Consider the following 114,029-nt stretch of genomic DNA (forward strand, 5'->3'; position numbering starts at 1 on the left):
AGGTGAGCAACACGCTGCTGGTGGGCATGAACCAGCAGGATGTAAAGGCCTATAAACTCAAGTAACATGAAAAAGCTGCTATCTTTTCTCCTGATTCTGACTGTGGTGACCGCCTGCCGGCAAAAGCAGGAGCCAGAACTGCACTTCAGTAGCAAACAGATCAACCAGGTGCTCGCTGAGATGACGGATATTATGGTACACGATGTGACCAACCCGCCATTGGCTGCCAGGTTTTTCTCTTATGCCTGTCTGGCCGGGTATGAAGTGGTGTCCCAGCACGATAGTGCGGTGCAGTCCATGCACGGTGTGCTTAACGATTACCCTCTGATTCAGAAGCCTGCAGACTTGTCAGCGTATTCGTATCAGCTAAGCGCCCTGCTGGCCATGATGGAGACAGCCAAAAAGATGCAGCCTTCCGGTAGCTTACTCGAAGCGTATCAGCAAGAGTTCCTGGACTCCTGCCGTAGTGCTGGTGTTTCAGAGCAAGTGCTGCGTAACTCTGTAAAGTATGCCCAGGAGATCAGCGGGCAAATACTGGCTTATGCCAAAGCCGATAACTACAACCGCATCAGTAATTACCCGAGGTACTCCCCAACGGAGGAGGAAGGGGCGTGGTATCCTACGCCTCCTGGTTTTTTCGCACCCGTAGAGCCTTATTTTAATACAGTAAGGCCTTTTACCCTGGATACCTGCTCGCAGTTTAAACCAGCCCCTCCGGTAGCTTTTTCGTTGGAGAAAGGCTCATCCTTCTATAAACTCCTGCAGGAAGTATATGAAGAGGGGAAAGACTTGTCAGCAGAGCATCAGCAAATTGCCGCTTTCTGGGATTGTAACCCTTTTGCCCTGCAGGAAAATGGGCACCTGATGGTGGGGATGAAAAAGATTTCGCCAGGCGCACATTGGATGGGGATAACCGGCATCGCCTGTGAGAAAGCAAAGCTCGACTTTCCGGAAGCTATGAAGGTTAACACCATGGTGTCGGTTGCCCTTATGGACGGCTTCATTGCTTGCTGGGATGAAAAGTTCAGGAGTAACCGCATTCGCCCGGAAACGGCTATCCGGCAGCATCTGGACCCAAGTTGGAAGCCCTTGCTGCAAACACCCCCTTTCCCAGAGTACTTAAGTGGCCATTCCACTATTTCCTCTGCCGCAGCGGTAGTACTAACTCATTATTTTGGAGATAACTTCCAATACACGGATACAGTAGAGGAACGCTTTGGCTTGCCGTCCCGCCAGTTTACTTCCTTCCAACAGGCAGCCGAAGAGGCTGGCGTTTCCCGCCTGTATGGCGGCATCCACTTTATGGATGCAGTAGACAACGGACGTACCCAGGGCCTGCAGGTAGGAGAATGGGTACTGCAGAAAGTAGAAAAGGAAGCCGTAAAAACAAGGATAGTAGCGCAGGCAAAATAACGTCTTTACTAGAAAAGAAAGATACTTTGGTAGCGGTGCCCCTCGTACGGGCACCGCTTTTTTGTCGCTTTCTATCATATACTAGAAGTTGTAGCAGGGCCCACATGCGAAGGGTAAATAGCTTTGCTGTTTCTTCACGGCAGAGAACCTCTGACATAATTTTCTGCAGTTTTCTGCCTATGTTAACGCTTTAGGTCTACTTCTGAAACATATCACCCCCCTCTACAGGGCCCATTTTCATTACCTTCGTTAAGTCTCCGGTAAAAACAAGTAAGTATTGGTTTCCCTTACTTCTAGCAGCTCCTGTCATTGACCTGACTGTGCCTGGAGAGAATATTCTGTTACATTAAAAACACCTTGATGCGTAAACAAACACTTACAAAAATACTTTGCGGTCTTTCGCTGGCAGCGCTTAGCTCTTCTTATGCCCTGGCCCAGGAAGCAACCGATAAGATCAGGCTGAACCAGGTTGGGTTCTATCCACAGGCTCCTAAAGTAGCTGTAGTGGTGGGAGAGAACAAAGGGGAGAAATTCTATATTAAAACGGCTGATCGGTCAAAGACTGTCTATACCGGTAAGCTATCCGCTGTTAAGCCGGCTACCTTCTCCAACAAACCTACCCGGGTGGCAGACTTCAGTATGTTTAGCAAGCCGGGTAGCTATGTGGTAGAGATACCGGGCGTCGGACGTTCCTATGCCTTTGAAGTAGCGCCGAACGTACACAAAGAAGTGGCTGATGCCGCGATAAAAGGCTTTTATTTCCAGCGTGTTTCCACAGACCTGCCAGAGCAGTATGCCGGCAAATGGAGCCGCCCGGCAGGGCACCCGGAAAAAGAGGCGTTTGTACATCCCTCAGCAGCGTCAGCAGCAAGGCCTACCGGCACGGTCATCGCATCGAACAAGGGGTGGTATGATGCCGGGGACTACAACCGCTACATTGTGAACAGCGGTATCACCATGGGGACCCTGCTATCGGCCTACGAAGATTTTCCGGAGTACTACCAGGCCCAGCACCTGAACATACCGGAAAGCGGCGACAAGGTGCCCGACATTCTGGATGAGTCGCTCTGGAACCTGCGGTGGATGCTGACGATGCAGGACCCGAACGACGGAGGGGTTTATCATAAGCTAACGAATGCCAACTTCGATGGCATGATCATGCCGGCCGAGGCGACAGAACCTCGCTATGTGGTGCAGAAGGGAACCGCCGCCACGCTCGATTTTGCTGCTGTGATGGCACAGGCAAGCCGTATTTTCAGAAACTATGAACAGGAGTTCCCGGGCTTGGCAGACTCTACGCTGACAGCTGCTAAAAAGGCGTGGGAGTGGGCACAGCAGAACCCGAACGTAGCCTATGACCAGAACGCCATGAACAAGCAATTTAAACCTGAGGTGACGACAGGGGCTTATGGTGACAACGATTTCAGTGATGAGTTTATCTGGGCAGCTTCGGAGTTGTATACTACTACCAAAGACGATAATTATTACAAAGCTGTGAACATACTCCCGGACAACAAAATGCCGCTACCATCCTGGCCGCAGGTAAGGTTGTTAGGGTATTACACCCTGGCGCGGCACGGCGAGAACCTGACAGCAGTCGGAAAAAAGGACTTGCCGGAAGTAAAAAAGCGGCTGGTACAATTTGCCGATGAACTGGCAACAGGCGTGTCGGAGCACCCTTATAGAACGGCCATGGGCAAGACCAAAGATGACTACATCTGGGGTAGCAGCTCTGTGGCGGCCAATCAGGGCATTGCGCTGCTGCAGGCATACAGGTTAACCAAAGACAAAAAGTACCTGGAGGCAGCGTTGGCAAACCTGGATTACTTGCTGGGGCGTAATGCAACAGGCTACTCTTTTGTGACAGGCTACGGAGAAAAGTCAACCATGAACCCGCATCACCGTCCGTCTATAGCCGATGGAATAGAAGAGCCGGTTCCAGGCCTGCTCTCCGGTGGTACCAATGCCAGGGCCGATAAGCAGGATAACTGCCCGGGCTACACTTCTACTTTCCCGGATGAGATGTACGTAGACAATGACTGTTCTTATGCCTCCAATGAGATAGCCATTAACTGGAATGCTCCTTTGGTTTACCTTGTCGGAGCCATTGAGGCCGTACAAAACGAAGCTGGCTTCTCTGACCAGGCTAAGTAACGGTACAGGTGTTACCCGCTTGCTTACGGCAAGCCTTATCATTATGTAATTTAGACTTTCACATAGGATTTGATAGAGGGCGGCTATATGGCTGCCTTTTATCTTTCAAGGCTTTAGAGTTTACTGTCTTGTTAAACTAAAAGAGCCGCAGCAAAATATGCTGCGGCTCTTTTATGTTATGTGCTATACCTTAGTCTTTCTTCTTCAATTCCCGGTCCTGCTCATTATCCGTTCTGCCTTGTGGTGTCTGTCTGTTAGAGCTAAAGTCGCTCTTCACGTCGCGCTCCAGGCTGTTGGAAGTATCCTTTTTGTTTGCTTTATCTGTGTTTGTCAGGTCCGACTTTTTATTCATGTTTTCTTTATCCTTGTTCATCTGATTTCTATTGTTTGGGTTATACTTCTGTTTAACTATTTGTTAGTCTTTTTTACCGGTGCTTTCTGAGCCAGCACGGTCGCTTTGCCATCCTGCTCCCTGTGTTGGCTTATTCTGATCACCGATTCTTGAAACAGTGTCCCCAAGTGCATTAGGGTTCGTAGTGCCTTGGTTGGCTACTTTCGTAGATTCTTTTCCTCCTTCTTCTCCCTCTTCAAAAGACTTGATCGGGTTACTGCTGAATTTTTTGTGTTGTGGCTCGTTATTTTTGTTATTCTTATCTTCTTTCATTTGTTTTCATTGTTTAGAATGGAACATATAGGACAGCTGTGTAGCCATCCTATGTTATCATACGCAGGGTAAAAGCACATGTTTAGTACACCTGGATAAGCTCTTAAGGGCCTACTTCCCTTTATCCGGATTCTTTTGATGGCTTTGGCGCCCCTCAGTATCCTTGCTTTGTTTGTTGCCAGACTGGTCGCTTGCGCCTGCAAGCCCTGTCGTTGGACCCTGGTCTGGTACGGCGCCGGGTTTTAAAGTGCGGGAGGTATCGTTCACGTCATACTCCATTCGGCTCTGCTCTTGTCCCTGCTTTTTGTCTTTTCCTTTTTCTTGTTTCATAGCTTTCCTTTATGCTGTTTCAAGGGCACCAGGGTGCCCCTTACTTTAATGTACGAGGCTATGGAGGGCATGTTGGGCACAGGCACGCTCAGGGCAGGCAGCAATTTTGCCTAGGCCTTTTCGCAGATGAGCACCAGAGGCTTTTGGTGCATGTCTGTGGTGAAGAAGAGGTAGGTAATCCCCCCTTCCTTCAGTCCTGTTTTCTTCCGGATGTCAGCCACTGATTCCGGGAAGTTGCGAACTGTGATGTTTGCTTTTTTGCCAGGTAGTTGTCGCAAGAGTTCCTTTTTATTGTAGCGGGAAGTGTGGAGGCACCGAAAGCTGCGCCCCGGAAAATCGGGAACCAGCACATTGGAGGTATACAAGTGGCTGTTAGGGTGGAGTTTCTTTAACCCGAACGGTTGGGTCAGGAAGCGGTAAGCTCCTGCTTTTAAAATGGCAGCGTTTGGCTCGTAAACATACGCCTGCGGGTCGGCATAGACCGGTGTTGCGGCTTCTTCCTGCGTGCGGGTAAAGTGTAGCACCTGCGGCGGTGCCTGTGGCAAGAGGTTAACGGCCGTATGCGGAGCCTCGGAGAGAGGAGGGGCTCCAGGCTGCAGTAAGTACAAGACCTCTTTTACCTCATTCTGAAGGGCCACTACCCACACCTGGCTGACGTGGCCTAGCTCCTGCATGGCCTGCTCGATGTCCAGCATCGGGGAAGTTTTGAGGAGAACAGCACGTGCCTTTTGAAAGAGCAGGGGCAACAGCTGCAAGACATCCGGTTCACAGTCCTGCAGTAAATGCAGCTTCTGGTCCTGGTTCCCCCGCCGGGCGGGGTCCAGGTACAGCACGTCCGCCTTCCCTGAAAAGCTCTCCAGAAAGGCTTCGGCTGTCGTGTTCAGGCTTCGAATGTTCTGTGCGCCTAACAGGCCAAAGTTATAGGCGGCCACTTCCTGTAACGCCCGGTTTTGCTCTACATGCACTACTTGCTGAAAGCTTTTCGCAAAATAGAAGCTGTCAATCCCAAAGCCCCCGGTTACGTCTACCAGTAGCTTCCCCTGCACCAGTCCTGCCTTGTAGCTCGCGGTTAGTTCCGAAGAACTTTGCTCTACAGACAAGGCCACCGGGAAAACTACCTGCGGGTTTGCTACCCACGTCTTTAACTTCTGAGCTGCCTTTTGGCGGGCTTTTATTTGCTGTACCAGCTCCTGTACAGGTAAGTGGGGGTAACGACTCGCTTGCAGCATGAGTTGAGCTACATCCTCGTGCTGGTGCTCCTGAATAAAGTGCTGCTCCTCGGGGGTAAATGTGCGCATGGCTCCTGTGCTTTTACTGTGGCGCAAAGATACCGGTTTCAGACAGTTCCCTCTGGAAAAGCTTTTTTTGTTTAATGTTTTAAAATAATTATTAAACAAAATGCCGCTTTCAGGGTTAATCCAGTATCAAATTAATTTTCAAACCAAAAAAGAGAATAGCTATGAAGAACTGGATGAAAGTAATGGTGCTGGCCATGATGCCCCTCGTGTTGTTGACAAGCTGCGACGACGACGATGAAGAGTTGGACCTGTTGGATGAGCAGGCCAACGTAATGGTGATACACGCTTCTCCTGATGCCCCAGCCGTAGACTTGTATGTAGACAACGAACAGGTCAACACCGCTGCACTGAATTACCCGAACAACACCGGTTACCTGCAACTGGAAGAAGGGACCCGGAATTTTAAGGTAACAGCGGCCGGTGCAGGCTTGGGAAGCCCTGTAATTAACGCTGATGTGCCGCTGGTGGAGGACATGAACTACTCTATTTTCGCCGTTAACACACTCGGGAACATAGAGCCGCTGGTACTGGAGGACAATCTGACGGAGCCTGCCGAGGGGAAGGCCCATGTGCGGCTCGTGCACCTGTCGCCAGATGCCCCTAACGTAGACGTAGTAGTGCAGGGAGGTCCAACCCTGTTCTCAAATATAGGCTTTAAAGACGCGACAGCCTTTATGCCCGTAGATGCCGGTACCTATACGCTGGAAGTGCAGCCGGTAGGGACGGACAACACTGCCCTTACCGAAACTTTAACGCTGGAGGAAGGGATGATTTACACCGTTTTTGCCAAAGGCTTCCTCTCTCCGCCCGAAGGAAACAACAATACGCTGGATACTGAAGTGATCGTAAACAACTAAGTTAACTATCTGTTTTACTGCTGTAAATGTAACATTGCCTGCCAAAATGGGGTAGGCAATGTTACTTATGTCCTCCTTATATGGCCCTCCGGCTAAGTAATATTGAAGATGCGCAACAAAAATTGTAATTTTGGGTTCTAACCTGAAAAAAGTTAAAACATGATAGATACACAGCTTAAGTACAAAGTAAGAGACATATCGTTGGCTGACTGGGGCCGCAAGGAGATTAGACTCGCCGAATCTGAAATGCCAGGATTGATGGCTATCCGCGAGGAGTTCGGACCAAGTAAGCCCTTAAAGGGTGCGCGTATTGCGGGCTGCCTGCACATGACCATTCAGACAGCTGTGTTGATTGAGACGCTGGTGGAGCTTGGTGCCGAGGTTACCTGGTCTTCCTGTAACATCTTCTCTACCCAGGATCACGCCGCCGCTGCCATTGCCGCTGCTGGTATCGCTGTGTATGCCTGGAAGGGCATGACCGCCGAAGAGTTTGACTGGTGCATTGAGCAGACCTTGTTCTTTGGTGAGGAACGTAAGCCGCTGAACATGATTCTGGATGATGGAGGAGACCTGACGAACATGGTCCTGGACAAGTACCCGGAGCTGGCTGGAGGTATCAAAGGCCTTTCTGAGGAAACAACGACAGGCGTTCACCGCTTGTACGAGCGCATGAAGAATGGTACCCTGCCAATGCCTGCCATTAACGTAAACGACTCTGTTACCAAGTCCAAGTTCGATAACAAGTACGGCTGTAAAGAGTCTCTGGTAGATGCTATCCGTCGTGCCACCGACGTGATGATGGCTGGTAAAGTAGCCGTAGTAGCGGGTTACGGAGATGTGGGGAAAGGTTCTGCGGCGTCTTTGCGTGGGGCTGGTGCCCGTGTGATCGTGACAGAAATCGACCCGATCTGTGCCCTGCAGGCTGCGATGGACGGTTACGCCGTTAAAAGAATGGCAGATGCTATCAAAGAGGCAGATATTGTGGTTACCGCTACAGGTAATAAAGACATTATTACGGAGGAGACCTTCCGTGCCATGAAAGATAAGACCATTGTGTGTAACATCGGTCACTTCGACAATGAGATTGACATGGCCTGGTTGAACAAGAACTACGGCCATACAAAGGATATCATTAAGCCACAGGTAGACCTGTACAACATCGAAGGAAAAGATATCATCGTGTTGGCAGAGGGCCGACTGGTAAACCTGGGCTGTGCGACGGGGCACCCATCTTTTGTCATGTCTAACTCTTTCTCAAACCAAACGTTGGCGCAGATTGAGCTGTGGACAAACACAGACGCTTACGAAAACAAAGTGTACACTTTACCGAAGCACCTCGATGAGAAAGTAGCGCGCCTGCACCTGGGCAAAATCGGCGCGGAGCTGGAGGAACTTTCTCCAGAACAGGCCAAGTACATTGGTGTGGAAGTAGAAGGCCCATATAAGCCAGAGTACTACAGATACTAAGTTATCTAAACCAGAAGGGTAGAAGAAAGAACATCCACCCTTTATAAACAAAAAGCCGGTGCAGCTACAAACTGCATCGGCTTTTTGTTTTGTCAGGCAAACCATCGCTCGTTGTTCTGAAGCACAGGCTTAAGTGGCAGGAAGTTTTCTTGATAGCCCTATAGGCCTTGTGACACAAGAAAACGTGATTCAGTAAGAGTGTTTCATATGATGTTGAATCGGGACATCAGGTTCTTTTTATAGGACTTGCCAATCGGAACATCACCCTTTGGGAAAACGACAGAGCTTTCCTCCAGCGCCTCGATCTTGTCCAGGTTGGCGATGTAGGACCGGTGTACCCGCACGAAGTTCTGTGGCGGCAATTTCTGCTCCATGTCCTTTAAGGTAGAGCTTACCAGGTACTTTTGATCGGCGGTCACAATAAAGGAGTAATTATCATAGGCCTCTACCCACAGGATATCGCTATAGTGCACCTTGATAATGCGGTGCTTTACCTTCACGAAAATATAGTCAGCGGCTACGTCCTGCTCCTTATGGTTTACTTTGGCACCATTAGTAGTGTCCTTATGACTGCTGTCGTGCTTATACAGGGCGATTTCGATTGCCGAACGCAGGCTCTTCTCGTCAAAAGGCTTTACCAAAAAGCCATCCGGTTCTGTTTTCTTAGCCCTGTCGATGGTGGAGTGGTCTGCGTAAGCTGTCAGGTATATGAAAGGAATGTTAAACTCTTCTCTTATGCGCGCCCCGATGTCTACCCCGTCGGTGTTACCCTTTAAGTTAATATCAAGCAGTACCAGGTCCGGTTGGGTTTCCCGGATCATGTCAATTGTGTCTTCGCCCGAATCTATTGCGCACGTTTCGTAACCTAATTCTTCCAGGCTAGCTGCAATATCCTCTGCGATGATGACCTCATCTTCTGAAATGAGAATTTTGGGTTTTGTCATAGCATTAGGTTCTTACGTGAAAAAACAATTTATGGTGCCAAAACAAAATACAATATTGATTTTGTGCCATCCTGATTATAGAATTTGATGTGACCTCCTAATTTTTTACTTAACGACGAAACGAGCTTTAGGCCAAACGACTGATGCTGTATCTGGTTAAAGTCATCGGGCAAGCCGCGTCCATTGTCGCTCACTGTTAACGTGTATTGTACCTCGTCGTGTTGTTTAAGTTCGATACGTAGCAATCCCTTCTCATCGTTAGGAAATGCATATTTTAAAGTGTTAGAAACCAGTTCGTTTACTATTAGCCCCAACGTAATGGCCGAGTCAATGTTTACTTTAATCCTCGGTAGTTCCATCTCAAGGGCTACCCGCTCTGCGCTTACTCCATAAGAGGCGTAAAGGCTGTCGCATATTTCAAGGAAGTACTCCTCTAAGTCTATTTCCTCTAAGTCGCTGTGGCGGTAAAGCCGCTCGTGCAGGATAGACATAGAGCGCACGCGGCTTCTGATAGCCCGCATTACGTCCAGCGAAGCGTCATCATCCACGTAGCGGGCTTGCAGGTTCAGCATGCTGATCACGATCTGCAGGTTATTCTTTACCCGGTGATGTATCTCCTGCAGGAGCATCTCCTTTTCCCGGTTCTTGCGCTCCAGCAGCCGGGTACGGTGGTGCACCCGCATTTCCAGCAAGGAGTTCATTTTTACCAGGCTGCGCTCACGTAGCCGCACTACCCCAAGTACAGCCCCGGCCACAATGAGCAAGAGCACGCCCACGAACCATTCTCGCCGCCAGATGGGAGGCACAATAGAGAAGGTGTACGTCAGGGGTTCTGCTGTCCAGTAGCCGTCGTTGTTCTGAGCCAGTAGCTCGAAGGTGTAAGTACCCGGCGAGAGGTTGGAGTACGTAGTAAAAGACTGTTCTGTTTCCGGAGACCACTGCTTTTCAAGCCCAGCCAGCCTGTATTTGTAACGCACTTGTTCGGGACCTGAGTAGCAGATGGCATGGAAGTCGAAGGAAAGGTGGTTTTGGGTATGGGGCAGCCGCAGGTTCTCCGGAAGACCGGTCGCACTGTCGGTGTGGTAGCCCAGAGACTCCCAGTCCGTAGGCTTCGAGTACAGCATGACGTTGCTCAGCAGTAGCTCCGGGGGCTTTTTGTTTGGCCGATCCAGGGAAGGGTTGTATTGTGTTAGTCCTTTGGCTGTCCCGAACCACACGGAGCCATCTGCTGTCTGGGTGATGGCATGGTCGCATACTTCCATACCCCTGAAGCCATTCTGGCTGGCATAGCTTCTGTATAGCAACTGTTGCCGCTGGCGCAAGGGGGGCAGGCGTACTTTCAGCACGTTACGGCTGGTTGCTACCCACAGGTTCTCGTACCGGTCCGCAAACAGGGTTTTCACCGACTCGCTGGGCAAGCCGTCTGCTAAGGTAAACAGCCGGGCACTGTCACCAGTCAGCACCAGGACTCCCTGGTTAAAGCATGCGAAGTACAAATTACCCTTGCTGTCCTCGGTGATGGAGCCTACTTCTTTAACGCTTGCAGCCTCCAGCGTGGGGGGAGTAACCAGCCTCCCGTTTTTTATGCGGTAAATCCCTGCCTGTGTTCCTGCCCATAGCCGGTTCCTGCTATCCCGGTAAACACAGTTAGCCTTTTCGTCCTCTACTTCTGGGCCTGGCAGCTGGCCGATGGTGCCGTTTTTGAAATAAGCGACCCCGTTAGCCGTGGCAAACCAGGTAGTACCGGAACTGTCGGTGGTGCAGTGGAAAACTTCTGAGGAAGGCATCCCCTGGCCCGTGGAATAGTGAAGGGAGGCGCCCCCTTTCAACAGCCAGGCACCGTCGCTGCTGCAGACCCACTTCTCATTGCCTTGTCCGGTGCCAATATAGTAGAGAGTAGTACCCTTGGGCCAGGGAGGGGTAGGCTGAAGGTGCAGTTCTCCATTCTTCAAGGTAGCCAGGTCTCCTTCATCTGTGCCGAGCCAGAGGGTATTGGCTGTGGAAGATGAGATGGCCGTAACCCTTGGCTCCTGTATATCTCCCAGATTAAAATAGTGTACAAACCAAGGGGCCTTGTATTGCTGCAGACCATACCCGTTCGTGCCGATCCACAGATTGCCCTCCTTGTCCGTATGAAGAGAGGCAATGCGGGGCGTGCGGAGCCCATTCTGGCGGGTAAAATGGGTGAACTCTTTGCCATTATACTTCAGGAGGCCTTTGCGCTGCAGCCCGATCCAGAGGTTATGGTGCCTGTCGCTAATAAAACTGGTGATGTGAGGGCCCTGGAGGTTATTAGGGAGGGGGACCTTACGGAGCTTGCCGTCAGGGGACTTGCCAGCAAGCCCTGCCGCTGTGCCAATCCAAAGATTACCGCCTTCTCCTGCGTGGAGGGCGGTGATGGTATTATGAGGAAGCGCGCTGTTGGCCGTGGTAAAGTGTGTTACTTTATCTCCTCTTACCTGATAAAGGCCATTGTTCTTGGTCCCGGCCCAAAGGGAACCGTCTGGTAAATGCGCTAATGCAGTAAAGGTAAGTTTTGGAAGCGAGGTGTACTGAAGAAAGCGGTCCTGGGAGAGGTAGTAAATGCCCTGGTCACTTGCAAGCCACAGGCGTCCCTTTGGATCCTCTGTTATGCTGGAGATCTGCTCGGGCACCAAGCCCTGTGCCGCTCCCAGGTGCTGAAAGCTCTTCCCGTTATACAGCAGTACGCCGGCATCCCTTGTTCCTATCCAAAGGCGTTGGTGGCTGTCCTCGTAGAGAGCAGCGATATTATGGCTCTTCAGACCGTCCTGCTTTGTGTAGGTTTGGAAGTTAACGCCATCAAAGCGGCTGAGACCGTCGCGCGTGGCCAGCCAGAGGAAACCGTCTTCCGTTTGCTCGATAGCCGTTACCTGCGATTGTGGGAGGCCCTGTTCCAGCGTCCAGCTACGAAAATTGTGTTGCTGCGCCCACAACACGTGGCTCGCCAAAACTAGCAACAACAGTAATAAAACACGCTCGCGATACATCAAAGCCTCTATGCATTTACCCCCGGTAGTGGCTATAACCCTATCTTAGAGGTGGTTTATACAGTTGTGCTTACGAACGCGGACAAAAAAAGTAAACAGGAATTTGTTGCAACTACTTAGTGAGAGCCTAAAACTTCTCTGTAAACAGCTAATGTTTTAAGGGCGGTCTGTTCTTTTGTAAACTCTAGCACCTTTTGGTAAGCCTGCTCTACCACATGTTCGCGTAAGGCGGGGCGCTGGAGAACTTGCTGTACAAAGTGGGCCAAGGAGCCGGAATCCTTAATCGGTGCCAGCATACCGGTCTGCTCGTGCTGCACGATTTCCGGTATTCCTCCGGCGGCAGTAGCCACTACCGGTGTGCGGCATGAAAAGGCATCCAGTATCGTGGTGCCGAGCCCCTCTGTTTCAGAAGTGATCAGGAACACATCTAGTTCCGGCATCAGCTGGGGTACATCGTTCCGGAACCCCGTGAAGATAACCTTTCCCTGCAGGTGCTTTCCCTGTACATAGGCCTCTACCTGCTCCCGTAAAGGACCGTCTCCTACAACAAAGAAAGTGAGGTCGGTGCGTTGCTGTAGCAGTACGGCGGCAGTGTCTACAAAAGTAAAGTAGTCTTTATGGGGGGCAATCGCCGAAATGTTGCCGATCAGTTTCTGCTGAGGCGGCAAGTTAAATTCGCGATGTAACTTCTGGCTCCTGTGGCTGTCTGCAAAGCGGTTCATGTCGATGCCACTGTGGATGGTTACACACAGTTCCGGGTGCTTCAGGCTTTGGGATACCACCTCCTTGATCTTATCCGACACGCAGATGATGCGCCGTATCCCTTTGTAGTTGTACTTAAATTGCGAGAGGGCATTGTCCTTCACTGGAAAATCGACACGGCGGCTCAGGATAATGGGCCTTTTATTACCCAATAGGTGGGCCCACACGCTAATGGCGTGCGCATGGCCACTGTGGGCGTGCACAAGATCGATGTGCTGCTTCTGGCAATAGCGTTTTATTTGCTGCGCTGTGACTAGATCAAACTCATTCGCAAAAGGAAGGGAAATATAAGGTACCTGCCGCTTTTGGCAATAAGCCTCAAAAGGGGTGTTACGCCTGCAGGCCACGTAACAAGCAGCGCCTTGCTGCAGGAGTTCCTCTATCAGGTAAGCGACCTGCTGCTCGCCGCCGCGCCATGTTTTCTCTGATACCAAATGCAGTACCCGCATAATTATTTGTTCTGTAGTTCTTCTTCCTGCAGGCGCCACACTTTCAGGTAACGCATAAATACGCTCCCTGCAGAAAGGGAGGCAATCACAAAGCCCACACGGCCATCCAGAATCCCCAGTTTAAAGAAGTATTGCCGTACAAAGCGGACCCAGGGTTTAAGGGCTAGGTGGAAGAGGGTAACGTGTTTTGTCTTTTTTGCTTTGTCTTTTGCCGATAGCCAGGTATACTGGTCCCACTTCTCCAAGTAATGGGGCAAGTTCTTGTAAGTATAGTGGAGCATCCGGTGTTTGAGCTGGCCCACAGTGCCCGGTATGATGAGTTCCTCATGCACGTTTTTGTCGGAGTACTGGCACCGCCTCCTGTCGAACAGGCGTACCACCCCGTCATGGCGCCACCCGCTAAAACGCACCCGCTTGCCCATGAAAAAGTTCTTCCGGAAAATCCTGTAGGCTGCGTGCGCCGGTTCTGACTGCAGGAGCGCTGTTATTTCCGCTTGCAGGTCGCCGGGAATGCGCTCATCCGCATCCAGCATCAGCACCCAGGGCTGACTGGCCTGGCTAAGGGCCCAGTTCCGTTGCCGTGAGTAGTTCTCGAAGGCGTGCTGCAACAGCCTGACCGGATAGGTCGCCGCAATTTGCAGGGTGTTGTCTGTGCTGTAGGAGTCTACCACCAGGACCTCGTCGGCCCAGGAGAGGGACGCTATTGCCCCTGCTATGTGTTGCTCCTCATTTTTACAGATTATAATGGCACTTACACCCGGCATAATGAATATATAATGGCCTGCATCCGTAAAAGTACTAGAAAGCTGACACAATTTTTGAAACAGGAACCAAAATAGGGGAAAAGGCCCTTCTATGTGTAGAGAACAGGCGAACTGCGCCAGGGGGCGTGGAAACAGCCCTGGGCGAAAAAACATACAAGCCCGAGGGGTTGAACTGCAACCCTGAGGCTGTTAGCAGGGTATGTAATTAAAATTTCTATATTTGCGTAATTACGCGATTGAGGACTTCACTAAAGTACAAAATCAAGTTAGATGAGCGAGCAAACAGGTAAACAGATGAGTAAAGAGGAAAAGGACGCACGGTTCGAGGCCGAACTGTTGCCTGTGCTGGACCCTCTGTACAATTTTGCCTACAGGCTCACCTTAGACGAAGACGACGCCAACGACCTGGTGCAGGAGACATACTTGAAGGCATACCGATTCTTTGACTACTTCGAGCAAGGAACTAATGCCAAAGCATGGCTGTTCCGAATCCTGAAGAACTCATTCATTAATGAGTTTCGGAAAAAGAGCAAACAACCTGCCAAAGTAGACTACAGCGAGGTAGAAGGCTACTACAACTCTGAGGACGTGGAAGGTGAGAGCGGCGTTGCCTCTACCACCGACATGCGTACCGAGAGCGTGCAGGACCTGATCGGGGATGAGGTGGCCAGCGCGCTGAATACGCTGCCCGTCGACTTTAGAACGGTGATTATACTCTGCGACCTGGAAGGCTTCACGTATGAGGAGATGGCCAAGATCCTGGATATTCCGATAGGCACTGTACGTTCCAGATTACACCGCGCCCGAAACTCTTTGAAAGAGAAGTTGGAAAAATACGCCAAAAGTATGGGTTATAACAGTTAGAGATTTAAGAGTTTGAGTAAAGATGGAAACACGAATTACAGATGAATACCAGCGTGTATCGGAAGAAGGGTACGATACAGAGTGTGAGAAAGTAGCCAACATGCTGGACATGGTGATAGACGGGGAAGCCTCTACAGAAGAGCAGGTGTACTTTAATAACCACCTAGAAAAGTGCGTGAGCTGCTTTGAAAGCCATCAGAAACAAAAGCTCTTGAAAGGGCTCGTGAGCGGTCACCTGAAGCGCGTGATTGTGCCGGAAAGCCTGGCGCTCTCTATCAAAGCCAAAATTCAAGAAACTCTATAACCCCTAATGCAAGGCAAGATTATCATCTTTTCGGCTCCGTCCGGGGCTGGTAAAACCACCATTGTAAAGCACCTGCTTAACGTAAACCCCAAACTCAGCTTTTCTATTTCAGCCTGTACACGCGACAAGCGCGGACGCTCGGAGGAAAACGGGAAAGATTACTACTTCATCACGCCAGAGGAGTTTAAAAAGAAAATCGGCAACGGCGAGTTCGTGGAGTGGGAAGAAGTGTACGAAGGAGCATTTTACGGTACCCTGAAGTCTGAGATCGAGCGCATCTGGGACAGCGGCAAGCATGTGATCCTGGATGTGGACGTGAAGGGAGGCCTGAGTATTAAACGCTTTTATAAAGACAGAGCCCTGGCCGTGTTTGTAAAGCCGCCGTCTATAGATGAGTTGGCAAAGCGCCTGACAGCCCGTAATACGGATTCGGCCTCCAGTATCAGCAGCCGCGTATTTAAGGCAAAGTTTGAGCTGGGCTTTGAAGACCAGTTCGACAAGGTGATCGTGAATGATAATCTGGAAAAGGCTTTTGCTGAGGCTGAAAAACTTGTAAACGAGTTCTTAGACGCCCAACCTACGATTGTATGAAAGTAGGGCTGCTCTTTGGCTCTTTCAACCCTATCCATGTCGGCCATCTGATCCTTGCCAATTTTATGGCTACCAACACCGATCTAGACACGGTGTGGCTGGTCGTGTCGCCGCAGAATCCTTTTAAACCCAGTAATACGCTCCTGCATGAGTTTGACAGGCTGCATATGGTGTCGTTGGCAATAGCGGATAACCCCAACCTGGGCGTCTCGAACATCGAGTTCAGCATGCCCAAGCCAAGCTATACCATCGATACCCTTACCTATCTGCAGGAGAAGTACCCCAGCTATGAGTTTGTACTGATCATGGGAGAGGATAACCTGCCCTTGTTCCCGAAGTGGAAGAACTCTGAACAGATACTGGAGTACCACCAGGTATATGTGTACCCCCGCTCAGGCTCCATCACCACAGAGCTGCCTGACATGCCCCAGGTGACTTTTGTGAAAGCCCCTGTGCTGGATATATCCGCCACCTTTATCCGGAAGTGTATTAAAGAGGAGAAGAGCATCAAGTACCTGGTGCCCGATGAGGTGGCCGAGTACATTAGCGTGCACAAATTGTATCAGTAGTACCGTTTCCTCCTTGTAGCCCCCTTTTATCTTCCGACCCATGCAGCCTTATAACAGCGGTTTTCCGGTTTCCTGCTACATTCTTACGTACAACAGTGCCAGGTATCTTCCCCAGATACTGCAGGCTTTAGAAGAGGCCGTAGAGGAGGTTGTGCTGGTTGACTCTGGCAGTACAGATGCCACAGAGGCCATAGCAAGCCAGTATGGAGCCCGCTTGGTATACCGTAAATTCGATAACTTTATCCAGCAGAGGAACTTTGGCTTAGAGCAGTGCCGGCATAAGTGGGTGCTGAGCCTGGACTCGGATGAAGTGCCTTCAGCGGACTTTGTGGCGCAGTTGCAGCAGTTGAAGAAACGATTAGGGAATGAGGAGGGGCCGGAAGCTTATCGCATGGAGCGGCATTGGGTGCTCTTCGGGCAAGAGGTACGGACCTTTTACCCGATCTCGAGCCCGGATTATCCTGTACGCCTTTTCCGGAAGGATGTGGTCACCTTTGGGAAGGGAAGTAACTTTGTGCATGAAAAGCCGGAGGGGTTCACAAAAGCCGAAGTACTGGCGGGGGCCGTGCATCACTACAGTTGCGATTCGGTGGAAGAGCTTTACCGCAAGCTAAACCTGTATACTTCTCTGGCAGCTAAGGACATGGGGCGCAAAGGAAAGAAAGCCTCTCTCGCTAAGCTAATCTTTAGCCCGGTTGCTGCCTGGTTTAAATGGTACCTGAAAAAGGGCGGCTGGCGCGATGGCAATGTTGGCTTTATACTAGGGCGCTATGCCTACGACTATACGTATCAAAAATACCTTAAACTGTACCTAAGTTCCAGAGCAGCCTCTGAACTGCCAAAAGAACACAAACAGGCAATACCTGGGCAGGAGCTGAAAGCATAGTCGTGCTACTTAGCTAGCCTGCCCGTTATCGCATAGACATAAAAAGAGCGCCCTGTCAGTAGATCTGGCAGGGCGCTCTTTTTTGTATTGGCAGATTCCGCTAGACAGTCATGATCTCCGCTTCCTTCTTAGAAAGCAGCTCGTCAATCTTCACGATATAGGTGTCTGTCAGTTTCTGTACTTTCCCTTCCGCATCACGAACGGCGTCTTCAGAAGTACCTTCTTTCTGTAATTTCTTCAGGGAGTCGTTCACGTCTTTACGGATGTTTCGGATGCTGATCTTTCCGTTTTCCGTTTCGTTCTTCACTTGCTTTACCAGGTCACGGCGACGCTCTTCGGTAAGGGCTGGGATGTTCAGACGGATCGCGTCAGCTTCCTGCTGCGGGTTCAGACCAAGGTCGCTGTTCTTGATTGCCTTGTTGATCTCGCCCAGCATGTTCTTTTCCCAGGGTCTGATCAGCAACGTGCGCGCGTCGGGAGCAGAGATGTTGGCCACCTGCGAGATAGGGGTAGGCGAGCCGTAGTAATCCACGCGCAGATCTTCTACCATGGCAGGGGAAGCCTTGCCAGCTCGGATCTTGGTTAGTTCTGAGCCAGTGTGCTGCACTGCTTTTTGCATAGACTCCTCTGCTTCACTGAGGTAAAACTGAATTTCTTCCGTCATATCTATTAAGCTTAATGTAGTTCTAAATGGTTTGGAACAAAAATACTAATTTTTATTTTTTATCAGGCTTCTGCTGAGACTCCTTCTCCTGTAGCTGATCCACCGTCTCCCGGAAGGACTCCGCAATGTCGTCCATCGTTACCAAGGTGCCTACCTGCTCACCGTCCACCAGCCGCTTCAGGTTACCCGCCGTGTTCATGTCAAACACGATGATAGGCAAGCCGTTCTCTTTGCACAGGGTAAAGGCTGTCATGTCCATTACGTTCAGGCCTTTCTCAAACACGTCTTTAAACGAGATGTTTCTGTAAAAGACAGCATTCGGGTCTTTCTCAGGGTCAGCAGAGTAAATACCGTCCACACGGGTTCCTTTCAGCACTACATCCGCCTCAATCTCAATGGCACGCAGCGAGGCTGCTGAGTCGGTGGTAAAGTAAGGGTTACCGGTACCGGCCCCGAAAATCACCACACGCCCTTTTTCGAGGTGACGTACCGCCCTGCGACGGATATACGGTTCGCACACCTGCTGTATGTTAATGCCGGACAGCAGGCGGGTATATACGCCCAGCTTTTCCAGCGCGCTCTGCAGGGCCATACTGTTGATAACCGTGGCTAGCATGCCCATGTAGTCGCCCTGCACCCGGTCGAGGCCCACCTGCTCGGCCTGTACCCCTCTGAAAATATTGCCGCCGCCAATTACCACAGCTACCTCTACGCCTAGCCTGGCAACGTCTTTGATCTCCTGCGCATACTGTATGAGCCTGTTAGAGTCAATGCCGTACTGTTGGTCGCCCATTAGTGCCTCGCCACTGAGCTTTAGCAAAATTCGTTTATACTTCACGGTATTTATCTGTATAGGTTATAGAAATCTGTTTACACAACAAAGCGACCACCGTGGCAGTCGCTTATAAAACACTCCAGCTTAAAATTGGATCAGCACCTGGTTCTTTTCTACGTTCTGCCTTTCCTTTACTTTCACTTCTTTCACCACGCCGTCACCCGGAGATTTGAGGATGTTCTCCATTTTCATGGCCTCCAGGATCATGATCGGGTCCCCTTTCTTCACCTCTTGCCCCGGCTGTACCTTTATCTCCAGTATCAGGCCTGGCATAGGCGCTTTCACATCATTTAGCTTCTGGGCATTGGCGTTGCTCATACCCAACTGGTCCAGTAACAAGTCAAAGCGGTCCTTCACGCTGACAGTCTGCACAAGGCCATTGATCTTAAAGGTAAATGTTTTAGCCTGGTAGTCTGCCGACACAAGTTCGGCCGTAAAAGACCTGGCATCTTTTATGATATGGAAGGTGTTCGGACCGATAGGGGAGATGTCCCAGTCAAAAGGCTTTCCGTTTAGAAGGGGAGCATCTTTTTGTATAGCAACCTGCCATGTTTTGCCGTTTGCGTTACTTACCTGGAGCATCTGTTCTACGTGTGGTTTTGACCTTAAAGTTAGTTGATTTCTCAGAGTATTTTTAGAACTTCACCTCAAAATTAAAACATCCTAGCATGAATCATAGGTTTTTAAGCATTGTGGGCCTCGCGGCGGCAATGGCCTTTACGAGTGCCTGCAGTGCGAATAAAGCTGTAGTAGATACCCAGGCAGCGCAGGACGTAAAACGCAAAGTGGCCGTGGCGCCTGCCGATACAGTGCCTGCGTGGGCACCCAAGAAGCACCAGTTTAACCCCTCCCGTACCAACGTGCACGACCTGCTGCACACTACGCTCCGCGTGGGCTTCGATTGGGAAAAGCAATACCTGAACGGCCTGGCCGAGCTAAGGCTCAAGCCTTACTTCTACCCGCAGGATTCACTCGTGCTCGATGCCAAAGGCATGGACATCCACAGCGTGAACCTAATGAAAGGCTTTGATGCCACGCCCCTGCAGTACGCCTATGATGGGCAGAAGCTTCGCATTAAGCTGGATAAGACCTATACCCGTAACGAAGAGTACGTGGTGGAGATAGATTATACCGCCAAGCCGAACGAGTTGCCGGCCGGAGGCAGTGATGCGATCACAGCAGACAAAGGCCTGTACTTTATCAACCCACTCGGGGAGGAACCGAACAAGCCGCAGCAGATCTGGACCCAGGGAGAAACGGAGGCAAGCTCTGCCTGGTTTCCGACCATTGATGCACCGAATGAGCGCATGACGCAGGATATCTACATTACGGTAGACCCTAAGTTTACCACGCTCTCCAACGGGGTGTTTATGTACTCCCGGAAAAATGCAGACGGAACAAAGACCGATTACTGGAGGCAGGAGTTGCCACACGCCCCTTACCTGGCCATGATGGCCATCGGGGAGTTTGCCCAGGTAAAAGACAAGTGGCGCGATCGGGAGCTTACCTATTATGTAGAGCCGGAGTACCAAGGCACCGCGAAGAAGATCTTTGGCAACACGCCGGAGATGATGGAGTTCTTCTCGAAGAAGCTAGGGGTAGCCTATCCCTGGCCAAAATATGCACAGGTAGTGGTACGGGACTATGTTTCTGGGGCGATGGAGAATACCTCTGCCTCGGTGTTTATGGAGGACCTGCAGCTGAACGAGCGGGAACTGCTGGACAAGAACTGGGACGGCATTATTGCCCATGAGCTTTTCCACCAGTGGTTTGGTGATTATGTGACCACGGAATCCTGGGCGAACCTGCCGCTTAACGAGGCGTTTGCTAATTACTCAGAGTACCTTTGGGCAGAGCACAAGTTCGGGGCTGATGAGGCCGCTTACCTGCAGTTAGACGAACTGGGCCAGTACCTCGATGAAGCCGAGACCAAACGCGAGCCGCTCATTCGCTATTACTATGGCGACAAAGAGGACATGTTTGATGCACACTCTTATGCCAAGGGCGGACGGGTGCTACACATGCTGCGCAAACTGGTAGGCGACGAGGCCTTCTTTGCTTCCCTTAACCGTTATCTAACCGATAATAAATTCTCTGCTGTGGAAGTCGCCGAGTTGCGGATGGCCTTTGAGGATGTGACAGGCATGGACCTGATGTGGTTTTTTGACCAGTGGTTCATGCAGCCGGGGCACCCGGAGCTACAAGTGGCGCAGACTTACCAGAACGGGCAGCTGAGCCTGCAGGTAAAACAGGTGCAGGATACTGCTTACATGCCGGTGTACCGGCTGCCGCTTGAAGTGGCTGTGTGGGCAGGAGGGAAGAAAACAACGTACCCGATCGTGGTAGACAAGGCAAACCAGACCTTTACCTTTAACACAGCCACGAAACCGGAACTGGTGCTGTTTGATGCCGAGCAACAGTTGCTCGGTACCGTAGCACACGAGAAGTCGGAGCAGGAGCTGCTTTACCAGTTCTATCATGCAGGCCAGTTGGCCCCGAAGCTGGAGGCCCTGACAAAGCTAGAGGAGAAGCTGCAGAACCCGGAAGTATTGAAGATGTACCAGGCCGCTTTAAAGGATGATTACTGGCGCGTGAGAAGTACAGGCATTAATGCCTTAAGCAATCTTAGTCAGGAGCAGGCAGGAGTCGTGGCGCCGACCATCAAACAGATGGCCCTAGAGGATGAGAAGGGGGCTGTGCGTGCCGACGCCGTGCTGGCCTTAGCCGGATGGGGAGGGGAAAAGTACAAGGCCGTTTTTGAGCAGGCCATGCAGGATAGTTCTTATCAGGCTGCTGCTGCCGGCATCATGGCGTATGCGGGCACAGGGGCTGCAGACATCAGGGAGAGGCTGCGCCAGTTTGAGGAGGAAAAGAATGAGGAGATTGTGTTGGCATTGGCCACCAATTACGCCGTGCAGGCCGGACCAGAGAAGTATGACTGGTTCGTGCGCCAGATAAACCAGGCAAAAGGAGGGGGGCTCTATTACCTGCTCCAGAGTTTTGGGGCTTTTCTGGCAGGTAACAGCGAGACAAACACACCGGAGGCCATTAACTTACTGGCCGGTATCGCACAAAATCACCGGATGTACTACGTAAGGGCTTCCGCCTACCAGGCCCTGATGGTAATGTCGGAGCGACCGGAAGTGCAGGCCCTTTTAAACGAAATACGTCAGAATGAGACAGATAAGCGCCTACTGGAAATGTATGGGCAATAAAGGCGGGAATTTTTTTAACTTTTTTTCGTTGAATATTTGACTTGAAGTAAAAAGCGGTTAATTTTGCATCACCTTAGAACGAAGAACGCTTCTGAAGCGAAAGTTTGAAAGGAAAAGTTCTGCTAATTAATGCGAGATTAGCCTTAGGGGAGATTCCAGAGTGGCCAAATGGGACGGACTGTAACTCCGTTAGCGTAAGCTTTCGCAGGTTCGAATCCTGCTCTCCCCACTTTTAAGCCGCATGCGGCTGTTTGATTTATTGTTTGAAAGCGGGAGTAGCTCAGTTGGTAGAGCGATAGCCTTCCAAGCTATAGGCCGCGAGTTCGACCCTCGTCTCCCGCTCAAATAAATCTAAAATTGCGACTTACGATTTACGGATTAACTGGAGAAGGAAATTCATGCAGATGAGCTTCCTTTTTACTGTAAATAGGGTTGTAATTTTTAGATAGAACTTGGATTAACTAGAAGCCGACGTAGCTCAGGGGTAGAGTACTTCCTTGGTAAGGAAGGGGTCGTGGGTTCAATTCCCATCGTTGGCTCACAGTCCGTTACGTGTATATTTAAAAGCGCGACATAAACTTAAACGTTTTAACCTTAATTTAATATCATACAATGGCTAAAGAAACATTTGACCGTTCCAAACCGCACGTAAATATCGGTACTATCGGTCACGTTGACCATGGTAAGACTACGTTAACTGCAGCTATTACTACAGTTCTGGCTGCTAAAGGTCTTGCTTCCCTGCGTGACTTCTCTTCAATTGACAACGCTCCTGAAGAAAAAGAAAGAGGTATTACAATCAATACTTCTCACGTAGAATATGCAACTGAAAACCGTCACTATGCACACGTTGACTGCCCTGGTCACGCTGACTATGTGAAGAACATGGTTACGGGTGCTGCTCAGATGGACGGTGCTATCCTTGTGGTTGCCGCTACTGACGGTCCAATGCCACAAACGCGTGAGCACATCCTTCTTGCTCGTCAGGTAGGTGTACCTCAGCTGGTAGTATTCATGAACAAAGTGGACATGGTGGATGACCCAGAGCTTCTTGAGCTTGTTGAAATGGAAATCCGCGAACTGCTTTCTTTCTATGAGTTCGATGGCGATAACATTCCGGTAATCCAGGGTTCTGCCCTTGGTGGTCTGAACGGCGATGCGAAGTGGGTTGCTACTATCGAAGAGTTGATGAACGCAGTTGATACTTGGATTCCGCTTCCAGAGCGTCTGGTTGACCTTCCGTTCCTGATGCCAGTTGAGGACGTGTTCTCTATCACTGGTCGTGGTACTGTGGCTACTGGCCGTATCGAGCGTGGTGTAGTAAACTCTGGTGAGCCAGTTGAGATCTTGGGTATGGGTGCTGAGAACCTGAAGTCTACTGTTACGGGTGTGGAAATGTTCCGTAAGATCCTTGACAGAGGTGAAGCTGGTGACAACGTAGGTCTTCTGCTGCGTGGTATAGAGAAAACTGATATCCGTCGTGGTATGGTTATCTGTAAGCCAGGTTCTGTGAAGCCTCACACAAGATTCAAAGCTGAGGTTTACGTTCTTTCTAAAGAAGAAGGCGGTCGTCACACGCCATTCTTCAACAAGTACCGTCCGCAGTTCTACTTCAGAACAACAGACGTTACCGGAGAGATCAAGTTGCCAGAAGGTGTAGAGATGGTTATGCCAGGTGATAACATCACGATTGACGTAACTTTGATCAACGCTGTGGCAATGGAGAAAGGCCTGCGTTTCGCTATCCGTGAGGGTGGTAGAACTGTAGGTGCTGGTCAGGTAACTGAAATCCTTGACTAATACTTAAATATCAGACCCGTTCTTGAAAAGAATTTTGAGAACGGGTTTGATATTACTAAACTTTTGAATAAATTTGCACTCCATTTCACAAGTGGCGTGCATTTTTTTACGGGTGTAGCTCAATTGGTAGAGTAGTGGTCTCCAAAACCATTGGCTGGGAGTTCGAGTCTCTCCACCCGTGCAATTTTTATTCTCAGTAAAGCGAAGGCGATGAGCAAAGTAACAAACTACATTAACGAAACAGTTGAGGAGATGAAAGACAAAGTCTCCTGGCCTACTTACCCGGAACTGCAAAACAGTTCTGTGTTAGTGTTGGTGGGCTCGTTGATCTTTGCTCTTGTTGTTGGTGCCATGGATTTCGTTTTTGATTCTGGCCTGACATGGTTTTACGACCAGTTTTAAATTAGAAGAGTATGGCTGATTTAAAATGGTATGTAGTCCGCGCAGTAAGCGGCCAGGAAAAGAAAGCGAAAGCTTACCTGGAAAATGAGATTATGAGGCAGGGCCTCGAAGAGTACGTTCCGCAAGTGTTGATCCCCGCAGAGAAAGTATACGAGATGCGGAACGGGAAAAAGAGAATCAGAGAGCGCAGCTTCTTTCCAGGGTATGTGTTAGTACACGCAGACCTATCACACGGAGAAGCAGAGCACATCATCATCAGCACTCCTGGTGTCATTGGTTTCTTAGGTGCCAACGACGGTGCCGCTGAAAAGAAAGCCGTTCCACTGCGCCAGTCAGAGGTAAACAGAATCCTGGGTACAGTAGACGAAGCAGAGGAGCAGACAGAAGTGCTGGATACGCCATTTGTAGTAGGCGAGATCGTGAAAGTAATGGATGGTCCATTCAGCGGTTTCTCCGGGACAGTAGAGGAGGTATTTGAGGAGCGGAAGAAACTGAACGTAATGGTGAAGATCTTTGGCCGAAACACCCCTGTCGAGCTGAACTACATGCAAGTAGAAAAAGAATCGTAGTAAATATTTATAATGGCAAAGGAAATAAAAGGTTATCTGAAACTTCAGATAAAGGGAGGTGCCGCGAATCCATCGCCACCGGTTGGACCTGCACTTGGTTCTAAAGGTCTTAACATTATGGAGTTCTGTAAGCAGTTCAATGCTAGAACCCAGGATAAGCCAGGCCAGGTGTTACCAGTTTTGATTACAATCTACGCAGATAAGTCCTTCGACTTTGTTGTAAAGACTCCACCTGCTCCTATCCTGTTGCTGGATGCCGCTAAAATTAAGGGAGGTTCTAAAGAGCCTAACCGTAACAAAGTGGGATCTGTAACATGGGATCAGATCAGAGAGATCGCTGAAACAAAGATGCCTGACTTAAATGCTTTCAAACTGGAGTCTGCCATGAAAATGGTAGCAGGAACAGCAAGAAGCATGGGTATCACAGTTTCTGGTAATGCTCCGTGGAACGAATAATAAGTTAGAGGAAAATGGCGAAGATATCAAAAAAGAGGAAAGCTGCTTTAGAAAAAGCTGACCTGACAAAAGAGTATTCTTTAACAGATGCCGCATCCGTTGTAAAGGACATTACCTTCACGAAGTTTGATGCTTCTGTTGATATAGATGTGCGCCTGGGTGTTGACCCTCGCAAGGCAGACCAAATGGTGCGTGGTATTGTTACCCTGCCTCACGGTACTGGTAAAAATGTAAGAGTACTTGCCCTTGTTACTCCAGACAAGGAGGAAGAGGCAAGAGAGGCCGGCGCTGATTTCGTAGGTCTAGACGATTACATCCAGAAGATCGAAAAAGGCTGGACAGATGTAGACGTGATCATCACGATGCCAGCTGTCATGGCGAAAGTAGGTCGTTTGGGTAGAATCTTAGGTCCTCGTAACCTGATGCCAAACCCTAAGTCTGGCACTGTTACACAGGATGTAGCAAAAGCAGTGAAAGAAGTAAAGGCCGGTAAGATCGACTTCAAAGTTGACAAGTTCGGCATCATCCACACCAGCGTAGGAAAGGTTTCTTTCTCAGCAGAACAACTTGCTGCTAACGCTAATGAGGTACTTCAGACACTGAACCGCTTAAAGCCATCATCTGCAAAAGGTACCTACATCCGGAGCATCACATTGTCTAGCACAATGAGTCCGGCCGTAACCGTTGAAAAGAATTCAGCTATCTAAGAAATGACCAGGGAAGAAAAAGAGATAATCGTAAATGAACTGAGCGAGAAGTTAGCGAATACGAACTACTTCTATATCACAGATGCGTCTACCATGAGTGTAGCGACCATCAACCAGTTCAGGAGAATGTGCTTTGACCGCGGTCTTGAGTACAAAGTATATAAAAATACACTAATTAAAAAGGCTCTAGATACTTTAGAGGCTGATACAGCAGCACTTGAAGGTGTTTTGAAAGGCGCTTCCGGTATCCTGTTCTCACCAGAGTCAGGCAATGCCCCTGCAAAACTCATTCAGGACTTCAGAAAGAAAGGCAACACGCTTCCACTTCTGAAAGGTGCTTACATCGATGCTGGTCTTTTTGTTGGCAACGATCAGTTAGACGCCCTGTCTAAGATCAAGTCTAAGGCTGAACTCATCGGTGATGTTATTGGCATGCTACAGTCTCCTGCGAAGAACGTTGTTTCTGCGCTGCAGAGCGGTGGTGGTAAACTAGCCGGTATCCTGAAAACTTTATCGGAAAAAGAATAACTTTTAAAAACGTAATCAATAAGTAACTTTTAATTTCAATAAAAATGGCAGATTTGAAAGCATTCGCTGAGCAGTTAGTAAACTTAACTGTAAAGGAAGTTAATGAACTAGCTACTATTCTTAAGGATGAGTATGGTATCGAGCCTGCTGCTGCTGCTCCAGTAATGGTTGCTGGTGGTGGTGCAGCTGAGGGTGGCGCTGCTGCAGAAGAAAAAACTTCTTTTGACGTAGTCCTTAAGTCAGCAGGTGCTCAGAAACTAGCTGTAGTTAAGCTAGTAAAAGAGCTTACTGGTCTTGGTCTGAAAGAGGCTAAAGAACTGGTAGACGGCGCTCCTAAGACACTGAAAGAAGGTGTTGCGAAAGACGAGGCTGACTCACTGAAGAAATCTCTGGAAGAAGCTGGTGCTGAAGTGGAGGTTAAATAATCCCACTATATCAACATACCGATAACAGGTAGACCTGGCAATTTCGTCAGGTCTTTTCCTGTTTGTACACAAATCCAAATTCTTTTGGACCTTTTTTCTGCCCACAGCTGTTTTGGACTCTGTGTGCCTTTAACTTATTGTTAACCTAAATTCTAAGGCTTTGGCTAAGAACAAAACGAAAGAACGAATCAATTTTGCCTCTATAAAGCCGGTAATTGACTACCCTGACTTTTTGGACGTTCAGGTGCGGTCATTCCAAGACTTCTTTCAGCTGGAAACACCCGCTGAAAATAGAGCTCAGGAAGGCTTGTTCAAGGTGTTCGCCGAGAACTTTCCTATCTCAGATTCACGAGAGAACTTCGTACTGGAGTTTATTGATTACCATATAGATCCACCAAAATACTCTGTGGACGAAAGTATCGACAGAGGACTTACTTATTCCGTTCCTTTAAAAGCGAAGCTTCGCCTGATCTGTAATGATGAGGACAACGAAGATTTCGAGACAATCGAGCAGGAAGTGTTCTTGGGTAACATCCCATACATGACCGAGAAAGGCTCTTTTGTGATTAATGGTGCCGAGCGTGTTATCGTTTCCCAGTTGCACAGATCACCAGGCGTGTTCTTTGCACAGAGCAAGCACACCAACGGCACAAAATTGTATTCTGCCAGAATTATCCCTTTTAAAGGATCCTGGGTAGAGTTCGCGACAGACGTGAACAACGTGATGTACGCGTACATCGACCGTAAGAAGAAGTTTCCGGTAACTACGCTGCTTCGTGCTATCGGTTACGGAACAGACAAAGATATCCTGGACCTGTTCGGGCTTTCGGAGGAAGTACCAGCTGACAAGAAAACATTGAAAGATGTGATCGGTCGCAGACTGGCTGCCCGGGTGTTAAGAACCTGGACAGAAGACTTCGTGGATGAGGATACTGGTGAAGTAGTATCGATCGACCGTAACGAAGTGCTTTTAGAGCGTGACTCTGAAATCACCCAGGACGATATCGATGTGATCGTAGACTCTGGTGTAAAGTCTATCATCCTGCACCGCGAGAACGTGAACATCGCGGACTACGCTATCATCTATAATACCCTGCAGAAGGACAACTCTAACTCTGAGAAAGAAGCCGTAGAGCAGATCTACCGTCAGCTGCGTAATACAGAGGCGCCGGATGAGGAAACAGCACGCGATATTATCCAGAAGCTGTTCTTCTCAGACAAGCGTTATGACCTGGGTGAAGTTGGCCGTTACCGTATCAACAAAAAGCTGGGTCTGGACACGAACTGGGATGCGAAAGTACTGACGAACGAGGACATCGTCCTGATCGTGAAGTACCTGATCGGTCTGATCAACGCAAAAGCAGTGGTGGACGATATTGACCACTTGAGCAACCGCCGTGTAAGAACGGTAGGCGAGCAGCTGTATGCACAGTTCGGTGTTGGTCTGGCGCGTATGGCCCGTACCATCAAAGAGCGTATGAACGTGCGCGACAACGAAGACTTCAAGCCGGTAGATTTGATCAACGCGCGTACCCTGTCTTCGGTGATCAACTCGTTCTTCGGAACAAACCAGCTGTCTCAGTTCATGGACCAGACGAACCCGCTGGCGGAAGTAACGCACAAGCGCCGTGTGTCTGCCCTGGGGCCAGGAGGTCTGTCAAGAGAGCGTGCCGGTTTCGAAGTACGTGACGTGCACTACACGCACTACGGCCGCCTGTGTACGATTGAGACGCCGGAAGGACCGAACATTGGTCTGATCTCTTCTCTGTGTGTGCATGCACGCGTAAACCACATGGGCTTTATCGAGACACCTTACCGTAAGGTGATTGAAGGTAAAGTAGAGATGGATGGCTCTATAGAGTACCTGACAGCAGAGGAAGAAGATACGCACCACATCGCACAGGCAAATGCCGTGATCGATGAGAACGGTAACTTCGTGAACCCAACTGTAAAAGGACGCTTTGAAGGTGACTTCCCAGTGGAGGCACCGGAAACCTATACTTATATGGACGTTGCTCCGAACCAGATCGTGTCGGTGGCTGCTTCTATGATTCCATTCCTGGAGCATGATGACGCCAACCGTGCCCTGATGGGTTCGAACATGCAACGCCAGGCCGTGCCATTGTTGAAGCCAGAGGCTCCGATCGTAGGTACAGGTCTGGAAAGAAGAGCAGCAATCGACTCCCGCGCATTGGTGATTGCCGAAGGCGACGGTGTGATCGACTTTGTTGACTCTACAAAAATTGTTGTGAAGTACGACCTGAGCGAAGACGAGAAACTTGTTTCCTTCGACGCTGAGTATGTGACTTACAACATGGTGAAGTTCAGAAGAACAAACCAGGACACCTGCATTAACCTGACGCCGATCGTGAAGAAAGGCGAGCGCGTTACAAAAGGTGAGCCGCTTTGCGAGGGCTATGCAACCAACAACGGGGAGCTGGCTATCGGCCGTAACATGCAGGTGGCGTTCATGCCATGGCAAGGTTACAACTTCGAGGACGCCATCGTTATTTCTGAAAAAGTTGTTCGCGACGACATCTTCACGTCTATCCACATCGAAGAGTTCGAGCTGGAGGTACGTGAGACGAAGCGCGGGGAAGAAGAACTGACCTCAGAGATCCCGAACGTGAGCGAAGAGGCTGTTCGTAACCTGGATGAGAACGGTATTATCCGCATTGGTGCTGAAGTACGTGAAGGGGATATCCTGATCGGTAAGATCACACCAAAAGGAGAGACTGACCCAACTCCGGAGGAGAAACTGCTGCGCGCCATCTTTGGTGATAAGGCTGGCGATGTGAAGGATGCCTCGCTGAAGGCACCGCCTTCTCTGAACGGTGTGGTGATCGGAACAAAACTCTTCTCCCGTCCTAAGAAAGATAAGAACCTTCGTGCAAAATCGAAGAAAGAGGTAGAAGAGCTGAAAGTGAAGTACTCGAAAGAGCTGACTAGCATCAAGAATGTGATGGTAGATAAGCTGGTAGAGTTGCTGGACGGCAAAACCTCACAAGGTATCCGTCACAAGTTCGGTGATGAAATCCTGACGAAGGGCGTGAAGTTCTCCAGAAGAAACATCATTGAAGCCCTGTTCCCTGAAAAGAACCCTTATAAGGACGAAAGTAATTATGCGGTTCCGGAAGAGGTGAACATGTTCAAAGACCTGATTCTGGAAAACTGGACGGCTGACGATAAGACAAACGGCATGCTGGTGGAGCTTGTGAAGAACTACAACAAGCGCCGCAACATCGTGTCAGCACACTTCAAGCGTGAGCGTTTCACCCTGGAGGTAGGCGACGAGTTGCCAGCAGGTATCGTGCAGTTAGCCAAAGTGTACATCGCCAAGAAGCGTAAGCTGAAGGTGGGTGACAAGATGGCTGGACGCCACGGTAACAAAGGTGTGGTAGCCAGAATCGTGCGCGAAGAGGACATGCCGTTCCTGGAGGATGGAACGCCGATGGACATCGTGCTGAACCCGCTGGGTGTACCTTCCCGAATGAACATCGGCCAGATCTACGAGACAGTTCTTGGATGGGCCGGTAAGAAGCTGGGCAGAACGTATGCGACGCCAATCTTCGACGGTGCTACGGAAGACCAGGTGCAAGCCGAGTTAGCAGAAGCAGGTCTTCCAAGCTTTGGCCGTACATACCTGTATGACGGTCTTTCAGGAGACCGTTTTGACCAGCCGGTAACGGTAGGAGTGATCTACATGCTGAAACTGGGTCACCTGGTGGACGATAAGATGCACGCCCGTTCGATTGGTCCATACTCTCTGATTACGCAGCAGCCGCTGGGTGGTAAAGCCCAGTTCGGTGGTCAGCGTTTCGGTGAGATGGAGGTGTGGGCGCTGGAGGCCTTCGGTGCTTCCAACGTGCTGCAAGAAATTCTTACAGTAAAGTCAGACGACGTAATTGGTCGTGCGAAAGCCTACGAGTCAATCGTGAAAGGCGACGTGCTTCCTAAACCAAACATCCCGGAATCTTTCAACGTGTTGATCCACGAACTGAGAGGCCTGGCCCTGGAGATTACGTTGGAGTAAAAGTATAAAGCCAAGCGCTGGGCACAGTCCCGGCGCTTGGCCTACTTATGCTGGTTTAGCTGTAAAGCATATTCATTGTATCGACATTATTGTAATAATATGGCATTTGCGAAAAATAAAAAGCTAACTCAGGACTTCTCTAAAGTTACGATCAGCTTGGCTTCGCCGGAGTCAATCCTGGAGCGTTCCAACGGAGAGGTAGTAAAACCTGAGACCATAAACTATAGAACCTATAAGCCTGAGATGGGTGGTCTGTTCTGTGAAAGAATATTCGGACCCGTAAAGGACTGGGAATGCCACTGCGGAAAGTATAAAAGAATCAGATACAAGGGCATCATCTGCGACCGATGCGGCGTGGAGGTGACTGAGAAGAAAGTGCGTCGTGAGCGTATGGGCCACATCGAGCTCGTAGTTCCGGTAGCACACATCTGGTACTTTAAATCTCTTCCAAATAAAATCGGATATCTGTTAGGCTTACCAACCAAGAAGCTTGACCAGATTATCTACTACGAGCGATACGTAGTGATCCAGCCAGGCATTCTGGCAGAAGACGGCGTGAACACGCTGGACTTCCTGACAGAGGATGAGTATCTGGACATGGTGGACAAACTGCCACGTGAGAACCAGATGCTGGATAACAACGACCCGAACAAGTTCATCGCGAAGATGGGTGCCGAAGCGCTGCAAATGCTGCTGGAGCGCACAAACTTGGATGACCTTTCTTATGAACTGCGTCATGCGGCAGCGCATGAAACCTCGCAGCAACGTAAGGCTGAGGCGCTGAAGCGTTTGCGCGTGGTGGAGGCTTTCCGTGATGCTACAACCAGAATTGAAAACAGACCAGAGTGGATGATTATCCGCATGGTGCCTGTGATTCCGCCAGAGCTTCGTCCGCTTGTTCCATTGGATGGTGGCCGTTTCGCTACTTCTGACTTGAATGACCTGTACAGACGTGTAATCATCCGTAATAACCGTCTGAAGCGTCTGATCGAGATCAAGGCTCCTGAGGTAATCCTTCGCAACGAGAAGCGAATGCTGCAGGAAGCGGTAGACTCCCTGTTCGACAACTCACGTAAAGTGAACGCTGTTCGGGCAGAAGGTAACCGCGCACTGAAGTCACTTTCTGACATGCTGAAAGGTAAGCAAGGACGTTTCCGTCAGAACTTGCTTGGTAAGCGTGTTGACTACTCTGGCCGTTCAGTAATTGTGGTTGGTCCAGAACTGAAGCTACATGAGTGCGGTCTGCCAAAGAACATGGCAGCTGAGCTCTTTAAGCCGTTCATCATCCGCAAGCTGATTGAAAGAGGTATTGTGAAGACGGTGAAGTCTGCGAAGAAGATCGTAGATCGTAAGGACCCAGTTGTTTGGGATATCCTGGAGAATGTGCTGAAAGGCCACCCGGTACTCCTTAACCGTGCTCCTACACTTCACAGGTTAGGTATTCAGGCATTCCAGCCGAAGCTGATCGAAGGAAAGGCGATTCAGCTGCACCCATTAGTGTGTACGGCATTCAACGCCGACTTTGACGGTGACCAGATGGCGGTGCACGTTCCACTTGGACCTGCTGCTGTACTGGAAGCTTCTATGCTGATGCTGGCGTCGCACAACATCCTGAACCCTGCCAACGGTGCTCCAATTGCAGTACCTTCTCAGGACATGGTACTCGGTCTTTATTACGTTTCCAAAGGTAAGCGTAGCACAGAAACTGAGAAAATCGCCGGGGAAGGCATGAGCTTCTACTCTGCGGAGGAAGTGATCATTGCCATTAACGAAGGCAGAATTTCTAAGCATGCTTACATTAAGGTAAGAGCGAAGATCAAGAACGAGCAGGGTGAACTGCAGTCAAGACTGATTGAGACAGTAGCTGGCCGTGTGATCTTTAACCAGTTCGTACCGGAAGAAGTAGGCTATATCGATGAGCTGCTGACAAAGAAAAAACTGCAGCAGATCATTTCAAGAGTGTTTAAGGAAACGGGCATGGCGCGTACAGCCCAGTTCCTGGACGATATCAAGACACTAGGTTTCCAGTCTGCCTACAAAGGCGGTCTGTCTATGGGACTTGGTGATATTAACATCCCGGCTGAGAAGGATATTCTCGTGTCGCAGGCTAAGAAAGATGTAGAAGCCGTATGGCAAAACTACTCAATGGGTCTGATCACCGACAACGAGCGTTACAACCAGGTAATTGATATCTGGACGCGTATCAACAACCAGATTACTGAAACGTTGATGCGCCGTCTGGAGAACGACGACCAAGGCTTTAACTCCATCTTTATGATGATGCACTCCGGAGCCCGTGGTTCGAGAGAGCAGATCCGTCAGCTGGGTGGTATGCGAGGTCTGATGGCGAAGCCTCAGAAGTCTCTGCAAGGTTCAGTGGGTGAGATTATCGAGAACCCGATCCTTTCTAACTTCAAGGAAGGTCTGGATGTAATCGAATACTTTATCTCTACACACGGTGCCCGTAAAGGTCTTGCGGATACGGCCCTTAAAACAGCCGATGCCGGTTACCTGACCCGCCGTCTGGTAGACGTGTCTCAGGACGTGATCGTGAATGAGGAAGACTGCGGTACCCTGCGAGGTCTGGAAGTAAGCGCATTGAAAGACAACGAAGATATCGTAGAGTCACTTTCTGAGCGTATCCTCGGTCGTGTAACGGTACACGATGTGTTTGACCCGATCACGAATGAACTGATCGCTGAGTCAGGAGCCGAGATCACAGAGGAGATAGCGCGTGCCATTGAGGAGACGGCTATTGAGACTGTTGAGATCCGTTCAGTGTTGACCTGTGAGTCGAAGCGTGGTATCTGCGCGAAGTGCTACGGCCGTAACCTGGCAACAGGCTTTATGGTGCAGAAAGGTGAGGCTGTAGGTGTAATTGCCGCACAGTCTATCGGTGAGCCTGGAACGCAGCTGACACTCCGTACATTCCACGTAGGTGGTACGGCGTCTAACATTGCGGTAGACGCAACGATCCTGGCCAAGTTTGGAGGTAGAGTAGAGTTCGAAGATGTTCGTTCTCTGGATACCGTGAACAACGAAGGCGAACCTGTGAAGGTGGTAATGGGGCGTTCAGGTGAAGTGAAAGTAGTGGATCCTAACTCAGGTAAGCTGCTGATCAGCAACCACGTGCCTTACGGCTCTTTCCTAAGTGTAAGCGAAGGACAAATTATAGAGAAAGGGGCACTGGTGTGTAGCTGGGATCCGTACAACGCGGTTATTCTTTCTGAATTTGATGGTGAGATCTCCTATGAGTCCATCATCGAAGGTGTTACTTACCGCGAGGAGTCTGACGAACAGACAGGCTACCGTGAGAAAGTGATCATCGATACAAAAGATAAGACGCAGAATCCGGCTATCGTGGTGAATCCGAAGAGTGGCGAGCCAAAAGGCTATAACATTCCGGTGGGTGCTCACCTGACAGTAGAGAACGGCGAGAAGATCAAGGCAGGACAGATCCTGGTGAAGATCCCGCGTGCGATCGGTAAAACCCGAGACATTACAGGTGGTCTGCCACGAGTGACAGAATTGTTTGAGGCGCGTAACCCGTCTAACCCGGCGGTAGTGTCTGAGATCGATGGTGTTGTAACGTACGGTAGTGTGAAGCGTGGTAACCGCGAAATCTTCATCGAGTCGAAAGACGGCGTGAAGAAGAAGTACATGGTGCCGCTTTCGAAGCACATCCTGGTACAGGACAATGACTTTATCCGTGCCGGTATGCCGTTGTCGGATGGTGCGATCACGCCAACAGATATCCTGAATATCCAGGGTCCTGGTGCCGTGCAAGAGTACCTGGTAAATGAGATACAGGAGGTATACCGTCTGCAGGGTGTGAAGATCAACGACAAGCACATTGAGGTGGTGGTGCGCCAGATGATGCAGAAAGTAGTGGTAGTAGATGCAGGTGACACCAGCTTCCTGGAAAACCAGGTGGTGGACAAAGTTTCCTTCATGGAGGAAAACGACCGCATCATCGATATGAAAGTGGTAGAGGAGGCCGGCGATTCGCCTAACCTGAAGCCAGGACAGATTGTGACAGCACGCAGGCTGAGAGACGAGAACTCCAGCCTGAAGCGCCGCGACCTGAAACTGGTGACCGTGCGGGATGCTTCTCCAGCGGTATCAAGACCTACCCTGCAAGGTATCACACAAGCGTCGTTGGGTACACAAAGCTTTATCTCAGCGGCCTCGTTCCAGGAAACTACCAAAGTACTGAGCGAAGCAGCCATCAAAGGTAAAGCCGACGAATTGCTAGGCCTGAAAGAAAACGTAATCGTAGGTCACCTGATCCCGGCAGGTACTGGCTTGAGAGAGTACCAGAACCTGATTGTAGGAAGCCAGGAAGAGTACGATACATTGGTAGAGTCCAAAAAGACGACCAAGGCAAAGCAAGGAGAACTGCAAAGCAAGTAATAAGACATGGCGGAAGATCTGGAAAAGCAAAACCAAATTAACATAGAGTTAACGGAGGAAATAGCCGAGGGCGAATATGCCAACTTAGCGATGATCTCCCACTCAAGCAGTGAGTTTGTGATTGACTTTATAAGATTAATGCCGGGTCTGCCTAAAGCCAAAGTAAAATCAAGAGTTGTTATCACCCCAGAGCACGCCAAAAGATTAATGGCGGCTCTGGCGGATAACATCCGGAAATATGAGGATAGCTTTGGCGAGATAAAGCATTCACAGGAGGCACCCATGTTCCCGATGAACTTCGGCGGAACGATGGGAGAGGCCTAAGGTGCTAAGAATTAGTCAATTAAAATTTTGAATTTGCAAGGGTAATTTTATACCTTTGCAAACCAAAATTTTAAGTAGAAAAATCTATAATTAACTACTAGTAAATGCCTACTATACAGCAATTAGTAAGAAAGGGAAGAGAGAAACTGACGTCAAAGTCAAAGTCTCCAGCCCTCGATGCGTGCCCACAGCGTCGTGGCGTGTGTACAAGAGTATATACCACAACGCCTAAGAAGCCAAACTCTGCCATGCGTAAAGTTGCCAGGGTAAGATTAACAAACGGCAAAGAAGTGAACGCCTATATCCCAGGTGAGGGCCACAACCTTCAGGAGCACTCTATTGTGCTCATCAGAGGAGGTAGAGTGAAAGACCTTCCAGGTGTACGTTACCACATCGTGCGTGGTGCGTTGGATACAGCCGGTGTAAATGGTCGTCTTCAGTCGCGCTCGAAGTACGGTGCGAAGCGACCTAAGCCAGGCCAGGCTCCTGCTGCCGCTAAAGGTAAAAAACGATAATCCATAGAGTACAAATACAATGAGAAAAGCAAAGCCTAAAAGTAGAATTCTCCTTCCCGACCCTAAATACAAAGAGACATTAGTAACACGTTTCGTTAACTACATGATGGAAGACGGAAAGAAAAGTGTTGCTTATGGTATCTTCTATGATGCTGTAGAACTAGTAGAGCAAAGAACTAAAGAAAACGGCCTTGAAACTTGGAAGAAAGCGTTGAACAACGTAATGCCAAGCGTGGAAGTAAAGAGCCGCAGGGTAGGAGGTGCTACGTTCCAAGTGCCGACTGAGGTTCGTCCGGACCGCAGAGTATCTCTAGGTATCAAGTGGATGATATCGTACGCTCGCAAGAGAGGTGAGAAGACAATGAAAGACAGATTAGCAGGTGAAATTATTGCAGCTGCTAAGGGTGAAGGTGCGGCCGTAAAGAAAAAAGACGATACGCATAGAATGGCAGAAGCGAACAAAGCATTCTCTCACTTTAGATTTTAATTATGAACAATCGCGACCTTAAATACACAAGAAATATTGGTATTGCAGCGCACATCGATGCTGGTAAGACAACTACCACGGAGCGTATCCTTTACTATGCTGGTGTAAGCCACAAGATTGGTGAGGTGCACGATGGAGCTGCTACCATGGACTGGATGGAGCAGGAGCAAGAAAGAGGTATTACCATTACTTCTGCTGCTACAACAGTTAGCTGGCCTTACAGAGGCAACAACTACCATATCAACATCATCGACACGCCGGGTCACGTGGACTTTACCGTAGAGGTAAACCGCTCCCTGCGCGTACTGGATGGTCTGGTGTTCTTGTTCTCAGCTGTTGACGGCGTGGAGCCACAGTCAGAGACGAACTGGCGCCTTGCTGATAACTACAAAGTTGCCCGTATCGGTTTTGTGAACAAAATGGACCGTTCTGGCGCTGACTTCCTTGCCGTTTGTAAGCAGGTGAAGGAAATGCTGGGTAGCAACGCGGTAGCCCTTCAGTTGCCTATCGGTTCTGAGGATAACTTCCGTGGTGTGGTGGACCTGGTAAACAACCGTGGTATCATCTGGAATGAAGAAGATAAAGGCATGACCTTTACAGAAGTTCCGATTCCGGATGACATGGTTGAGGAAGCTGCTGAATACAGAGAGAAACTTCTGGAGGCAGTTGCCGAGTACGATGAAACATTGATGGAGAAGTACTTCGAGGACCCAGAGTCTATCTCTGAAGACGAAATCATCGCTGCGCTTCGTGCCGCTACAATAGACATGGCTATTGTTCCAATGCTTTGCGGTTCTTCTTTCAAGAACAAAGGCGTGCAGACAATGCTGGATTATGTAATGGCCCTTTGTCCTTCTCCATTGGATAAGGAAAGCATCAAAGGTATTAACCCAGATACAGGTGCAGAAATTGCTCGTAAGCCTGACGTTAATGAGCCGTTTGCTGGTCTTGCCTTTAAAATTGCGACAGACCCTTATGTAGGCCGTCTGTGCTTCGTAAGAGCTTACTCTGGTGTACTGGAGTCTGGTTCTTATGTATTCAACACGCGTTCAGGAAATAAAGAGCGTATCTCCCGTATCTTTCAGATGCACGCCAACAAGCAGAACCAGATCGAAAAGCTGGGCGCTGGTGACATCGGTGCGGTAGTAGGCTTTAAAGACATCAAGACGGGTGACACCCTTTGCGACCAAGGAGCGAAGATCGTGTTGGAGTCAATGGAGTTCCCTGAGCCGGTAATCGGATACGCCATTGAGCCTAAAACACAGGCAGACTCAGACAAAATGGGTATGGCGATCGCCAAGCTCGTGGAAGAGGACCCAACCCTGCAGGTAAACACTGACGAGGAAACTGGTCAGACGATCCTGAGAGGTATGGGAGAACTTCACCTGGAGATCATCATCGACCGCATGAAGCGTGAGTTCAAGGTTGAGTTGAACCAGGGTGCTCCGCAGGTGGCTTACAAGGAAACGATTACGAAGTCTGTTGAGCACCGTGAGGTATTCAAGAAGCAGTCTGGTGGTCGTGGTAAGTTTGCCGATATCGTATTCGAAATGGGACCACGTGAAGACGGTAAGCAAGGCCTTGAGTTCGTGAATGCGATTGTGGGTGGTGTTATTCCAAAAGAATTTATCCCAGCGGTACAGAAAGGTTTCGAAGAAGCGATGAAGAACGGTATCTTAGCCGGCTTCCCAATCGACTCTATGAAAGTGCGCCTGTTCCACGGATCTTTCCACGACGTTGACTCAGACTCTCTGTCATTTGAATTAGCTGCACGCCAGGGCTTCAAAGAGGCTGGTAAGCAATGTGCTCCTAAACTTCTTGAGCCAATCTTCTCTGTAGACGTAGTTACGCCAGACGAATATACTGGTCCGGTAACTGGTGACTTGAACAGAAGAAGAGGTATCATGAAAGGCATGGACTCAAAAGGAACTGCGACGGTAGTAAAAGCTGACGTTCCGCTTTCAGAATTGTTCGGTTATGTAACAGACTTACGTACCCTGACTTCTGGTAGAGCTACTGCCTCACTTACTTTCTCTCACTACGAGCAGGTACCACAAAACTTGGCAGATGGCATTATTGCTAAAATTAAAGGAACAGCAGCTAAATAGTTAGTATAAGATGAATCAAAAAATTAGAATAAAGCTTAAGTCTTACGATCACAATCTGGTAGACAAGTCCTCTGAGAAGATTGTGAAAGCTGTAAAAGCTACTGGTGCCATCGTAAGCGGACCAATTCCTCTTCCAACCGAGAAGGATAAATTTACAGTGCTTCGTTCACCACATGTGAACAAGAAGTCGCGCGAGCAGTTTCAGCTTTGCACGTACAAGAGACTGGTGGATATTTACTCTACTAGCTCTAAAACGGTAGATGCACTGATGAAACTTGAGCTGCCAAGCGGTGTAGATGTTGAGATCAAAGTTTGATAACAACGAGTGATATAAAAAGGGAGGGCCAAAAGCCCTCCCTTTTTTGTGTATACTGCTCTGAGAATAAATATTTTAGAGAAACCTTGAAAGGTTAAATAAAATTAATTATCTTTGCACTCCCTTAGCGAAATAGGGGGCAAGGAATTATTGTATCCATCTCAAAAATAAAGTTGAATGCCTGGAATTATCGGTAAAAAAATCGGAATGACAAGCCTCTTCACTGCAGATGGTAAATACACACCAGTAACGCTTATTCAAGCAGGTCCGTGTGTAGTTACTCAAGTGAAGACTGTTGAGACAGATGGCTACGCTGCAGTGCAGCTGGGCTATGGTGAGAAAAAGCTTAAGAGAGTAACTAAGGCGGAAGCAGGTCACTATCAAAAAGCGAAAACTACTCCTAAGAAAAGAGTGGCAGAATTTACAGTAGAAGAAGGCAATGTGCCTGCTCTGGGAGACACTGTAGATGTAAACCTGCTGATCGAAGGGGAGTTTATTGATGTGGTAGGCACATCAAAAGGTAAAGGTTTTCAGGGTGTTGTAAAGCGCCATAACTTTGCCGGTGTTGGTGGCCAGACCCACGGTCAGCACAACCGCGCAAGACACCCCGGTTCAATCGGTGCCTGCTCTTGGCCTTCAAGAGTATTTAAAGGCATGCGCATGGCAGGTAGAATGGGTGGAAACCGCGTTAAGATCGAAAACTTAACCGTGCTGCGTGTAATCGCTGAGAAAAACCTAGTAGTAGTAAGTGGCTCTGTACCTGGTGCCAAAAATTCTTATGTGTTAATTGAGAAATAAGATGGAGCTTTCTGTATTAAATATTAAAGGTGAAGATACAGGACGAAAGGTAACCCTTTCTGATGCTGTGTTTGGTGTTGAGCCAAATGAGCATGCAATGTATCTTGACGTGAAGCAGTACCTGGCGAACCAAAGACAGGGTACGCACAAGTCAAAAGAGCGTAATGAAGTTGCTGGATCTACGAAGAAGATCAAGAAGCAAAAAGGAACAGGTGGTGCTCGCGCCGGTAGTATCAAAGCTCCTCTGTTTGTAGGCGGTGGCCGTGTATTTGGACCTAAGCCAAGAGACTATAGCTTTAAGCTGAACAAGAAGCTGAAGAGAGTAGCTCGTCTTTCTGCCCTTTCTCTTTTAGCACGTGATAACAGAGTAGCGCTGGTAGAGTCTTTTGCTTTGGAAACACCAAAGACAAAAGAGTTTAAAGGTATCCTGGAGAACCTGAATTCAACTGGTAAGACTTTGTTCGTGTTACCATCAGTGGATAAGAACATTGTGCTTTCAGGAAGAAACCTGCCGAAGGTAAAGGTTTCGACAGTGAACGATGTAAATACGTACGACCTGCTGAACACAGAGAAGCTTTTCTTGGTTGAGCAGTCTGTAAACGAATTAGAAAACCTCCTTAGCGCGAAATAATGATTCTGAAGAGACCAATTATCACAGAAAAGTATGCTGCCCTGAACGAGGCAGGTAAATATGCTTTTGAGGTAGGGAAGAATGCCAACAAAGTAGAGATCAAGAAAGCAGTTGAGAAGCAGTACGGAGTTACAGTAGAGAAAGTAGCTACCATGCGCTCAATTGGTAAAGTAAAGACGAAATACACAAAGTCTGGCGCTGTTACTGGTCGTACTTCTCTGATCAAAAAAGCGATTGTAACCCTGAAAGAGGGTGAAGTTATTGACTTTTACAGCGGTATATAATTAAGTAAAATGGCTTTAAAAAAACTAAGACCAATAACACCAGGTCAAAGATTTCGAGTAGCCCCTGCTTTTGACGAAGTAACAACAGCTACGCCTGAGAAGTCTTTGTTGGCACCTATCAAAAAATCTGGTGGACGCAATGACCAAGGAAAAATGACTATGCGCTATATGGGCGGTGGTCATAAGAGAAAGTACAGATTGATTGACTTTAAGCGGACGAAGCACGGAGTGCCTGCTATTGTTAAGACAATCGAATACGATCCGAACAGAACTGCTCGTATCGCTTTGTTACACTATGCAGACGGAGAGAAGGCGTATATCATCGCCCCTGCCGGACTACAGGTTGGAACAGAGGTTGTTTCTGGCCCGGGTATTGCACCTGAAGTTGGCAACAGCCTGCCTCTATCAGATATTCCTCTAGGTACTATTATTCACAACATTGAGCTGCAGCCAGGTAATGGCGGAACTATGGCACGTAGTGCAGGTTCTTATGCTCAGTTGGTAGCCCGTGAAGGACGCTATGCTACTATCAAGCTTCCTTCTGGCGAGCTTCGCATGGTACTTGTTAATTGCTACGCTACTGTAGGTACTGTTTCTAACGCGGATCACATGAACGTGAGCCTTGGTAAAGCAGGCCGTAACAGATGGTTAGGCAAGCGTCCGCGCGTTCGTGGTGTTGCGATGAACCCAGTCGATCACCCTATGGGTGGTGGTGAAGGTAAGTCTTCAGGCGGTCACCCACGTTCACGCAAAGGCTTGTATGCGAAAGGTCTGAAGACCCGCAACAAGAATAAGTATTCTGAAAAGCTTATAGTTAATAGAGGAAAGAAAAAATAAATGGCTAGATCATTAAAAAAAGGGCCTTATATTGACTATAGGCTCGACAAGAAAGTAACTGCAATGACTGAGTCTGGCAAGAAGTCAGTGATCAAGACTTGGTCTCGTCGCTCTATGATCTCTCCGGAGTTTGTAGGACACACCTTCGCAGTACATAATGGTAACAAGTTTATTCCAGTATATGTGACAGAGAACATGGTAGGACACAAACTCGGCGAGTTTGCCCCAACCAGAAACTTCAGAGGTCACATTGCTAAAAAAGATAAAGGCAAGCGATAATCATGGAAGCAGTAGCAAGATTAAATAATGTCCCTACTTCTCCTCGTAAAATGAGATTAGTAGCAGGCTTGATCCGTGGTAAGAGCGTATCTAGAGCCCTTGGATTGCTTAAGTTTGAGCCAAACTCAGGTGCGGCAAGACTAGAGAAGCTTCTTTTGTCTGCCCTGTCTAACTGGCAGCAGAAAAACGAGGATGCTCGCATCGAGGAAGCAAACCTTTATATCAAAGAGATCTTTGTAAACGAAGGTAAAATGCTGAAGCGTCTTCGTCCGGCTCCACAGGGACGTGGTTACAGAATCAGAAAAAGATCCAACCATGTAACTGTTGTAATCGACAGCATGACAGAAGAACAATTAGAGCAGCAATCAAAGAAATCTAAAAAAGCCAACAAGTAAGAAATGGGACAGAAAGTAAATCCAATCGGTTTTCGACTCGGCATTATCAAAGGTTGGGATTCTAACTGGTATGGCGGCAAAGATTTCGCTGATAAGCTGATTGAAGACGAGAAAATCAGAAAATATATATTAGCTCGTATTCCTAAAGGCGGTATTTCTAAAATTATTATTGAAAGAACGCTGAAGCGCATTACGATTACTGTAAACACAGCCAGACCAGGCGTTGTTATTGGTAAGGGCGGTCAGGAAGTAGATAAGATCAGAGAAGAGCTTAAGAAGCTTACAAACAAAGATATTCAAATCAATATCTTTGAAATTAAGCGTCCGGAGCTTGATGCGAAACTGGTGGGCGAGTCAATCGCACAGCAGCTGCAGGCTCGTATCTCCTTCCGCCGTGCCATGAAGCAAGCAATTGCCTCTGCGCTACGTGTGGGAGCTGAAGGTATCAAAGTACAGGTATCAGGCCGTTTGGGCGGTGCTGAGATGGCCAGAACGGAGCACTACAAAGAAGGAAGAACTCCTCTGCACACGCTTCGTGCTGACATTGACTATGCTTTGTCTGAGGCTCAGACAGTATATGGTAAGCTGGGTATAAAAGTGTGGATCTTCAAAGGCGAAGTTTACGGCAAGAAAGATCTTACCCCGAACGCTGGTCTTGAGAGCGGCAAAGGAGGACCTGGTTCAGCTTCAGGCGACAGACGTGGTGGCAACCGCAACAAGAAAGGCGAAGGTGCCCCAAAGCGTAACAAGCGTCGTCAATAATTAAGTGTTAACATTATAATTTTTAGGAAATGTTACAGCCGAAAAGGACGAAATATAGAAAAATGCAGAAAGGCCGTGTGAAAGGTCTGGCTCATAGAGGCAGCTCCATTTCATTTGGTTCTTTCGGAATAAAATCGCTGGAAGCTTCTTGGATTACGAGCCGTCAGATAGAGGCTGCTCGTATCGCGATGACAAGAGCAATGAAGCGTGAAGGTCAGGTATGGATCCGCATCTTCCCTGACAAGCCTATTACCAAAAAGCCTGCTGAGGTTCGAATGGGTAAGGGTAAAGGTTCTCCGGAGTACTGGGTAGCCGTGGTGAAACCAGGTACGATCATGTTTGAGTCTGATGGTGTATCTTTAGAGGTTGCAAAAGAGTCGCTGCGACTTGCAGCTCAGAAGCTACCGGTAAAATCAAAATTTGTAGTACGTAGAGATTACGTTGAGAAATAGAAAATGAAAAATTCAGAGATAAAAGCTTTGTCTTTAGAAGACCTGAAAGAGAGGCTTAACACTGAGAACTCCAACATCCAGAACCTGCGTTTTGCGCATGCCATTTCTCCGTTGGAGAACCCGATGAAAATCCGTGAGTCTAAGAAGCTGGTTGCTCGTCTTAACACAGAACTTCGTCGTCGTGAAATCGAAGCTAACTCTTAATACTTATTAGATCATGACAGAAAGAAATCTAAGAAAAGAAAGAAGTGGTAAGGTTGTTAGCAACAAGATGAACAAGTCTATCACTGTGTTAGTGGAGAGCAAAATGAAGCACCCGATCTACGGTAAGTTCGTTAGCAAGTCCACTAAATTCATGGCACACGACGAGAACAATGATTGCAACATCGGGGATACCGTACGCATTCAGGAAACTCGTCCGCTGAGCAAGAATAAGAACTGGCGTTTGGTAGAAATTATAGAAAGGGCGAAATAAGATGATACAGCAGGAATCAAGACTAACTGTAGCTGATAACAGCGGTGCTAAAGAAGTTCTTTGTATCCGCGTACTAGGAGGTACTGGCAAAAAGTATGCTTCAATCGGAGACAAGATTGTAGTAACTGTAAAGTCAGCCCTTTCTTCTGGTAACGTTAAAAAGGGAACTGTTTCTAAGGCAGTAATTGTAAGAACAAAGAAAGAGGTAAGAAGAAAAGATGGCTCCTATATCCGTTTCGACGATAACGCCGCTGTTCTTCTGAATGCAAACAACGAACCTCGCGGTACGCGTATCTTTGGACCGGTTGCCCGTGAACTTCGTGAAAAGCAATTCATGAAAATTGTTTCGTTAGCACCTGAAGTTCTATAACTATTAATTCAGATTAAAATGAATAAGAAAAAACTTCACGTAAAGACTGGCGACACAGTTAAAGTAATTGCCGGTGACGAGCGCGGTAAGACAGGCCGCATCACAGCTGTTGATAGAGAAAAGCAAAGAGTAACGATCGAAGGCCTTAACCTGGTAACAAAGCACACGAAACCTAGTGCGCAGAACCCACAGGGAGGTATTCAGAAAGTTGAAGCTCCCATTCATGCAAGCAATGTAGCACTGGTTGATCCAAAAAGCGGTGAAACTACAAAGACTGCAAGAAGAAAGAACAGCGAAGGTAAGTCAGAGCGTTATTCTAAAAAGACAGGAGAGGTAATCTAACATGGCCACTACAAGATTAAAAGAAAAATATCAGAATGAGGTAGTGCCTGCCTTAAAAGAGAAGTTCCAGTATAAGAACGTCATGCAGGTGCCGCGTCTCGTTAAGATTTCGATCAACAGAGGTATCGGTGCTGCCGTTGCTGACAAGAAGTTGGTTGATGTTGGCGTTGACGAATTAACAACCATCACAGGACAGAAAGCTGTAGCGACTATCGCTAAGAAGTCTGTTTCTAACTTTAAGTTGCGCGAGGGTATGCCAATTGGCGCCCGCGTAACACTTAGAGGTGAGAAGATGTACGAGTTCCTGGACCGTCTTCTGACTGTAGCACTTCCACGTGTACGTGACTTCAGAGGTGTAAGCGACAAAGGCTTTGACGGCCGCGGTAACTATACCTTAGGTGTGAAAGAGCAGATCATCTTTCCAGAGATCAGCATCGACAAAGTAAAGGCGATCACTGGTATGGATATCACTTTTGTTACAACAGCTAACACAGACGAAGAGAGCTATGAGCTGCTGAAAGCGTTCGGAATGCCTTTCGTTAACGTAAAGAAATAGTAAAATGGCAAGAGAATCAGTAAAAGCTAGAGAGCTTAAAAGACAGAAGTTAGTAGCAAAATATGCTACAAAAAGAGCCGAGTTGAAGGCTAACGGAGATTACGATGCTTTAGATAAGCTTCCTCGTAACGCGTCTCCGGTTAGACTGCACAACCGGTGCAAATTATCTGGACGCCCAAGAGGATACATGAGAAAATTCGGTATCTCCCGCGTAATGTTCAGAGAGCTTGCTTCTGCTGGTAAAATTCCTGGTGTTACAAAAGCGAGCTGGTAATTTTTTTCTTACTCGGTAAGAAAAAAGAAAAGATATTCGTATCTTTGCCCCTCGCTTAGATAAAGCATTCATTATTATACAGTATTCATAATGAACACAGATCCAATAGCAGATTATTTAACTAGAGTGCGTAACGCTATCAAAGCGAACCATCGAATAGTTGAAATACCATCTAGCAAGATAAAAAAAGAGATTACCAAAGTATTATACGACAAAGGGTACATTCAAAGTTATAAATTTGATGACTCTGTAGTACAAGGTACCATCAAGATAGCTCTCAAATACAACCCTAACACTAAGCAATCTGCTATTGTAAAACTGGAAAGGGTAAGTAAGCCAGGGCTACGTAAATACACCGGAAGTGAAAACCTGCCACGTGTACTAAACGGGTTAGGCGTTGCAATATTGTCTACTTCTAAAGGTGTAATGACAGAGAAAGAAGCCAGAGCCAAGAAAGTAGGTGGCGAGGTTTTATGTTATGTATATTAATTAGGAGGATAGACAATGTCACGTATAGGAAAATTGCCAATCAGCCTGCCAGACAGCATACAAGTTACTGTTGCTGCAGATAACGTAGTTACGGTAAAAGGACCAAAAGGGACTCTTACAACTCCAGTAGATAAAGATATCATCGTGAAGCAGCAAGACAATACAATTGTTGTGGAACGTCCGACTGAGCAGAAGCGCCATAAAGCGATGCACGGTCTGTACAGATCTTTGATCAACAACATGGTGGTGGGCGTAAGCCAGGGTTATAAAGAGCAGCTGGAATTAGTAGGTGTTGGTTACAAAGCAACCGTACAAGGAAACGTTTTAGAGCTTTCGCTTGGATACTCACACAATATTTACCTGGGCATGCCGGATGAAGTAACTGCTACGGCCGTTACCGAAAAAGGTAAGTCTCCGGTAGTAACGTTGGAGTCAAACGACAAGCAACTGTTAGGACAGGTTGCTGCTAAAATTAGATCACTGCGCAAGGTAGAGCCATACAAAGGTAAGGGTATCCGCTTTGTAGGTGAAGTTATCAGAAGAAAAGCTGGTAAGACAGCCTCTAAATAATCATCATCATGTCTACTAATAAAATTAACAGAAGACTAAGAATTAAAAGAAGTATCAGAAACAAGATTTCTGGTACTTCTGAAAGGCCACGTTTATCTGTGTTCCGTAGCAACAAAGCTATTTACGCACAGCTAATCGATGATACTACTGGTGTGACACTAGCAGCAGCCTCTTCAGTAAAGCTTGATGATAAGACTTCAAATATCGAGACAGCTGGAAAAGTTGGCAGAGACATTGCTGAAAAAGCACTTGCTAAAGGAATTTCTTCGGTAGTATTCGATCGTTCTGGTTACCTTTATCACGGTAAAGTAAAATCATTGGCAGAAGGCGCTCGTGAAGCTGGCCTTAAATTCTAAATAATTATGTTGAAGAATAATATACGAAGCGTAAAGGCGAGCGAAATCGAACTAAAAGAGAAAGTAGTAGCCATTAACCGTGTTGCCAAGGTTGTTAAAGGTGGTAGAAGGTTTAGCTTTGCAGCCATCGTAGTTGTTGGAGATGGAAATGGCGTAGTTGGTTACGGATTAGGTAAAGCTAACGAGGTAACTGATGCTATTGCCAAAGGAATCGATGACGCGAAGAAAAATTTAGTTAAAGTTCCGCTTTATCACCATACTGTTCCACATCCACAGGAAGGAAAGTACTCGGGTGGTTTCGTGCTGATCAAGCCAGCTGCCGCCGGTACAGGTGTAATTGCAGGTGGTGCGATGCGTGCGGTACTGGAAAGTGCTGGTATCAAAGACGTACTTTGTAAGTCTAAAGGGTCCTCAAACCCTCACAACGTAGTGAAGGCTACGTTTGATGCTCTTTCTAAAATGCGTGATCCTTTGGCTGTTGCGCAGCAACGTGGTGTTAATTTACAGAAAGTATTCAACGGATAATTGAAATGGCTAAAGTAACAATCACACAAGTTAAAAGCACAATTGACAGGCCAAAGACTCAAAAGCTGACTATTCAGGCTTTAGGTCTTGGTAAGATCAATAAGTCAGTGTCTGTTGAATATACTCCGCAGATTGCTGGCATGGTAAGAAAGGTTCACAATTTAGTAGAAGTTAAAGACTTTCAATAATGTACTTAGATTCTTTAAAACCTGCAGAAGGTGCTGTTAAAACCAGAAAAAGAATAGGTAGAGGTACGGGATCCGGTAGAGGTGGAACTTCTACGCGTGGTCACAAAGGTGCCAAATCTCGTTCTGGTTATTCACAGAAATCAGGCTTTGAAGGTGGTCAGATGCCACTTCAGAGACGCGTACCTAAGTTTGGCTTCAAAAATATCAACCGAGTTGAGTATAAAGCCATCAACTTAGACGTATTACAGTCTTTGGCAGAGTCAACAAATGAAACAGTTCTAAACTTTGATTTCTTCAAGGCGCACGGTCTGGTTCAGAAAAATGATAAAGTTAAAATTTTAGGTAGAGGCGAGCTGAACAAGTCTGTTGAGGTACATGCGCACGCTTTCTCATCTACAGCAACATCATCAATAGAAAAGGCAGGCGGTAAAGCAGTTGCTCTCTAATAGAGATTGGTATGAAGAAGTTTATAACAACAATCAAGAACATTTTCGCTATTGAAGACCTGAGGGTGCGTATCCTGAATACGGTCTTCTTTATAGCTATATTCCGACTTGGTTCTTATGTTGTTTTACCTGGTGTGGATCCTAACCAGCTAGAAGCTAATACAGCGGGCTTGTTTGGTTTGTTGGATACCTTCTTAGGTGGAGCGTTCAGTAACGCATCTATTTTTGCGTTAGGCATCATGCCATATATATCAGCTTCTATCGTACTGCAGCTGTTGACTATTGCTGTACCTTATTTCCAAAAAATGCAGAAGGAGGGTGAGTCTGGTCGAAAGAAAATCAACCAGATTACCCGCGTTCTGACGATTATAATCACACTTGCTCAGGCAGTAGGCTTTGTCGCTACGATCAACGCAGAGGCAATTGTTATTAATACTACACTGTTTACCATCACGTCTATGATTGTACTGACATCCGGTACCATCTTTACCATGTGGTTGGGTGAGAAAATAACAGACAAAGGAATCGGAAATGGTATCTCCATGCTTATCATGATTGGTATTATATCTCGCTTCCCAGGTGCCATCGTGGCGGAGTTCTTATCGAAGCAACTAAACGGCGCCCTGTTGTTCTTGTTTGAGTTAGTAGTTCTTTTCTTTGTCGTAATGTCCGTTGTCATGCTGACGCAGGCAATACGCAGAATACCTGTACAATACGCCAAGCAGGTAGGAGGAAGTTCTTTGTATAGTGGACAAAGACAGTTTATCCCGCTAAAAGTAAACGCAGCAGGGGTAATGCCAATCATCTTTGCCCAGTCACTGATGTTCCTTCCTTCTATGTTAGCTTCTATCTGGGCTGATACAAGCGATATCGCGAACTATATCGGTTCTACATTTGCTGACTTCACCTCATGGCAATATAACCTTGTGTTTGGCTTACTGATCTTGGTTTTCACTTATTTCTATACTGCCATTAGTGTAAATCCAAATCAAATAGCTGACGATCTGAAAAGAAGTGGTGGATTTATCCCCGGTGTGAAACCTGGTAGAGCAACGTCAGAATTCATTGACACCATCTTAACCAGAATCACGCTCCCAGGTGCAATTTACCTCGCTCTTGTTGCCATCTTCCCGGCTATTGCCATGCTGTTAGGCGTAACAAGAGAGTTTTCACAATTCTTTGGAGGTACATCGCTTATCATTATGGTGGGTGTGGTGCTAGATACCCTTCAGCAAGTTGAAAGTTATCTGCTCATGAGACACTATGACGGTATGATGAAATCAGGTAAACTGCGCGGCAGAACTGAAAACATAGCGATGGTATCTTAATGATTATATATAAGACAGAAGAAGAAATTGAGCTAATTCGCCAGAGTGCTTTGATCTTAAGCAAAGCACATGGCGAAATTGCTTGTATGGTGAAGGAAGGTGTCTCAACACTGGAACTGGATAAGCGGGCAGAAGAGTTTATTCGGGATAATGGTGGAACCCCTTCTTTTAAAAATTATAACGGCTTCCCTTACAGTCTGTGTATCTCGGTTAACGCAACAGTGGTACATGGTATGCCTAGCAACTACATTTTGAACGATGGTGACATCATCTCTGTTGATGGGGGAGTTTATTACAAAGGATTTCACAGCGACTGTGCCTACACGCATAGTGTAGGGAATGTTCCGGAAGAAGTACAAAAGCTTTTAACAGTAACCAAAGAGTCATTGTACAAAGGTATAGAGAAAGCAGTGGTCGGGAATAGAATGGGAGACCTAAGTTTTGCTGTACAGGAACATGCTGAGAAACATGGCTATTCTGTTGTTAGAGAGTTGGTAGGACATGGGCTGGGACGCAACTTGCACGAATCTCCGGAAGTACCGAACTACGGACGAAGAGGGCAAGGTGTAAAATTACAGAATGGGCTGGTGCTGGCGATTGAGCCAATGATCAACCTGGGCACAAGACATATTGTGCAAGAGGACGATGGCTGGACAATACGCACCAAAGACCAAAAACCTTCAGCGCATTTTGAACATACTGTAGTGGTGCGGAAGGACCAAGCTGAGATTTTAACAACATTTGATTATATAGAACAAGCTAAAAAAGCATAAATGGCAAAACAGTCGTCCATAGAACAAGACGGAACTATTATCGAAGCTTTGTCAAACGCCATGTTTCGGGTTGAGCTTGAAAATGGTCATCAGGTGGTAGCGCATATTTCCGGTAAGATGAGAATGAACTACATTAAAATCTTACCGGGGGACAGAGTGAAGTTGGAAATGTCGCCTTATGACCTCACAAAGGGTAGAATTGTTTATCGATATAAATAAATACAATGAAAGTTAAAGCATCAGTAAAAAAGAGAAGTGCTGAATGTAAAGTTATCCGCCGCAAGGGGAAGCTTTATGTCATCAACAAAAAGAACCCAAGATATAAACAAAGACAAGGTTAATTAATTTTATGGCTAGATTAGCAGGAGTAGATATTCCGGACAACAAGAGAGGAGAAATTGCCCTTACCTATATTTTCGGTATAGGCCGCAGCCTTTCTAAGCAGATTTTGAGCAAAGCCGGGGTGGATCTTGACAAAAAGGTAAAAGACTGGACTGAAGACGAGGCCGGTGAGATCAGAAATATTATTGCAGCAGAGATCAAAACAGAAGGTGTTTTGAGATCTGAAGTACAACTGCACATTAAGCGTCTTCTTGACATTGGCTGCTACCGTGGTTTAAGACACCGTAAGGGTTTGCCAGTACGCGGACAGCGTACCAAAAACAACTCACGCACCAGAAAAGGTAAGCGTAAGACAGTTGCAAACAAGAAGAAAGCTTCTAAATAATAATTGATCATGGCTCAAAAGAGAAAAGATAAAGCTAAAAAGCGTGTTGTAGTTGTTGAATCAACTGGCCAAGTACACATTAAAGCTTCTTTCAATAATATTATAATATCAGTAACCAATAACGCAGGACAAGTTATTTCTTGGGCTTCTGCTGGTAAAATGGGCTTCAAGGGTTCTAAAAAGAACACGCCTTATGCAGCTCAGATGGCCGCTGGTGACTGTGCCAAGGTTGCTTACGACCTGGGTATGCGTAAAGCAGAGGTGTTTGTAAAAGGTCCTGGTGCAGGTAGAGAATCTGCTATCAGAACGGTACAAAACACTGGTATTGAAGTTACAACGATCAAAGACGTAACGCCTCTACCGCACAACGGATGTCGCCCTCCAAAACGCAGAAGAGTTTAATTTCTAAAAACGAATTAAGAAATGGCAAGATATACTGGTCCTAAAAGCAAAATCTCTAGAAAGTTTGGTGAAGAGATTTTTGGCCCAAGCAAAGCATTAAAAAAGAAAAGCTACCCTCCAGGGCAGCACGGCCGTGGCCGACGCAAGAAGCAGTCTGAATACGCTATTCAGCTTGCTGAAAAGCAAAAAGCAAAATACATCTACGGAATACTAGAAAAGCAGTTTGCTAACCTTTTTGAGAAAGCGCACAGAAAAGGTGGCATCACAGGTGAAAACTTGTTAGCCTTACTAGAGTCGAGATTAGATAATACTGTTTATCGTTTAGGTATCGCTCCTACCAGAAGAGCTGCTCGCCAGCTTGTTCTGCACAAGCATATTACTGTGAATGGTGAAATTGTAAACATTCCTTCTTTCTCTCTGAAAGTAGGTGATGTTGTGGCTGTACGCGAAAAGTCAAAGTCTTTGGAGGCTATCACGACTAGCTTAACTGTTCGCAACGCTCGTCAGTTTGGCTGGTTAGAGTGGAATGCAAACGAAATGGCTGGTAAGTTCATTGCTACTCCTGACAGAGAGCAGATCCCTGAGAAGATTCAGGAGCAGCTAATCGTCGAGCTTTACTCTAAGTAAGCAGCTTAATCAATTTATAACCTTTAACACTGCAAGTATGTCAATATTAGCATTTCAAATGCCAGAGAAAGTTGTAATGGAAAAAGCCGACGACTTTCATGGTTTATTTGAATTCAAGCCGCTTGAAAAAGGTTACGGTGTAACCATCGGTAATGCTCTGCGAAGAATTCTGCTTTCCTCACTAGAAGGATATGCAATCACAAGTATTCGTATAGGTGGTGTACTGCATGAGTTCTCGTCTGTTGAAGGGGTGGTTGAGGATGTATCTGATGTGATCCTTAACATGAAAATGGTGCGCTTTAAAAAAGTAAGCGAAGTTGTAGACGAAAAGATTTCTGTTACACTAAGTGGACAAGATACCTTCAGAGCTGGTGATATTAACAAGTTCACCTCTAGCTTCGAAGTGCTGAATCCGGAACTGGTTATTTGCCACATGGACCCAAGCATTAACTTCGAAATTGAGATGACTATTCAGAAAGGACGTGGATACGTGCCTGCTGAAGAAAACAAGCCAGCAGATCAGGTATTTGGTCAAATCGCTATCGACGCCATTTACACGCCTATCAAGAACGTGAAGTTCAGTGTTGAGAACACCCGCGTGGAGCAAAAAACTGACTACGAGAAACTGGTTCTTGACATACAGACAGATGGCTCTATTCACCCAGAGGATGCGCTAAAAGGAGCCGCAAATATTCTGATACAGCACTTCATGTTGTTCTCTGACAACACGATGACCTTCGAAACGGCTAAGCCAGAAGAAGAGGAAGCTGTTGATGAGGAAATGCTGCACATGCGCAAAGTTCTGAAGACTTCGCTTCAGGACATGGACCTCTCTGTTCGCGCTTACAACTGCTTAAAGGCTGCCGACATCAAAACCCTTGGTGACCTGGTACAGTTGGATATTGCTGACATGATGAAGTTCCGTAACTTCGGTAAGAAGTCGTTGACTGAGCTAGAAAACCTAGTTCAGGAGAAAGGCCTGACTTTCGGTATGGACCTTTCTAAGTACAAATTAGAGGAAGATTAATATTAATCCTACGGCATAATTCCCGATCCCTGCGGGTTGATCGACGGTATGCACGTGCACAATTAAAAAAATGAGACACGGTAAAAAAATAAATCACTTAGGAAGAACAGCTTCACACCGTAAGGCAATGCTGTCTAACATGGCAGCTTCACTTATCCTGCACAAGCGTCTTTCTACAACAGTTGCCAAAGCGAAAGCACTGCGTAAGTATGTGGAGCCTTTGTTGACTCGTGCTAAAAGCGACACAACGCACTCCAGAAGAACTGTTTTTGCTTACCTGCAAGAAAAGGAGTCTGTAAAAGAGCTTTTTGACAATGTATCACAGAAGATCGCTAACAGACCAGGTGGTTATACGCGTATCATCAAGACTGGCTACAGACTGGGTGACAACGCTGAGATGTGTGTGATCGAGTTAGTAGATTACAACGAGGACATGCTGTCAACAGCAGCTACAGCAACTACAGGTGCGAAGAGAACACGTCGTCGTGGTGGTAAGAAAGGTGGCTCTAACGAGGCAACTACTGCTACAGAAACAGCGGCCACTCCTGCAGCTGAGGCTCCTGAGGCTACAACTGAGGCAACTGACTCTAACGAGGAGACTAAAAATGCTGAATAAGCACTGTCTGTAAATATTTCTAAGGGACATGACGTAAGTCGTGTCCCTTTTTTATTTTTGTATCAAATCGTTATTATGAAAAAGCATACTTCTTCTGAAGCACTCCTTCTCTTAGAAGACGGAACAGTTTTCAAAGGCAAAAGCCTGGGTCGCATCGGCACCTCTGGTGGCGAGCTATGTTTCAATACTGGTATGACCGGTTACCAGGAAATTTTTACAGATCCCTCTTACTTCGGGCAGTTAGTAGTTACCACCGTTTCGCATGTGGGCAATTACGGCGTGCAGCCAGAGGAAGTGGAGTCAGGCAGATTGCAGATAAGTGGCCTGGTGTGTAAGGAGTTTTCTACTTTCTTCTCCCGTGGTACCGCAGAAGGATCCTTGCAGGAGTATTTTGAGAAAGCCGGTGTTGTTGGAATCTGTGAGATAGACACAAGAGCCTTGGTGCGTCACATCCGTGATAAAGGAGCCATGAACGGCATCGTGTCCTCTGAAACAACAGACGTAGACCTGTTGCGTAAAAAGTTGGCTGAGATACCCTCTATGGCTGGATTGGAGCTAGCGTCGAAGGTTAGCACACCCGAAGTTTACGGGTTTGCGCCAGAGGAGGTAAAATATAAAGTAGCCGTACTGGACCTGGGTGTAAAGCAAAACAGCTTGCGTAACCTGGTAGCGAGGGGCTGTGAAGTAAAGGTTTTCCCTTACAACACTTCTTTTGAGGAAATGGAGCAGTGGAACCCAGACGGATATTTTGTTTCTAACGGTCCTGGAGACCCTGCCGCAACTACCGTAGCAGTAAACAGCGTAAAGCAAATGTTGGCGAAAGAAAAACCAATGTTTGGTATTTGCATGGGGCACCAGATGCTGGCGCAAGCAAACGGTATCGCCACGTACAAAATGCACAACGGACACCGGGGCCTGAACCAGCCCGTTAAAAACTTACTGACAGGTCGCTCCGAAATCACCAGCCAGAACCACGGTTTCGTGGTAGATGCCGAACAGCTCAGAAATCACCCGGAGGTAGAGGTAACGCACATCAACCTGAACGACAACACCATTGAAGGTATACGCATGAAGACCAAGCCCGCCTTCTCCGTGCAGTATCACCCGGAGTCTTCCCCAGGGCCGCACGACTCAGTTTACCTGTTCGATGATTTCATCGCCCTGCTAGAAAAGAGTAAAATCAAGTAAAACTATAACAACAAATCGATGAGCTTAATCACAGACATTAAAGCCAGACAGATCTTCGACTCAAGAGGAAACCCTACTGTAGAAGTAGATGTAATAACTGAAAATGGTACCCTAGGCCGTGCTGCTGTTCCATCCGGAGCTTCTACAGGTGTACACGAGGCGGTAGAGCTGCGTGATAACGATAAGAGCAAGTACATGGGCAAGGGTGTACTGCAGGCAGTGAAAAACGTAAACGAGAAGATCGCGGAAGAGCTGGTTGGCTTTACAGTGTTCGAGCAAAACCTGCTGGACAAGATCATGATCGAGCTGGATGCTACGCCAAACAAAGGCAATCTGGGTGCAAACGCCATCCTGGGCGTTTCCTTGGCTATTGCCCGCGCTGCTGCACAAGAGCTGAACATGCCACTTTACCGCTATGTAGGTGGTGTTAATGCAAACACGCTGCCTGTGCCGATGATGAACATCCTGAACGGTGGTAGCCACGCGGATAACTCGATCGATTTCCAGGAGTTTATGATCATGCCCGTAGGCGCTACTTCCTTCTCCGAAGCGCTTCGTATGGGTACAGAAGTATTCCACCACCTGAAAAACGTACTGAAGAAGAAAGGCTTCTCTACGAACGTAGGTGACGAAGGCGGATTTGCTCCAAATATCGCTTCGAACGAGGAAGCTATTCAGGTTGTGTTGCAAGCTATTGAAACAGCAGGTTACAAGCCAGGCGATGACTTTATGATCGCCATGGACGCGGCTAGCTCCGAGTTCTACGATGCAGCGTCTGGTACATACCATTTCAAAAAATCGACAGGCGATAAGCTGACTTCATCGGAGATGGTGAGCTTCTGGGCTGACTGGGTTAAAAAGTACCCGATCATCTCGATCGAAGACGGTATGGCGGAAGATGACTGGGCAGGCTGGAAGCAGCAGACAGAGGCGATCGGCGACAAAGTGCAGCTGGTAGGTGATGACCTGTTCGTAACGAACGTGAACCGCCTGCAGCAGGGAATTGATCAAGGTGTAGCGAACTCTATCCTGATCAAAGTAAACCAGATCGGTTCGCTTACTGAAACCATCAACGCCATCAACCTTGGCCTACGTCATGGCTACAAGAGCGTGATGAGCCACCGTTCCGGCGAGACAGAGGACAACACGATTGCCGACCTGGCAGTGGCGTTGAACACAGGCCAGATTAAGACTGGTTCAGCTTCCCGCTCTGATCGTATGGCAAAGTACAACCAACTGCTTCGTATCGAAGAGGAGCTTGGCGAGATTGCTTACTTCCCGGGCAAGAAGTTCTAAGCTTTATCTTAGAAAATATTTATATTTAAGGCTGTGGGTTTTAGGGCTCACAGCCTTATTTTTGTATACCTTCCAAAGCCGAGTACCATGTTGCAGCGCATTCCTAAAATCTTCCGGAACTTCTACTTTATCACGACCTTTCTGTTTATCGTGTGGATGCTCTTCTTCGACTCGAACGACTTTATCACCCAATACCGAATGCGGCGGCAGCTAAGCGAGGAAGAGGAGCGCAAAGAGTATTACCTGGAGATGATGGCAGAGGTGCAGAAAGACCGTGAGGAGCTGATGAGTAACCCCGAGTTGCTGGAGAAGTTTGCCCGCGAAAAGTACCTGATGAAACGTCCTAAGGAGGATGTTTTCATCATTGTCCGAAAGGAAGATTAGAGACAGAGCTTAGTCTTTGTACTCCTTGTTGGGCTCCCAAGTAACAAACAGCAATTCCTGATTCCTGCTCTACTATAAAGCAACCAGGAAGCCCCTTCGCCCCTGTGGTAAGTAAGCTCGCTCAGGCTGTCGGTTTATCTCCTGACCTCAAAGCCAGCCCTCCCTAAATTATTTGTAAATTGCGGCATAGAGAGCTGCTGCCAGGCGTAGCGGCTTAATTAACTAAACGACACTATGGCAAAAGTTGCAATAAACCTTTCTACGGGGGCTCTTCAGCAGGAAGAGGTAATTGTGGGTATAGATCTGGGTACGACCAACAGCTTGGTGGCCTACATCCATCCTGAAGACAAGAAACCAATCGCGATCAACGACCAGGGGCGAGGCACAGTAGTGCCCTCTGTCGTACATTTCACCCTGAACGGCGAAACGATTGTTGGTACTGATGCAAAGAACTACCTTATCACGGATCCTGCCAATACCATTTATTCCGTTAAGCGCCTGTTGGGTAAGTCTTACAAAGACCTGGGCGAGCATAAGGATTACTTCGGCTATAAGATCATTGATGATGACAGCGAAGGGCTTGTGAAAGTACGCGTACAGGAGAAGTTCTTTTCTCCGATTGAGTTATCAGCCGAGATTCTGAAAGAACTGCGTGAGCGGGCAGAACATGTCCTGAAAACTCCGGTTAACCGTGCGGTGATTACGGTTCCCGCTTATTTTAACGACTCCCAGCGGCAGGCCACACGCGATGCCGGAAAACTGGCAGGGCTGGAGGTGCTTCGCATTGTAAACGAGCCTACGGCGGCCGCCTTAGCATATGGCATTGGCATTGACCCGAATGAGGAGAAGACAGTAGCGGTGTATGACCTGGGAGGCGGTACCTTTGATATTTCCATTCTAAGCATTCACCAGGGTATTTTTGAAGTGCTCTCTACGAATGGTGATACCTACCTGGGCGGAGACGATTTTGACCGGGCCATTATTAACCACTGGATACAGGAGAATGAACTGATCGCGGACACTGTGAATCAGGATAAGCACCTGTCGCAGGAGCTGCGCCTGAAGGCGGAGGAGGCTAAGAAAGCGCTAAGCTCGCAGGAAGCATATACCAGCAACATAAACGGCGAAATCGAATGCCACCTGGAGCGCCACACTTTTGAGGCGCTGATCGCCCCGATTGTTGCCCGTACCATGGAGAGCTGCAAGCAGGCCATGGCCGATGCCAGGCTACAGCCGGAGCAGATTGACGCCGTGATCATGGTGGGAGGCTCTACCCGCGTACCACTGGTGTATGAGGCCGTTTCTACTTTCTTTGGCAAGCCTGCCAACAATTCCCTGAACCCGGATGAAGTAGTAGCTTTAGGGGCTGCCATACAGGCAGACATCCTGGCCGGCAACCGCAAGGACATCCTTCTGCTGGACGTAACACCGCTTACCTTAGGTATTGAAACCATGGGAGGCCTGATGGACCCGATCATCCCCCGTAATTCCAAGATCCCGACCAAGGCTGGTCGCCAGTACACCACCTCTGTTGACGGACAGGTGAACATGAAAATTTCCGTGTACCAGGGCGAGCGCGACTTGGTGAAGGAGAACCGTAAGCTGGCGGAGTTCGACCTGAAGGGCATACCGGCTATGCCGGCTGGCTTCCCGAAAGTAGACGTTAACTTTATCCTGAACGCCGATGGTATCCTGAAAGTGGAGGCAATTGAGCTTCGTTCCGGTACCCGGCAGGAGGTAGAGGTGAAGCCGCAATACGGCCTTACCGATGAGCAGGTAGAGCAGATGCTGCTGGATTCTATCACCCATGCCAAGGAGGACGTGTCAGCACGCATGCAAATAGAAGCACGCAGCACTGCCGAGCAGATGCTGTACCAGGTAGAACGCTTCATCGAGAAGAACGGGGAGCACCTGACCGAGGAAGAAATACAGTTAACACAGAAAAATGTACAGCACCTGAAAAACGTGTTAGCTGCCGGGGGCGATAAAGATGCGATCTATGCAGCGGTGGATAGACTGGAAGAGCAGACGAGTCCCTTCGCTGAACGCGTGATGCAGATTTCCATCAAGAAGGCTATGGCGGGGAAGAAGATAGAGTAAGGGAGTAGCATTTTATGCATAAAAAAGCGCTGGCAGACTTTACCTGCCGGCGCTTTTTGTTTTACGCTAGAACCTTTCATTAGAGAGCTAAGGTGAAGCCGGGTATTCAAACGCTTTTCTTTTAGCTAAGCAGGCGTAGAAACTGTTTTTCTAATGATTTATATACAGCCTTTTTGTAAAACTGTATTTGTGCTCCACATGAGGGGCAGGAGCTTGATATTAACAAGACCCTTTACGGGATGACATAGATGAAGAATAAAACGGCCCTACGCCTCAAAGGTGTAGGGCCGTTTTGTTACCAGGGAGCTCCTCTTCTACATCTCGGGTAAGCGCTATAATTAACCCAGGGCGTCCAACACAAACTGCAGCAGGTTAAAGTTAAAGTAGAGGAGGGTTACCGCTACAATCACCCCAACCATAACGTTGGCGTAAGGGGCATCGTTCTCCCGCACTTCCCGCACACCCCAATAGGTATAAGCAACCAGGGCCAGCAGGGCATACAGCAGAAGCAGGATGGGAATAGCCAGTAACACCTCAATAGAGGCGAAGCGCCAGAAATAATTCAGGCATAGCCACAGCAGGTTCAGGAGCCAGGCTAAAACGAGCATGACAATGCTTCTTTTCGTGGAGCCTAGTCCAATGGTGCCAAATAGCCTTGCTGCCGTATCGCCTTCCACCTCTTCTAGGTTATAGTTTAATGCCGAACTTATTCCCCAGTTGCTCCAGGTCGCGCTCAACGGGAGGCAGTAGCGGAATACCTTCCTCCAGGCGCTGTGCCGTCATTTCGCGCTCCGGATCGCCCGGGATCAGCACACACTTCTCGCCCTTCTTTACTTTTGCCTTGCGGAAAGTCTCGATCCACTTGTCCATGTGCTCCTTAAACTCATCGGCAGGCCGGAAGGCGTCTATACGCATGGCACCTAAAAAGTGCCCGATTCCCTGCCCCACAGGGTCGGCCGGAGGCGCCAGGAAGCTTACAAAAGGCGGTACCCAGGGGCCATAGTTAGCGCCGGAAAGCACAGCCGAAAAAATATCAACAATAGAGGCTAAAGCATAGCCTTTGTGGCTACCGTGCGTTTTATCACTACCCAGCGGCAGCAAAGCGCCTCCCTCTTTTAATTCATTGGCGTTGGTCGTGTCCTGCCCGTCTTTTGTCTGAATCCAGCCGGTCGGCGCTTTCTTTTCCTGGCGCTGCAGGATCTCCAGCTTGCCGTTAGCGGCAGAGGCGGTGGCAAAGTCAGCCACAAAAGGAGGTTGCTTACGGGTAGGAACAGCCACGGCAATAGGGTTCGTTCCCAACATCCTGTCTGTAGAGAAGGTAGGAGCCACCAGAGGCGAGGCATTGGTCATAGCTATCCCGATCATATCAGAAGAAAGGGCTTCCATGGCATGGTAACCGGCAATACCGAAGTGGTTGGAGTTCTTAACAGATACCCAGCCGCTGCCTACTTTTTCGGCTTTCTCAATGGCAATGTCCATGGCGCGCGGGGCAATCACCAGGCCCAAGCCAGCGTCTCCGTCTACAGTGGCGGTGCTGGGCGTTTCATGCACAATGCGCATTTTGGGCTTCGGGTTAATCCTACCTGCTTCCCATAGGCGCACATAGCCGCTCAGGCGTGCCACCCCATGCGAGTCAACGCCCCGCAGGTCGGCTTCGAGTAGTACCTCGGCAGCCAGCCTGGCATCTTTCGGGGAGCAGCCCATTTGTAGAAAAACCTCCTGGGTAAAGTTGAAAAGTTGTTTGTATGGATACATAAGTAATGCTACAAAAATAGAGATGGCAAATTAACAAAATATCAGTCCAAAGCCTTAGGTACACATGGTGCAAGAGGAGTTTGTCTTGTAGGGGAAGTTCGTTCTGCTGGGACTTTTTTCTAATAAGCTGTGTGAGGAAAGGCCTTACTAACTTCCCCATGCAAGACCAGAGGAGGAGAGGAGACTACGGTTACATGCCCGACAAGCATTTATATCTGCTAATTGCTATGCTTTTAAATAAAGTGAGACATTGTGGAACAAAATTTGTCATTGCTGCTATAGGCTAACCAATCGTATATATGAGACAGGCTGTACTTCTTTTTTTGTTCTTATGGGCGGCCTGTTCCGTACAGGCACAGACCAAGCTGGTTTTCGAGGAAACCAGGCCAGAGGCGTACCTGATGAGGCAGGTACCTAATAGTGGTAGCCAGGCAAACCTAAACAACATCATCAACCTGCTCGACCAGGCGAACGTGCGGGCCAAGGGGGGCGGCAGGCCTTCCCGGAAGCCGGAGTTTACTTTGAAATTTGAGCAGCAGGCTCGCATAGCGGATGCCGGCGAGCAGTTGCAACTAAAGGTGCAGCTGGCAAAACTGACAGTAGGGGGAGATGTCTTGTACAAGGGCTTTGACCTGAGCGAGGTGCTTTTACCCGAAAAGATGAGCTATAAGGTAAACCTGCTACAGGGGCAGAACAAGGTGGTGAAGGTATATGACCGCACGGCCACGTTTAGGCCTGGCGGCATGGTGTTGCTGGAAGAAACGATACCTGATACCGCTGCTAACCAGAACTACCAGCTGAAGATAGAGGAAAAGCAACTGGTGTACACGCCGGAAGATGTACACCGCGTGCAGGAACGCCTGCGTTTGGTGGAGGATTACTTTGCCGCTAATGCTGCAATCGCAGGAGCTTTGCAGGAGGCAGGGCGCCTCATGCCAGACGATATCGACCGCATTACCCTGCACGATCGCAAGCTGTATGAGTTGGAAGAGTTGTACACCCACCTTAAGGGCAATAAGTTTAATGAGAAGCTTAAGCTACAGCAGCACGACCCGCAGCGCCTGAATGATAAGCTAAGCCAGCTACAGCAGGTACTGCAGGAAAGACGCCGTGCAATTAACTTTGTGCTGGCCACCCTCGACCAGCAGTTTTATAACCGTGGTGTAAGCTTGTTGCGCAATGGCAACCGCTCGGCTGCGCAAGCCTATTTCCAAAAGTCAGTAGAGGTAAACCCTAAGTTTGCTCCTTCGCACGTACAGCTAGCCCATGTCGACTTCCTAAGTGGTTATCTGCAGGAGGCGGCCGGTCGCCTGCGGGATGTGCTGACACGCATGCGCATTGATCCGGAGACGGAGGAGATGGCAATGGGTCTGGCTCATGATATCTACAGCAGTTACATCAGCCAAGGCAGTAGCCTTACCTCGCGCGGCGATTTCCATCAGGCGCTGGATGCCTATGCCGATGCCCGGGAATTGTGCAGTGCAATTGGTGGCTTACGCTGCAGTCTGCCTGCCCTGAACGATGGCGAAGGGCGCGCAGCCACAGGAGCCTTTCGGGCGATGGTAGACCGTGGAAGTGGCTTGCTGTCGCGCAATGAGTTGCGGGAGGCCGAACGCGTAGCGCAGGATGCCCTTCGCTTTCAGCAGGAGTACGATTACGTGCTGCACGGGGCAAGAGAGGCCAGCGAGCTGCTGGGGCAGGTAAAGTTCCAATACTACCTGCAGTACATCGACCAGGGCCAGCAGGCCCTTAGCCAAAAGAATTATGCGGAGGCCCTGCATCAGTTTGAGGCAGCCCTGGAGTTGGAGCAGCAGTACACGTTTAAGCCCGTGCAGGAACTGCCGGGCTTAGCGAAAAAAGCGGCGAAGCCGGTATTGCTAAGCAAGCTGAGCCAAGGCTATGAACAGGCCATGCAGAACCAGCTCACAGCGGCTAGGGACATAGCGGCAGAGGCAACTGCCATGCAGGAGCAGTATGCTTTGCTTTCGGACACCGAGGTGCTGGCCAAGGCCAAGTTGCTGCGCGACCGTATTTTTACACAAGAGTGCATTAATGCCCAGGCAAGCTACGACAAGCACTTCCAAAACGCGAAGAACCTGGTGCGGGAGAAAAAGTACATCGCGGCGGACCAGGCCTATCAGGCAGCGATCAGCGGTGCAGAAGCGTTACCCTCCTGTAATATTGCCACCTTTACAGCCAGGGATGGTCGTGCAGCCATTGCGGTGGCGGTAAACTACCAGCGTAAGCTAAAAGATGTTAACCGGCTGGTAAGCAGCAATCGTTACACAGAAGCCATTCAGCTGTATGAAGAGGCCGAAGGGCACTACCTGGCAAACGGCATAAGCAAGTTCGGTCTGGACCATATCGTCCTCTTTAATTACGCCAAAGACAACAGAAAGCAAGCCTTTACAGCCGCTGTGGTGCATTACTTTGCAGGCAAAAGAGAAGAGGAGGCAGCCGTTCAACTGCTAAGTTCACTGCTGGAGAGAGGTTACGCGAAGGGTAAGACCAAAAAAGTGCAGGAGCAATTAGGCAGGCAACTGGCCACCAAAGATGCAGCCCTGGCCTTAGAGGAAGACGCAAAGGTGCTGGCCGCACAGCACACCGCCAACAAAAAAGGACTTAAAAAGCTGCGTAAGGCTTACGAGAAGGAGAGCAGGAGGCTAGCCAGGATGTAGCCTGCTTAGGTATAGAAAGGGATTAATTTGTTAGGCTTAGGCAGAAGAAGCCTGCTTAGAGAAGGAAGAAAGCATGACGTAGCGCTGCAGCAACAGTTTGGGTAAATAAGCTAGGTTTATTTCGCTAAAGTGATATTTGTCATCTTTATTTAAGATCGTGCATGCTAGCTTTGTCTTGTCATTGTTAAAGATGCTATCCCATGAAAAACAAAAGCCAAGCTGTGTACGAGGAGTTAGGACACCGGTTAAATAACAGCCTGGCTAAAAGGTTTTTCAATAATACGTTCATATACCTCCTGTACAACGATGTGGCAGGATTTATGGACCTGTTGGAGTATAGAACGAGCTTGTGTAAGGCCAAAGGGAATGAAGATTACCTTATTTTCAAATTCATGCTTCGCCACATGCTTGGCAAGCACGCTGCAGAACTAAAACATGTGTATCCAACCCCTGAGCTTGATCGTTACGGACGAGGAGCTTAGGTTTTATATATACATAGATCCAAGCGTCAATGCTTTCCGCTAAACTTAGAAAACAAACTTATCCTATAGCAAAAGGCACCTGTACAGGTGCCTTTTGCCGTTTTAGTGGGGTAAGATTAAAGTCCGGCAAATGCCTGGTGCAATACGCCCTCTTTCAGGGCATAGGCCGATACCCGGATCTCCTGTAAGCGGTACTCCTGTAGCACGAAGTCCACGGCAATGCTGGCCAGCACGATCATATCTACGCGCATTTCCAGCATACCCGGTATCGCCAGGCGCTCTTCGTGGTTTTTGCGCAGTAGTTCGTGGTGTACCTGGTAAAAGTCCTCTACCGCCAGGGCAGAGGCAATAGGGTCACTTACCGTACGTGAGGTATCGCCCCGGCGCAGGGCATCAATATCGCAAAGCGTGTCGAAGGTGCCGGAAGAGCCGACCAGGTTGGTCGGTTGGTAGTTGACTACGGCTTCTGAGAGGGGCTGTAACTTTTCGCGTAGGTAGTTCTTTTCTGCCTCCACGTTTTCCGGGGCGATGGGGTCTTGCTGAAAGAACTTGTCCATCAGGCGCTGGGCCCCTAACTCAAAGCTGCGTTTCCAGAAGATCTCCTGCTCATTGCAAAGAATGAACTCCACACTGCCCCCGCCAATGTCCATGATGAGTGAAGTAGACTGGTCCAGTACCCCGGCCGCACGCACGCCATAGTAAATATACTCCGCTTCCCTGTCGCCGGAGATCACCTCTACCAGGATGTCTGTTTGCTTAAAGATGTCTTTCACGAACTCATCCCCATTGCTGGCATTGCGTACCATGCTCGTAGCCATGGCCCGTACAGTCTCTACATCGTAGGCATCTATGGTTTTCCGGAACTCCCGCAAGGTCCCGATCGCACGTTCATACGCCTCTGGTGCAATGGCTCCATTACTGATACCGCCCTGCCCCAGGCGCACCGGCACTGTGGTTTTGTAAAGCTGCTGTAACTGGCCCTGTTCGTTCACCTCTGAGATCAGCAAGTGAAAGGTATTGGTGCCCATATCGATGAGTGCGAGGCGGTTCATTTGATTGTTAATTGTTAGTTGGTGGTTGTTATGAGAACTCTATTTATTGTACCTGGACAAGGTTTAACCCAAAACTATCTTCCATTTTGTTAGCTTTAAAGACTTGAGTAGATGGTAATAATGATTCGGCCACAAGCTTAATAATATCTGCTATTTGGCTTGAAGTAGTACAACATCCAATAATTACTTGTGTAATTGTTTCAGGTTTAAGCTTAATAACTCTGTTTTCAATATGATTTTTGCTTATTCTCCATTCCTTCTCATAATTCCATAAATCTGACTTATGGAAAAATTTTTTATGAAACTGCTCTGTTGTTCCATCAAGCCCAGAAATTACAGGATACTCTGAGTGATATTTAATTGGTTCTAAGTAATCAAAATCATATTCATTCTGCAGTGAATAGACATCAAAACCAACAACAAAGCCTGTATGGTTAAAAGCATAATGCGATCACATCAAAATATTATCTGGAACCGCAGACAATGAAAGCAATCCAATAATAGAATCCCATTTCTCCAGTTGTTCAGGCCTTTCTTTAGCTAATTTGTCTGGATGCCAGAGCTTTTTCTCATCCGTAACCTTTTTTGCTAGTTTTCTTAAAAACATCCTGTTTTTACCCTTATTTAGGGGTTTAATGAGCTCAAGGTTCTTTTCTAAGCACTGTTGGTAAGTTAATAGGTCCCATCTTACTGGAATATTACCGTCAAAAGGATCATTGAAATCCGAAGGCTTAGGGAAATAGATTTCCTGATTAGAAATTAGTCTTCGGTGGTTCTCATTTGACCAATCTCTATATTTAAATAGAGTTTTAGGAACAGGAGTATCCGTAATTCTTCTAACCATACTAATCTATCTTATGAGATACGATTTTAAATTTCCCCCTACATATCTATGTTAGATTATTCTTTAGACCCTACCTCCCCACAGAGCTAAACCTAAAGAAAGTACCCAAGGGAAGCCGACGATTGCCGCTGTCGTGCAGGTACAGCTCACCCAGTTCCTCGTTTTGCACCTGTGCTCCGAAGGTATCACGCATCAGGTTATCCAGGATCATGGCCGAGAAGCCGATGGAGTAAAGGTTTATCAGCAGGAAATAATCCGTGCCGTCCAGCATCTCACGGCAGAGCTTGATCATCTCGTTCAGCTCGTTCTCCAGTTGCCACTTTTCACCATTCGGGCCACGGCCGTAAGAAGGAGGGTCCAGGATAATGCCGTTGTAGGTATTGCCGCGTTTCACCTCACGACGGGCGTACTTCATGGCATCTTCCACGATCCAGCGCACATTGTCCAGGTTGCTGGCCTCCATGTTGTCGCGGGCCCAGTAGTTTACCTGCTTCACCGAGTCCAGGTGCGTGATGTCGGCGCCGGCAGCTTTGGCAGCCAGGGAGGCGGCCCCGGTATAGGCAAACATGTTCAGCACTTTCGGCTGTGGCGTCTTCAGTTTTTTAGTCGTGTCGTAGATGTACTGCCAGTTGCTGTCCTGCTCCGGGAACAGGCCCACGTGCTTAAAAGACGACAAACCCAGGCGGAAGCGCAGTTTCAAGTCGTTGTACTGGTAATTGATGTACCACTGCTCGGGCATTCCTTTCTTCAGTTTCCACTGGCCTTTCTCAGCATTGCCCTTGTCGCGTGCGAAAGTAGCCTGCGCCAGGCGCTGCCATTCCTGCTCCGGAAGGTGTTTATCCCAGATAGCCTGTGGTTCCGGGCGGGCAAGGTAGTAGTCGCCAAAGCGCTCCAGTTTTTCAAAGTTTCCGGAATCTACCAGCTCATAATCAGCCCAGTTTCCTGTTGTTAGAAAAGAATACATATCTTTGTCGTTTATTTCTGGCTGTGTGCCATTTGAGGCAAAAGTACTTATATCTGCCGAGCCTTAAAAATCGCACGCAACCGCTGTTTTATTTGTTTCAAATACATGGCAATTAGCTTTTACAAATACCAGGGCACGGGCAATGACTTCGTGATGGTGGATAATCGCAAACACAATTTTCCCGCAGAAGACGAGGCTTTGGTGAAGTCGCTCTGCGACCGCCGGACAGGGGTGGGGGCAGATGGCCTGATCCTGTTACAGGACCACCCGGACTATGACTTCGAGATGGTGTACTACAATGCCGATGGCAGGGTAGGGTCTATGTGCGGGAACGGAGGACGCTGTGCTGTACGCTTTGCAAGGCAGCTGGGCGTGATAGAGGACGTGGCCTGCTTTCTGGCCGCCGACGGCGAGCACCAGGCCAGCGTAGAGCGCGACCTGATTCAGCTGAAGATGAACGACGTGAAAGAGGTAGAGCAAGTGGGGGAGGACTATTACCTGAATACCGGCTCACCGCATTATGTGCGCTTTGTAGAGGATGTACAGGCTTTGGACGTGTATGAAGAGGGCCGTGCTGTCCGTTACAACGACCGCTTTAAAGCGGTGGGCACCAACGTGAATTTTGTGCAGCGTCTTTCAGAGAATGAGATCTACGTGCGCACTTATGAGCGCGGCGTAGAGGATGAGACCTTGTCGTGCGGAACAGGTGTAACAGCCTGTGCCCTGGTGGCAAGTTTAAAAGGGTTTAACAGCCCTGTTAAAGTTAAGACCTTAGGTGGCGAGCTGGAAGTATCTTTTGAACGGACCGAAGAGGGTGGGTTCAAGCATATCTACCTCATCGGCCCCGCCAAACTGGTGTTTACCGGTTCCATTCCCTTACAGTCTTAATCAGCCCTAAAAGCCAGGCCCGCATGTTTTTAAGCTCCGAGCACATCTATTTAAGAGCCCTGGAACCGGGCGACCTGGACTTCCTGTACTCTCTGGAGAACGACGCCACCGTCTGGCATGTGGGCAACACCCTGACACCCTACTCCCGTTTCGTGCTGGAGGCTTACCTGCAAAACGCAGCACTGGATATTTACACGGTAAAGCAGTTGCGGTTAGTTATCTGCAACCAGCACGATATGGCTGTGGGGGCTATCGACTTATTTGACTTTGACCCTATGCACCACCGGGCAGGCGTTGGCATTGTGATCGCGGCAGACAACCGGAACAAGGGCTATGCCTCCGAAGCGCTCGACCTGTTGCTGCACTACTGCCGCAACACGCTGCAACTGCACCAGGTCTACTGCACCATCACCGCCACGAACCAGGCCAGTATTAACCTTTTCCTGAAGGCAGGTTTTGAGCAGGTCGGCCTACGGAAGGATTGGCTGCGGAGACCCGACGGCTGGGCTGACGTGGTGGAAATGCAGCGCATATTTTAAGACTGATTAACAGGTACCGCATGATCTTTCGAAAAGCTACAGTAGCAGACATGGAAGGGATATTCCGGGTACGGTTTTCCGTGCTGGAGAACAGGCTGGCAGACCCAAGCGCAGTTACCCCTGCCATGTGCGAGGAAATGCTGCTGGAGAAAGGCGGCGGCTGGGTATGCGAGGCAGAAGGCCAGGTGGTGGGCTTTGCTATGGTGGACCTTACGAACTCTTGTGTCTGGGCTCTTTTTGTAGATCCACTCTATGAGAAGAAAGGCATCGGCAAAAAGCTGCACGACCTGATGGTAGACTGGAGCTTTGCCCAGGGACAGTCTAAGTTATGGCTTACCACAGACCCCGGTACCCGTGCCGAGACCTTTTACCGGAAAGCCGGCTGGGTGGAGACAGGCAAGGCGAAAAACGGAGAGCTGCGGTTTGAGCTGGACCGGAGCTAGCGACCTGATGCTGCCATAGCAGCCACAGGAGCTCACTTCCCCGGAGATATCGGTCCGCTAAAAGCCGGTTAAAGAATCGAACTTCTGCCACTATGCCACATGTTACTTATTATGGCATAGCCAACTATGCCTGAAGCAGATAGAGGTACGCGCCTTGCTGCCTCAACTGTTAATATGGCAGATAACCTATATGACTGTTATTCTGGTATTGTTTTAGTACAGAGGAATAGATATATCGGAAAAACAGCTATTTTTGACGATATTGTGAACAGAAGAATTCATTTAAGAGCAACATACAGATGTTTGATTTTTTCGGTAAAGCCGTAGCCAAGATATTCGGTACAAAATCCGACAGAGATATAAAGGAGGTACTTCCTTACGTATCTAGAGTAAACGAAGAATATGTAAAGCTTAACGGCCTGTCTGATGATGAACTTCGCCAGAAAACGGTGGAGATCAAGAGCATCATCGATGAGCGGCTTAAGCCTATAGACGATAAAATTGCAGCGCTGCACAAGCGCATTGCCGACGAACCGGAGCTGAACATTGTTCAGAAAGAGAATATCTTCACGGAGATAGATGAACTGGAGAAGGAGCGCAATAAAGAACTGGAGGTAGTGCTGATGGAAGTGCTGCCTGTTGGTTTTGCCATTGTAAAGGAAACTGCCCGCCGTTGGAAAGAAAACGGACAGATGGTAGTAACCGCCACCGACATGGACCGCGAACTGGCGGCCCGCAAGCCAAACGTGGTGATCGAAGGCGACAAAGCCATCTGGCAGAACAGGTGGGTGGCTGCCGGCAACGAAGTTACCTGGGATATGCTGCACTACGATGTACAGCTGATCGGTGGTATTGTACTGCATCAGGGCAAGATCTCGGAGATGGCCACTGGTGAGGGTAAGACCCTGGTTGCAACGCTGCCAGCCTTCCTGAACGCCTTATCGAAGCGCGGGGTGCACGTGGTAACGGTAAACGACTACCTGGCCAAGCGTGACTCGGAGTGGATGGCGCCTTTGTTTGAGTTCCATGGCCTGACCATCGACTGCATTGACAAGCACCAGCCAAACTCAGAGTCCCGCCGCAATGCCTACCGTGCGGATATCACGTATGGTACGAACAACGAGTTCGGCTTCGACTATCTGCGCGACAACATGGCCCGTGAGCCAAAAGACCTCGTACAGCGCAAGCACCACTATGCCATGATTGACGAGGTGGACTCGGTGCTGATCGACGACGCCCGTACACCACTGATCATCTCTGGTCCGGTGCCACGTGGCGACGAGCACGAGTTCTACCAGCTGAAGCCACGCATTGCCATGCTGGTGGAGGCGCAGCGCAAACTGGTGAATAATTTCCTGACAGAGGCCAAGCGCCTGATCAAAGAAGGCAATACCCAGGAAGGCGGTCTTTCTTTGTTCCGTGCTTACCGTGGTCTGCCGAAGAGCAAGCCGTTGATCAAGTACCTGAGTGAAACAGGTAACCGTGCCATTCTGCAGAAGGTAGAGAACTTTTACCTGCAGGATAACTCTCGTCAGATGCCGGAGGCCGATGAGCCGCTGTACTTTACCATTGACGAGAAGCACAACCAGATCGAGCTCACAGAGAAAGGTATTGACCTGATCACCGGCCAGGGAGAAGACCCGAACCTGTTTATCCTGCCGGATATCGGCACAGAGATCGCCAACATCGAGAACAACAAGGAGCTTTCGGAGGAAGAGCAGCTGCATGCCAAAGAAAAGCTGATCGCTGACTTCCAGGAGAAAACCAAGCGTGTACACACAATCAACCAGTTGCTGAAAGCCTATACCCTGTTCGAGAAAGACACGGAGTATATCGTGACAGCAGACCACAAGGTGAAGATCGTAGACGAGCAGACGGGTCGTGTAATGGAGGGCCGTCGTTACTCAGACGGTTTGCACCAGGCAATTGAGGCAAAAGAGAACGTGAAGGTAGAGGATGCTACCCAGACTTATGCCACCGTTACGCTGCAGAACTACTTCCGTATGTACCACAAACTGGCTGGTATGACGGGTACTGCCGAAACAGAGGCAGGCGAGTTCTGGGACATCTACAAGCTGGATGTGGTGGTGATTCCGACCAACCGCCCGATCCAACGAAAAGACGAGCACGACAAAGTATACAAGACAACACGCGAGAAGTACAATGCCGTTGCCGACGAGATCGTGGAGCTGACGCAGAAAGGCCGTCCGGTGCTGGTAGGTACTACTTCGGTAGAGATCTCCGAGCTCCTGAGCCGTATGCTGAAGCTGCGCAACATCAAGCACCAGGTGCTGAACGCGAAGCTACACCAGAAAGAGGCCGAGATTGTGGCTGAAGCCGGTAAGCCGGGTACCGTGACCATCGCGACCAACATGGCCGGTCGTGGTACCGACATTAAGCTGACACCAGAGTCGAAAGCAGCGGGCGGTCTGGCCATTATCGGTACCGAGCGCCACGAGTCACGTCGTGTGGACCGTCAGCTGCGTGGTCGTTCCGGCCGTCAGGGTGACCCGGGTTCTTCGCAGTTCTTTGTGTCCTTGGAAGATAACCTGATGCGCTTGTTCGGCTCTGACCGTATTGCTCGCCTGATGGACCGCATGGGTCTGGAAGAAGGCGAGGTGATCCAGCACTCCATGATCACGAACTCTATCGAGCGTGCGCAGAAGAAAGTAGAGGAAAACAACTTTGGTATGCGTAAGCGCCTGCTGGAGTACGACGACGTGATGAACGCACAGCGTGAGGTGGTGTATAAGCGCCGCCGCAACGCCCTGTACGGTGAGCGTCTGGAGCTGGATATCTGGAACATGATCTACGATATCAGCGAAGACGTGGTGGTGAGCTACAAGAACATCAACGACTACAATAACTTTGAGCTGCATATCATTCGGGTGTTCGGTATCAATACCAGTATCACAGAAGATGAATTTAAGTCTACTCCGGCAAACCAGCTGGCAGAGCGCCTGTACAACGAGGCCCTGCAGCACTACCTGGAGAAGAACAAAAAGATAGGCGAGCAGGCCTTCCCGATCATCAGCAACATTCACGAGAACCGTGGGCCAATGATCGAGAACGTAGCCGTGCCGTTTACCGATGGCAAACGCCAGTTGGCCGCGGTGGCTAACTTAACGAAGGCCTACGAAACGAAAGGCCTGGAGCTGATCCGTGCCATGGAGAAGATCGTTACCCTGGGTACGATCGACCAGGCCTGGACAGAGCACCTGCGCCAGATGGACGACCTGAAGCAGAGCGTGCAGAATGCGGTGTACGAGCAGAAAGACCCGCTGTTGATCTACAAGTTCGAGTCCTTTGAGCTGTTCAAACGCATGATCGGCAAGGTGAACGAGCAGACCATCCAGTTCCTGTTCCATGCCTATATTCCGGTACAATCGCCGGAGCAGGTGCGTGAGCCACGGCCACAGCCGGCTCCCAAGCCCCCGGTGCTGAAGGAGCAAAAGCAGGAGGTGCACTCTTCGCTGGAGGATGAGAACGGGCATACAACTGCCCCTTCGCCGGAGCCTGAGAAGATCATGCCGGCCCACTCGCAGAAAGTGGCAGGACGAAACGACCGCGTAAGCGTACAATACAACGACGGCCGCGTGCTGAAGGACGTGAAGTACAAGAACGTGGAAGAAGACCTGGTCAACAACCGCTGTGTACTGATTGAGGACTAAAAGAACAGCAGCCACTAAAATATTTAGTGGCTGCTTTATGTTTATCTGATAGATAAAGGATATAGGAGCAAAGAAACCTTTCCCTCTTATGTCCTTTCGCTTTTATCTATTTTTATGGCAGGAGAAGAACTCGCTTCTTATATAGACCACACGCAGCTAAAACCTGATGCCACGGCTGAGGGCATTGCACAGCTCTGTGACGAGGCCCGTTCCTACGGCTTTGCTGCCGTGTGCGTGCCTCCTTGCTATGTTACCCTGGCCAAAGAGCGCCTTGGGGTAGGTACGACGGTAAAAGTAGCCACGGTCGTGGGCTTTCCTTTGGGTTACCAGCACTCAAAGGTAAAGTTCCTGGAAACACACCAGGCCATTGCCGATGGTGCCGTGGAGATTGATGTGGTCATGAATGTGTCGGCCTTTAAATCCGGTAAGCTCGGGGAGGTGGAGAGAGAATTGGGCGACCTGGCGAAGTTCTGCCATTTAAAGGAAGCCATCCTGAAAGTGATCATAGAAACAGCCCTGCTCTCTGAAGAGGAAATCGTGAAGGCCTGCGAGCTGTGTGTGGCTGCCGGAGCAGACTACGTGAAAACCTCTACCGGTTTTGCCGCCAAGGGCGCTACCGTAGAAAACATAGCGCTGATGCGCCGGGTTTTACCGAATCATGTAAAAATCAAGGCGTCGGGAGGGATCAGAACATTTGCCGATGCCGAGGCGTTAATTAAAGCCGGAGCCGACAGGCTAGGCTGCTCAGCCAGTATTAAAATTGTTACCCATGAACAGACTACTTAGTATATGCCTTTCGCTGTTGCTGGTGTTTACCTCCGCCTGTGCATCTTCTTCAGGGGGCAAAACAGCCCGGGCAAGCGCCGGAGACAGAGAAGCATCCAGGGAAAGAGACAGGGAGAAGGTGGTAGAAGACCTGAGTGTATACCGGCCGAAGTATGAAGTGCCTGAAACTACTCCGGTGGCTACCGTAGAGCCAACAAACCATGTAAACGACAAGGTAGCCGTGCTAATGGATACCGTGGCCAGTGTAAACAAGGGCATCAAGTATGCCCAGGGGTACCGCATCCTGGCTTACAATGGATCAGAGCGGCAGAAGGTGATGAACCTGCGCAAAGCGATCATTGCCCGCGTGCCGGAACAGAAAGACTACCTGACTTATCAACAGCCAAACTTCAGGCTGAAAATAGGAGATTACTTTAGCCGCATTGAGGCGCAGCAGGTGCTGAACCAATTGAGTGACCTGATCCCCAATGCCCAAATTGTAAGGGAGCAGATCACAATTAACAAGAGCTACTAGTAAGTATTAGACAAAGGACGTTAGACAAAAGATAATGGACTTAAACAGAAAAGCGTTGCGGCTGTAACAGTCCGTAACGCTTTTTTGACTTTTGATATAAGCAGCTTTTATCCTTACATTGTTTAACGTTGTTAGCTAAGTACCCGCGCAGGCACCCGCTTGCGCCCTTTTATACTTATAGAATGACTGTAGGCACAGGCGGATGCTAGTGTCAGGTATTTTGAAATTAGTATTATGTCGCAATTATCAGATAAAGTAAAGGAACTCGCTAAAGCCTATGCCCCCGAAACTGTGCAGGTGCGCCGTCATATCCATGCAAACCCGGAGCTGTCCTTCGAAGAGCACAACACGGCGGCCTATGTAAAGCAGGTATTGGAAAGCTATGGCCTACAACCCCAACCTATGGCGGAGACAGGCCTGGTGGCTTTGATAAAGGGGCGGAACCCGGAGAAGAAAACCATCGCCCTGCGTGCTGATCTGGATGCCCTGCCCATTGTGGAGGCGAACGAGGTGGCGTACAAGTCGAAGAACGAAGGCGTGATGCATGCCTGCGGGCATGACGTCCACACCTCCTCACTGCTCGGTACAGCGCGCATTCTGCAGGAACTGCGGGAGGAGTTTGAGGGAACGGTAAAACTCGTGTTCCAACCGGGAGAAGAGAAGTTTCCGGGAGGCGCTTCTATCATGATCAAAGAAGGCGTGTTGCAGAACCCGGCTCCGGCGGGTATCATCGGTCAGCATGTGTTCCCGATGCTGGCTGCCGGTAAGGTAGGTTTCCGCGCGGGCATGTACATGGCCAGTGCCGATGAGATCTATATAACCGTGAAAGGCAAAGGCGGTCATGCGGCCATGCCAGAGCAGAACGTAGACCCTGTGCTGATCTCGGCGCACCTGATCGTGGCCCTGCAGCAGATCGTGAGCCGCCATGCCAGCCCCAAGGTGCCAACGGTGCTGTCTTTCGGGAAAGTGGAGGCCAGGGGGGCAACCAACGTTATCCCCAATGAGGTGAAGATCGAAGGCACCTTCCGTACCATGCACGAGGCCTGGCGCAAAGAGGCGCATCAGAAGATTAAGAAGCTGGCCGAGAGCCTTTGCGAGAGCATGGGGGGGAGCTGTGAGATCGACATCAAGAACGGCTATCCTTTCCTGCAAAATGACCCTGCCTTAACAGAAAAGGCTCGTGCAGCGGCGGAGGCTTATTTAGGAACCGAAAACGTGGTAGACCTGGACTTGTGGATGGGGGCGGAAGACTTTGCCTACTACTCGCAGGAGGTGCCGGCCTGTTTTTACCGCCTGGGTACCCGTAACGAAGAAAGGGGGATTATTTCCGGCGTGCACACGCCAACCTTCGATATTGATGAAGTAGCCCTGGAGACCAGCATTGGCCTGATGGCCTGGGTGGCTTTGCAGGAACTGCATAGCTGAGTTTTATTAGAGAGCCTTAAATTATGGAGCAAGCCAAGATCCTGACCTTTAACTTATCAGCAGGTTTGTTTCGAGGGAAGCGAAGGTTGCGACTTACCCCGGACTACCTGGAGTATGAGAACGGAGGGCTGGAGAAAGGCTTTACAAGAGTGTACAAAGAGGACATCAGCGACATAAAGCGGAGCATGAACTGGATCATCTGGTACCGCTTCTTTGTGGGCTGCGACTTTAAATTCGACATCCGAACCAAAACACAGGGTATCCTTCCCATTGGGTTCGTCAGCTATTTCAGGAAGAACAAGTCTTATATAGATGCCTATGAAACCATAGGAACCTGGATGTGGGAGCACTACCTCGGCGAGGTAGTAAAATCGTGCCTTCAGGACTTGCACAGCATCAATTACCTGGTGTTAGGTGGGGTGGGCTTGAGCCGGGAGGGAGCCTACCTGGATAGCCAAGGGACGTTAACAACCTGGGATGATGTAGCAGTGATGGAGTACGAGGAGTACTTTGCTATCTACAGCCAGCGTAATCCGGAGCTTAACAGAAGAATAGCCTTTGATGCCTGGGAAAGCGATTTATTAATGCAGGTTACCAGAGCACTACAGCAGGCGGCTACCAACTGAGGTAGGCCGACAGACGAAATGCACATGAAAAAGCTATACCTCCTTTTTCTCCTCTCTCTGCCCCTCCTGGCAGAAGGCCAAAGCAAAGTAAGGGCGTCCCTGGCTATCTGGCCAGAGTGGCAGGTGGACTACAGGCTAGGGGAGGAAGGGCTGCTTTTTTTCCGGAACCAGTACCGCATGAACACCGACAGCCGCTACAACGGCCTGAGGCCATCGGGCTTGCTAGGTAATTTTGAGCGGATAGAACTGAGCCTGGGCTATGAGCATGCTTTCTCGGAGCACTGGCGTGGGGGAGCCCTGGTACGGTACGCAGCAGAGAATTACCCCAAAGCTACCTTTTACGCCCTGTTTTTGCGCCACCAGGGCCACATCAGTAGCCTGTACTTTAACAAGCAATTCCTGTTCGACTACGTGCGCCAGGAAGAGCAGGACCCTTACGGCCGTTTCCGGTTGATGGCAGAGCTTGGCAAACGTCTACCTCTAAAGAACAAATTCATTACCCCTGTCCTGAGTTTCGAAATGATGCTGCTGTCAGAATTCGGGCAGGAGGGAGGGCAGCGTCAGGAGGAAAGGGCGATTGACAGAACGCGCCTGCGCCTGGGAGTGAACTATGAGCTGACAGACAAGCTCCGTCTAAACCCTTACGTGATGGGGCAGACCAACTATTATTATGTACTCATAGCACCCGTGTACGATGAGGCTGGCCAGCTGCTTGAGGAGGGCTATACGACCAAACGGAACCGGTTAATGCCTGTGGTAGGGGTGGAAGTCAAGTACAGTATCCATCAAGCACCGACTACCGCCGGTATTACTTATTAAGCCCGGTATAACTGTAAAAACGTCAGGATATTAGCTATTTTGTCTTTTTGTGAATGACATTATTTCATGAAATAGCAGGACGATTCGATTGGTATGGTTTTTACTATAGTATGGGTGTAAACTAAATCGGAACTTAAATAAAGGAGGTATAAAATGGCACTGGTTAGAAATAATGGCATGTACGAAGGAATGCCAACATCTTTTAGCTCAATGTTAGACCGTTTCTTTAATGAGTCTGTTAACACCAGGAACTTCTCCGGCTTCACGCCTCATGTGGATGCCTGTGAGAATGAGCAAGGCTTTGAACTTGAGTTGGCTCTGCCAGGTGTTAAGAAAGAAGATATCAACATTGACTTTCAGGAGGGTAAGCTGACAATTTCCGGGGAGCGCAGGTTCGAGAAGAAAGAGGATGGCAAGCGCTACCACATGCTGGAGACTCAGTACGGTTCTTTTAGCAGAAGCTTTTACCTGCCTGACAATGTGAACCCAGATAAGATCACAGCGCAGCTGGAGGGCGGAGTGCTGTTGGTAACTGTACCGAAAGACGAACAGAAGACCATGAAACGCCAGATCAAGATTTCCGAGGGCAGTGGCAAACAGAAAGTGAACGTCGAAAAACAAGCGGAAGCCTCTGAGAACGGAAAAACCAAGAAAGCCTAACTAGCAGAAAAAATAATAAAGAGGGGGCCGGCATTTTGGCCTCCTTTTTGTTTAAACTAGAACGTAAACAGTAATTAGTCGCTACAGGACATACTACGTATACTGTATGAAGCGTTATTACTTTTCGTAATATAGAAGATACTGAATATTAATTTCAAGAATACAAAATCAAGAGCATGAAGACGAAACAGTTTATCCTTGGCGTAGCCCTTTCTGCCATAATGGGCGGCGGTGTGGCTGTGGGTAGCTACAAGCTGTTGGAAGATGATGTTGTTATAACAAGTGAGCAGCAGCAATACCCTACAGTACACTACACCAGCGATATGCGCAGCAGCAATGTCATAGTGCCGGAAGGCCTTAATTTTGTGAAAGCCGCGCAAGTATCAACACCTGCCGTAGTCCATGTTATGACAGAGTACAGTGCCCGCCCAACCCAAAGCGACACACCGATGGACCCGTTCCTGCGTGAGTTCTTTGGCGATGGTTTTGGAGAGCGCGTGCCGCGCAGCCCCCAGATGGGGTCTGGTTCAGGCGTAATCATTGCCTCGAACGGCTATATCGTAACCAACAACCACGTAATTGATAAGGCAGACAAAATAGAGGTAGTGATGAACGACAAACGTAAGTTTGAAGCTACGCTGGTAGGTACTGACCCCACGACCGATATTGCCCTGCTAAAGATTAATGCGGATAAACTGCCAACTGTTCGTTATGGTAACTCCGACGAACTGCAGATAGGGGAGTGGGTATTGGCCGTAGGTAACCCGATGAACCTGACCTCTACCGTAACAGCTGGTATCGTAAGTGCGAAAGGCCGTAGCATCGATATCCTTAGCAGAAACCGTAATGCCGGCAGCATGAGCATCGAGTCTTTCATTCAGACAGATGCGGCTGTAAACCCTGGTAACTCAGGTGGTGCCCTGGTAAACCTGAACGGAGACCTTGTTGGTATTAACACCGCCATTGCTTCTCCAACCGGATCCTTCTCAGGTTACTCTTTCGCTGTGCCCTCTTCCATCGTGAGCAAAGTAGTGGATGACCTGCTAAAGTATGGTGAAGTACAGCGCGCCCTCTTAGGAGCGCAGATCCAGGAGATTGATGCTGCCTTTGCGAAAGAAAAAGACCTGAAGACGCTAAATGGCGTGTACATTGCCGCTGTAACGGAGCAGAGCGGTGCGGAAGAAGCCGGTCTGAAGGCTGGCGACGTGCTGACAGCCGTAAACGATGTAAGAGTTGCCAAATCTTCTCAGTTACTGGAGCAGATTGCCCGTTACCGTCCTGGTGATAAAGTGAAGGTAACTTTTGTGCGCGATGGTAAGGAGAAGATAGCGAATGTAACGCTGAAGAACCTTAACAACAGCACTGAGTTGGTGAAGCGTAGCAAAGCCGAGGCTATCAGCTTTGAGGGTGCTAAGTTCTCTCCGGTAACCAGAGCCGAAATGAGCAAACTCGGAATAGACGGCGGTGCCAAGATATCCGGCATTGCTGACAGCAAGTTCCGTGACACCGGTATGAAAGATGGCTTTATCATTACCAGAATCGATCGCTATGAGGTAAAAGAGCCGGCAGACGTACAGCGACACCTGAAGAACTTTGACGGTGGCGTGGTGTACATCGAGGGCGTGTACCCGGATGGCCTGAAGGCGTACTACCCCATCGGAAAAGGTTAATAGATACTAACGTATATGATAGAAAGCTTCTGCAGTCTTGCAGAAGCTTTTTTATTTTTTAGCTTTGTATAGGTCCCTTTCTTTAACACTAAATAAAATAAAACCATGAAACAGACGATAGATGCCCTTCCGCTGACCAAAGAACTGACAGACGTACTTCAGCAATTGGGCATAAAAGAAACCAATCCTGCTTACAGTACTGGCTTGGCCTGGGGTGGCCAGGAAGGCCGCTATACCCGCACGATTACTTCTCCTGCCGATGGCACTAGAATAGCCACAGTGAACATGGCTAATGAGGAGGATTACAATAAAGTAGTAGAACAGGCGCAGGAAGCCTTTAAAGTATGGCGCAGGGTAACCGCTCCAAAGCGCGGCGAGATTGTGCGCCAGATAGGCGATAAGCTGCGTGAGCACAAAGAGGCACTGGGTAAGCTGGTGAGCTACGAGATGGGCAAGATCTACCAGGAAGGGCTCGGCGAGGTGCAGGAGATGATCGACATCTGCGACTTTGCCGTTGGCCTGTCGCGCCAGCTGCATGGCTTTACCATGCACTCGGAGCGCCCGCAGCACCGCATGTACGAGCAGTACCATCCCTTGGGCATCGTAGGCATCATTTCGGCCTTTAACTTTCCTGTTGCTGTCTGGAGCTGGAATGCCATGCTGGCAGCCGTGTGTGGCGACGTGATGATCTGGAAGCCGTCTGAAAAAACACCCCTGACCGGTATTGCCTGCCAGCACATCATCCGCGAGGTACTGGCCGAAAATGAACTGCCGGAAGGCGTTTTTAACTTGATTATCGGAGACGCTGAGATCGGTAGCCTGATGAGCCACGACAAGCGCATTCCACTGGTATCAGCTACGGGATCTATCCGCATGGGCAAAAAAGTAGGAGAGGCTGTTGGCGCTCGTTTAGGGAAGTCGCTGCTGGAACTGGGCGGTAACAATGCCATTATCCTGACAGAGAATACAGACCTGGAGATGGCCCTGCGCGCCATTGTGTTTGGCGCCGTGGGTACCTGCGGCCAGCGCTGTACCTCTACCCGCCGCCTGATCATACACGAAAATATTTACGAGCAGGTAAAAGAGCGCTTGTTAAAGGTGTACCCGAACCTGCCGATCGGGCATCCACTGGATAGCACTACACTGGTAGGCCCGTTGATCGATAAAGATGCCGTAGCGGCTTTTAGTAACGCTCTCGAGAAAGTGCAGCAGGAGGGAGGTACTCTGTTAACGGGAGGCCAGGTGCTAAGCGGGGAAGGCTATGAGAGCGGTACCTACGTGAAACCAGCCATTGTGGAAGCTCAGAACCATTATGAGATGGTGCAGGAAGAGACTTTCGCTCCCATCCTATACCTGATCAAATACAGCGGCGACCTGGAAAATGCCATCGAACTGCAGAACGGCGTGTGCCAGGGCTTGTCTTCGGCTATCTTCTCTACGAACCTGCTGGAGACGGAGACCTTCCTGAGTCACTGGGGATCTGACTGCGGTATTGCCAACGTGAACATCGGTACATCCGGTGCCGAGATCGGCGGTGCCTTTGGTGGCGAGAAAGAAACAGGTGGTGGACGTGAGTCCGGTTCCGATGCCTGGAAAGTGTACATGCGCCGCCAGACCAACACCATTAACTACAGCCGGGAGTTACCACTAGCCCAAGGCATCCGCTTCGACATCATGGACTAAGGCCACGCGGGACGACTAGTGGTCCTTTCCGGCCTCTGTTGTACTATGGCTTTATCCACCAAAGGACACGCTGTGTAACACTTCTGGAGTATTTCTCAAAAAGGAAACATCTTAGCACTGAAGGAAGCAAACACTACCCATTTGCAATACATAAACTTCTCAAAAAGCCAGCACTGTTTATAGCGCTGGCTTTTTTTATACATGGAGCTTTTTCTAAATCAAAGGGTTAAGGTCCACTTATCCACAATTGTGTATAAATAGCATGTGGATATGTGGATAAGTCTAAGAGGGCCTCTGTTTATGGTACTATATAGTACAATATAGATATCTATAGATGCCCTTTTATAGCTGTCTGTTTTTCATAAGTATAAGAATATTAGGTAGATGCTGCTGTCTATTGTTATCCACAACAGGGTGTGGATAGTGTGGAAAAGTGGTTGAACGAAAAATATCTGGAAAAATTTTGCAACTTAATGCAACCTCGTGCTAATCCCGTTGTCTTTAGTGTGAATTTGGATGGAGGGAACGGATTGTAGGATAAGCGCCGGAAAGAAAAGCGAAACGTTAAACCGGAACAGTTTGAAAAATATCAGCTACCAAGACGTAAATCACCAGGTCATTGAGCGGTGCAAGGGCGGCGATAATCGTGCGCAGTACGAGTTGTATAAACTGTATGCAAAAGCAATGTTTAACGTGAGCATGCGCATCACCAATGATTATGCTGAGGCGGAGGATGTGCTGCAGGAGGCTTTTGTCAGCGCTTTCAAAAAACTCCACTCCTATAAGGCCGAAGCTTCGTTCGGGAGCTGGCTTAAAAGAATTGTGGTAAATGCCTCGATCAATGCTATCCGGAAGCGACGTTCCGAACTGGTGCCAATGGATGAGCGGGTAGTAGGCGAGGTGCCGGATGAGGAGTATAACGACGACTCGGAGTGGCAGGTAGAGAACGTACGGCGGGCCATACAGCAGTTGCCGGACGGATACCGGGTAGTACTGACTCTGTACCTGTTAGAGGGCTTTGACCATGGCGAGATAGCCGAGATACTGGGTATCACGGAGTCAACCTCGAAGTCGCAGTACAGCAGGGCCCGAAAGAAACTATTAGAGATCATGAAAGCGCCGCAGTTTGTGGCCTAATATAATAAGGGAGACAGGAGGATAAGATACCATGAAAGATAAACTGAAAGATTTTGTAAACGAACACCGGGACGAGTTCGACGTGTTCGAGCCACGGCCAGAGCTGTGGCAGGAGATCTGCCAGGACTTGCCTGAGTCCCGCAAAGAGAAAGAGGGCAAAGTCATTAAGATCAGTTTTGGAGAGCGGGCCAGCTTTAGCGCAGATTTCTTTTTCATGCGGGTGGCGGCGGCTGTGGTGCTGCTGCTCGGCTGTGGGCTTACCCTTTACCTGATGAAGCAGCAAGTGACAAAGGAACCAACTCCTATTGCCGCAATTGCACCGGCAGTAAGTACCGAAAGCATAGCCCCCGAGCTGGCCGAAGTAGAGGCTTACTATGTGAGCCAGATCCAGGAAAAGAAGTCGCAGCTGAGTGCGTACGACCGGAAGGTATTGGGTCTGGATGAGCAAGCGGAGATAGACCTGGAACTGGCCCGCCTCGATAACAGCTATTTGCAGCTCAAAAAGCAGCTGTACACTAACCCGAATACAAGTGAAATAGTTGACGCCATGGTCCAGAACCTGCAGATACGGATCAAGGTGCTTAACAGGCAACTGGAAGTACTCCAGCAGTTAGAACAAATGGAACAAGAGCCTACTAATGAACCTCAAAAAGATGATACCACAAATGTATAACTCTCTACGAAGCCTGCTGCTGCTTTTTGCAGTCGCACCGACCATGGCGCTAGCCCAGCATAAGCAGCAAGCCCCCTGCCCTGACATTAACCTGGACCTTTCCGGGCTGAATGAGACCATCGAACGTTCCCTGGCAAACCTGAAGCACCTGGATGGAGATCTCCAGGACTTGAAGGAGCTGGGTAAAATGGAACACCTGCAGCTGCTCGACATGAAGGGGAAAGCCTCTTATGATGCCGAAAAGCGCAAAGTGCTGGACAAAACGTACAAGGTGAACAACGCTGACATCCTCAACATCGAGAACAAGTTTGGCAGAGTGCATGTCAACACCTGGGATAAGAACGAGATGCGTGTGAAGGTGGAGATGGTTGCCCGCGCCGGCTCTGAAAGCAAAGCACAGGAAATTCTGGACAAGATTAAAGTAATGGAGAGCCGTGAGGGTAAAGTAATCTCGCTGCGCACGAACATAGAGCCTGTGCGTATCTCCGGTAACGGCAACAAGGGCTATGAGGTAAACTACACGGTGTACATGCCGGAAGACAACGCCTTGGCTGTCACCAACAGCTTCGGGGATGTGTACCTGGCCTCCTTAAAGGGCAAAGCGGATGTAAACGTGAAGTACGGTGCTTTAAAAGGGGAGCGACTAAGTAACCCAGGCAATACTGTAAAGCTGGCATATGGCTCCGGAAACTTTGCCTACATCAATGGCGGTAACGTGGATGTGGCCTACGCGGACATGAGTGTGGATGGTACCAATGGTCTGCAGGGCTCCTCTAAGTTCAGCGACTTTAAGATTGGTAGCCTGGGAGAGGAGTTGAACATGGATGTGAAGTACGGCTCTTTTAAAGTAGACAATGTGAGCAAAGACATCCGTAGAATAGCGCTGGACAGTGGCTTTACTCCCATCAGTTTAAACTTTGCGGATAACTCGGCTTTCAACTTCGATGTGAACGTACAGTTTGCGGACTTCAAAGTAGATAAGTCTCTGGTAAATATCACGCACCTGGAAAAAGGCCACACCTCAGCTGAGTACAAGGGCAAGTTTGGCGGAACGGCTACGCCTAAAGGTACTGTTAGTGTTACCTCCAAGTATGGCGACGTAAAATTTACGAAGTAGAGTTAGTTAGAAAGTTTGTATAAGGTGAGAAGAGAGCTGGTTTATACCAGCTCTTTTTGTTTTTACCCGGAAGCGGCGGGCACAATAGGGGAGATGTCTTATCTTTGAGTAAGGCAAAAACAAAGCAACATAGATTGGTGAGCGAAAACAGAACAAGTTTATATACAGCCAGGGCAGAGGCTTTGGCAGAACAGGAAAAAAAAGCAGCCTCTAAATCGAGGCTGGTGTCGTGGCTCCGGGTAGGCGTGTTTTTGGCGGGTGCCGCTTTAGCTTATCTCTTTTTCAGTAACGAGGGCCTTACAGCCGGTGCTATAACAGTGGTAGGGTTTTATGCGCTGTTCATTCTGGTGCTGCGCTGGCACAGCAGGCTCGACTTCGCTTACACGCAGTTACTCCTGCTGCGCAGGATCAACCAGCAGGAGGTGGAGCGCTTAGAGGGCAAACTACAGCTTTTTGATGGGGGCACAGCATTTATAGACGACCACCACCCTTATACCTCAGACCTCGACATCTTTGGGAGGAACTCCCTGTTTCAGCTCCTGAACCGCTCGGTTACCAGCGTGGGCAAGCAAAAGTTGGCTACCTGGCTACAAGTGGCAGCCACACCAGAAGAGGTGTTGTTACGGCAGGAGGCAGTGGCAGAACTAGCCGCTCCCCAGCAGTTAGACTGGTTGCAGGACCTGTTGGCCTTGCCGCAGCATTACAAACACGACCAGGAGCAGGCAGATAACTTCATCGCCTGGTTCTCCGACAAGGCTTTCTTTAAGACCCATTCACTTATAAAGGTGCTCACTTTTGTATTGCCTGTCCTGACCCTTGCTGCCATTGCCGCCTGGTTCTACGGGTTTAGTGGTTGGATTCCAGTTGCCTTTCTGTTGGTACAGTTTCTGTTGGCTTACCGTTTTCGGGTAGAGCGGGACGAATACTATGAGAAGAGCATTGGCATTTATGAGGCCATGCGGAGCTATACCAAGCAGCTACAGCACATCGAGCAGCATCAATTTTCGTCAGCTAAGCTAAAGCGGCTGCAGGGGCAGCTCCTGCAGGAAGGGGGCAAAGCTTCGGAAAGCATTCACAGGCTGGCCAACATCATAGACTTCTTTTCCTGGCGGTTGAGTACGCTGATGGCTTTCTTCCTGAATACGGTGCTGATGTGGGACTTTGTCTGGATGTACCGTCTGGAGCGGTGGAAAGACAAGTACCTGGCACGATTGGAAGGAACGCTGGAGGTGTTGGCGGAGTTTGAGGCCCTGGCCGGTGTAGCGGCGTTTCAGCATGCGCACCCGCACTTTGCTGTGCCGCAGCTAAGCGAGCGCCCTTTCGAAGTAAAGGCAGTTGCCCTGGGGCACCCACTCATCTTTTCTGTTAAGCCGGTAGTGAACGACTTTGAGATACAGGGAGCTGGAAAGACCATGGTGATCACCGGGTCTAATATGTCAGGAAAGACGACCTTTCTGCGTACCGTAGGAATCAACATGGTGATGGCCTTGATGGGGGCGCCTGTTTTTGCAGAGAAAATGACGGTTGCACCGGCACAAGTCTACACCGCCATGCGTACAGCCGATAACCTGGCCGAAAACACCTCTTCTTTTTACGCAGAGTTAAAGCGCCTGCGGATGCTCCTGGAGCTGACGGAAACGGGGCAGGCGGTCTTCTATCTGTTGGATGAGATCTTAAAGGGCACCAACTCACGCGACCGTCATTTAGGAGCCATGTCGCTTATCCGGCAGTTGCACAAGCGCAATGCATCCGGCCTTATCTCTACGCATGATTTGGAGCTGGGGGCCATGGAGCAAGAGTTGCCGGAAAGCGTATACAACTATAGCTTTAACAGCGACATTGTAGGGGATGAAATCCGGTTCGACTACAAGCTGACAAAAGGAATCTGCCGTAGCTTTAATGCCAGTAAGCTCATGCAGCTGATGGGCATCGAGATAGCGAAAGAAGCTTAGTTAGACAAAAGACTTTTTTGGATTTACGGCGAGATGTAGTACGTATCTGGGAGTCTTTTAAGTACCGCATGAGCATGTTAAACAATCCATACAAAACACACTAGCACATTAATATATGAGAGTAGTAGCTGATATCCCAAACCCGAACATGAAGGTCACTTTGCTGGCCTGGAACGGGAAGTACCTGATCAAGCTGGAAAAGGGAAGCTTTGAGCAGACCTATAAAATAGGGGAAATGGACGTGATGGGCGACGAAGGTGCCAAGGCGCTGCTGGATGAGGAGTTTATGGAGGCCACCCTTAACCGCTTTAATGATATGCGCGATGCCTTTGTGTCTACTATCCGGCGGAATGGATAGAGCCGGAACAGAACAGGCCATAAAAACAGAAAAGCCCGCCTTATGGCGGGCTTTTCTGTTTTTATAAGTCTTGCTGCAATTAAGCAATAGCAACACGCTTGAACTCAGTAACTGTCATGCCTTTGTTTGTGTTGTCAAGCAACTTGGCCACAGATACAGATGGGTCCTTCACGAAGTCCTGGTTCAACAGGGTGTTGTCTTTGTAGAACTTGTTCAGTTTACCCTGTGCGATTTTCTCCAGCATTTGCTCTGGCTTGCCTTCCGCACGAGCCTGCTCTTTGCCAACTTCGATTTCACGCTCTACAGTAGCAGCGTCAACGCCTTCTTTGTCAACCGCAATTGGGTTCATGGCAGCAATCTGCATCGCTACGTCTTTGCCAACCTCTTCTACGCTGGCACCACCTGTGTTCTTCAGGCCTACCAGCACACCTAGTTTACCAGTAGAGTGGTTGTAAGCAACTACTTTCTCAGCAGATACTGATTCGTAAGCTACTACGTCAATTTTCTCACCGATCTTACCCATCAGGTCTGTAATGTGGTCCTGCAGGGAACGACCGTCTGCCTGAGGGGCAGCCAGTAATTCTTCTTTAGAAGCGGCATTCGTAGAAACAGCAGTAGCCAGAACTGTTCTTGCCAGCTCCTGGAAGTCTGCCACTTTAGATACTGGCTCGGTTTCGCAGGCAAGGGCAATCAGTTTACCGTTAGATCCGTCTGCGTTTACCTCTGTCAGAACGAGTCCTTCAGACGTAGCGTTCTCAGCACGCTTGCTAGCGATTTTCTGACCCTGCTTACGAAGAATATCTTTAGCTGCTTCGAAGTCGCCGTTCGCTTCTGTTAGCGCTTTCTTGCAGTCCATCATACCGGCTCCGGTTTCCTGGCGGAGTTTGTTAACGTCTTGTGCTGTAATAGCCATGTTTTTATAATTAAGAATTACGAATTATAAATAATGAGTTCTAATCTAAGTTTATTCAGGAAGTACTCTATGCATACGGCTGATTGGCCGTTGTGCTGTTGTTATCTTTCCTGAACCCCTAAAACAAACTGAACATTGAGGCTTTTTGCCCAATGTTCAGTTTATTATGTGCAATATGAACCTCCGGCTTATTGCTCGTCAGCCTCTTGCTTTTCTTTGATGCCTTCTTCCTCAGAACGCTTACGCTCCGTTTCCTCTTTGTCCACTTTGCGCTCAGACAGGCCTTCTTCAATCGCCTTACCTACGATAGACACGATCAGGGCTACTGACTTAGAAGCGTCGTCGTTTGCAGGGATTGGGAAGTCTACCAGCTCAGGGTTAGAGTTGGTATCGCAAATAGCGAAAACAGGAAGGTTCAGCTTTTGTGCTTCTTTTACCGCGATGTGCTCACGCTTTACGTCTACTACGAACAGCGCAGCTGGTAGGCGAGACAGGTCGGCGATACCGCCCAATACACGCTCCAGTTTCTCACGCTCGCGAGAAAGCATCAGCTTCTCACGCTTGGCTAGTGCCTTAGACTGCTCTGGGTCTTTCATCATTTTGTCGATGGTAGACATTTTCTTCAGAGACTTACGCACAGTAGCGAAGTTTGTCAGCATACCACCTAACCAGCGGTCAGTCACGTAAGGCATTTTAAGGCGTTTTGCCTCGTCCGATACGATTTCCTGTGCCTGCTTTTTAGTAGCTACAAACAAAATCTTGCGACCAGACTTCGCGATGTTCTTGATAGCGTTAGTAGCCTCGTCAAGCGCAACCAAAGTTTTGTTCAGGTCAATAATGTGGATCCCGTTCTTCTCCATGAAGATGTACGGAGCCATTTTCGGATCCCACTTGCGGGTAAGGTGGCCAAAATGAACACCTGCCTCAAGTAATTCTTTATAATTAGTACTTGCCATGTTGTTGATACACCTTTAAAATTAACGTTTGCTGAACTGGAATGAACGACGTGCTTTACGCTTACCGAACTTCTTACGCTCTACCATACGAGGGTCACGTGTTGTGAAACCTTCTTTCTTAAGAGCTGTTTTTGTCTCGGCGTTCTCAACTACCAGTGCTTTAGAGATAGCAAGTCTAAGTGCTTCAGCCTGGCCGCTTACACCACCACCTTTTAAATTGGCTTTCACATCGTACTTGCCAATAGCTTCTAAGGTTTTGAACGGCTGATTCACAATAGTTTGAAGTACTTCGCTAGGGAAGTAGTCCTTGATATCTCTACCGTTAATAGTGATATTCCCTTGCCCGGCCGTCATGTAGATACGAGCCACCGAGGTTTTTCTTCTACCAGATGTATTGATAACTTCCATTAAATTAGATATTGAGGGTTAATTCTTTTGGCTGCTGAGCGGCGAACGGATGCTCGCTTCCTGCAAATACATGTAAATTACGGAACAGCTCGCGGCCCAGTCTGTTTTTAGGCAACATGCCACGAACAGCGCGCTCTACAAGCAGCGTAGATGATTTAGCCTTTAGCTCACGTGGAGAAGTCTTCTTCTGACCACCTGGGTAACCAGTGTGCGACAGGTAGTACTTCTGATCCCACTTACGGCCTGTGAAACGCGTATCATCAGCGTTGATGACGATCACGTTATCGCCGCAGTCAGCGAAAGGAGTGTACGAAGGCTTATGCTTGCCTTTCAGGATCTTGGCAACTTCTGATGCCACGCGACCCAAGCTTCCTTGCCCTGCATCAACAATCACCCAGCCTTTGTTGGCTGTCTTTTTGTTGACAGTAAGGGTCTTATAACTTAAATGATCCATTTTTAGTGGTTGTAAGCGATTTATTTATTTAATTATGAACTTTCGGTTCTTGAAAAATGGACACAAAGATAGAAGTTAATATTTGTATATGCAATAGATGCTCTAGAAATATGCTGTGTAACAGGCAAATAGTATGAGCGGCCGTGGTTAGTCCACAGGGGCATAACAGCATAAGGACCTAGAGAACAGGGTAACTCTCCCGCTTTAGGCCCTTGCTGTATCGTGTTTTATTCTTAGTTGGCTCTAACCGGAGGGGGTGGAGGAGGGAGAGAAGGCAAAGTGCCGTACTTGCTTTCGGCTGCTGGTATTTGCATGCTGCCATTGTAGTGGTACACTTCTGTTGCACCGGACTTTAAGTAAATAACCAGCGATTCTAAGTTGTACTCTTCTCTGTTGTTAAACTTCCAGCCTATTTGCTTTACCTCGGGGTTACGCTCCAGAAAGTCTTTGTAATCTTTTGGCCAGTTCGCTTCATTTCTGTAATACTCCACTTCGTCCAGCTTAAAGATAAAAGACTCGTCCTGGCTTTGAGTGACTGCAGAAGCGGCCTCCTGTTTCTCCGTTGCTTGTCGGGCCTTGCCCTTTAACAAGGGCTTACTTTCATCCTCCGCGTCGGTAAACCTTACACCGTATTTCTCCTTCGCCTCTGCCAAGCTTGGTGCACTGTCCAGCTGGTACGTTTCCTCTTTACCCGACCTGGGTTTCACGATTAAAGTATTGGGGCGTATCCAGCGGGCATACTCCAGGTCAAGGTCACTTTTTATCAAAATATTTGGAGCCAGGTAAGTATAGGCAGCATCGTCGTTTCCTTTTACTTCACTAATAACTCTTTTAACGTTGGGGTCTTGCGTCAATTCATTAGCCTGCCTTTGTGCAAGGCTGTTAAAGGCAAGTAACAGCGTTAACGAAATGGGGATCACCACCAGAAATCGGAGAAGGTGCGCCCTGGCACTCGGAGCTTTGTTCATCATGGCTATGCGTTTTTTTATGGTTAAGAAATTGAAGTTGTTGGTTAAAGAGAGGCCTTGGGACAGGCTGCTAATCCTGACGAGGCTGTACTGGTAGACTTTGCTGTCGAGGCCGCTTTGTAATACTTTTCTGTCTGCAATAAACTCCAGGTTCTGTTTGATGGCCTGCCGTAGGAGCCATGCCCCCGGGTTAAACCAAGAGAGCATGGTACCTGCCTCGGCAAGTAATACATCCAGCGTGTGCCACTCCTGCACGTGCGCCTGCTCATGCCGTAGAATAGGCAGTAACTCCTCTTGCCGGTGCTTTCCGGGGTTCAAATAAATGGACTGCCAAAAGGAAAATGGATTTATGTCCTCCCCGGTGCTTCTAAATGCAAAGCCAAAGAGCTCATCAGAACTGGAACGGGCGTGCAAGCGCCCCAGCGATAGCAACTGTATCAGCAGTCGTAAAAGCGCAAAGGCTGCTCCTGACCAGAACGCTGCAAGGGCCAACTGCCAGGGATCAAACAGAGGAGTTTGTGTGGCTGTAGCCGTGGCTGTTTTGGCCTGCCAGGCGGGCATTATGCCGTAGATGTTGCCGGGTAAGCCTTCGGGGCCTGGCAGGGCTTCCGAAAGGTCCACCAGGGGGAAAACTGCTGAGAACAGGATAGCAAAGATCAGGAACAGGCGGTTCAGGTTATAGAAGGTAAGACGCCGAAGCACTAGGTAATAGGTGAGGTAAAAGAGCAGCAGTGCAGCGTTCATCTTCAGGAGGTATAGGATCATGGCAGGCATATCATTCCGATTTTTTGTTTTCGATCATGTCTATAATTTCCTTCAGTTCTTCTGCGCTTATCTGCTTTTCCTTTGCAAAAAAGGCCACCAGCTCCTTATAGGAGTTTTTAAAGTAGTCCCCCACAAAGCCCTTCATAAACCGTTTTTTGTAATCCTCGGCTTTTATCAGGGGAGTGTAGCGGTAAACATTTCCCAGCCGCTCGCTCTGCAGATAGCCTTTCTTCTCAAGGTTTTTAACGGTAGAGGCCAGGGTGGTATAAGGTGGCTTTGGCTCCGGGAGTTTTGCCAGAAAATCTTTAATAAACCCACCATCCAGTTCCCATATCACCTGCATGGCCTCCTCCTCTTGTAGTGTCAGCTTTCCCATATGTTTACGATGTTTTCGTAACAGTACGAAACATTCGTAATGAAGGTGACTGTAAGCTGTCTTTTTATTCAATTATTTTTGGGCATCAGCTAGTTAGGTGTGCCGGGAGGTGAAAAGTAGAGGTGAGGTGTTATGCTCTCAGGGATAGGTGCTGCACGAGCAGCATATTCGCAACAGGGGGGCAGGGATTAGGAATTAAGCTTTGTTTTTCTGAATATAACTGTACTAAATGCCCTCTCTCCTATGTTAAAAAAACTGCTTATCTCCTTTTCGCTAGCACAGCAGAATATCCGTTCCAGGTTGTTTCACACTTTGCTGTCCATCCTTGGCATCGTGATCGGGGTGGCTGCCTTGGTAACGGTGCTTTCCCTGATCGATGGTATGGAGCAATATGCGCAGGAGCAAATCACGAGCACTACAGATCTAAAAGCTGTGATGGTGCAGACGGACACGCATAAAAGAGTGAATAATGTGCGCGTGCAGAAAGAGGCGTATGACTACCTGAACTATGAGCGTTTTACCGAACTGGCTGCCTCACTTCGCTATCCGGCGAAAGGCTACTTTCAGTTGAAGCAGACAGGAGAAGTATTGCTGCCAGGTAAGGGAATAATCGGCGCTTCTGTGCAAGGGGTCAATGCGATCCATCCAACGGCTGCGAGCTTAGAAAGCGGACGCTTGTTTACTTCTGAAGAGCTGAAAGACAAAAGCAAAGTAGCTTTTGTAAGCCACTCTTTTGCGGTAGAGGCGGAGGGGAAAGACGCTGTGCCCTCCCTTATAGGTAAAACCGTTTCTTTTAAAGGCAAAGCAGTTGAGGTGGTGGGTATCCTTAAAGCGGATGGAAGGGAAATACCTGAGGTATACATGCCGGCCACCTTATTCACGGAGGACGAAATGAAAGCAGGACCACCACGCGCCGTATTTGAAGCCGGCAATGTGGAGCAGGTGCCGGCGGTTAAGGAGCAGGTGGAGGAGTGGCTGGCAGCTAACTTTAAAAAAGGCTCCTCTGATTTTGTTGTGATTACAAATGAGTTTCGGGTAAAGCAGGTTGCCAAAGGCTTTGTCTTGTTCCGAATCGTGATGGGGTTGATTGTCGGCATATCCGTGCTTGTCGGGGGCATCGGCGTTATGAACGTGTTGCTGATATCCGTAACTGAGCGTACAGTTGAGATTGGTGTAAGAAAGGCGGTGGGGGCCAAGAAGGGCGATATCTTAATGCAGTTTCTGGCCGAGTCTGTTACCGTGTCGCTGTTTGGAAGTATACTGGGCCTGGTTCTGGGCATACTAGCCGCCTTAGGTGTCGTTCCTGTTATCAAAGCCTTTGCCGAGGTGTCCTTTCAGGCAGCCTTTACAGCCGGTACGTTTGTGCTCATAGCAAGTATAGCTGTTGTCATTGGGATTGTGTTCGGGACTTATCCGGCTATGCGCGCTGCCAGACTGGACCCCGTGGAGGCCATCAGGAGAGAATAGCAGGCGAGTGTCCTGCCCCCTGTAAATCCTTCAAAGAAGTTCTTTCGTCTACTTAAACTTAATTGCTACCGAAAAACTATGAAAGCTATACTTGTAAAACAGCCGGGCGGGCCTGAGCAGCTGGTGCTGGGAGAATACGAGCAACCTTTGCCGAAACCGTACGAACTGCTGGTGCGGGTGCAGGCCACAGCCCTGAACCGTGCCGATACCCTGCAGCGCCAGGGAAAGTACCCGCCGCCAAAAGGCGCCAGTCCGCTGCTAGGATTGGAGATGGCCGGGGAGGTGGTTGAGGCCGGGATCAGTTGTAGTCGCTTTAAGAAGGGCGACAAAGTCTTTGGCCTTTTACCTGGAGGAGGCTACGCCGAATATGCCGTGATCAACGAAAGCATGGCCATGCCTGTGCCGGAGAACCTGAGCATGGAGGAGGCCGCCGCGATACCGGAAGTCTTCCTGACAGCTTTCCAGGCCCTGATGTGGATAGGTAAGCTGAAACCAGGCGAGCGTACCCTGATCCATGCCGGGGCCAGTGGTGTGGGGACAGCGGCCATACAGTTGGCTCGGGCACAACGGGCAGAGGTGTTGGTAACGGCCTCCGGTCCCAAGCTACAGGCCTGCCTGGACCTGGGGGCGAACAAGGCGATCAACTATCAGGAAGTAAACTTCGAAGACGAGGTGCTGGCTTACACGAATAGCGAAGGTGTGGATGTGATCGTAGACTTTATTGCCGGGCCTTACTTTAAAAAGAACGTTCAGTGCCTGCGGCTGGATGGCCGGATGGTGCTCTTAGCCAGCTTGGGTGGTGGTAACGTGTCAGATCTTGATCTACGGAGCGTTTTAACGAAGCGCTTGCAAATTACCGGCTCTACGCTTCGTTCCCGTACCCTGGGCTACCAGATAGAGCTCACAGAGGAAATGCGGGCCTTTGCCATGCCCCTGTTCGAGAGCGGCATCATAATGCCTGTGATAGACACCGTATTTGACTGGAAGCAGGTTGCCGAAGCACACCGCTACATGGAAGAGAACCAGAACATCGGCAAGATCGTGCTTAAGGTGGGCTAGGATAAGGACGGGGCCTAAAAAGCGAAAGGGCAAAAGAAGCTGTGCCTCTTTTGCCCTTTCGCTTGTCATGTTGTCTTTAAGCTGCTGCTTAATGCGCCCGCAACTGCTTAACCAGCACCGCAAAGTCTTTCGGGTAGGGAGCCTCTACTTTAACTGGCTCGCTGTTCATCAGGATAAAACCAATGTTAAAGGAGTGCAGGGCAAAACGTTTGATGAGCGGCAGCTCCTCTGTGTTTTGCTTCAGGTTATAGCCACGCTTCAGGCTGCTCAGGTACAAATGCTCGCCACCGTAGAGTTCATCGCTTACAATGGGGGCTCCCAGGAAAGCCAGGTGCACGCGTATCTGGTGCAGGCGCCCGGTTACAGGCAGGCACTCTACTAAAGTATGGCGACCATACGTCTCCAGGGTATTAAAATAAGTTTCGGCTGGCTTGCCTTGAGGCGAGAGCTTGGCTACCCCCTTGGCGTTTGGCAGGATCGCCCTGTTCACTAATTCCTCCTCGAACTTATGCGTGCCCCAGGTAACGGCATGGTACACCTTATAAACCTCCCGCGCTTCGAACTGCATGGCCAGATGGCGGTAGGCCTCCGCATTCTTCGCGAAAACCAAACAGCCGGACGTATCCTTATCCAACCGGTGGCAAGCCTGTAAATTGGGGTTGTACTGGCGGGCAATCTTTAACAGGTTGGTGGTGTTGGGGGTGCGGTCTTCCAGCGTTGCCAGGAAGGGAGGCTTGTTCACCACCACGTAATCCTCGTTTTCAAATATGATCAGGTCTTTAAAAACCGGGTACTTCATCTTTTCTGTGTTTTGTCAGGCACTTCTCATGTAGTATAAGTACTAGCGTGCATCCGGCAAAGATACGTAAATTTAGTGTGCCAGCTGCTCGTACGCCTGGGGAGCAGGGCTAACCTGAAACGGTTGAGAAAGTAACAGCAGAAGCGCAGGGAAGAGGCGAATCAGGACGGCTTACCTTGCCCAACGCAACAGTGGCTAATCCTTTTTCGCTTTTAGTAACTTAAAGCGCAGGGTAGTGCCCTTGCCTACTTCGCTCTTTACGGCGATCAAGGAGCGATGCGCCTCTATAATGTGCTTGCAAATCGCCAGGCCAAGACCGGTGCTGGTGGTGTCGCGGGCGCGGCTTTTATCGATGCGGTAAAAGCGTTCGAAGATACGGTTGATATGTTCCTGCCCAATGCCTTTGCCGTCGTCTTTCACGGTGATCGTGTACTTCTTCCGGCCTTCGTCGAAGTACACCCAGATGTTTCCGCCCCTACGGCCATACTTGATGGCATTGTCGGTCAGGTTTACAAACACCTGCCGGATGCGGTTCGGGTCAGCATACAGCATGATGGCTTCGCCAGGCTCGGCTTCCACGTGAAGGGTAACCTCGTGTTGGGCCGCTTTCTGCTCCAGTTGTTCAAACACCTCCCGCACGAGTTGCACTACATCGAAGTTGCGTTTCTGCATCTTCACCACGCCCTTCTCAAACTGTGAGATGCTGATCAGGTCCTGCACCAGGGCATCCAGCCCGTCCAGGCTTTTGGCCGCTTTCAGTAGGAAGCGCTCCCGCACATTAGGGTCATCCATCGCCCCGTCCAACAAGGTATGGATAAAGCCCTGCGCCGCGAAAATAGGGGTTTTGAGCTCATGCGATACATCGGCCAGGAACTCCCGGCGCATGGCCTGTAGCTGCTTTAGCTCGTCGATCTCCTGCTGCTTGCGCTCGGCTATCTGGTAGATGTCGTCTTTGATCTTACGGAGCGGATCGGTGGTGAAGGTTGAGCGGCTCTCCGCTTTTTTGAAATCCTGCCGCTTTAGCTTCTCGAGGCTGGAGTACACGTTCTTTACCTCCCGGAAGACCAGTGCCTGGTAAGAGAAGTGCACCAACACAAAGCAGCTGATGAACACTATGATCAGGGCCACAAACAGCCCTTGCGAGGAGAAATAGGTGGCTAAAGCAAGAAAGGCGGTAAGCACAAGGGCAACCGCCAGGGAGATTAAAAGGGCAAGCGTACGAGAGTTTAAATTCATGTAAATGCAGGGGTCTGGCTAATCTGTGTTGAATTTGTAGCCCACCCCTTTAATGGTCTTAATATTGTCCTCGCCTATCTTTTCGCGTACCTTCCGCACATGCACATCCACGGTGCGGGCAATTACATACACATCATTGCCCCATACGTTGTTCAGAAGCTCTTCACGGCTAAACACTTTGTTCGGCGTGGCCGCTAAAAACGACAGCAACTCAAACTCCTTTTTGGGAAGGGTAATTTTCTCATCCCCCTTGTACACGGCAAAGCTGGTACGGTCTATGCGCAGGCCGCTGATCTCAATTACCTGCTCCTCGGCCTCCTGCTGCGAATCGCGGCGGGTAAAGGCCGACAGGCGGCTGAGCAGCGCACGCGGCTTGATTGGCTTGGTGATAAAGTCATCGGCCCCGGCCTCGAAGGCGGCCACTTCTGAAAACTCTTCGGAGCGGGCAGTCAGGAAGATGATGTGCGTGTGGCGAAAATCGTTGATCTCGCGGAGCTGCCTGCAGGCGGCAATGCCATCCAGCACAGGCATCATCACATCCATCAGGATAATGTCAGGCTTTTCGGCCTGTGCTACCTCAATGGCTTTTTTGCCATTTTCGGCCTGCGTTACATCATACCCTTCGCGTGTCAGGTTATAGTGTAGCATTTCAACGATATCCGGATCGTCGTCGACTACCAATACTTTGTAGTTAGATGCCGTTTGCACAGAGTTTCACAGTTAGGTTTGTAAGGCGTGGTGTAACGGAGTACCAGACACAAAAGCGGTTACCTGCTCTTCTGGCCTACCTCGTTCTACTACAAAGATATTACAGATTAAAGTAAATTAATCCAGCATTAGTAAATCATAATGTTTTCTTAACACGGGCACTAACAGTATTAGTGTTGCAACGCTTAAAAAGCCGGCTTCTGCTGGCTTCGTAGTTAATTCCGGGCTAAGGACAGGTTATTCCGGAGGTTCTTGTACTCATAGAGGTTAACCTTTACAGACCCTACAAACATCTCCGCCTCAATAAGCACGGGAATCTTGTTTCTGTCGTCGGAAAGGTAGACTTTGATAGAGTTCTCGCCATTAAACATTTCGTTCTTTGGCATTCTCGGGATCAGCTTGATTGCCCGGATATTGCCAGCCTTTGTGCTCACCACCTCACGGCCTTTGTAAATTACCTCCATGTTAAAGTTCTCCTCATCGAAAAAGCCCCTTACAACTACTTTGTCGCCTATCCGCATGTGGTCATAGTCAAGGGTGCGGAGGTAGTAAAAGCCGCTCACAATGTCCTGCACGTTCTCAGGGATCTTGTAATTCTTTACCTCTTTGTTTCTGTTCTTTTTCTTTTTCTCCACAACAACCGTGTTCTGGTAGTGGTCAAAGTCTACCGTTTCGCGCTTGCGGTAATTGCCCTCCTCTATGTTCCGGAAAGACCTCTGTGGCAAAATAGCAGCTGTATCGATGTAGGACTGCCAGGTATCGCGGATGCGCAGGAACATATCAAAGGAGCCAATGGTTTTGCCATAGACAGTGGCACGGTAGCAGGGGCGGTCGTTTACCCGGTGTAGGGTAGGAGCGATGTCTATCACTGCTTCTGCTGCGTTAATAGGGCCGTAGTGTACCTTGTATTTGAGCACCTCTCCAGCGGAAAAGCTGTCGTTTGCAACGCTGCGCATCCTATCCTTCGTCACGAAACCCACGATGGCGATTAGCGCCACCAGTACAAGCGGGAAAAACTTTTTCATATTCCTGTGCTGTCTTAGTGTCTGTTGTATATAAAAACCTTAATCAAGTTTTATACCAACTCCTGCCCATTGGCATTAAGGTAAACATATGAAGGGTGCTAATCAATTCAAAATGAATAAAAAAGGGTGCTACTTTCATGTAGCACCCTTTTAATTACTTCAGGTTCGGAAACAATGTTCATTCGGCAGCGGCAGCCTGGTCATCCAGGGCAGCAGCTACTTTTTCCGGTTCACCTTTTACGATCGCGCGGATCTTAGTTTCGATATCTTCCATCAGCTCTGGGTTGTCCAGCAGGATCTGCTTTACACCGTCACGGCCCTGGCCCAGTTTGTCCCCGTTGTAAGAGAACCACGAACCAGACTTCTGTACAATGCCCAGCTCTACACCAAGGTCAAGCACTTCACCTACTTTGGAGATACCCTCGCCATACATGATGTCGAACTCTACCACTTTAAACGGAGGTGCTACTTTGTTCTTTACTACCTTCACACGTGTACGGTTACCGGTAATATTGTCAGCGCTCTCCTTGATCTGGCCAACGCGACGGATATCCAGGCGCACAGAAGCGTAGAACTTCAGAGCGTTACCACCAGTAGTGGTCTCTGGGTTACCGAACATCACGCCGATCTTTTCGCGCAGCTGGTTGATAAAGATACAGGTACAGCCAGTTTTGTTAATAGTACCAGTCAGCTTACGAAGCGCCTGAGACATCAAACGTGCCTGCAGACCCATCTTGCTGTCACCCATGTCGCCTTCCAGTTCGCCTTTTGGCACCAGGGCGGCCACAGAGTCAATTACGATAATGTCTATAGCGCCAGAACGGATCAGGTGATCGGCGATTTCAAGGGCCTGCTCACCATTGTCTGGCTGTGATATCAAAAGGTTTTCTGTATCAATGCCGAGCTTTTGGGCGTACACTCTGTCGAATGCGTGCTCTGCATCGATAAAAGCTGCCAGGCCACCTCTCTTTTGGGCCTCGGCAATGCAGTGCATGGTAAGCGTGGTTTTACCAGAGGATTCCGGACCGTAGATCTCTACGACACGACCACGTGGTAAACCGCCAATGCCCAAAGCAATATCCAGCCCAAGCGAGCCAGTAGAAATAGCCGGAACATCTTCTACCTTGTTGTCGCTCAACTTCATCACGGTGCCTTTGCCGTATGTTTTGTCGAGCTTGTCCATGGTTAGCTGCAGGGCCTTTAGTTTTTCGTTGCTTACGCTCATGTTTGTCTTGTTGATTAACTTTATATTGAAGGTGAAATTACAAATTCAGGGCCAATATGCAAAAATGTTATGATGATTTTTGCTAATTATTTTAGCTGTTTAGCGCCTTCAGATTATAACAAAGCACCCTACCTTTTTGTGCCATATTTTACGCTTTTTTATGCGTTTTTTTAAGCCTTTTACACTTTTGTTTTTATTGGTTTTCAGTCACTTTTGCCATGCCCAGTTGCGCAATACGGTGCTAAGGCAGGAGATGCCGGTGAATCCTGCTAATGCTAAAGAAATTAGGGCGCAGCTGTATGTGCTGGGCTATTCTAAGAACAATGAGTACTTCAATAAAATTGCAGATGGCTACACTTTATTCGGCTACCAGCTCAACCCGGAGCTGGTCTACTACCCAGCCCCTTTTGTGCGGATGGAGGCGGGGCTGTTTGTCCGGAAAGACTTCGGCGAAGCAGGGTATCAGGAGGTAGCGCCAACTTTCTCTGTAAAGATACAGCAGCGCCACTGGGCGCTGATCTTCGGTACGTTGGAAGGGAGCTTGAACCACGGCTATATAGAGCCCCTCTACGACTTTGAACGCGTAATCTTAAATAGGCTGGAGAACGGGATACAGTATAAGGTAAACACACGGCGCATAGGCCTGGATGCGTGGGTGGACTGGGCCAACATGCTGTACCGGGGCGAGAACGACCAGGAGAAAATCAACGGAGGGCTAGCAGCCGGAGTCTTACTCTGGGAGCGGGAGGGGAAACGACACTTAGGCGACAGTTTGCGGTTGACTTTGCCCCTGCAGTTTACTGCCCAGCACCTGGGGGGGCAGATAGATGCCTCCCCGCTACCGCTGGCCACCTACGTAAACGCCGCCATCGGTTTGGAGGTCGAAAAGAGGTATAGCCGCCAGGTGCTACACCGGGTATATACCGGGAACTACCTGGTAGGCTTTAAGGACTTCTCGAACGAGTACCTGTTACCCTACCAACAGGGAGCAGGCATCTACCTGAATGCCGGGGTGGATACGAAGTACCAGGACGTGATGCTCAGCTACTGGCAGGGCGATGGTTATATTGCAGATTTGGGCGGGAGACTCTACCAATCGGTGTCCACTACCTTTAAGCATCCGGACTACGTGCAGGAAGAGCGCCGGCTGCTTATCCTCCGGTTAATGAAAGACATTAAGATCATTCCCGGCCTTTATCTTACAACGCGCCTGGAGCCCGTGCTGGACCTGGATAAGCCTAAGCTGGAGTTTTCTAACGCGTTTTACCTCACCTTCAACACGGATTTCTTTCTGGCAAGGCCCAGAAGGTAAGATCCTGAAGTTATAGCCCCACTTTAGTAATAACAGAAGCCTCAGACCAGCGCAGTTGTGTTGGACTGCCCCTGGGGCTGCCATGCCTGTTCGTAGTCCTGTCGTGTGATGCCATAATAGCTCAGGTCCAGCAGCTCATCAGAATCCACCCCACGATAATCGTTGCGGAGGGTGCCCTCTTTTACAAAGCCGCAGTGCCTGGCCATTTCCCCGATGCTTTCGTTCGTGCTGGTACAGCGCATGTAAAGCCTGTTCATGCCAAGCATGTCAAAGGCGAATTGCAGCACGGCCTGCAGTGCCTCCCGGGCGAGGTCCTCGCTCTCGGGCCAGTCCGTGAAGTAGAGGCCCACTTCTGCTTTCGGAATGCTGTGGTCCAGGTTCTTGAGGGCGATATCCCCCACATACACCTGCCTTTCTTTTTGCCACACGCCAAAGTCGAACGTCTTCCGGTTGTCCCAGTCGGTGCGTAGCTGGCGCACCTGCGAGCGGGCATCCTCTAAAACGCGGACACGCGCCAGGCGTCCGGAAAAGGCTGGGTTCAGGTACGAGGTGTTTTCCTGTAATAGGCGCATAAAGTCGTTTTCGTCTCCTTCGTCATAAGGCCTCAGGGTCAGGTGCTCCGTCTCTAGTTGCCCATCAAAGGCATCGGGAAGCGTGTTGTATAAAAAGCTCATATACTGCTGATAGAACAAGGTGAATGGACTAGGTAGGTGCCTAGATTTTGTATTACGCTAACGGAGGAAAAACGTGCTATTAATTAGTTTTCGCTGCCTGTTATTAACCGTGCTGTTATGCTTGCCGTTAGTATAGCACAGTTGCAACATGAATTGAAACGAAAAAAGCAGAATCAAAATGGGAAACAGACTGGAAGGAAAAGTAGCCATCGTAACAGGGGGTGGCTCAGGAATAGGTGAAGCCATCAGCAAGAAGTTCGCTAAAGAGAGGGCCAAAGTAGTAGTGGCCGGCTTCCCCGAAGACCCGGTGGAAGACGTGGTAAAAGGTATACAGCAGGAGGGAGGGACAGCTACGGCCTTCACTGGCGATCTCTCAGTACTGGCAAATGCCCAGCGCTGCGTGGACCTGGCTGTAAAGGAGTACGGAAAGCTGGACATCCTGATCAACAACGCGGGCACTTTCCCGGAAACGAACATGCTGTCTGACTACACGGAAGAGGCCTTTGACTACCTGCTGAAGAACAACGTTAGAACCGTGTTTTGCATGAGTAAGGCGGCCCTGCCCGAGCTGCAGAAAACAAAAGGAAACATCGTGACGGCCGGCTCGGAATCCGGTGTGCTGGGAATCGCGAAGAACGCCCCTTATGGCGGTACCAAAGGCTTTAACCATGCCTTTACCAAAGGCCTGGCAGCAGAGCAGGCGCAGACAGGCGTGCGCTGCAACATTGTAGCCCCAGGCCCTATTGATACCGGCTGGACGCACAAGGAAACAGGCCCCATGGATGAGAAGATGGAAAAGATGGTGACGCAGGGGACCCTGATGGGGCGCAGAGGTACGCCAGAGGAAGTGGCGAACGTGTACTTGTTCCTGGCTTCGGATGAAGCCTCCTATGTGACGGGAGCCGTTTGGCCGGTGGATGGTGGTACACTTATCGCCAAAGGACCTGCCGGCAAACAGGCTGCCGAAAGCATGAAGCAACAGCCTGAGCAGGACCTGAACCTGGAGCACTCCAAAGACAGCCATACTTCTGTCAGGAGCCAGGACAAGTAAAAGGTGGGCCGGAAGTTAGCGGGCAGACCGGGCATTAACAAAAAGTAAAGGGCCATCCTCAAGAGGATGGCCCTTTACTTTTATAAGTTCTGGTTTTATGCTTTCAGGAAAGGATAGCTGAAGTGCTTTGGGCTGTGCAGCTTCTGCTGCGCCATCATCACCTCCAGGGTATGGGCAGTTTCCTTAAAATACTCCAAGCGGCGGTACAGCATCTCTTTCTGTAGCAAGGTGCCCGTGGCCGTCTTGATGTAAGCCTTCTTATCCTCCAGCACGCGGTGCATGACCTTGTTTACCTTCTCTTCGTTTTGGGCATACCACCTCTGAAAGTCAAAAAGGCGGGCTGCACCAGGGGTAGTGGAACTGAATTCCAGCCCGTGCAGGCGCAGAAGGTCAGCCAGCAGGTCTATCTCCAGCGGAATAGAGGTATTGTAGGGCATAGAGCGCACTTCCAGTTTGCTGTTCAGGGCTCCTGCGATCGTTGCCAGGTTGTCTTTAAAGCGAAAGTATAAAGCAGCCGCTTCCATAAGCTATGAGTAAATTGGGTACAAAATTGATATGTGCAATATTACAGCTAAATGCCTTAAGTAGCAGCAAAATTTTGCTTTTCGTCCTGCCGCACCTGTTAAGGAAAGTAGAGTAGCGGGACCTAACTTTTCTTTAGGCTTTCTTCTTACAGAAGCTCGCGGATAAGCTGCTCTTCTGTGAGTCCTTCTGCCTCCGCTTTAAAGTTGCGGACGATGCGGTGGCGGAGAATAGGCAGGGCTACCGCCTGTACGTCTTCTATGTCCGGACTGTACTTGCCGTTCAGGATGGCATTGCATTTAGCGCCAACGATCAGGTGCTGGGAGGCCCGCGGTCCCGCTCCCCACTCCAGGAATTGGTCGGCCTGCGTGGAGCTCATCGGGGTGTTAGGACGGGTTTTATGCACCAGCTTTACGGCGTACTCCACCACGTTGTCTACAACCGGCACGCGGCGCACCAATTGCTGGAAAGCCAGGATTTCCTCTGCGTGCAGGACTTTGCGAAGCTCATTTACCCTAACCCCCGTCGTGTTCTTTACGATCTGCAGCTCGGACTCGTAGCTAGGATAGTCCAGCTTGATGTTGAACATAAAGCGGTCGAGCTGCGCCTCGGGTAGGGGGTAGGTTCCTTCCTGCTCTATGGGGTTTTGAGTGGCTAAAACAAAGAAAGGCTCGGGGAGCCTGTACCGTTTGCCGGCCACTGTCACGGCGTGCTCCTGCATTGCTTCTAGAAGAGCGGCCTGTGTTTTAGGAGGGGTTCTGTTTATCTCATCAGCCAATACAATGTTGGCGAAAACAGGACCAGTCACAAACTTAAAGTTGCGGTCTTTGTCCAGTGTCTCGGCCCCGACAATGTCGGTTGGCATGAGGTCGGGCGTGAACTGCACCCGGTTAAAGGACATATCCAGGGAGGAGGCAATGGTCTGGATCAGGAGCGTCTTGGCTAAGCCCGGCACTCCGACCAAGAGGCAGTGCCCCTGACAAAAAACAGCTGTGAGTACTAATCTTACGACCTCTTCCTGCCCTACAATCACTTTTGATATTTCCGAGGTTAGCTCCTGGTAAGCGTGGTGTAGCGCGTCGGCTGCTTCTTTGTCAGAGGTGAACTGCTTCATCATTTTATTGCATTAGTTGTTGGAGTCCCCCACAATCCTGGTACTCCGGGTCGATTTCGATGTATACGGTGCCGATGTTCTTACGGAACCAGGCATCCACGGCTTTGCTGCGTTTCTGGCCAAGGGCGGCATTGGCAATCTTCTGGTAGTCATCCTTCAGGTTGGCCAGGTGCGGCTTTGACTTCGACTTTAAAGAGACAATGCGCACGGCCTCTCTGCCATCCTCTGTCGTAAACGGAATCGGCTTTGAAATATCGCCTACCTGCATGGTATCGATCACGAAGAAGATAGAAGGGTCTACCTGATCCATTGGGATGTAGGTACTACCGGTGGCACGGCTCATCAGCATGCCGCCATTGTCTTTCGTATTCTTGTCGTCAGAAAACTCCTTGGCTGCCTTGGCAAAGGAGATGCTGTCGTTCACGATCAGCGTACGGATGCTATCCAGTTCAGCGATTGTCTCCTCCACATCTACCGTAGCGGTGGCAGGCTTTATCAGAATATGGCGCGTATTGAACTCCTGGCCTTTTCGTTCGATCAACTGGATCAGGTGAAAGCCGAACTGCGACTCGATCACATTGGATATTCCTCCCGGCTCTAGGCGCAAAGCGGCGGCTTCGTACTCTGGTACCAGCTCCTTTTTCTTAAAGAAACCAAGCTCACCGCCTGCTGCTGCAGAGCCGGGGTCTTGTGAGTACTGCTTTGCCAGGGTTGCAAAATCCTCGCCGGCAAGTATACGCTGGCGCAGCGCTTCCAGTTTTTCGCGGGCCTCCTGCTTTTGCTGCCGGCTTACCTGCGCGTGCTTCACAATTTGGCCAATCTCTACCTCACTGGAGAAATAAGGCAAACTATCGGCAGGGATGGCGTTGAAATATTTTTTGATTTCTTTCGGAGTAACAGTCACCTTGCCCGTGATCTGCTGCTGCATTTTCTCCATTACGAGCTGCTCTTTTATCGTCTTGCGGAGCTCGTCCTTTAACTGCCTTACGCTTTTGTTGTAGTACTGCTCCAGGCGCTCCACGCCCCCTACCTGGCTTGCCAGGTACTGTATTCTGCGGTCCAGTTCGCTGCTTACCATCGGCTCCTCTACTGTTACGGAGTCGATCTCGGCGCGGGCCAGGAGTAGCTTGTCTTGTAACAGGGAGGTAAACAGCTGGCACTTCAGCTCTTCGCTTGGCTGTTGTTTTGACTGACTCAGGTACTGCAGGTAGCCAAACTCCAGGTCCGAGCGTAATATAACGTGGTTATCTACTTTGGCTATAATGCCATCCACCTTGCGTTGCACCGGCGTCTGGGCATAAGCCGAAACAGACAGTGCAATGAGGCAAAGTGCCGCAAAGGCCGTTTTGGCAAAATGATGTATCTTTCTCAAGGTTCTAAAAGTTGAATGTTAACGCGCTGAGATCAAACGCACAATATACTTCTTTATTCTGACTTACTGGTTGGCCTAGCGCAAAAAGGGTACCAGACAGGGCTAGTTGCGGATCAGCTTCTCTACTTCTTCCTGCTTAATGCTAACCGGGTACTTCTCGCGCAGCTGGTCTACCCACTGCTGCTCCAGGTAGTTCTGGTAGTCCGAGATAGCGATACCGCGTACCTCATGCAGTTCCTTGTATCCCGGCTCCAGTACCTCGCTGATGATGATGAGGTACTCCCGGCCATTCTGCTGCAGGGTATAGGTGCCAGCCTTCCACTCCACTGCGTCCAGGGCTTTGTTATCCCCTTGCTGAAACTTCTTTTTGGTGATCTGCACCCCAAGCGGGTTACCGGACTGCGCGTTCAGGTAGTCTGCCAGGGCTCCCAGCTCTGTTGTGTACAGCGCAAATGACACGCGGCGGTTGCGGCGGCGGCCTGTTTCGGTATTATCAGGTCCTACTTGCTGGGTCTTGCCGCGGCTGTTTGTCTGCAGTTGCGCCGCAGGCACTCCCTGCTGTATCAGGTAAGCTGTGGCTGCTTTGGCTCTTTCCCCGGCAATGTTCTTGGCGGCAGCGGCCTCGCGGGCATCGGCATGCCCGTTCACATCCAGGGTCAGGGTTTCGTTGCCTTTCAACAGTTCGGCCAGTTCACTTAGCTTGGCCGTGCCTTCCTTGGTCAGCTCTGCTTTGTTCTGCTCAAACAAGATGTCGGTTAGCTTGGCAAAGGATACCGGGTAGCGGCGCTTGTCTAACTGCTCCTGTGTTTTTTGCAGAAGCTCTTTGTTTGCAGCGCTGATCACAACAGCCTGCGCCCTTGGGCCCCACTTATACTTCTCGCGGTTTTGCTCGAAGTAGTTCTTTAGCCCCACACTGTCCTCCACAGCCTTAGACCATACTTTCTCGTCCATCAACTGGAACAGCAGGATGCCGTCGTGGTACTCCTGTACCAGCATTCTGTAGTCGTTGTACTTGTTCTCGAGGTTGGCCTTCTCATAGTCCACCAGGCTTTGATCCACGTAGGCGTCGTAAAGCAGGTTAAGGGCATGCGTGGCCGTGCCGCTCGTGCGGGGACGCTGCGCTTCCTTGGCGTACTTCAGGAAATCCTCTACCGTGTACTGCTTGCCCTGTATGGTGAACAGCGTTTGCTTCAGCCCCTTGTCAGTTTCGTCGTAGGTCCAGGTGCCCTGCAGGAGCTCATCGGTAGCTTTTGCCAAAGCCGTGGCCTTTGCCTCTGCGTTCTCGCTGAAGTTGTTCTCTGCTTTGATACGTTTCAGAAAGGCCGTCTTGTTGAGCTCAGAGCGGGAGTCTTTCGAAACTTTGCTGCGCAGGTACTGCTCCATTTCTTCGTAAGGGGGCAGCCCTCTCTTTTCGAGAAGTTTAATGATATGCCAGCCATAAGGCGTCAGTACTGGCTTGGCTACCTCGCCTTTGTTTTGCAAGGCAAAAGCGGCATCCTCGAAAGAAGGAATCATGCGGCCAGTGCTAAACCAGGGCAGCTCGCCGCCAACCTTGGCAGAGTTCGCGTCCTCCGAAAATTCAGAGACCAGCTTGTCCCAGTTTTCGTTTTGCTGTACCCGCTTGTAAATGGCATCCACACGTCGCTTAGCCGCCAGCGAGTCTGCGGCCGGAAGGCCCGGTGTGGCCCGCACCATGATGTGGGCTACCCGTACCTCGCCACGGGCCGGGCGCTTGTCCTCTACCTTTATCAGGTGATACCCAAAGCGGGTGCGCACGGGCATCGAGATCTCTCCTACAGGTGTTCTATAAGCGGCGTTTTCGAAGGGGTACACCATTTGGAGGGCCGTGAAGTAGCCCAGGTTGCCTTTGTTATCGGTGGCAGAAGGATCTCCTGAATTGGCTGCTGCCAGCTTGCCGAAGTCTTCTCCTGCCAATACGCGCTTGCGTAGGTCCAGGGCACGGTTATAAGCCGCCAGGGTGTCCTCCGGAGAGGCGTCGGGGGCAACGCTGATGAGGATGTGAGAGGCGTTGACCTCCTGCTGCATGCGCTCGTAGGCCTCCTTTACCAGTTGGTCCGTTACGCTCTTCTCCGTCAGGTAAGGCTGTGCCAGTTGCTCTTTATAGCCTGCCAGTTCCCGCTTAAAAGCGGTTGTGGTGTCCAGGCCGCGACTTTCTGCCTCCAGCACCTTTAGCTTAAAGTTCGTGTACAGGTTCAGGTAGTCGTTTATGCTCTCGCGGGTGTAGGCGTCCTCGTTACCGTTGTTGTTTTTCTCGTACACGTAACGGAATTCTGATGTGGACACGGGCTGAGAGCCGAGCATGGTGATGACAGGCTCTTGCTTGTCGTTCTTCTTGGTTGCGGTACAGCCGGCCAGCAGCATAGCAGCGGCCGCAACAAGTAGGGAATTGCTGCGCATAAATTGATATAAAACAGACCGTTTCTTTTTGCTGATCGGGATCAGATCATGCAATTTTAGTTATTTTTTCTGACAGATAAGTCAAAAGCACAACCATTATCCCACTGCAAAAGGTTTCGTTTATGTTAACGGCGCAGGCGCTCAGAAAGTGTGTGAGGGGTTTGGTTAGATTTTCTTGTAGAGGATGCAGGTGTTCTGGGGACCCTCGGTCTTGAACTCCACTTTATCCATGATGCGGTTCACGAGGGCGATGCCCACGCCCCCTTTCTTGCCAAGACGTATGTTTTCCTGAATGTTGGGCTCCTTGTACGCCGCACGCTGGAAGGCAATGCCTTCGTCCGAGATCTCGAACTTGATCATGCCCGGCTGCTTGTAAATGGCGAGGAGAATGTACTTGTCGGGGTCCTCGTGGTTAGCGTGGATGATAAGGTTGGCGCAGATCTCATCCACCGCCAGCACGATCTGGTTCATGAGAATGTCCGTTAAGGCAAGGGCATGCAGGTACTCCGTGACAAAGTCCCGTATCAGCTTCAGGTTTTTTTTAGTACAATTTACCCGAATGGAATTATTCATTTGCAATCGTCCTTGCTTCCTCGTAGTCCGACACGATGGTCATCAGCAGGTCTAGTCCCAGGATCTCAAATACGTTGCGCACTTTCTCCTGCATGTTGTAGAAGATAAGCTTGATTTGAGCATCCTCGAAGCGCTGCAGGTGCGAAATGAACACCCCAAGGCCCGCGGAAGATATATAGTGCAGGTTCTGACAGTCCACCAGGATCTTGCTGTACTTCATAATTTCCGGGGCCGACAACTCTTCGTCCAGAAGCACAGAAGAGCTGGCGTCTAGTTCCCCGTCCAAAGTCATGATGACGGTGTTATCTTTTATTTCTTGTGTAATTTTCATCGGCATACTTTACGGTTTAATCAAACCTTAGGTTGAGTAGGCTTAAACTTTATTACAAGCAGTGTTTGGTCGTCGTAGAGGTTGTTGGGCCCTGTAAAATCCACTAGGTCGTTGATGATGGCCCACTTAATGTCTTCAGCCTCCAGGTGGTAGGTTTGCTGCAGCATGTATAGCAGGCGGTTTTCCCCGTATTCTTCGTTTGCCTCGTTCCGCGCTTCCACAATCCCGTCCGTGTAAATCACCATCACATCCCCGGGATTGTAATCATAGTACATCTCCCGCACATGGTTAGAGTAAGACTTATCCCGGATGATGCCCAGCCCCAGGCCTTCGGTTTGGAAGTAGAACACGTCATCCATCATCGCATTGTAATACAGCGTGTGGCAGTGTCCGGCTCTCGCAAACATAAAGCCTTTCATCCGGTAATCAATTATATATAGCGCAGAAGTTATAAAAGAAGTTTTCTCTAAGCAGCGGCTCAGGGCGCTGTTGGCCTGCTTCATAAACTCACTCGGTGGCATGTCCTGCTGCATCAGCCCATGAAAAATGCCTTTCATCTGCGCCATATGGAAGGCGGCTGAGATACCTTTGCCCGACACGTCGCCTATGATGATTGCGATACGGGACTCACTCAGTTGCAGGAAGTCGTAAAAATCTCCTCCCACTTCTTTCGCAGCCACAGCATGCGTACTGATCTCGAACCAACTGTCCGTCGGGAAGTTCTTTGGAATCAGGCTTTCCTGTACCTGTGAGGCGATCTTCAACTCTTCCTTGTAACGCTCGTTCTGTAGCGATTCATTTATCAGCCGCAGGTTTTCGATGGTCAGCATTGTCTGACTCGTGAAAGTGCGGAGCACGTTTACCGTCTCCCGGTCAAAGCCCTGCTCGATGTCTTTCAGCAGGTACAGCACGCCCGAGAGGTGCTTCTTGGTTTTAATGGGCAGGATGATCAGCGACTTCCATGGCAGCATCAGGTCCCGGAAGCCCGGGTTGCGGTCCAGGTTATTGTTGATATAATCTATGTTGTGAATGTTGTAAGCCAGCAGCAGGTGCCTGATCCGCTTGATCTGGTCTTCGTTCACGTTGAGCAAGTGCGAAACGACCGGCTCACTGTTCCGGATATGCTCGTACCAGGCAGCACTGGCGTCAGAGGCTTTGATGGTGCTGTCGAAGAGCATGTCGTACACCTGGGCTTCGCTTTGCCCCTGCTGGATAGACTGGCTCAGGCGCTGGAAGTTCAGCAGGTCTGCACTCTTTTGTTCGAACACGCTGGAGGTAGGCAAGCTGAACAGGGACACCAGAAAGGCCGAGAGGGAATAAAGCCCGACAAACAGCATGGCCAGTAGCAGCGTGCCCACATCGGTATAGTCTACCACCAGTTCCGGGCTGTTGGCCGAGTTATAGAAATAGCGCAGAAAAACATAGCAGCTGACCAGGATGGCCCCCAGCAGCAGCAAAGAGCGACTCTTGTTATTAAAGGTGAGGTAGGCAACCCACTTCAGGTTGGTACACAGAAACAGGGTGTAAAAGCACATCAGCGCCAGCAGCGGCAGAAAGATGTAGTTGGTGTAGTCGAAGTTGAATAGCGTTAGCAGGAAGGTAGCGGCTAATAGTAACTCGAACCAGTCCCAGGCGATCTGCAGGAACTTGTTCTTGTGATACAGCAGCAGTTGCCGCCAGGTATAAAAAGCCCTTGCCAGGAAAATCACCAGCAAGCCGAAGTTGATCTGGTAGACCAGGTGCAGCAGCAAGGGCGACTGCAGCTGGTTGTATTCTGTTACCATCTTGTAACCCAGGTGCAGGGGTAGGGCCACATAGGCGGCAACGGCTCCCCGTGAGAACAGATTCATGAGATAGCCCATAAAGTCCATTCCTTTCAGGGTTTCTGTGTTGAGGCGCTGAAACAGGAAAACAGAAACGACAAAAACGATGACCAGCAGGTTGGTAATAAACGGAAACGCACCAATAATGGCTTTTTGCTGTCGAAGGCTCTCCGCAGCTAACAGCACGTTTGCCAATAGCAGCGACCAGCTAATGACAGCAACAGTGGCCAGTAAAGATTTGGCGTTCGTTTTGTACAACATAAAACGGGAATCCGTCTTGGTTTTCTTTTGCTGCGTCAGAGTTACGATTGTTATTGCTTTATTTTGGTAAAGAAAGGTAAGAAAAAAACAGTACAACTACAGGAGCAGGGCAGGGCCCGCCAAATCACGTAGCATAACGTAATATATAAGAACTAAGTTAACTTTCAAACAGGGCTGGCTTATCTGTAAAAGTATTGCCAGGTATGCGGTTGCACTCGCTTGTGTGTGACTATCAATGGTTTGCAAGGTAAAAACAATAAAGCAGCGAGACCGAAGGGAGGTCTCGCTGCTTTATTGTTTTTACCTTAAACTTCTGTCCGGTGGTTATAAAGCCCATGGGAGCCGCAGCGTTTTTAGGCTAGCGGCTGTAGTTCGGGGCCTCGCGCATGATCTGTACGTCGTGCGGATGGCTCTCGCGGAGGCCTGCCCCTGTTATCTTCACCATCTTAGCACCTTGCAGTTTCTCGATGCTTGCTGTGCCACAGTAGCCCATGCCTGCACGGATACCGCCAGCCAACTGATAAATCACTTCACCCACAAAGCCTTTGTAAGGCACACGCCCTACAATGCCTTCCGGCACCAGTTTTTTTGCGTCTTTTTCATCTGCCTGGAAGTAACGGTCTTTAGAGCCTTCCTCCATGGCCTCCACCGAGCCCATGCCACGGTAGGTCTTAAACTTACGTCCTTCGTAAATAATCATTTCGCCCGGGGCTTCCTCTGTGCCCGCTAGCAGAGAACCGATCATCACGGTGCTGGCACCTCCGGCCAAGGCCTTCACAATATCGCCGGAGAACTTGATGCCCCCATCCGCGATAACCGGTACGCCTGTACCCTCCAGGCCTCTCACGGCTTCCATCACTGCCGATAGCTGTGGCACACCTATACCGGCAATTACGCGGGTTGTACAGATACTGCCCGGGCCTACACCTACCTTCACGGCATCTGCGCCGGCATCGGCCAAAGCTTTTGCGCCTTCGGCAGTGGCAATGTTCCCTGCAATCAGGTCTACATCAGGGAACTGTTCTTTTATCTTTTTAACAGCCTCCAGTACGCCTTTGGAGTGTCCGTGGGCGGTGTCTACACTGATTACGTCTACCCCGGCCTCCACCAGCGCCTTTACGCGGTCGAGCACGTCAGGCGTTACGCCAACAGCAGCGCCCACACGCAGGCGGCCAAACTCGTCTTTGCAGGCAAAGGGTCTGTCTTTTCTTTTCAGGATGTCCTTGTAAGTAATCAAGCCTGCGAGTTTGCCGTCCTCATCCACCACAGGCAGCTTTTCGATCTTGTACTGCTGCAGAATGTCTTCCGCTTTCGACATGTCGGTGCCTTTGGCTGCCGTAATCAGGTTCTGCGTTGTCATCACAGAAGACACGCTTTGCGTCAGGTCCTTCTCAAAGCGCAGGTCGCGGTTGGTGATGATGCCGGTTAGCTTGCCCGCGTCGTTCACGATCGGGATGCCCCCGATCTTGTTGTCGGTCATGATCTGCACGGCGTCGCCCAGGGTTGCCTTCTCGTTCAGCGTGATCGGGTCCAGGATCATGCCGCTCTCAGAGCGCTTCACTTTGCGAACCTGCTGCGCCTGCTTCTTGATCGACATGTTTTTATGAATAATACCAATACCGCCTTCTTGCGCCATTGCAATAGCCAGATCAGCTTCTGTAACGGTGTCCATGGCAGCCGAAACAAGCGGAATGTTGATGCGGATATTGCGGGTTAATTGTGAAGAAGTATCAGTTTGGTGGGGGAGTACCTCGGAGTAAGCCGGGAGCAGAAGCACGTCGTCGTAGGTAAGTGCCTCGAATAAAATCTTAGACTGATCAGAGCGCATGGCAAATAATTTAGGGGTTGTTATTTGCCGCGTAAAACTACGGAAATTAGTTTAGATTACAGCGCAAGCACTGCATGAATTTTTTGGAGTCTAATCTGCAGGCTGCCGAATCCGCTTTCTTGAAGGGCTTTCGGGACTACCTGCTTCTGGAATCAATAAGTTGGCATCGTAGGGTCTACCTCCGTTGCCCAGGCGTGGATGCCGCCTTTCAGGTTGAGCAGGTTGTCATAACCGAGGCGCTGGGTCAGGTAGTTGATCGCCTGCGCGCTCCGGAAGCCATGGTGGCAGACAACGACTACGGGGACATCGCGCCGGATGCGACTGGCTTGTTTGGTGAGTTCGCCCAGGGGGATCAGCTCTCCGCCTAGATTGCAAATTTCGAACTCCACTGGCTCCCGCACGTCCACTAGCTGCATGGTAGAGCCACTAGCCAGCCGGCCTTTCAATTCCTGGGCGGTAATTTCGTCCATCATAATACATTTTCCTCCTTCTCTCTTCTTTGCATAAAGCATTTGTAGCGTGCCTCAGGGAGCTTTGTTGCTTCACAAACCAAATTTAAGGAACGATTCTTACAGATTCGGTGCTTTCTGTTTTAATTTGTGGCTATGGATGTGACACAGAGTATAGTGGAGGCCTGGCAGGCCATGAGCCTGATTGAACTAATCGGGGTGCTGACAGGTGTTGCCGGTGTATGGCTGGCAGCCCGGCAGAATGTCTGGACCTGGCCCATGAGCCTGGTCAGCGTGGCCATGTACGTGCTGGTCTTTTACGATGCCCGCCTGTATGCCGACATGGGCCTGAACGCTTTTTACTTTGTAACGAGCATGTACGGCTGGTACATCTGGCTGTACGGCGGTAAGAACAACACCGAGCGAAAGGTAAGCCACGTGCGTAAGAAGGAAATGCTCACGCTGCTCGGCTTAGGGGCTGTCTTTACCCTTGGCCTGGGTTACTTTCTGGATAATTACACCGATGCCGATCTTTCCTATACCGATTCCGCCACCACAGCTATCAGCCTGATCGGGTATTGGATGATGGCGAAAAAACAGTTGGAGAACTGGGTTGTCTGGCTGGTGGTGGACGTGCTGTATGTGGGCGTTTATGCGTATAAAGAGCTGTACCTGACCAGTTTCCTGTACTTCGTGTTCCTGATCCTGTGTGTGGTCGGATACCTGGATTGGAAAAAGGCTCTGCAAGAGCGGGAACGGAATGGTGAGCTTGTTGGCGTATAATTCTAAAGAAACATCTTATAGTTAAAGTCGCATCTGGTACGTGTTGCGTACACTCTACTAAGAGTTCCCTTTATTGCTGCGCCTTCAGTATTGGGCGTTGATTGTTTAACCACCAAACCGGCAGCATTATGAGATCACGTAAACTAGCATTACCAGAAGAGTTAAAGTTTGAGAACCGCCTGAAGTGGGGATATGAGTCACCTGATGAGAGCCCAAAGCGCGTGCTCCTGAGGCAACACGGCGAAAAGCGTCCCAAACTTGTAGAAGTCTATAACTTCTATGACTACAGCTTCTCTGAGAATTGAAATTCGAACATGGATTAAACAAAGAGCGGAAGGTTATTGCAGCCTTCCGCTCTTTGTTTATATGTGCCTTTAAAATCATATTTTTCCTTTACCCTTCCTTTTGCTCCTTTCACCCTTTCTAGTTAACACTTTACAATTTATTATAATAATATTTATATAAAAGATTGTAAATATGGTATACTGCATCAGCTTAACGGCCTGAGTAAGATTTGCAGGGGCAATTCCTACTGGTGCTCCCTCCGTTCCTTTTATGCCTTTTTAAAAGTCTGTTGTACTAAATGTGAAAACACATTGTGTGATGATATACATATTAAAATTAGAGCGCTATAGGCAGGAGAGGGATTCTGCAGAGGGCTATTTTTAGCAAGTTAGTGTTTGTAAAGTAATTGCATCTTATGTAAAGAAATACTACTCCCTACTCGGGTACCGTGATCTGCGGGCTGAGCATCATCAAAATAGACAAACTAAAAATAAGAGTGGCTTTGCTTGCCTGTCCTTGAGCTCCTCTATGTAGCAGCTGACACAATCCGTATGTTCAAAATTACGGAAAGGCCCTGCTTTGCTTGTAGTTTTCTGTTTTGGCAGCCAATTATTATAAAGCTAAAATTTATCATGGCTAAACATAACCAAATGCACCTTTAAAAAGATCAGCCTTGCTCTTTGAGGCCTTTTATAACATGCCTATTCAAGGATACGGAGGGGTCAGGACCAGGTGGTCCTGTGGCTGCTTGTTCTTGTTTTGTGTCTTAATGCCCCAATGTTTTTGAGCCATTAGGCTGCCTTTCCTGAAATACAACTAAAACCAACACTATAAAACGATTATGGAAATTTTACAGAACCCAAGAGGCAGAGAGGGGCACCCGCTGTCAAAAAAGCTAAGGCAAGTCGCTTTAATTGTATGTGTTTTTATGGTAGGAACGTTTGTTTACCTGCCAGCTTATGCACAGAACTGTACCTCAAACGATGTGCAGATACTTAGGGCTTATTTAGTTGATGCAACTACTGGCGCTCCCTTAGATCAACAGCTCCCATGTACATACGGTACTAACATTGAAGTGAGGCTTGCCTTAGAACTGTCGACAAACACACCTCGGAAAGGAGTGAGTATTAGTGGCAGTATTGTTAAGGATGATGCCTCTGGAGCACTTGTTGCTAATTTAGGAGAGTGCTTCGGTGCCACCCTTTCAGCTGGTACCGTTGTAAACTTTTCTAAAAAGTTTGCCTGGGCATGTGGAACGGCGATTAAGATGGTTAACACGTCCATCTCCTGGGGAACGGGGAACTCTCAGTATTGCCAGGGTACAGATGCACAGGCCCCAAGTACGCCCTCCAAGTGTTGGAAGCAGCAAGACAATAACTACATTCCCATTGTAACTTATCCTTGTGCAACAGCAAGTCTTTCATCTTTTGAAGCAGGTGATGCAAAGTGTACTGGAGACAACGCAAGTTTTGCAACTGCTTTTACGGCGGCACCTAACACACATGTTACGTCTGTACAAT

119 protein-coding genes and 4 tRNA genes are annotated in these 114,029 nt (G+C 49.3%); 86 read left to right on the forward strand and 37 right to left on the reverse strand.

The window, feature by feature from the left end; all coding sequences use genetic code 11:
- The first annotated feature begins 66 nt into the window (after positions 1-66).
- Positions 67-1,413, forward strand: coding sequence for a vanadium-dependent haloperoxidase (locus tag CHB92_RS00005; RefSeq protein WP_089317118.1), 1,347 nt, complete (start codon positions 67-69; stop codon positions 1,411-1,413).
- A 360-nt stretch (positions 1,414-1,773) separates the two neighbouring features.
- Positions 1,774-3,567: a glycoside hydrolase family 9 protein gene (locus CHB92_RS00010; RefSeq protein ID WP_089317119.1), complete on the forward strand. Its 1,794-nt coding sequence runs from the start codon at positions 1,774-1,776 to the stop codon at positions 3,565-3,567.
- Positions 3,568-3,757: 190 nt separating this feature from the next.
- On the opposite strand, the gene CHB92_RS00015 is transcribed toward CHB92_RS00010, so the two are convergent.
- The 4 genes from CHB92_RS00015 to CHB92_RS00030 all read right to left on the reverse strand — a co-directional run bounded on the left by CHB92_RS00015 (position 3,758) and on the right by CHB92_RS00030 (position 5,859).
- Positions 3,758-3,919, reverse strand: a complete 162-nt coding sequence (locus tag CHB92_RS00015; protein ID WP_179222906.1) for a hypothetical protein — start codon at positions 3,917-3,919, stop codon at positions 3,758-3,760.
- 63 nt (positions 3,920-3,982) lie between these two features.
- Positions 3,983-4,231 carry a hypothetical protein gene (locus tag CHB92_RS00020; RefSeq protein ID WP_089317121.1) on the reverse strand — a complete coding sequence of 83 codons (249 nt, stop codon included), beginning with the start codon at positions 4,229-4,231 and terminating at the stop codon, positions 3,983-3,985.
- Positions 4,232-4,342: 111 nt separating this feature from the next.
- Positions 4,343-4,561 carry a hypothetical protein gene (locus CHB92_RS00025; protein ID WP_089317122.1) on the reverse strand — a complete coding sequence of 73 codons (219 nt, stop codon included), beginning with the start codon at positions 4,559-4,561 and terminating at the stop codon, positions 4,343-4,345.
- 110 nt (positions 4,562-4,671) lie between these two features.
- Entirely contained in the window at positions 4,672-5,859 is a 1,188-nt protein-coding gene (locus tag CHB92_RS00030; protein WP_089317470.1) for a THUMP-like domain-containing protein, read from the reverse strand.
- A gap of 161 nt (positions 5,860-6,020) precedes the next feature.
- On the opposite strand from CHB92_RS00030, the gene CHB92_RS00035 reads away from it, so the two are divergent.
- Together CHB92_RS00035 and ahcY are read left to right on the forward strand one after the other, a co-directional pair.
- On the forward strand, positions 6,021-6,716 hold the full coding sequence (locus tag CHB92_RS00035; RefSeq protein ID WP_089317123.1) for a DUF4397 domain-containing protein: 696 nt from the start codon (positions 6,021-6,023) through the stop codon (positions 6,714-6,716).
- Positions 6,717-6,875: 159 nt separating this feature from the next.
- A complete protein-coding gene (gene ahcY, locus CHB92_RS00040) occupies positions 6,876-8,183 on the forward strand; it encodes an adenosylhomocysteinase (RefSeq protein WP_089317124.1) in 1,308 nt (435 codons plus the stop codon).
- Positions 8,184-8,386: 203 nt separating this feature from the next.
- Here the strand turns inward: ahcY and CHB92_RS00045 are convergent, their stop codons facing one another.
- The 4 genes from CHB92_RS00045 to CHB92_RS00060 form a co-directional block, all read right to left on the reverse strand.
- A complete protein-coding gene (locus CHB92_RS00045; RefSeq protein ID WP_089317125.1) occupies positions 8,387-9,127 on the reverse strand; it encodes a LytR/AlgR family response regulator transcription factor in 741 nt (246 codons plus the stop codon).
- A 29-nt stretch (positions 9,128-9,156) separates the two neighbouring features.
- Positions 9,157-12,135, reverse strand: coding sequence for a ligand-binding sensor domain-containing protein (locus CHB92_RS00050; protein WP_089317126.1), 2,979 nt, complete (start codon positions 12,133-12,135; stop codon positions 9,157-9,159).
- Positions 12,136-12,251: 116 nt separating this feature from the next.
- Positions 12,252-13,346 carry a glycosyltransferase family 4 protein gene (locus CHB92_RS00055; protein WP_089317127.1) on the reverse strand — a complete coding sequence of 365 codons (1,095 nt, stop codon included), beginning with the start codon at positions 13,344-13,346 and terminating at the stop codon, positions 12,252-12,254.
- A 2-nt stretch (positions 13,347-13,348) separates the two neighbouring features.
- Positions 13,349-14,110 carry a glycosyltransferase family 2 protein gene (locus CHB92_RS00060; RefSeq protein ID WP_179222907.1) on the reverse strand — a complete coding sequence of 254 codons (762 nt, stop codon included), beginning with the start codon at positions 14,108-14,110 and terminating at the stop codon, positions 13,349-13,351.
- 270 nt (positions 14,111-14,380) lie between these two features.
- Between CHB92_RS00060 and CHB92_RS00065 the strand changes: the two genes are divergently transcribed.
- The 5 genes from CHB92_RS00065 to CHB92_RS00085 are packed head-to-tail and all read left to right on the forward strand — an operon-like array spanning position 14,381 to position 17,324.
- Entirely contained in the window at positions 14,381-14,974 is a 594-nt protein-coding gene (locus CHB92_RS00065; RefSeq protein ID WP_089317129.1) for a sigma-70 family RNA polymerase sigma factor, read from the forward strand.
- Between the two features lie 22 nt (positions 14,975-14,996).
- On the forward strand, positions 14,997-15,278 hold the full coding sequence (locus tag CHB92_RS00070) for a zf-HC2 domain-containing protein (protein WP_089317130.1): 282 nt from the start codon (positions 14,997-14,999) through the stop codon (positions 15,276-15,278).
- A 6-nt stretch (positions 15,279-15,284) separates the two neighbouring features.
- The gene (gene gmk, locus CHB92_RS00075) at positions 15,285-15,869 is read left to right on the forward strand and encodes a guanylate kinase (protein ID WP_089317131.1); all 585 of its coding nucleotides are present in this window, start codon (positions 15,285-15,287) and stop codon (positions 15,867-15,869) included.
- Positions 15,866-16,438 carry a nicotinate (nicotinamide) nucleotide adenylyltransferase gene (gene nadD, locus CHB92_RS00080; RefSeq protein WP_089317132.1) on the forward strand — a complete coding sequence of 191 codons (573 nt, stop codon included), beginning with the start codon at positions 15,866-15,868 and terminating at the stop codon, positions 16,436-16,438. The genes gmk and nadD overlap by 4 nt, the downstream gene beginning before the upstream one ends.
- 40 nt (positions 16,439-16,478) lie before the next feature.
- The gene (locus tag CHB92_RS00085; RefSeq protein WP_089317133.1) at positions 16,479-17,324 is read left to right on the forward strand and encodes a glycosyltransferase family 2 protein; all 846 of its coding nucleotides are present in this window, start codon (positions 16,479-16,481) and stop codon (positions 17,322-17,324) included.
- Positions 17,325-17,424: 100 nt separating this feature from the next.
- On the opposite strand, the gene frr is transcribed toward CHB92_RS00085, so the two are convergent.
- The 3 genes from frr to CHB92_RS00100 all read right to left on the reverse strand — a co-directional run bounded on the left by frr (position 17,425) and on the right by CHB92_RS00100 (position 19,405).
- Complete coding sequence (gene frr, locus CHB92_RS00090) at positions 17,425-17,988, reverse strand: ribosome recycling factor (protein WP_089317134.1); 564 nt, start codon at positions 17,986-17,988, stop codon at positions 17,425-17,427.
- A 52-nt stretch (positions 17,989-18,040) separates the two neighbouring features.
- Positions 18,041-18,826, reverse strand: coding sequence for a UMP kinase (gene pyrH, locus CHB92_RS00095; protein ID WP_089317135.1), 786 nt, complete (start codon positions 18,824-18,826; stop codon positions 18,041-18,043).
- Between the two features lie 81 nt (positions 18,827-18,907).
- Positions 18,908-19,405, reverse strand: coding sequence for a biotin/lipoyl-containing protein (locus CHB92_RS00100; RefSeq protein WP_089317136.1), 498 nt, complete (start codon positions 19,403-19,405; stop codon positions 18,908-18,910).
- 86 nt (positions 19,406-19,491) lie between these two features.
- Between CHB92_RS00100 and CHB92_RS00105 the strand changes: the two genes are divergently transcribed.
- The 52 genes from CHB92_RS00105 (at position 19,492) to hscA (ending at position 58,618) form a co-directional block, all read left to right on the forward strand.
- Entirely contained in the window at positions 19,492-22,038 is a 2,547-nt protein-coding gene (locus CHB92_RS00105) for a M1 family metallopeptidase (RefSeq protein ID WP_089317137.1), read from the forward strand.
- Positions 22,039-22,184: 146 nt separating this feature from the next.
- Positions 22,185-22,267: transfer RNA gene (locus CHB92_RS00110), tRNA-Tyr, on the forward strand.
- A gap of 40 nt (positions 22,268-22,307) precedes the next feature.
- Positions 22,308-22,380, forward strand: a tRNA-Gly gene (locus CHB92_RS00115).
- A 125-nt stretch (positions 22,381-22,505) separates the two neighbouring features.
- Positions 22,506-22,577, forward strand: a tRNA-Thr gene (locus tag CHB92_RS00120).
- 73 nt (positions 22,578-22,650) lie between these two features.
- Positions 22,651-23,838 carry an elongation factor Tu gene (gene tuf / locus CHB92_RS00125; RefSeq protein ID WP_089317138.1) on the forward strand — a complete coding sequence of 396 codons (1,188 nt, stop codon included), beginning with the start codon at positions 22,651-22,653 and terminating at the stop codon, positions 23,836-23,838.
- A 108-nt stretch (positions 23,839-23,946) separates the two neighbouring features.
- Positions 23,947-24,019, forward strand: a tRNA-Trp gene (locus CHB92_RS00130).
- 29 nt (positions 24,020-24,048) lie between these two features.
- Positions 24,049-24,240: a preprotein translocase subunit SecE gene (secE, locus tag CHB92_RS00135; protein ID WP_089317139.1), complete on the forward strand. Its 192-nt coding sequence runs from the start codon at positions 24,049-24,051 to the stop codon at positions 24,238-24,240.
- Between the two features lie 11 nt (positions 24,241-24,251).
- Positions 24,252-24,809, forward strand: coding sequence for a transcription termination/antitermination protein NusG (gene nusG, locus CHB92_RS00140; RefSeq protein WP_089317140.1), 558 nt, complete (start codon positions 24,252-24,254; stop codon positions 24,807-24,809).
- A gap of 12 nt (positions 24,810-24,821) precedes the next feature.
- A complete protein-coding gene (gene rplK, locus CHB92_RS00145; protein ID WP_089317141.1) occupies positions 24,822-25,265 on the forward strand; it encodes a 50S ribosomal protein L11 in 444 nt (147 codons plus the stop codon).
- Positions 25,266-25,279: 14 nt separating this feature from the next.
- On the forward strand, positions 25,280-25,972 hold the full coding sequence (gene rplA, locus CHB92_RS00150; protein WP_089317142.1) for a 50S ribosomal protein L1: 693 nt from the start codon (positions 25,280-25,282) through the stop codon (positions 25,970-25,972).
- Between the two features lie 3 nt (positions 25,973-25,975).
- Positions 25,976-26,500, forward strand: coding sequence for a 50S ribosomal protein L10 (gene rplJ / locus CHB92_RS00155; protein WP_089317143.1), 525 nt, complete (start codon positions 25,976-25,978; stop codon positions 26,498-26,500).
- Between the two features lie 44 nt (positions 26,501-26,544).
- Positions 26,545-26,925, forward strand: a complete 381-nt coding sequence (gene rplL, locus CHB92_RS00160; RefSeq protein WP_025609044.1) for a 50S ribosomal protein L7/L12 — start codon at positions 26,545-26,547, stop codon at positions 26,923-26,925.
- 160 nt (positions 26,926-27,085) lie between these two features.
- Positions 27,086-30,958 (forward strand): DNA-directed RNA polymerase subunit beta, encoded by a 3,873-nt coding sequence (gene rpoB / locus CHB92_RS00165; protein WP_089317144.1) that lies wholly within the window; start codon positions 27,086-27,088, stop codon positions 30,956-30,958.
- Between the two features lie 99 nt (positions 30,959-31,057).
- Complete coding sequence (gene rpoC, locus CHB92_RS00170; protein ID WP_089317145.1) at positions 31,058-35,371, forward strand: DNA-directed RNA polymerase subunit beta'; 4,314 nt, start codon at positions 31,058-31,060, stop codon at positions 35,369-35,371.
- Between the two features lie 6 nt (positions 35,372-35,377).
- On the forward strand, positions 35,378-35,695 hold the full coding sequence (locus tag CHB92_RS00175; RefSeq protein ID WP_089317146.1) for a DUF3467 domain-containing protein: 318 nt from the start codon (positions 35,378-35,380) through the stop codon (positions 35,693-35,695).
- Positions 35,696-35,799: 104 nt separating this feature from the next.
- Complete coding sequence (rpsL, locus tag CHB92_RS00180) at positions 35,800-36,210, forward strand: 30S ribosomal protein S12 (protein ID WP_089317147.1); 411 nt, start codon at positions 35,800-35,802, stop codon at positions 36,208-36,210.
- A gap of 19 nt (positions 36,211-36,229) precedes the next feature.
- Positions 36,230-36,697, forward strand: coding sequence for a 30S ribosomal protein S7 (rpsG, locus tag CHB92_RS00185; protein WP_089317148.1), 468 nt, complete (start codon positions 36,230-36,232; stop codon positions 36,695-36,697).
- A gap of 2 nt (positions 36,698-36,699) precedes the next feature.
- A complete protein-coding gene (fusA, locus tag CHB92_RS00190; protein WP_089317149.1) occupies positions 36,700-38,805 on the forward strand; it encodes an elongation factor G in 2,106 nt (701 codons plus the stop codon).
- Between the two features lie 10 nt (positions 38,806-38,815).
- Positions 38,816-39,121, forward strand: coding sequence for a 30S ribosomal protein S10 (rpsJ, locus tag CHB92_RS00195; RefSeq protein WP_007654312.1), 306 nt, complete (start codon positions 38,816-38,818; stop codon positions 39,119-39,121).
- A 177-nt stretch (positions 39,122-39,298) separates the two neighbouring features.
- Positions 39,299-39,919 carry a 50S ribosomal protein L3 gene (rplC, locus tag CHB92_RS00200; RefSeq protein WP_089317150.1) on the forward strand — a complete coding sequence of 207 codons (621 nt, stop codon included), beginning with the start codon at positions 39,299-39,301 and terminating at the stop codon, positions 39,917-39,919.
- A gap of 1 nt (position 39,920) precedes the next feature.
- A complete protein-coding gene (gene rplD / locus CHB92_RS00205; RefSeq protein WP_089317151.1) occupies positions 39,921-40,550 on the forward strand; it encodes a 50S ribosomal protein L4 in 630 nt (209 codons plus the stop codon).
- Positions 40,547-40,834, forward strand: a complete 288-nt coding sequence (gene rplW, locus CHB92_RS00210) for a 50S ribosomal protein L23 (RefSeq protein WP_089317152.1) — start codon at positions 40,547-40,549, stop codon at positions 40,832-40,834. The genes rplD and rplW overlap by 4 nt, the downstream gene beginning before the upstream one ends.
- A 9-nt stretch (positions 40,835-40,843) precedes the next feature.
- Entirely contained in the window at positions 40,844-41,671 is an 828-nt protein-coding gene (rplB, locus tag CHB92_RS00215) for a 50S ribosomal protein L2 (protein WP_089317153.1), read from the forward strand.
- A complete protein-coding gene (gene rpsS / locus CHB92_RS00220) occupies positions 41,672-41,950 on the forward strand; it encodes a 30S ribosomal protein S19 (protein WP_089317154.1) in 279 nt (92 codons plus the stop codon). It abuts the gene before it with no gap.
- Positions 41,951-41,952: 2 nt separating this feature from the next.
- The gene (gene rplV, locus CHB92_RS00225; protein WP_089317155.1) at positions 41,953-42,345 is read left to right on the forward strand and encodes a 50S ribosomal protein L22; all 393 of its coding nucleotides are present in this window, start codon (positions 41,953-41,955) and stop codon (positions 42,343-42,345) included.
- Positions 42,346-42,348: 3 nt separating this feature from the next.
- Positions 42,349-43,107, forward strand: coding sequence for a 30S ribosomal protein S3 (gene rpsC, locus CHB92_RS00230; RefSeq protein WP_089317156.1), 759 nt, complete (start codon positions 42,349-42,351; stop codon positions 43,105-43,107).
- Positions 43,108-43,136: 29 nt separating this feature from the next.
- Positions 43,137-43,559, forward strand: coding sequence for a 50S ribosomal protein L16 (gene rplP / locus CHB92_RS00235; RefSeq protein ID WP_089317157.1), 423 nt, complete (start codon positions 43,137-43,139; stop codon positions 43,557-43,559).
- Between the two features lie 3 nt (positions 43,560-43,562).
- Positions 43,563-43,763 carry a 50S ribosomal protein L29 gene (rpmC, locus tag CHB92_RS00240; protein ID WP_089317158.1) on the forward strand — a complete coding sequence of 67 codons (201 nt, stop codon included), beginning with the start codon at positions 43,563-43,565 and terminating at the stop codon, positions 43,761-43,763.
- A gap of 13 nt (positions 43,764-43,776) precedes the next feature.
- On the forward strand, positions 43,777-44,034 hold the full coding sequence (gene rpsQ, locus CHB92_RS00245) for a 30S ribosomal protein S17 (protein WP_089317159.1): 258 nt from the start codon (positions 43,777-43,779) through the stop codon (positions 44,032-44,034).
- 1 nt (position 44,035) lies between these two features.
- Positions 44,036-44,404 (forward strand): 50S ribosomal protein L14, encoded by a 369-nt coding sequence (gene rplN / locus CHB92_RS00250; protein ID WP_089317160.1) that lies wholly within the window; start codon positions 44,036-44,038, stop codon positions 44,402-44,404.
- Between the two features lie 18 nt (positions 44,405-44,422).
- Positions 44,423-44,746, forward strand: coding sequence for a 50S ribosomal protein L24 (gene rplX / locus CHB92_RS00255; RefSeq protein WP_089317161.1), 324 nt, complete (start codon positions 44,423-44,425; stop codon positions 44,744-44,746).
- A 1-nt stretch (position 44,747) separates the two neighbouring features.
- Positions 44,748-45,302: a 50S ribosomal protein L5 gene (gene rplE, locus CHB92_RS00260; protein WP_089317162.1), complete on the forward strand. Its 555-nt coding sequence runs from the start codon at positions 44,748-44,750 to the stop codon at positions 45,300-45,302.
- Between the two features lie 4 nt (positions 45,303-45,306).
- Complete coding sequence (rpsN, locus tag CHB92_RS00265; protein ID WP_089317163.1) at positions 45,307-45,576, forward strand: 30S ribosomal protein S14; 270 nt, start codon at positions 45,307-45,309, stop codon at positions 45,574-45,576.
- A gap of 90 nt (positions 45,577-45,666) precedes the next feature.
- Entirely contained in the window at positions 45,667-46,065 is a 399-nt protein-coding gene (gene rpsH, locus CHB92_RS00270) for a 30S ribosomal protein S8 (RefSeq protein ID WP_089317164.1), read from the forward strand.
- Positions 46,066-46,080: 15 nt separating this feature from the next.
- Positions 46,081-46,635 (forward strand): 50S ribosomal protein L6, encoded by a 555-nt coding sequence (rplF, locus tag CHB92_RS00275; protein WP_089317165.1) that lies wholly within the window; start codon positions 46,081-46,083, stop codon positions 46,633-46,635.
- 8 nt (positions 46,636-46,643) lie between these two features.
- Positions 46,644-46,991 (forward strand): 50S ribosomal protein L18, encoded by a 348-nt coding sequence (gene rplR, locus CHB92_RS00280; protein WP_089317166.1) that lies wholly within the window; start codon positions 46,644-46,646, stop codon positions 46,989-46,991.
- A gap of 6 nt (positions 46,992-46,997) precedes the next feature.
- On the forward strand, positions 46,998-47,516 hold the full coding sequence (gene rpsE / locus CHB92_RS00285; protein ID WP_089317167.1) for a 30S ribosomal protein S5: 519 nt from the start codon (positions 46,998-47,000) through the stop codon (positions 47,514-47,516).
- A 5-nt stretch (positions 47,517-47,521) separates the two neighbouring features.
- A complete protein-coding gene (gene rpmD, locus CHB92_RS00290; RefSeq protein ID WP_089317168.1) occupies positions 47,522-47,704 on the forward strand; it encodes a 50S ribosomal protein L30 in 183 nt (60 codons plus the stop codon).
- The gene (gene rplO / locus CHB92_RS00295) at positions 47,704-48,150 is read left to right on the forward strand and encodes a 50S ribosomal protein L15 (protein ID WP_089317169.1); all 447 of its coding nucleotides are present in this window, start codon (positions 47,704-47,706) and stop codon (positions 48,148-48,150) included. Before rpmD ends, rplO begins: the two co-directional genes overlap by 1 nt.
- A gap of 11 nt (positions 48,151-48,161) precedes the next feature.
- Positions 48,162-49,478 (forward strand): preprotein translocase subunit SecY, encoded by a 1,317-nt coding sequence (gene secY, locus CHB92_RS00300; RefSeq protein ID WP_089317170.1) that lies wholly within the window; start codon positions 48,162-48,164, stop codon positions 49,476-49,478.
- Positions 49,478-50,251, forward strand: a complete 774-nt coding sequence (gene map / locus CHB92_RS00305) for a type I methionyl aminopeptidase (RefSeq protein ID WP_089317171.1) — start codon at positions 49,478-49,480, stop codon at positions 50,249-50,251. Before secY ends, map begins: the two co-directional genes overlap by 1 nt.
- A complete protein-coding gene (gene infA, locus CHB92_RS00310) occupies positions 50,252-50,470 on the forward strand; it encodes a translation initiation factor IF-1 (protein WP_018476861.1) in 219 nt (72 codons plus the stop codon). It abuts the gene before it with no gap.
- Between the two features lie 5 nt (positions 50,471-50,475).
- Positions 50,476-50,592 carry a 50S ribosomal protein L36 gene (gene rpmJ, locus CHB92_RS00315; protein WP_007654264.1) on the forward strand — a complete coding sequence of 39 codons (117 nt, stop codon included), beginning with the start codon at positions 50,476-50,478 and terminating at the stop codon, positions 50,590-50,592.
- 8 nt (positions 50,593-50,600) lie between these two features.
- Positions 50,601-50,978, forward strand: coding sequence for a 30S ribosomal protein S13 (gene rpsM, locus CHB92_RS00320; RefSeq protein ID WP_089317172.1), 378 nt, complete (start codon positions 50,601-50,603; stop codon positions 50,976-50,978).
- A 9-nt stretch (positions 50,979-50,987) separates the two neighbouring features.
- The gene (rpsK, locus tag CHB92_RS00325; protein ID WP_068838155.1) at positions 50,988-51,380 is read left to right on the forward strand and encodes a 30S ribosomal protein S11; all 393 of its coding nucleotides are present in this window, start codon (positions 50,988-50,990) and stop codon (positions 51,378-51,380) included.
- 21 nt (positions 51,381-51,401) lie between these two features.
- Positions 51,402-52,007, forward strand: coding sequence for a 30S ribosomal protein S4 (gene rpsD, locus CHB92_RS00330; protein ID WP_089317173.1), 606 nt, complete (start codon positions 51,402-51,404; stop codon positions 52,005-52,007).
- A 37-nt stretch (positions 52,008-52,044) separates the two neighbouring features.
- A complete protein-coding gene (locus tag CHB92_RS00335; RefSeq protein ID WP_089317174.1) occupies positions 52,045-53,034 on the forward strand; it encodes a DNA-directed RNA polymerase subunit alpha in 990 nt (329 codons plus the stop codon).
- Positions 53,035-53,104: 70 nt separating this feature from the next.
- Positions 53,105-53,650, forward strand: coding sequence for a 50S ribosomal protein L17 (rplQ, locus tag CHB92_RS00340; protein WP_089317175.1), 546 nt, complete (start codon positions 53,105-53,107; stop codon positions 53,648-53,650).
- Between the two features lie 75 nt (positions 53,651-53,725).
- Entirely contained in the window at positions 53,726-54,838 is a 1,113-nt protein-coding gene (carA, locus tag CHB92_RS00345; RefSeq protein WP_089317176.1) for a glutamine-hydrolyzing carbamoyl-phosphate synthase small subunit, read from the forward strand.
- An 18-nt stretch (positions 54,839-54,856) separates the two neighbouring features.
- Positions 54,857-56,134 (forward strand): phosphopyruvate hydratase, encoded by a 1,278-nt coding sequence (gene eno, locus CHB92_RS00350; protein ID WP_089317177.1) that lies wholly within the window; start codon positions 54,857-54,859, stop codon positions 56,132-56,134.
- 87 nt (positions 56,135-56,221) lie between these two features.
- The gene (locus tag CHB92_RS00355) at positions 56,222-56,518 is read left to right on the forward strand and encodes an FtsB family cell division protein (protein ID WP_089317178.1); all 297 of its coding nucleotides are present in this window, start codon (positions 56,222-56,224) and stop codon (positions 56,516-56,518) included.
- Between the two features lie 234 nt (positions 56,519-56,752).
- Positions 56,753-58,618 (forward strand): Fe-S protein assembly chaperone HscA, encoded by a 1,866-nt coding sequence (gene hscA / locus CHB92_RS00360; RefSeq protein WP_089317179.1) that lies wholly within the window; start codon positions 56,753-56,755, stop codon positions 58,616-58,618.
- Between the two features lie 338 nt (positions 58,619-58,956).
- Here the strand turns inward: hscA and CHB92_RS00365 are convergent, their stop codons facing one another.
- Both CHB92_RS00365 and CHB92_RS00370 read right to left on the reverse strand, forming a co-directional pair.
- The gene (locus CHB92_RS00365) at positions 58,957-59,295 is read right to left on the reverse strand and encodes a hypothetical protein (RefSeq protein WP_089317180.1); all 339 of its coding nucleotides are present in this window, start codon (positions 59,293-59,295) and stop codon (positions 58,957-58,959) included.
- A 10-nt stretch (positions 59,296-59,305) separates the two neighbouring features.
- Complete coding sequence (locus CHB92_RS00370; RefSeq protein WP_089317181.1) at positions 59,306-60,373, reverse strand: Ldh family oxidoreductase; 1,068 nt, start codon at positions 60,371-60,373, stop codon at positions 59,306-59,308.
- A gap of 299 nt (positions 60,374-60,672) precedes the next feature.
- On the opposite strand from CHB92_RS00370, the gene CHB92_RS00375 reads away from it, so the two are divergent.
- Positions 60,673-63,051: a tetratricopeptide repeat protein gene (locus CHB92_RS00375; RefSeq protein WP_089317182.1), complete on the forward strand. Its 2,379-nt coding sequence runs from the start codon at positions 60,673-60,675 to the stop codon at positions 63,049-63,051.
- A 200-nt stretch (positions 63,052-63,251) separates the two neighbouring features.
- Complete coding sequence (locus CHB92_RS00380) at positions 63,252-63,533, forward strand: hypothetical protein (RefSeq protein WP_089317183.1); 282 nt, start codon at positions 63,252-63,254, stop codon at positions 63,531-63,533.
- Positions 63,534-63,649: 116 nt separating this feature from the next.
- On the opposite strand, the gene CHB92_RS00385 is transcribed toward CHB92_RS00380, so the two are convergent.
- The 3 genes from CHB92_RS00385 to CHB92_RS00400 form a co-directional block, all read right to left on the reverse strand.
- Positions 63,650-64,585, reverse strand: coding sequence for a Ppx/GppA phosphatase family protein (locus tag CHB92_RS00385; protein WP_089317184.1), 936 nt, complete (start codon positions 64,583-64,585; stop codon positions 63,650-63,652).
- Between the two features lie 451 nt (positions 64,586-65,036).
- Positions 65,037-65,429, reverse strand: coding sequence for a hypothetical protein (locus CHB92_RS00395; protein ID WP_089317185.1), 393 nt, complete (start codon positions 65,427-65,429; stop codon positions 65,037-65,039).
- Positions 65,430-65,499: 70 nt separating this feature from the next.
- Positions 65,500-66,393, reverse strand: coding sequence for a class I SAM-dependent methyltransferase (locus CHB92_RS00400; protein ID WP_089317186.1), 894 nt, complete (start codon positions 66,391-66,393; stop codon positions 65,500-65,502).
- 105 nt (positions 66,394-66,498) lie between these two features.
- Between CHB92_RS00400 and dapF the strand changes: the two genes are divergently transcribed.
- The 17 genes from dapF (at position 66,499) to CHB92_RS00485 (ending at position 85,354) form a co-directional block, all read left to right on the forward strand.
- The gene (gene dapF / locus CHB92_RS00405; protein ID WP_089317187.1) at positions 66,499-67,281 is read left to right on the forward strand and encodes a diaminopimelate epimerase; all 783 of its coding nucleotides are present in this window, start codon (positions 66,499-66,501) and stop codon (positions 67,279-67,281) included.
- Positions 67,282-67,304: 23 nt separating this feature from the next.
- On the forward strand, positions 67,305-67,820 hold the full coding sequence (locus tag CHB92_RS00410; protein WP_089317188.1) for a GNAT family N-acetyltransferase: 516 nt from the start codon (positions 67,305-67,307) through the stop codon (positions 67,818-67,820).
- Positions 67,821-67,840: 20 nt separating this feature from the next.
- Positions 67,841-68,263, forward strand: a complete 423-nt coding sequence (locus CHB92_RS00415; RefSeq protein WP_089317189.1) for a GNAT family N-acetyltransferase — start codon at positions 67,841-67,843, stop codon at positions 68,261-68,263.
- Positions 68,264-68,562: 299 nt separating this feature from the next.
- A complete protein-coding gene (secA, locus tag CHB92_RS00420; RefSeq protein WP_089317190.1) occupies positions 68,563-71,934 on the forward strand; it encodes a preprotein translocase subunit SecA in 3,372 nt (1,123 codons plus the stop codon).
- A gap of 114 nt (positions 71,935-72,048) precedes the next feature.
- On the forward strand, positions 72,049-72,720 hold the full coding sequence (gene deoC / locus CHB92_RS00425; protein ID WP_089317191.1) for a deoxyribose-phosphate aldolase: 672 nt from the start codon (positions 72,049-72,051) through the stop codon (positions 72,718-72,720).
- Positions 72,704-73,234, forward strand: a complete 531-nt coding sequence (locus CHB92_RS00430; protein WP_089317192.1) for a sporulation protein — start codon at positions 72,704-72,706, stop codon at positions 73,232-73,234. Before deoC ends, CHB92_RS00430 begins: the two co-directional genes overlap by 17 nt.
- A 234-nt stretch (positions 73,235-73,468) precedes the next feature.
- Complete coding sequence (locus CHB92_RS00435) at positions 73,469-74,659, forward strand: M20 metallopeptidase family protein (RefSeq protein WP_089317193.1); 1,191 nt, start codon at positions 73,469-73,471, stop codon at positions 74,657-74,659.
- Between the two features lie 23 nt (positions 74,660-74,682).
- Complete coding sequence (locus CHB92_RS00440; RefSeq protein ID WP_089317194.1) at positions 74,683-75,285, forward strand: hypothetical protein; 603 nt, start codon at positions 74,683-74,685, stop codon at positions 75,283-75,285.
- A gap of 24 nt (positions 75,286-75,309) precedes the next feature.
- On the forward strand, positions 75,310-76,104 hold the full coding sequence (locus tag CHB92_RS00445; RefSeq protein ID WP_179222908.1) for a DUF2490 domain-containing protein: 795 nt from the start codon (positions 75,310-75,312) through the stop codon (positions 76,102-76,104).
- A 153-nt stretch (positions 76,105-76,257) separates the two neighbouring features.
- Positions 76,258-76,764: an Hsp20/alpha crystallin family protein gene (locus CHB92_RS00450; RefSeq protein WP_089317196.1), complete on the forward strand. Its 507-nt coding sequence runs from the start codon at positions 76,258-76,260 to the stop codon at positions 76,762-76,764.
- A 176-nt stretch (positions 76,765-76,940) separates the two neighbouring features.
- Positions 76,941-78,434, forward strand: a complete 1,494-nt coding sequence (locus CHB92_RS00455) for a Do family serine endopeptidase (RefSeq protein WP_089317197.1) — start codon at positions 76,941-76,943, stop codon at positions 78,432-78,434.
- Between the two features lie 105 nt (positions 78,435-78,539).
- On the forward strand, positions 78,540-80,117 hold the full coding sequence (gene amaB, locus CHB92_RS00460) for an L-piperidine-6-carboxylate dehydrogenase (protein ID WP_089317198.1): 1,578 nt from the start codon (positions 78,540-78,542) through the stop codon (positions 80,115-80,117).
- A gap of 579 nt (positions 80,118-80,696) precedes the next feature.
- On the forward strand, positions 80,697-81,254 hold the full coding sequence (locus CHB92_RS00465; RefSeq protein WP_089317199.1) for an RNA polymerase sigma factor: 558 nt from the start codon (positions 80,697-80,699) through the stop codon (positions 81,252-81,254).
- 31 nt (positions 81,255-81,285) lie between these two features.
- Complete coding sequence (locus CHB92_RS00470) at positions 81,286-81,927, forward strand: hypothetical protein (protein ID WP_089317200.1); 642 nt, start codon at positions 81,286-81,288, stop codon at positions 81,925-81,927.
- On the forward strand, positions 81,908-83,044 hold the full coding sequence (locus CHB92_RS00475; protein ID WP_245842227.1) for a hypothetical protein: 1,137 nt from the start codon (positions 81,908-81,910) through the stop codon (positions 83,042-83,044). Before CHB92_RS00470 ends, CHB92_RS00475 begins: the two co-directional genes overlap by 20 nt.
- A 137-nt stretch (positions 83,045-83,181) precedes the next feature.
- Positions 83,182-84,996: a MutS-related protein gene (locus tag CHB92_RS00480; RefSeq protein ID WP_245842228.1), complete on the forward strand. Its 1,815-nt coding sequence runs from the start codon at positions 83,182-83,184 to the stop codon at positions 84,994-84,996.
- A 115-nt stretch (positions 84,997-85,111) separates the two neighbouring features.
- Positions 85,112-85,354: a hypothetical protein gene (locus CHB92_RS00485; protein ID WP_089317202.1), complete on the forward strand. Its 243-nt coding sequence runs from the start codon at positions 85,112-85,114 to the stop codon at positions 85,352-85,354.
- A gap of 79 nt (positions 85,355-85,433) precedes the next feature.
- On the opposite strand, the gene tsf is transcribed toward CHB92_RS00485, so the two are convergent.
- The 6 genes from tsf to CHB92_RS00515 form a co-directional block, all read right to left on the reverse strand.
- Positions 85,434-86,267: a translation elongation factor Ts gene (gene tsf, locus CHB92_RS00490; RefSeq protein WP_089317203.1), complete on the reverse strand. Its 834-nt coding sequence runs from the start codon at positions 86,265-86,267 to the stop codon at positions 85,434-85,436.
- 188 nt (positions 86,268-86,455) lie between these two features.
- Positions 86,456-87,223, reverse strand: a complete 768-nt coding sequence (gene rpsB / locus CHB92_RS00495) for a 30S ribosomal protein S2 (protein ID WP_089317204.1) — start codon at positions 87,221-87,223, stop codon at positions 86,456-86,458.
- A 21-nt stretch (positions 87,224-87,244) separates the two neighbouring features.
- A complete protein-coding gene (gene rpsI / locus CHB92_RS00500) occupies positions 87,245-87,631 on the reverse strand; it encodes a 30S ribosomal protein S9 (RefSeq protein ID WP_089317205.1) in 387 nt (128 codons plus the stop codon).
- Between the two features lie 4 nt (positions 87,632-87,635).
- Entirely contained in the window at positions 87,636-88,085 is a 450-nt protein-coding gene (gene rplM / locus CHB92_RS00505; RefSeq protein WP_089317206.1) for a 50S ribosomal protein L13, read from the reverse strand.
- 233 nt (positions 88,086-88,318) lie between these two features.
- Positions 88,319-89,827, reverse strand: a complete 1,509-nt coding sequence (locus CHB92_RS00510; protein ID WP_089317207.1) for a M56 family metallopeptidase — start codon at positions 89,825-89,827, stop codon at positions 88,319-88,321.
- A 1-nt stretch (position 89,828) separates the two neighbouring features.
- Complete coding sequence (locus CHB92_RS00515; RefSeq protein ID WP_089317208.1) at positions 89,829-90,194, reverse strand: BlaI/MecI/CopY family transcriptional regulator; 366 nt, start codon at positions 90,192-90,194, stop codon at positions 89,829-89,831.
- A gap of 243 nt (positions 90,195-90,437) precedes the next feature.
- Between CHB92_RS00515 and CHB92_RS00520 the strand changes: the two genes are divergently transcribed.
- Both CHB92_RS00520 and CHB92_RS00525 read left to right on the forward strand, forming a co-directional pair.
- Positions 90,438-91,661 (forward strand): ABC transporter permease, encoded by a 1,224-nt coding sequence (locus CHB92_RS00520; protein ID WP_089317209.1) that lies wholly within the window; start codon positions 90,438-90,440, stop codon positions 91,659-91,661.
- 78 nt (positions 91,662-91,739) lie between these two features.
- The gene (locus tag CHB92_RS00525; RefSeq protein ID WP_089317210.1) at positions 91,740-92,720 is read left to right on the forward strand and encodes an NAD(P)H-quinone oxidoreductase; all 981 of its coding nucleotides are present in this window, start codon (positions 91,740-91,742) and stop codon (positions 92,718-92,720) included.
- Between the two features lie 88 nt (positions 92,721-92,808).
- Here the strand turns inward: CHB92_RS00525 and CHB92_RS00530 are convergent, their stop codons facing one another.
- The 5 genes from CHB92_RS00530 to recA all read right to left on the reverse strand — a co-directional run bounded on the left by CHB92_RS00530 (position 92,809) and on the right by recA (position 97,713).
- The gene (locus CHB92_RS00530) at positions 92,809-93,519 is read right to left on the reverse strand and encodes an RluA family pseudouridine synthase (protein WP_089317211.1); all 711 of its coding nucleotides are present in this window, start codon (positions 93,517-93,519) and stop codon (positions 92,809-92,811) included.
- A gap of 195 nt (positions 93,520-93,714) precedes the next feature.
- A complete protein-coding gene (locus CHB92_RS00535; protein ID WP_089317212.1) occupies positions 93,715-94,755 on the reverse strand; it encodes a sensor histidine kinase in 1,041 nt (346 codons plus the stop codon).
- An 18-nt stretch (positions 94,756-94,773) separates the two neighbouring features.
- Entirely contained in the window at positions 94,774-95,463 is a 690-nt protein-coding gene (locus CHB92_RS00540) for a response regulator transcription factor (RefSeq protein ID WP_089317213.1), read from the reverse strand.
- A 215-nt stretch (positions 95,464-95,678) separates the two neighbouring features.
- A complete protein-coding gene (locus tag CHB92_RS00545; protein WP_089317214.1) occupies positions 95,679-96,488 on the reverse strand; it encodes a DUF3108 domain-containing protein in 810 nt (269 codons plus the stop codon).
- A gap of 178 nt (positions 96,489-96,666) precedes the next feature.
- The gene (gene recA, locus CHB92_RS00550; protein ID WP_089317215.1) at positions 96,667-97,713 is read right to left on the reverse strand and encodes a recombinase RecA; all 1,047 of its coding nucleotides are present in this window, start codon (positions 97,711-97,713) and stop codon (positions 96,667-96,669) included.
- 187 nt (positions 97,714-97,900) lie between these two features.
- Between recA and CHB92_RS00555 the strand changes: the two genes are divergently transcribed.
- A complete protein-coding gene (locus CHB92_RS00555) occupies positions 97,901-99,025 on the forward strand; it encodes a hypothetical protein (protein WP_245842229.1) in 1,125 nt (374 codons plus the stop codon).
- A 41-nt stretch (positions 99,026-99,066) separates the two neighbouring features.
- On the opposite strand, the gene CHB92_RS00560 is transcribed toward CHB92_RS00555, so the two are convergent.
- Positions 99,067-99,699, reverse strand: a complete 633-nt coding sequence (locus CHB92_RS00560; protein ID WP_089317473.1) for a GNAT family N-acetyltransferase — start codon at positions 99,697-99,699, stop codon at positions 99,067-99,069.
- Between the two features lie 178 nt (positions 99,700-99,877).
- Here CHB92_RS00560 and CHB92_RS00565 point away from each other — a divergent pair, with 178 nt between their 5' ends.
- Complete coding sequence (locus CHB92_RS00565) at positions 99,878-100,750, forward strand: SDR family NAD(P)-dependent oxidoreductase (protein WP_089317216.1); 873 nt, start codon at positions 99,878-99,880, stop codon at positions 100,748-100,750.
- A gap of 95 nt (positions 100,751-100,845) precedes the next feature.
- On the opposite strand, the gene CHB92_RS00570 is transcribed toward CHB92_RS00565, so the two are convergent.
- From CHB92_RS00570 to CHB92_RS00610, 9 genes are all read right to left on the reverse strand, one after another.
- Positions 100,846-101,274, reverse strand: coding sequence for a hypothetical protein (locus tag CHB92_RS00570; protein ID WP_089317217.1), 429 nt, complete (start codon positions 101,272-101,274; stop codon positions 100,846-100,848).
- A gap of 146 nt (positions 101,275-101,420) precedes the next feature.
- Positions 101,421-102,386 (reverse strand): AAA family ATPase, encoded by a 966-nt coding sequence (locus CHB92_RS00575; RefSeq protein ID WP_089317474.1) that lies wholly within the window; start codon positions 102,384-102,386, stop codon positions 101,421-101,423.
- A gap of 4 nt (positions 102,387-102,390) precedes the next feature.
- Complete coding sequence (locus CHB92_RS00580; RefSeq protein ID WP_245842230.1) at positions 102,391-103,758, reverse strand: peptidylprolyl isomerase; 1,368 nt, start codon at positions 103,756-103,758, stop codon at positions 102,391-102,393.
- Between the two features lie 102 nt (positions 103,759-103,860).
- Complete coding sequence (locus CHB92_RS00585; RefSeq protein WP_089317218.1) at positions 103,861-106,176, reverse strand: peptidylprolyl isomerase; 2,316 nt, start codon at positions 106,174-106,176, stop codon at positions 103,861-103,863.
- A gap of 165 nt (positions 106,177-106,341) precedes the next feature.
- Positions 106,342-106,749, reverse strand: coding sequence for an ATP-binding protein (locus CHB92_RS00590; protein WP_089317219.1), 408 nt, complete (start codon positions 106,747-106,749; stop codon positions 106,342-106,344).
- The gene (locus CHB92_RS00595) at positions 106,742-107,080 is read right to left on the reverse strand and encodes an STAS domain-containing protein (RefSeq protein WP_089317476.1); all 339 of its coding nucleotides are present in this window, start codon (positions 107,078-107,080) and stop codon (positions 106,742-106,744) included. Before CHB92_RS00595 ends, CHB92_RS00590 begins: the two co-directional genes overlap by 8 nt.
- A gap of 20 nt (positions 107,081-107,100) precedes the next feature.
- A complete protein-coding gene (locus tag CHB92_RS00600; protein WP_089317220.1) occupies positions 107,101-109,164 on the reverse strand; it encodes a GAF domain-containing SpoIIE family protein phosphatase in 2,064 nt (687 codons plus the stop codon).
- A gap of 358 nt (positions 109,165-109,522) precedes the next feature.
- Positions 109,523-110,992, reverse strand: a complete 1,470-nt coding sequence (gene guaB, locus CHB92_RS00605) for an IMP dehydrogenase (protein ID WP_089317221.1) — start codon at positions 110,990-110,992, stop codon at positions 109,523-109,525.
- A 152-nt stretch (positions 110,993-111,144) separates the two neighbouring features.
- A complete protein-coding gene (locus CHB92_RS00610; protein WP_245842231.1) occupies positions 111,145-111,465 on the reverse strand; it encodes a rhodanese-like domain-containing protein in 321 nt (106 codons plus the stop codon).
- Positions 111,466-111,597: 132 nt separating this feature from the next.
- Here CHB92_RS00610 and pnuC point away from each other — a divergent pair, with 132 nt between their 5' ends.
- Together pnuC and CHB92_RS25660 are read left to right on the forward strand one after the other, a co-directional pair.
- Complete coding sequence (gene pnuC, locus CHB92_RS00615) at positions 111,598-112,224, forward strand: nicotinamide riboside transporter PnuC (protein ID WP_089317222.1); 627 nt, start codon at positions 111,598-111,600, stop codon at positions 112,222-112,224.
- Positions 112,225-112,352: 128 nt separating this feature from the next.
- A complete protein-coding gene (locus CHB92_RS25660) occupies positions 112,353-112,529 on the forward strand; it encodes a hypothetical protein (RefSeq protein WP_179222909.1) in 177 nt (58 codons plus the stop codon).
- Positions 112,530-114,029: the final 1,500 nt, after the last annotated feature.

The sequence above is a fragment of the Pontibacter ummariensis genome (assembly GCF_900188175.1).
Lineage (GTDB): Bacteria > Bacteroidota > Bacteroidia > Cytophagales > Hymenobacteraceae > Pontibacter > Pontibacter ummariensis.

Bases quoted from the DNA above. Each gene is read 5' to 3' on its own strand.
- CHB92_RS00025 (WP_089317122.1), bottom strand. From the start codon at position 4,561: ATGAAACAAGAAAAAGGAAAAGACAAAAAGCAGGGACAAGAGCAGAGC.
- CHB92_RS00485 (WP_089317202.1), top strand. From the start codon at position 85,112: ATGAGAGTAGTAGCTGATATCCCAAACCCGAACATGAAGGTCACTTTG.
- CHB92_RS00530 (WP_089317211.1), bottom strand. From the start codon at position 93,519: ATGAAGTACCCGGTTTTTAAAGACCTGATCATATTTGAAAACGAGGAT.
- rpsN (WP_089317163.1), top strand. From the start codon at position 45,307: ATGGCAAGAGAATCAGTAAAAGCTAGAGAGCTTAAAAGACAGAAGTTA.
- CHB92_RS00030 (WP_089317470.1), bottom strand. From the start codon at position 5,859: ATGCGCACATTTACCCCCGAGGAGCAGCACTTTATTCAGGAGCACCAG.
- rplO (WP_089317169.1), top strand. From the start codon at position 47,704: ATGTACTTAGATTCTTTAAAACCTGCAGAAGGTGCTGTTAAAACCAGA.
- CHB92_RS00430 (WP_089317192.1), top strand. From the start codon at position 72,704: ATGAACAGACTACTTAGTATATGCCTTTCGCTGTTGCTGGTGTTTACC.
- rpsG (WP_089317148.1), top strand. From the start codon at position 36,230: ATGAGAAAAGCAAAGCCTAAAAGTAGAATTCTCCTTCCCGACCCTAAA.
- rplC (WP_089317150.1), top strand. From the start codon at position 39,299: ATGCCTGGAATTATCGGTAAAAAAATCGGAATGACAAGCCTCTTCACT.
- rpsL (WP_089317147.1), top strand. From the start codon at position 35,800: ATGCCTACTATACAGCAATTAGTAAGAAAGGGAAGAGAGAAACTGACG.
- CHB92_RS00565 (WP_089317216.1), top strand. From the start codon at position 99,878: ATGGGAAACAGACTGGAAGGAAAAGTAGCCATCGTAACAGGGGGTGGC.
- CHB92_RS00400 (WP_089317186.1), bottom strand. From the start codon at position 66,393: ATGTATTCTTTTCTAACAACAGGAAACTGGGCTGATTATGAGCTGGTA.
- gmk (WP_089317131.1), top strand. From the start codon at position 15,285: ATGCAAGGCAAGATTATCATCTTTTCGGCTCCGTCCGGGGCTGGTAAA.
- CHB92_RS00610 (WP_245842231.1), bottom strand. From the start codon at position 111,465: ATGATGGACGAAATTACCGCCCAGGAATTGAAAGGCCGGCTGGCTAGT.
- CHB92_RS00545 (WP_089317214.1), bottom strand. From the start codon at position 96,488: ATGAAAAAGTTTTTCCCGCTTGTACTGGTGGCGCTAATCGCCATCGTG.
- carA (WP_089317176.1), top strand. From the start codon at position 53,726: ATGAAAAAGCATACTTCTTCTGAAGCACTCCTTCTCTTAGAAGACGGA.
- secE (WP_089317139.1), top strand. From the start codon at position 24,049: ATGAGCAAAGTAACAAACTACATTAACGAAACAGTTGAGGAGATGAAA.
- CHB92_RS00515 (WP_089317208.1), bottom strand. From the start codon at position 90,194: ATGGGAAAGCTGACACTACAAGAGGAGGAGGCCATGCAGGTGATATGG.
- ahcY (WP_089317124.1), top strand. From the start codon at position 6,876: ATGATAGATACACAGCTTAAGTACAAAGTAAGAGACATATCGTTGGCT.
- rpoC (WP_089317145.1), top strand. From the start codon at position 31,058: ATGGCATTTGCGAAAAATAAAAAGCTAACTCAGGACTTCTCTAAAGTT.
- rpsK (WP_068838155.1), top strand. From the start codon at position 50,988: ATGGCTCAAAAGAGAAAAGATAAAGCTAAAAAGCGTGTTGTAGTTGTT.
- CHB92_RS00065 (WP_089317129.1), top strand. From the start codon at position 14,381: ATGAGCGAGCAAACAGGTAAACAGATGAGTAAAGAGGAAAAGGACGCA.
- CHB92_RS00020 (WP_089317121.1), bottom strand. From the start codon at position 4,231: ATGAAAGAAGATAAGAATAACAAAAATAACGAGCCACAACACAAAAAA.
- CHB92_RS00050 (WP_089317126.1), bottom strand. From the start codon at position 12,135: ATGTATCGCGAGCGTGTTTTATTACTGTTGTTGCTAGTTTTGGCGAGC.
- rplL (WP_025609044.1), top strand. From the start codon at position 26,545: ATGGCAGATTTGAAAGCATTCGCTGAGCAGTTAGTAAACTTAACTGTA.
- CHB92_RS00355 (WP_089317178.1), top strand. From the start codon at position 56,222: ATGTTGCAGCGCATTCCTAAAATCTTCCGGAACTTCTACTTTATCACG.
- nadD (WP_089317132.1), top strand. From the start codon at position 15,866: ATGAAAGTAGGGCTGCTCTTTGGCTCTTTCAACCCTATCCATGTCGGC.
- rpmJ (WP_007654264.1), top strand. From the start codon at position 50,476: ATGAAAGTTAAAGCATCAGTAAAAAAGAGAAGTGCTGAATGTAAAGTT.
- CHB92_RS00435 (WP_089317193.1), top strand. From the start codon at position 73,469: ATGTCGCAATTATCAGATAAAGTAAAGGAACTCGCTAAAGCCTATGCC.
- deoC (WP_089317191.1), top strand. From the start codon at position 72,049: ATGGCAGGAGAAGAACTCGCTTCTTATATAGACCACACGCAGCTAAAA.
- rpmD (WP_089317168.1), top strand. From the start codon at position 47,522: ATGGCTAAAGTAACAATCACACAAGTTAAAAGCACAATTGACAGGCCA.
- CHB92_RS00375 (WP_089317182.1), top strand. From the start codon at position 60,673: ATGAGACAGGCTGTACTTCTTTTTTTGTTCTTATGGGCGGCCTGTTCC.
- rplR (WP_089317166.1), top strand. From the start codon at position 46,644: ATGTCTACTAATAAAATTAACAGAAGACTAAGAATTAAAAGAAGTATC.
- secA (WP_089317190.1), top strand. From the start codon at position 68,563: ATGTTTGATTTTTTCGGTAAAGCCGTAGCCAAGATATTCGGTACAAAA.
- CHB92_RS00055 (WP_089317127.1), bottom strand. From the start codon at position 13,346: ATGCGGGTACTGCATTTGGTATCAGAGAAAACATGGCGCGGCGGCGAG.
- CHB92_RS00005 (WP_089317118.1), top strand. From the start codon at position 67: ATGAAAAAGCTGCTATCTTTTCTCCTGATTCTGACTGTGGTGACCGCC.
- CHB92_RS00475 (WP_245842227.1), top strand. From the start codon at position 81,908: ATGATACCACAAATGTATAACTCTCTACGAAGCCTGCTGCTGCTTTTT.
- rplD (WP_089317151.1), top strand. From the start codon at position 39,921: ATGGAGCTTTCTGTATTAAATATTAAAGGTGAAGATACAGGACGAAAG.
- CHB92_RS00070 (WP_089317130.1), top strand. From the start codon at position 14,997: ATGGAAACACGAATTACAGATGAATACCAGCGTGTATCGGAAGAAGGG.
- eno (WP_089317177.1), top strand. From the start codon at position 54,857: ATGAGCTTAATCACAGACATTAAAGCCAGACAGATCTTCGACTCAAGA.
- CHB92_RS00575 (WP_089317474.1), bottom strand. From the start codon at position 102,386: ATGAAGCAGTTCACCTCTGACAAAGAAGCAGCCGACGCGCTACACCAC.
- CHB92_RS00335 (WP_089317174.1), top strand. From the start codon at position 52,045: ATGTCAATATTAGCATTTCAAATGCCAGAGAAAGTTGTAATGGAAAAA.
- CHB92_RS00600 (WP_089317220.1), bottom strand. From the start codon at position 109,164: ATGTTGTACAAAACGAACGCCAAATCTTTACTGGCCACTGTTGCTGTC.
- CHB92_RS25660 (WP_179222909.1), top strand. From the start codon at position 112,353: ATGAGATCACGTAAACTAGCATTACCAGAAGAGTTAAAGTTTGAGAAC.
- rplP (WP_089317157.1), top strand. From the start codon at position 43,137: ATGTTACAGCCGAAAAGGACGAAATATAGAAAAATGCAGAAAGGCCGT.
- secY (WP_089317170.1), top strand. From the start codon at position 48,162: ATGAAGAAGTTTATAACAACAATCAAGAACATTTTCGCTATTGAAGAC.
- CHB92_RS00015 (WP_179222906.1), bottom strand. From the start codon at position 3,919: ATGAATAAAAAGTCGGACCTGACAAACACAGATAAAGCAAACAAAAAG.
- CHB92_RS00410 (WP_089317188.1), top strand. From the start codon at position 67,305: ATGTTTTTAAGCTCCGAGCACATCTATTTAAGAGCCCTGGAACCGGGC.
- rplJ (WP_089317143.1), top strand. From the start codon at position 25,976: ATGACCAGGGAAGAAAAAGAGATAATCGTAAATGAACTGAGCGAGAAG.
- rpsH (WP_089317164.1), top strand. From the start codon at position 45,667: ATGAACACAGATCCAATAGCAGATTATTTAACTAGAGTGCGTAACGCT.
- hscA (WP_089317179.1), top strand. From the start codon at position 56,753: ATGGCAAAAGTTGCAATAAACCTTTCTACGGGGGCTCTTCAGCAGGAA.
- CHB92_RS00010 (WP_089317119.1), top strand. From the start codon at position 1,774: ATGCGTAAACAAACACTTACAAAAATACTTTGCGGTCTTTCGCTGGCA.
- CHB92_RS00175 (WP_089317146.1), top strand. From the start codon at position 35,378: ATGGCGGAAGATCTGGAAAAGCAAAACCAAATTAACATAGAGTTAACG.
- rplK (WP_089317141.1), top strand. From the start codon at position 24,822: ATGGCAAAGGAAATAAAAGGTTATCTGAAACTTCAGATAAAGGGAGGT.
- CHB92_RS00415 (WP_089317189.1), top strand. From the start codon at position 67,841: ATGATCTTTCGAAAAGCTACAGTAGCAGACATGGAAGGGATATTCCGG.
- infA (WP_018476861.1), top strand. From the start codon at position 50,252: ATGGCAAAACAGTCGTCCATAGAACAAGACGGAACTATTATCGAAGCT.
- CHB92_RS00510 (WP_089317207.1), bottom strand. From the start codon at position 89,827: ATGCCTGCCATGATCCTATACCTCCTGAAGATGAACGCTGCACTGCTG.
- rpsS (WP_089317154.1), top strand. From the start codon at position 41,672: ATGGCTAGATCATTAAAAAAAGGGCCTTATATTGACTATAGGCTCGAC.
- tuf (WP_089317138.1), top strand. From the start codon at position 22,651: ATGGCTAAAGAAACATTTGACCGTTCCAAACCGCACGTAAATATCGGT.
- CHB92_RS00450 (WP_089317196.1), top strand. From the start codon at position 76,258: ATGGCACTGGTTAGAAATAATGGCATGTACGAAGGAATGCCAACATCT.
- CHB92_RS00100 (WP_089317136.1), bottom strand. From the start codon at position 19,405: ATGCTCCAGGTAAGTAACGCAAACGGCAAAACATGGCAGGTTGCTATA.
- rpsJ (WP_007654312.1), top strand. From the start codon at position 38,816: ATGAATCAAAAAATTAGAATAAAGCTTAAGTCTTACGATCACAATCTG.
- CHB92_RS00445 (WP_179222908.1), top strand. From the start codon at position 75,310: ATGAAAAAGCTATACCTCCTTTTTCTCCTCTCTCTGCCCCTCCTGGCA.
- rplQ (WP_089317175.1), top strand. From the start codon at position 53,105: ATGAGACACGGTAAAAAAATAAATCACTTAGGAAGAACAGCTTCACAC.
- map (WP_089317171.1), top strand. From the start codon at position 49,478: ATGATTATATATAAGACAGAAGAAGAAATTGAGCTAATTCGCCAGAGT.
- fusA (WP_089317149.1), top strand. From the start codon at position 36,700: ATGAACAATCGCGACCTTAAATACACAAGAAATATTGGTATTGCAGCG.
- rplE (WP_089317162.1), top strand. From the start codon at position 44,748: ATGGCCACTACAAGATTAAAAGAAAAATATCAGAATGAGGTAGTGCCT.
- rpsQ (WP_089317159.1), top strand. From the start codon at position 43,777: ATGACAGAAAGAAATCTAAGAAAAGAAAGAAGTGGTAAGGTTGTTAGC.
- dapF (WP_089317187.1), top strand. From the start codon at position 66,499: ATGGCAATTAGCTTTTACAAATACCAGGGCACGGGCAATGACTTCGTG.
- CHB92_RS00085 (WP_089317133.1), top strand. From the start codon at position 16,479: ATGCAGCCTTATAACAGCGGTTTTCCGGTTTCCTGCTACATTCTTACG.
- guaB (WP_089317221.1), bottom strand. From the start codon at position 110,992: ATGCGCTCTGATCAGTCTAAGATTTTATTCGAGGCACTTACCTACGAC.
- CHB92_RS00060 (WP_179222907.1), bottom strand. From the start codon at position 14,110: ATGCCGGGTGTAAGTGCCATTATAATCTGTAAAAATGAGGAGCAACAC.
- rplV (WP_089317155.1), top strand. From the start codon at position 41,953: ATGGAAGCAGTAGCAAGATTAAATAATGTCCCTACTTCTCCTCGTAAA.
- CHB92_RS00520 (WP_089317209.1), top strand. From the start codon at position 90,438: ATGTTAAAAAAACTGCTTATCTCCTTTTCGCTAGCACAGCAGAATATC.
- nusG (WP_089317140.1), top strand. From the start codon at position 24,252: ATGGCTGATTTAAAATGGTATGTAGTCCGCGCAGTAAGCGGCCAGGAA.
- CHB92_RS00440 (WP_089317194.1), top strand. From the start codon at position 74,683: ATGGAGCAAGCCAAGATCCTGACCTTTAACTTATCAGCAGGTTTGTTT.
- pnuC (WP_089317222.1), top strand. From the start codon at position 111,598: ATGGATGTGACACAGAGTATAGTGGAGGCCTGGCAGGCCATGAGCCTG.
- rplN (WP_089317160.1), top strand. From the start codon at position 44,036: ATGATACAGCAGGAATCAAGACTAACTGTAGCTGATAACAGCGGTGCT.
- rplF (WP_089317165.1), top strand. From the start codon at position 46,081: ATGTCACGTATAGGAAAATTGCCAATCAGCCTGCCAGACAGCATACAA.
- CHB92_RS00035 (WP_089317123.1), top strand. From the start codon at position 6,021: ATGAAGAACTGGATGAAAGTAATGGTGCTGGCCATGATGCCCCTCGTG.
- CHB92_RS00380 (WP_089317183.1), top strand. From the start codon at position 63,252: ATGAAAAACAAAAGCCAAGCTGTGTACGAGGAGTTAGGACACCGGTTA.
- rplA (WP_089317142.1), top strand. From the start codon at position 25,280: ATGGCGAAGATATCAAAAAAGAGGAAAGCTGCTTTAGAAAAAGCTGAC.
- CHB92_RS00570 (WP_089317217.1), bottom strand. From the start codon at position 101,274: ATGGAAGCGGCTGCTTTATACTTTCGCTTTAAAGACAACCTGGCAACG.
- rplM (WP_089317206.1), bottom strand. From the start codon at position 88,085: ATGGATCATTTAAGTTATAAGACCCTTACTGTCAACAAAAAGACAGCC.
- rpsM (WP_089317172.1), top strand. From the start codon at position 50,601: ATGGCTAGATTAGCAGGAGTAGATATTCCGGACAACAAGAGAGGAGAA.
- rpsB (WP_089317204.1), bottom strand. From the start codon at position 87,223: ATGGCAAGTACTAATTATAAAGAATTACTTGAGGCAGGTGTTCATTTT.
- CHB92_RS00385 (WP_089317184.1), bottom strand. From the start codon at position 64,585: ATGAACCGCCTCGCACTCATCGATATGGGCACCAATACCTTTCACTTG.
- CHB92_RS00560 (WP_089317473.1), bottom strand. From the start codon at position 99,699: ATGAGCTTTTTATACAACACGCTTCCCGATGCCTTTGATGGGCAACTA.
- rpsE (WP_089317167.1), top strand. From the start codon at position 46,998: ATGTTGAAGAATAATATACGAAGCGTAAAGGCGAGCGAAATCGAACTA.
- CHB92_RS00525 (WP_089317210.1), top strand. From the start codon at position 91,740: ATGAAAGCTATACTTGTAAAACAGCCGGGCGGGCCTGAGCAGCTGGTG.
- frr (WP_089317134.1), bottom strand. From the start codon at position 17,988: ATGACGGAAGAAATTCAGTTTTACCTCAGTGAAGCAGAGGAGTCTATG.
- CHB92_RS00045 (WP_089317125.1), bottom strand. From the start codon at position 9,127: ATGACAAAACCCAAAATTCTCATTTCAGAAGATGAGGTCATCATCGCA.
- CHB92_RS00590 (WP_089317219.1), bottom strand. From the start codon at position 106,749: ATGAATAATTCCATTCGGGTAAATTGTACTAAAAAAAACCTGAAGCTG.
- rpsI (WP_089317205.1), bottom strand. From the start codon at position 87,631: ATGGAAGTTATCAATACATCTGGTAGAAGAAAAACCTCGGTGGCTCGT.
- rpsD (WP_089317173.1), top strand. From the start codon at position 51,402: ATGGCAAGATATACTGGTCCTAAAAGCAAAATCTCTAGAAAGTTTGGT.
- CHB92_RS00370 (WP_089317181.1), bottom strand. From the start codon at position 60,373: ATGTATCCATACAAACAACTTTTCAACTTTACCCAGGAGGTTTTTCTA.
- rplX (WP_089317161.1), top strand. From the start codon at position 44,423: ATGAATAAGAAAAAACTTCACGTAAAGACTGGCGACACAGTTAAAGTA.
- tsf (WP_089317203.1), bottom strand. From the start codon at position 86,267: ATGGCTATTACAGCACAAGACGTTAACAAACTCCGCCAGGAAACCGGA.
- rpmC (WP_089317158.1), top strand. From the start codon at position 43,563: ATGAAAAATTCAGAGATAAAAGCTTTGTCTTTAGAAGACCTGAAAGAG.
- CHB92_RS00395 (WP_089317185.1), bottom strand. From the start codon at position 65,429: ATGGTTAGAAGAATTACGGATACTCCTGTTCCTAAAACTCTATTTAAA.
- CHB92_RS00595 (WP_089317476.1), bottom strand. From the start codon at position 107,080: ATGAAAATTACACAAGAAATAAAAGATAACACCGTCATCATGACTTTG.
- CHB92_RS00455 (WP_089317197.1), top strand. From the start codon at position 76,941: ATGAAGACGAAACAGTTTATCCTTGGCGTAGCCCTTTCTGCCATAATG.
- recA (WP_089317215.1), bottom strand. From the start codon at position 97,713: ATGAGCGTAAGCAACGAAAAACTAAAGGCCCTGCAGCTAACCATGGAC.
- CHB92_RS00470 (WP_089317200.1), top strand. From the start codon at position 81,286: ATGAAAGATAAACTGAAAGATTTTGTAAACGAACACCGGGACGAGTTC.
- CHB92_RS00535 (WP_089317212.1), bottom strand. From the start codon at position 94,755: ATGAATTTAAACTCTCGTACGCTTGCCCTTTTAATCTCCCTGGCGGTT.
- amaB (WP_089317198.1), top strand. From the start codon at position 78,540: ATGAAACAGACGATAGATGCCCTTCCGCTGACCAAAGAACTGACAGAC.
- CHB92_RS00105 (WP_089317137.1), top strand. From the start codon at position 19,492: ATGAATCATAGGTTTTTAAGCATTGTGGGCCTCGCGGCGGCAATGGCC.
- rplB (WP_089317153.1), top strand. From the start codon at position 40,844: ATGGCTTTAAAAAAACTAAGACCAATAACACCAGGTCAAAGATTTCGA.
- CHB92_RS00585 (WP_089317218.1), bottom strand. From the start codon at position 106,176: ATGCGCAGCAATTCCCTACTTGTTGCGGCCGCTGCTATGCTGCTGGCC.
- rpsC (WP_089317156.1), top strand. From the start codon at position 42,349: ATGGGACAGAAAGTAAATCCAATCGGTTTTCGACTCGGCATTATCAAA.